Genomic DNA, 111813 nt, shown 5'->3' on the forward strand with positions numbered 1-111813 from the left:
AGAAACCTTAGAGCGAGTGAACTGGCCGCCAGAAGCGCCCAACGCCCTCTCGATGAGCGGCGTTATAAGCCCACCCCCAGCGATACGTCAACAGGGGGAGGAAAGAAAAATCAGAAAAAATTCCAGTTTCCGAATTGTTAAGCACAATCAACGGATTGGCGGTGCATAGACTGAATGTCGGGGATAAGGACCAGCCCGGCGCTTGACTCTTGCCCAATTCGGGAAGCCGCCCGGCACGTAAAAGGGGCGGCATCCGCGGATGTCGCCCCTTCCGTCATATTCCGTCCTCATGCCCTGCGGAACAGGCCCGCGATCAGGGACAGGACCAGAAGGGCCAGGAAGACGAAGAACAGGATCTGCGCGATACCGGCCGAGGCGCCGGCAATGCCGCCGAAGCCGAGCAGGCCGGCAACGAGGGCGATGACGAGAAACACGAGAGCGTAATACAGCATTTTCGAACTCCTTCGTTGTATCGCAGGAGAAACGGAGGCGGATTGAAAAGGTTCCGGAATTCCGCCTTCACCCCTCCCCTTCCCCCAAAAGAAACCGCCGCACCCTTGCGGGATGCGGCGGCGCATGGGAAGCCGGCAGGCGGAGAGCCTAGTGGCGGCGCGTCCAGTCGTCGATCTGCCGCTCGGCCTCATCCTTCGCAATGCCGTAACGCTGCTGGATCTTGCCCGAAAGCTCGACGCGACGGCCCTGGATGACGTCGAGGTCGTCATCGGTGAGCTTGCCCCACTGGGCCTGGGCCTTGCCCTTGTATTCGTTCCACTTGCCTTCGATGATGTCCCAGTTCATGTCGCTGTCCTTTCTGTTGCGTTGAGCGGATGGCGTTGACGCAAAAGACAATCTTCCGGGCCGCGAAAAGTTCCGGGCTTAGGGAAGCCGGGCCTCTCCTTTCACGGGCTGCGCCGTCGCGACGATGACATCGCCGGATGGCGGCGCGACGAGGCGGACATCGACGACCAAACCGCTTTCCTTCGTCATGCGCCAACTGATCTCGACGTCCTCCTCGGTCCAGGCCGGATCGATGGCGGCGCAGCGGCCGTGCACGATCCTTGCGCCATCGCCGGCGCTGCCGATGGCGAGCGGCAGGACGCCGACGCAGTCTTCCATGGTCTCGTAGGCGACCTGCGGCGCGGCCAGCTCCCCGCAGGAAAGGCCGCCCTTGCTGCAGCCGACCAGAAGCATGATTGCGGCGATGTGCTCCATCTCGCTCTTCCTTCCTGTGCGTTCCTGCGGCAGGCAACGGAGCGGAGGCCGGAAGGTTCCCGGGACGGCGCGGTCACGTCGATGTCACTTTTACGGGAACAAAATCCGTTGTTGCCCGTTTTCGGCCCAACGCTGGACAGCGAACAGGACGCGAAAGGAAGCGCAGATGCTCGGTACCATTCTTCTCATCATCCTCATCCTCCTCCTGATCGGCGCCCTGCCGAACTGGGGTTACAGCCGGAGCTGGGGTTACGGCCCGTCCGGCGGGCTCGGCCTCATCGTCGTCATCCTTCTCATCCTCGTCCTCATGGGACGCATCTGACCCCGTCAACCCAACCTGGAGCAGGAACCATGAAGAATACAATCATCGCGATTTGCCTTGCCGCGTCCTCCCTGACCCTGGCCGCCTGCAGCGAGACCGAACGCGGGACCGCGATCGGGGCGGCTTCGGGCGCCATCATCGGCGGTGCGGTGACCGGACGGGCGGGCGGCGCGCTGGTGGGGGCCGCCGTCGGCGGCACCGCAGGCTATCTCATCGCCCGCTCCGACCGGCGCGGCTATTGCCTCTATCGCGACCGCTACGGCCATCGCTACGAAGCCCGTTGCCGCCGCTAACCGGCACAGGCCAGCAAAAAAGGGAAACGGGCCTTGCGGCCCGTTTCCTCATGTCCAGATGCGGGAAGTTGGATGATCCTAAGGACAACTCTTCGCTCGACGTTCAGCTTCGTCGAGCTTTTCCAGAAGATCGAGCAGGCGGTCGGGCACGGGCTCGGTCTCGATCACGTCATAAAAGGATTTCAGCTTGCGGCCGATCGCACCGTTCGGGTCGAAAGCCTTCGCGGGAGCGGCGGCACCGCCCCGTTTTTTGTCTTTGCCGGACTCGATCATGGTCTTGTTTCCATCGCCTGCCGACCGCTATCTTCCTTTTGCCCAATATTCTCAATAGCAAGTCAGACTCAGCATGCTACCAATAGGTTTCCGCATCATGAACTCTAGCGGAAACGGTTCCGATGCGGAACACATTCAGGGAGAACGAAATGTCACTTTCCACCCGTATCGCACCGCATCTCGCCTATCTGAGGCGGTTTTCCCGTGCCGTCACGGGTTCGCAGACCTCCGGTGACGCCTATGTCGCGGCGATGCTGGAAGCGCTCGTGGCCGATATCGGCCTCTTTCCGGACGGCCGCAGCGACCGGATCGCCCTCTACCGGCTCTATTGCACGCTGTTCGACAACCTCGACGTGACGCTGCCGGACAATTCCTCGCCCTTCGGCTGGGAGCGGCAGGCCGCCGCCAACCTCGCCAACCTGCCGCCGGCCGAGCGAAAGGCCTTCCTGCTCGTCGCCGTCGAGGGCTTCGACATCGCCGAGGGGGCCGACATCATGGACGTTTCGGAAGAGCGCTTCGGCGAACTGCTCGACGAGGCCTCGCGCGACATCTCCCGGCAGGTGGCGACCGAGATCATGATCATCGAGGACGAGCCGCTGATCGCCATGGACATCGAGGACATGGTGCGGGGGCTCGGCCATACCGTGACCGGCATTGCCCGCACCCATTCCGAGGCGGTGGAGCTCTATCACCGCACCTCGCCGCGCATGGTGCTCGCCGACATCCAGCTCGCCGACGGCAGCTCGGGCATCGACGCGGTAAACGACATCCTGAAGAACAGCACGATCCCGGTGATCTTCATCACCGCCTTCCCGGAGCGGCTTCTGACCGGCGAGAAGCCGGAACCGGCCTTCCTCGTCACCAAGCCGTTCAACCCGGACATGGTGAAGGCGCTGATCAGCCAGGCGCTGTTCTTCGACGAACAGGCGCGGCTCGCCAAATCCGCCTGAATGCAAAAGGCCCGGGAAACCGGGCCTTTTCTTTTTTACCGTCAGGCGACGCGCTTGCGCCGTTCGACGCGGGCGCGGATGGCGTCGATGTCGACGCGGGGCGTCGCGGCGAAGAGGGTCTTCGTGTAGCTGTGCTGCGGATCGTCGAAGACCTGGTCGCGGCTGCCGTATTCCACCGCCTCGCCGAAATACATCACCATCACGTCGTCCGCGATGTGGCGCACGACCGAGAGGTCGTGGCTGATGAAGACGTAGGTGAGGCGGAACTCGTCCTGCAGGTCGGCGAGGAGGTTCAGCACCTGCGCCTGCACCGAAAGGTCGAGCGCGGAGACCGGCTCGTCGAGCACCAGGAGGCGCGGATTGAGCATCAGCGCGCGGGCGATCGCCACGCGCTGGCGCTGGCCGCCGGAGAACATGTGCGGGTAGCGCCCGTAATGCTTCTCCTCGAGGCCCACCTTCTTCAGCATGGCCATGGCGCGATCGCGCCGCTCGCCCGCCGGCACCTTCGTGTTGATGACCAGCGGTTCCGTCAGGATGTCGCCGATCTTCTTGCGCGGGTTCAGCGAACCGTAGGGGTTCTGGAAGACGATCTGCACCTTGCTGCGCATCTCGGAGGTCAGCGGCTCGCTGGCGATATCGACCTTGCGGCCGTCGATCAGCATCTCGCCCTCGGTGATCGGGTCGATCATCGTGACCATGCGGGCAAGGGTGGACTTGCCGCAGCCGCTTTCGCCGACGATGGCGAGCGTCTTGCCCTCCTCGACCGTAAAGCTCACGCCCTTGACGGCGTGAACGGTCTTGGCCGGCTTCATCAGGCTGCCGGGGATGTGGTAGTCGCGCTTGAGGTTCTTGGCTTCGAGCACTGGGGTCATCGCACGGCTCCCGCGAAAATCTCGGCGTCGGTCAGCTTTTCCGTGATCGTCGGCAGGCGGCCGCCCGTGGCGTTTTCCGGCAGGGCCGAAAGAAGGGCCTTGGTGTAGACGCTTTTCGGGGCCGAGAAGAGCGAGAGCACGTCGGCCTGCTCGATCTGCCGGCCCTTGTACTGCACGATGACGCGGTCGGCGGTTTCGGCGACGACGCCCATGTCGTGTGTGATGATGATGAGGCCCATGCCGTGCTCGGCCTGCAGCTTCATCAGAAGGTCGAGGATCTGCTTCTGGATCGTCACGTCGAGCGCGGTGGTCGGCTCGTCGGCGATCAGGAGCTTCGGATTGCAGGCAAGGGCCGTTGCGATCATCACGCGCTGGCACTGGCCGCCCGACATCTGGTGCGGATAGTGGCCGAGGCGCTCTTCCGGGTTCGGGATGCCAACGGACTGGAAGAGCTCGATCGCCCGGTCGCGGCGCGCCTTGCGCGAAAGATCCGTGTGGATGCGCAGCACTTCCTCGATCTGGTAGCCCACCGTGAAGCACGGATTGAGGCTGGCGATCGGCTCCTGGAAGATCATGGCGATCTCCCGGCCGATGATCTTGCGGCGCTCGGCGTCCGACATCGACTGCATGTCGCGGCCGTTGAAGGTCAGCACGTCCGCCGTCACCTTCGCCGTCCAGGGCAGGAGGCCCATGGCGGCGAGCATGGAGACGGACTTGCCCGAGCCGGATTCGCCGACGATGGCGAGCACTTCGCCTTCGTCGACCTTGAGGGAGACACCGTCCACCGCCCGGAAGGGGCCGGAGGCCGTCTGGAATTCGACGGTGAGGTTTTTGATTTCGAGAAGCGACATCACGACCTCTTCAGCTTGGGATCGAGGGCGTCGCGCAGGCCGTCGCCCATGAGGTTGATGGCAAGCACGGTGATGAGGATGGCAAGGCCGGGGAAGGTGACGACCCACCAGGCGCGCTGGATGAATTCGCGCGCTTCGGCGAGCATCGTGCCCCATTCCGGCGTCGGCGGCTGGGCGCCCATGCCGAGGAAGCCGAGCGCCGCCGCGTCGAGGATCGCCGAGGAGAAGGCGAGCGTCGCCTGCACGATGAGCGGGGCGAGGCAGTTCGGCAGGATCGTCAGGAACATGAGGCGGAGCGTGCCGGCGCCGGCGACCTTGGAGCCGACGACATAGTCCTTCGATTTCTCCGCCATCACCGCCGCGCGCGTCAGGCGCACGAAATGCGGCTGGTTGACGAGCGAGATGGCGATCATGGCATTCAGGAGGCCCGGCCCCAGAACCGCCACCAGCACGAGAGCGAGCAGCAGCGAGGGGAACGCCAGGATGATATCCATGATGCGCATGATGAAGGTATCGACCTTGCCGCGGAAATAGCCGGCGACGAGACCGATCAGCACGCCCGAGACCACCGACAGCGTCACGACGACGAGACCGATGAAGAGCGAGAAGCGCGCGCCGTAGATGAGGCGCGAGAGGATGTCGCGGCCGACCGCATCGGTGCCGAGGATGTGGCCCCAGGTGCCGCCCTCCTGGAAGAGCGGCGGCAGGAGCAGCAGTTCGCGGTTCTGGACGCTCGGATTGTGCGGCGCGACGAAGGGCGCGAAGACCGCGACGACCAGGATCACCAGGAAGATGAAGAGGCCGATGACGGCGCCCTTGTTGCGCGAGAAGTAGAACCAGAATTCCGAGAGGCCCGAGGGCGGCGTTCCGCCCGTCTTGGCCTCGGTGGTGTTGGAAACAGCACTCATGGAATTGCCTCCTAGTGCCGGATACGCGGGTTGACCCAGCCGTAAAGCAGGTCGACCACGAGATTGACGATCATGATGACGGCGGCGATCAGCATCAGCCCGCCCTGCACCACGGCATAGTCGCGCTTGAAGACGCTGTCGACCATCCACTTGCCGATGCCCGGCCAGGAGAAGATCGTCTCCGTGAGGATCGCGCCCGCCAGGAGCACGCCGACCTGCAGGCCGATCGTGGTGATGACGGGGATCATCGCGTTGCGCAGCGCATGGATGCCGATGACGCGGAAGGGCGAGAGGCCCTTGGCGCGGGCGGTGCGCACGAAATCCTCGCCGAGCACTTCGAGCATGGCCGAGCGGGTCTGGCGGGCGATGACCGCGAGCGGGATCGTCGCGAGCACGACCGTCGGCAGGATCAGGTAGGTCAGCGCCGACTTGAACGCCCCCGCCTGCCCCGACAGAAGGCTGTCGATCAGCATGAAGCCGGTGACCTGCGGGAAGAAGTACATCAGCGAGATGCGTCCCGAGACCGGCGTCCAGCCGAGATAGCCGGAGAAGAAGATGATGAGCAGCAGTCCCCACCAGAAGATCGGCATCGAATAGCCGACGAGCGCGACGCCCATGATCGACTGGTCGAGCCAGGTCCCCCGTTTCACCGCCGCGAGCACGCCCGCCGGGATGCCGAGGGCGACGGCGATGATGATGGCGCAGAGCGACAGTTCCAGCGTTGCCGGGAAGAGATTGATGAAATCGTCGAGAACCGGACGCTTGGTGACGATCGACGAGCCGAAGTCGCCCGAGAGCAGGCCCGTGAGATAGTCGAAATACTGGGCGTACATGGGCCGGTCGAGGCCGAGCTGGTGCATGAGCTCGGTATGCCGTTCCGGCGACATGACGCGTTCGCCCGACATCAGCATGACAGGGTCGCCCGGCAGCAGTCGAATGAAGGAGAACGCGATGAGCGATACCCCGAGGAACGTGGGTATCAGGACGGCGAGCCGTCCGAAGATGAAGCGCAACATGGGAGCCAATCCCTTCTTTTTTGAAAAACCGGCGGCCCGAATGTCTTCGGACCGCCGGCCATTGCACGCTCTTTGCGGCGTGCCTTTCTTCTGCCGATCTTACTCGGCGATGTCTACACCGTCAAAGCGGTGAATGCCCAGCGGGTCCATCTTGAAGCCCGAGACCTTCTTGCTCATCGGCACGACGACCAGCGAATGGTCGAGGGTGTTCCAGGGCGCTTCGCGCTTGAAGATGACCTGGGCTTCCTCGTAGAGCTTCGTGCGCTCTGCAACGTCGGCGGTTTCCTTCGCCTTCGTCATCAGGTCGTCGAACTCCTTGTTGCACCACTGGGCGCGGTTGTTGCCGCCGACGGCATCGCAGCCGAGCAGCGTGTCGAGGAAGTTGTCCGGGTCGCCGTTGTCGCCCGTCCAGCCGAGGATGGCCGCGCCGTCACGGTCCTTGGCGGAGGAGAGCTTCAGGTACTCGGCCCATTCGTAGGAGACGATCTCGGCGGTGACGCCGATCTTGGCAAGGTCCGCCTGCATCAGTTCCGCCGCGCGGCGGGCGTTCAGCATGTACGGACGGGCGACGGGCATCGCCCAGATCTTCATCTTGAGATCCTTGACGCCAGCCTCTTCGAGCATCTTCTTGGCCGCTTCCGGATCGTACTTGTCGTCTTCGACGGCGTTGTTGTACGACCACATGGTCGGCGGGATCGGGTTCTTGGCGACGGTCGCCGCACCCTGGAAGACCGCATCGACGATGGCCTGCTTGTTGACGGCCATGTTGAGGGCCTTGCGGACCTCGACCTTGTCGAACGGCGGAACCAGCGTGTTGTAGGCGAGGTAGGCGACGTTCAGGCCTTCCTGCTCGAGAACCTGCAGGTTCGGGTCGGTCTTGAGCTCGGCGACGTCGGCGGCGTTCGGATAGGCCATGATGTGGCACTCGCCGGCCTTCAGCTTCTGCGCGCGCACGGCGGCATCCGTCGTGATGGCGAAGACGAGGTCGTCGATCGGCTGCTTGCCGTTCCAGTAGTCGGGGTTGGCCTTGTAGCGGATTGCCGCATCCGTCTGGTAGGCGACGAAGGTGAAGGGACCCGTGCCGAGCGGCTGCTGGTTCAGCAGTTCCATCTTGCCGTCAGCCTGCAGCTTGTCGGCATATTCCTTGGACATGATGGAGGCGAAGTCCATGCCGAGGTTGGCGAGGAACGGTGCTTCCGGGCGCTTCAGCACGAACTTGACCGTCAGGTCGTCGACCTTCTCGATATGGTCGATCAGGTCGGGGAAGCCCATGCCGGCAAAATATTCCCAGGAGGCGCCGGCCACGTACTTGTTCCACGGATTGTCCGTCTTGTACTGGCGCTCGAAGGAGAAGATGACGTCGTCGGCGTTCAGCTCGCGGGTCGGGGTGAAGTAGTCCGTCGTCTGGAACTTTACGCCCTTGCGCAGCTTGAAGGTGTATTCCTTGCCGTCAGCCGATACTTCCCAGCTCTCGGCCAGGCCCGGTTCCAGTTCCGTGCTGCCGTGCTTGAACTCGACGAGGCGGTTGTAGGCGGTGCGCGAGGTGGCGTCGAAGGTCTGGCCGCCCGTGTAGAGGCCGGGGTCGAAGCCTTCCGGCGAGGCTTCCGAGCAATAGACCAGCGTCTTCGACCAGGCAGCAGTCGCCATCAGCGAGGCAAGCGCCGTCGCTGCGAGGAGAGTAGTCAGCTTTTTCATATTGAGCTTCCCAGGTTTGCTTTTTTGTTCTCTTGTGCGGGCTCGGGTGCGTTTCCAGCCCCGACCGTGCGCGGATGGAACGACATTTGCCGCAGGATTGCAATAAGTCCGCGGACAAATTTGTCCAAATGGAAAACCTCGCAGAATATTCTTCTCCACAGCATTGGAAGACGGCCGCGAATCAGGCCCGCCGCCCCCGTCAATCCCCACCAGGACGGATGGCGGGGGCGCCGCAGCCGTGCCATATGGGCACAACGAGGCGAAAGGGGCTGCCCTTTGCCGTTTCATTCCGTGGCGGCGGAGCGAGACGACAAGGCGAAGGGCGCCCCGGCTTCGTTTTTCCCCTTTCTTATCAGATAGTTGAATAGCGGACGGCAAGAAAATGCCGTGCGTGTGCGAAATTGTCCGGTAAAACCCTTTGCTGCCGGAGATTGCGGCGCTAGATTGATCGCGTGGAACCCGGGGGTGGAGGCCACGTGCCCGTACTGGACAGACACTTCAGGCGATACGATTTCGAAGGCGATCTGGAGAAAGCTCTCAATCGCGTCGATTTCTTTCGCATCTTTCATACGATGGCCCTGCGCTACGGCTTCGAGCATTTCGGCGTGCTCCAGCTCGCCAACGAGCACGAGACCAGCCTTCTCGCCAGCCGCCTGCTGCTGCACGACCTGCCCGCGGGGCTGGCCGAGACCTACGACAAGCGCTACCGCTTCAACGATTCCGCCTTCTTCAAGAGCTTCTACAAATCGACGATCCCGACCGTCTGGCGCGCCTCGGACCGCCCGGAAAACGGGCTGCGCGAGGGTTCGGACTTCCTCGACCAGATCGGCTTCGACATGGCGCTGTCCATTCCGGTGCATTCGGTCGCCGGCACGCGCTATGTCGTGCTCTTCCTCGGCGATGGCGAGGATATCGAGCGCGACGCGCATTTCGAGATCTGCTACGAGGCCAATTGCGCCTTCGACTACTATTACCGCCAGGTGCTCGCCAACAAGGCCGGCATGGGCCTCACCCCGCGCGAGACGGAGATCCTGCGCTGGATCTCCTACGGCAAGACGGCGAGCGAGATCGCGCTGATCGTCTCGGTTTCCGAGCATACGGTGAACTCGCACACCGCGACGATCCTGAAGAAGCTCGACGTCGTGAACCGCACGCAGATGGTCGCCAAGGCGATCCGCGAGCAGATCATCCAGTAGCGTCCCGAAACAGGTCAGCAATGTTACGGATAACAGGAGTGAGGGACTTGTTAATATTCGCCGCCTGAACGACAGTAGCCGCGGTTTTCCGGGGCCTGCCGCCCTTTTGACGCAACCAGGTTCATCTACCGCCATGACTGCACAAGTGCATATCCTGCTCGTCGACGACGACCCTGCGGAAAACGTCATCCTCAGCGCGCTGATGCGCAAGGTGGCGAGCTACGCGATCAGCCTGCACTATGTCGAGACGGTGGATGGCGCGCTCGACTTCATCCGCGCGGCGGGCGTTCCCCTCGACATGATCCTGATGGACAACCGGCTCCAGCCGCAGGCGGATTTCCGCGAGACCGTGCCGGAGCTGCGCCGGGCCGGCTATATCGGCCCGGTCGGCGTCATCTCGTCGTCGATCAGCGATGCCTATTTCCAGAAGATCGACGACTACGGCGTCGACTTCCGCATCGACAAGGCCGAGCTGGACCCGACGGCCATCGAATTCATCCTGCAGGAATATGTGAAGCGCGACGCCGGCGCCGGGATCTGATCGCCCGTCGTCCGCGATCGCCGGGCGGCGTCAGGCCGCCGGCTGGCGGGCGGCCTGCGCGTGGTCGAGGCCGAGCAGCATGCCGATCTGCGGGCGCGCCTTGACGAGGTCGTCGATCGTGTACTGCTGGAGCACTTCGAAGAAGGCGTTCAGCGCCTTGCGCAGCGCGGCGTTGAGGCCGCAGCTATCGACGAGCGGGCATTCGATCTCGCCGGCCTCGAAGCATTCGGCCATGGCGAAGGAATCCTCCGTCACGCGCACCACGTCGAACAGCGTGATCTCGGTGGCGGACCTGGGCAGGCGCACCCCGCCGTTGCGGCCGCGCACGGTCTCGATGATGCCCGCGCGCGTGAGCGGCTGGAGGATCTTGAACAGGAACAGCTCGGAAACGCCGTAGGCACGTGCGATTTCGGGAATGCGGCTGAGCTTGTCGCCGTTCGCTGCGCAGTACATCAACATGCGCACGGCATAGTTCGTTTGCTTCGTCAGACGCATGGGAAACTCCGAATCCGGCCTTTGATGCACCACATATAGGACAGAAGCACGTTTAGAACAATTCCAAAAAGCGGAAAAACACATTCATGTTTATATGGGCGCATCATTGCCCGCCTGAGCCCGGTTTGCCGGCGTCGTTCCGGCGATGGGGGATGCCCCAAATCCCGCAATGCAAAAGGGCTCCCGGTGGGGAGCCCTTTCGGCAGTCGGATCGCGATGATCACTTCATCGTCGGCATGGAGAACTCGGCGCCGTCCTTGATGCCCGACGGCCAGCGGCTGGTGATCGTCTTGGTGTGGGTCCAGAACTTGATCGAGTCCGAGCCGTACTGGTTGAGGTCGCCGAAGGCGGAGGACTTCCAGCCGCCGAAGGAGTGGTAGGCGAGCGGAACCGGGATCGGAACGTTGACGCCGACCATGCCGATGTTGATGCGGCTGGCGAAGTCGCGGGCAGCATCCCCGTCGCGGGTGTAGATGGCGACGCCGTTGCCGTATTCGTGTTTCATCGGCAGGTCGAGGGCTTCCTCGTAGTTCTTGGCGCGCACGACCGACAGGACCGGGCCGAAGATCTCGGTCTTGTAGATTTCCATGTCCGGCGTGACGTTGTCGAACAGGCAGCCGCCGACGAAGTAGCCGTCCTCATAGCCCTGCAGCTTGAAGCCGCGGCCATCGACGACGAGCTTGGCGCCTTCTTCCACGCCCTTGTCGATGAGGCCGAGGACGCGGGCCTTGGCTTCCTTGGTGACGAGCGGGCCCATGTCGGCCTTCTCGTCGGTATAGGGGCCGATGCGCAGGCTCTCAATCATCGGCGTCAGCTTCTCGACGAGGCGGTTGGCGGTTTCCTCGCCGACCGGAACGGCAACCGAGATCGCCATGCAGCGCTCGCCGGCCGAGCCGTAGCCGGCGCCCATCAGGGCGTTCGCGGCCTGGTCGAGATCGGCATCGGGCATGATGACCATGTGGTTCTTCGCGCCGCCGAAGCACTGGGCACGCTTGCCGTTGGCAGCGGCCGCGCCATAGACGTAGCGGGCGATCGGCGTGGAGCCGACGAAGGAGACGGCGGCGATGTCCGGATGGGCGAGGATCGCATCGACCGCGCCCTTGTCGCCGTTGACGACATTGAGGATGCCGGCGGGCAGGCCCGCTTCCATCATCAGTTCGGCAAGGCGGATCGGCAGGGACGGATCGCGCTCGGAGGGCTTCAGGATGAAGGCGTTGCCGCAGGCGATGGCCGGGGCAAACATCCACATCGGGATCATGCCCGGGAAGTTGAACGGCGTGATACCGGCGCCGATGCCGAGCGGCTGGCGGATCGAATACATGTCGATGCCCGGGCCGGCGCCCTCGGTGAACTCGCCCTTGGAAAGGTGCGGGATGCCGATGACGAATTCGCACACTTCCAGGCCGCGGATGACGTCGCCCTTGGAATCTTCCACCGTCTTGCCGTGCTCGCGGGAGATCAGGACGGCCAGCTCTTCCATGTTCTGGTTGAGGAGCTCGACGAACTTCATGAAGACGCGGGCGCGGCGCTGCGGGTTGGTGGCGGCCCATTTCGGCTGCGCGGCCTTGGCGGCGTCGACGGCGGCCTGGAGCTCGGCGGGGCTCGCCAGCGCGACCTTCGCCTGAACCTCGCCCGTCGCGGGGTTGTAGACGTCCGCGGTGCGGCCGCTCGTGCCGGCAACCGGCTTGCCGTTGATGAAGTGTCCGATCTCACGCATGGGGAGTCCTCCTTTGTTGTGGGCGGATCATCGCACTACAATTTGCACAACTCAATCGCCTCGTCTAAGGAACCGTTGTGCAGAAATTATAGCCGGAGGCGCCCATGAACTGGGACGACGTGCGCATGTTCCTCGCCGTTGCCCGCACGGGGCAGCTGCTCGCCGCCTCCCGCCGGCTCGGCGTCAACCACGCGACCCTCAGCCGCCGCGTCAGCGCGCTGGAGGCGGCGCTGAAGACGCGCCTTCTCATCCGCCGCACGAACGGCTGCGACCTCACCGCGGAAGGCGAGGCCTTCCTCGCCGCGGCCGAGCGCATGGAGACGGAGATGCTGGCGGCGCAGGCGCGCATCGGCCGCATCGACGCGGCGGTCGCCGGCACCGTGCGGGTCGGCGCGCCGGACGGTTTCGGCGTCTCCTTCCTCGCGCCCCGCCTCGGCCGGCTGACGGCGCGCCATCCCGAGCTGAAGATCCAGCTCGTGCCGGTGCCGCGTTCCTTCTCGCTGTCGCAGCGCGAGGCGGACATCGCCATCACGCTGGAGCGACCCGAGCAGGGCCGCCTCGTCTCCTCCAAGCTCACGGACTACACGCTCGGCCTCTATGCCTCGCGCGGCTACCTTGCGGAGAACGGCACGCCGGAGACCGTGGAGGACCTCAAGGCGCACCGGCGGATCGGCTATGTGGAGGACCTGATCTTCACCGCCTCGCTCAACTTCACCGGAGAGATCATGCGAAGCTGGGATGCCGGCTTCGAGATTTCCAGCGCGACGGGCCAGACGGAGGCCGTGCGCTCCGGCGCGGGCATCGGCATCCTGCACGACTATATCGCGCGGCAATATGGCGAGCTCGTCCGCCTGCTGCCGGCCACCTCCATCCGCCGCGCCTACTGGACGACCTGGCACGAGAGCGCGCGCGACCTCGTTCGCGTGCGCACCGTCGCCGAATTCGTGCAGGAACTCGTGCAGCAGGAGCACGGCATCTTTCTCTAGGCGGCATGCACCGGCATGCGCGCCCTTGCCACGATGACGATGCCGGCAAGCGAGACGAGAAGGCCCGCCGCCATCGCCCAGGACAGCGGCTCACCGAACATCAGCCAGGCCCAGATCATCGTCACCGGCGGGCTGAGATAAAGCACCGCCGTCACCCGCGCCGGCGAGGATTTGCGCAGCGCGAGGTAATAGAGGCTCCAGGCGCCGAAGGTAGCGACGAAGACCAGCCAGAGGATGCCGCCGGCAAAGCGCGCCTCCATGACCGGCAGCACGCCGCCCTCATGCCAGGCAAGGCCCGCGAAGATTGCGGACGCCGAAAGGCATTGGATGCAGAGGCTCTGGTAGACCGGCATGGCGTTCACGGCGCTGCGCTTCTGCAGGAGGGTCGCAAGCGCCAGCGAGAGCGTGCCGAGGACGGGAAGCCCGTAGGCCCAGAGCGGCACGTCCGCCACCTTCAGCGACCAGCCGGAGGCGATGAACACGCCGGCAAGCCCGATGAAGGAGCCGATCCACTGGCGCCCCGTCAGCGCCTGCCCGAGGATCGGCCAGGAAAGGAGCGCGACGGCGAGCGGCAGCATGTCGGTGATGAGCGCGGTAAGGCCGGTCGGCACGCCCATGCCGATGGCGAGCGCGAAGCCGGAAAGATAGCCGGCCATGGCAAGCGCCCCGAGCAGCATCTGGAAGGCGACGTCCACTATACGCAGGCGCGGCCCCATCGCCAGCGCGAAGGGCAGCAGGACGAGCCCCGAAACGAGGCTGCGCCAGAGAAGGATCAGGAAGATCGGCGCATGGTCGCTGGCAAAGCGCACGCCGATGAAGCCGGCGCTCCAGCACACCACCAGCGCGGCCTCGACGAGGACGATAAGAACAAGGCCCCGCAAACGGCCGGATAGACGGGGCGGCGGCGAAGCAAGACCGGCGGCGCTCACAGGCTGTCCACGATGGAAGCGGCGATCCTGCGCGCCGCCTTCAGCCGCCCGTCGTGTCCGTCGAGGCCGGCCCGGGCCATCGCGCCTTCCAGCACGAAGGAAAGATGCTCGGCCGTCTCCTCGATCCTTGCTCCGGCCTCCGGCTTCATATCGCCCAGGTAGCCCCGGAAAAGCTCTTCCACCTCTTCCTTCTGGAAGGCCACGGTCGCCCTGCCGGCATCGCCGACGGGCAGTTCCGCCGCGGCATTGAGAAGGCCGCAGCCGCGAAAGCCCCAGCCGTAGGCGAGTTCCGCATGGTCGACATAGGAATCGAAGACGGCGAGCAGCTTGTCGCGCGGCGTTTCGGCCTTCGCCAGCCGCATCTCGAAAAGCCCGTGCCATTCCTCCAGCCGCGCATCGAGGTAGGCTTTCACGAGGTCCGCCTTGGAAGCGAAATTGTTGTAGAGGCTCATCTTGGCGACGCCCGCATGGGCGGTGATCGTATCGATCCCCGTCGCCCCCACCCCGTCACGGTAGAACAGCTCCGCCGCCGCCTTCAGCAGCCGCTCGCGCACCGGCACCCGCTCGCCCATTCCGCCCTCCAGACATTATGTAGACCGATCTACCTAATTTCCCGGTGCTGTCAAGGCGCACAGGCGCAACGGGTCCAGGCGCTGAATGGTATAGAGAGAATGGATGGGAGAAGAATGGTACGGTTGGTGGGAATCGAACCTACGACCTCAGGTGCCACAAACCTGCGCTCTAACCAACTGAGCTACAACCGCACAAGGCGCGCATCCGGCGCGCTTGGTGCGTCACATACGGGCAGCCGCACCTTTTATCAAGCCTTTTTTGCGAGGCTCCAAACGAAAATGGCCGGGCGATCGGCCCGGCCATTGTCTCATGCGGCCCTTGCCGGCGCGATGCGCGGCTCAGACGGTCTTGAAGGACTTCATGGCCTTTTCGGCAGCGGACTTGCCGGGGGCGGAGACCTTCTCGGCGACCTTCTTGGAGGTTTCCTGGAGGCCCTTGGCCTGCTCGACGACGACTTCGGCCTGCTTGCGCAGGAAGGCGGTCTGCAGCTCGAAGAGTTCGGCAACGGACTTCACGCCGAGCAGGGCTTCCATGTGCGAAAGCGAGTTCTCGGCATTGGTGCGAAGGGCTTCGATGGCCTTGAGGCCGAGTTCGACGGAGCCGGCCTGCGCGCTTTCGAGCGTCGCTTCAACGGTCTTCGTGGCGTCTTCGGCGGCTTCCTTCATCTTGGCATAGGCTTCCTTGGTCTGCGCTGCGCCCTTTTCGGCGAAGTCGCGGAAGCTCTCGGAGAACTTGGCCGGGTCGATGGATGCGATGGAAAATACGTCGTCGGTCTTCTTGGTAGCCATGTCATGCGCTCCTTTGTTTGGCCCTCTCAGAGGCGCCGGGTTCGGGGATGCCGTCTATATAGGCTCTTTTCTTTCGCATTGCAACAATTTTGTGCGCTGCACAATAATCCTCTCGGGAACCGATGATGCCGTTAACCCTTTCGCCTGAAAGCCCGGGGCTTTGCGGCCCCGCCGCTGGACCCCTCCCCCGGGGGCCGCTATTAATAAAGCGTTAATCGAAGACCGGGACGCCGGAAGCCAGATACAGGCCTGAACATGTCCGCAAAGCAGTATCCCTTTATCGACGTCGCCGTCCACGAGCGGGTGCGCCTGCCCTTCGCAAGGGGCGAGGCCGTCGTGCTGTTTTCAAGGGACATGGCGCGCGTGCTCTGGTCGAACGGGCGCGGCGCGGCACTCTTCGGCGAAGAGAACATCTACGACTTCCTCGATGCCGGCCCGGACCGCACCGACGTCGCCTTCCGCCAGCTTGCCGCCACCGCCGGGCAGGTACGGACGCCCGGCGAGCGGCGGGCCTTCGTCATGCGCATCGGCAACGGCTTCCGCAGCGTGCCGGTGAACGCTGCCGTCGAGGCGGTGACCCTTCGTCCCGGCGAGGATGCGATCCTCTTCAGCGCGCCCGTCGCAGATGGCGGGGCGGAGGAAGCGGCCGCGGCCATGCTCGCCGGCTTCGACGATCCCGACACGCACATGGCCGTGCTCGACGGCGAAGGCGCCGTCGTGGCCGCCTCGGAGGGTTTCGCGGCGCTTGCCATCAGCCCGGAGACGCGCCGCGCCCTGGTGGAGGCGGCCGGCCGCAGCGCCGAGCGCCTCGTCAAGCGCCCCATCGCCACCGGCCTCGGCCACCTGCCCGCCGCCATCGGCCGCATTTCCGACGATCCGGCGCTGCACCTTCTCTTCGCCGTCGAAACCATTCTCGGCCATCTCGATCCCGACGAGGACGAGGCCGCACCCGAGGTGCACGCCGAGCCCGAGCCCGTCGTCCCGGCGGAGGCATCGCCGGAGGAAGCGGCCGAGCCGGCTTCCGTCTCCGAGGTCGCCGCCCACGGCGACGAGACGGCGCGCGCCTACGCGCTTGCCGAGGAGGACGAACTGGAGGCCGCAGAGTTCTCCGCCGCCGAAACGGAAGATGTGCCGGACGCGGTCGACGCGGCTCCTGTCTCCGTCGATGAGATCGTCCCCGAAGACCACAGCCCTGCCGACGAGGCGGACGAAACGGCAGGCGGCTTCATCTTCAATCCGCAGGGCAGGCCGATCCGCTTCGTCTGGAAGATCGACGCCGAAGGCCGGTTCAGCGAGGTTTCCGACGAATTCTCCGCTGCCGTCGGCCCGCATGCCGCGGCCATTGCCGGCGAGCGCTTCACCGACGTCGCCGCCCGGTTCGACCTCGATCCCGAAGGCAAGATCGGCGACCTGCTGCGCCGGCGCGACACCTGGTCGGGCAAGACGATCCTCTGGCCGGTGGAAGGCACGCGCCTCGTCGTGCCGGTCGACCTCGCCGCCCTGCCGACCTATTCGCGCAACCGCGAATTCGACGGTTTCCGCGGCTTCGGCATCGTGCGCATCGCCGATGCGACCGAGGACGCCCATGCCCGCGGCCTGACGCTCGGTGCGGCCGAGGCCGAGGACGCAGCCCCGGCGGAAGAAGCAGCCGCCGAAGAGGAAACGCCGGTCTTGGACGATGCGGCCGGCGACGCCCCGGCAATGGAAGCGCAAGAGCAGCCCTCAACGCCGCCCGCCGACGAAGAGGATGCCTTCCGCGGCGAGCGCCCTGCCCTTCGCCTCGTCGAGAACCCGAGCCGCCGGCAGTCGGACAAGGTGGTGCAGCTCGAAACGCGGCGCAACCGCGGCGGCCTCTTCGACGGCCTTTCCACCGGCGAGCAGGCAGCCTTCCGCGAGATCGCCCGCCAGCTCGGCGAGACCTTCGGCAAGCGCAAGCCGGATGACCGTCCGCCGGGCGACCCGATGGGCGCTGCCGGAGAGACGGAAGAGAAGGCCCCTGAAGAACACGGCGCCGCCGAGGAGCCGGCGGAGGAAATGCCCGGCCTCGAAGTCGGCCCCCATGCCGACGACATGCTGGCCGAAGATCACGGCGGCGACCGCGCGGCCATCGCGCCGCCGCGCCGGCAGATGGACTACGGCCTCACGGCCGCCGTCGTCGACGCGCTGCCCGTCGCGCTGCTCGTCCATGTCGGCGACCGGCTGATCCACGCCAATCCGGAATTCTTTCGCCTGACCGGCTACGGCAGCATCGGGGACCTCGAAGCCTCCGGCGGGCTCGACATCCTGCTGGCCGGCCCCGACGAGGACACGGAAGACGGCAGCGGCACGATGAACCTGCGCCATGCGGACGGGGAGACGACGAGCGCGGTGCGCGCCCGCCTCCAGTCGATCCGCTGGGAAGACGGCACGGCCCTCCTCCTGGCGCTGACGCCGGCGCATGAAAAGCCGGTGCTCTCGCTGGTCGAGACCGCGCCCGCCCCGGCGGATGCAGACGAGCGCACGGGCGAGCAGGCGGCCATCTCGGCGCTGCGCATCGAGGTCAGCGAGTTGCGCTCGATCCTGGAGACGGCGACGGACGGCGTCGTGGTGGTGGGCCAGGACGGCGACATCCGCTCGATGAACCGCTCGGCGAGCGCCCTCTTCAACTATGACGAGGACGAGACGCGCGGCCGGCCCTTCGCCATGCTCTTCGCCCATGAGAGCCAGAAGGCGGTGCTCGACTATCTCGCGGGCCTCTCCGGCCACGGCGTCGCGAGCGTTCTCAACGACGGGCGCGAGGTGATCGGCCGCGAGGCTGCCGGCGGCTTCATTCCCCTCTTCATGACGATGGGGCGCCTCTCTTCGTCTTCCGGCTATTGCGCCGTCATCCGCGACATCACGCAGTGGAAACGCACCGAGGAGGAGCTGCGCAACGCCAAGCGCGCCGCCGAGACGGCGAACGCCCACAAGAGCGATTTCCTCGCCCGCGTCAGCCACGAGATCCGCACGCCCCTCAACGCCATCATCGGCTTTTCCGACATGATGGCGACGGAGCGCTTCGGGCCGATCGGCCATCCGCGCTATATCGAATATGCCAACGATATCGGCCGATCCGGCCGGCACGTGCTCGACATCGTCAACGACCTCCTCGACATTTCCAAGATCGAGGCGGGCGAGATGGAGCTGGAATTCACGGCGGTCGGGCTCAACGAGACGATCTCGGAGGCCGTGTCGCTGGTGCAGCCGCAGGCGAACGCCCAGCGGGTCATCATCCGCACCTCGCTGTCTGCCAATGTGCCGCAGATCGTCGCCGACCTGCGCTCGATCAAGCAGATCGCGCTCAACATCCTGTCGAACGCCATCCGCTTCACGCCGGCCGGCGGGCAGATCGTCGTGTCCACCGCCTACGAGGCGAACGGCAGCGTGGTGCTGCGCATCCGCGACACCGGCGTCGGCATGACGCGCAGCGAGCTTGAACAGGCGATGAAGCCCTTCCGGCAGGTGACGACGGGCGCGCGCAAGCGCGGCGACGGCACCGGCCTCGGCCTGCCGCTGACCAAGGCGATGGTGGATGCCAACCGGGCGAGCTTCGCCATCAGCTCCACGCCCAACGAGGGCACGCTGGTGGAGGTGGTCTTCCCTTCCCCGCGGGTGCTGGCGGACTGAGGCGGCAGGATCGCGGATAAAAAAGAGGGCGGCATGCGCCGCCCCGATAGTTTGAATGCTGTCCAACAAAAGCGTGGGTGAACGGCTTCATGCCATCGGGGCCGGGAGGACCGGAACGCCCATCATCGGGCGCGCTCAAGTTGGCACGACCTTGCGCCGTCCCGGCTTAACGAATCCTTACCTGGCCCGTTCCGGCACAGCGCCTGCGTTCACAACTTCGCAAACTTGGTTAACGCGGCGTGGCCATCCGTTAACGTTCACGTCCTCAGGACGGCGAGATCGGCAAAGAGCGCCAGCGCCTCGGGATTGGCGAGCGCTTCCTTGTTCTTCACCGGCCGGCCATGCACCACCTCGCGCACCGCAAGCTCGACGATCTTGCCGGACTTGGTGCGCGGAATATCGGCGACCGCAACGATCTTCGCCGGCACATGGCGCGGCGAGGCGCCGGTGCGGATCTTCGTCCTGATCTTCTTTTCCAGCGCCTCGTCCAGCGTGACGCCGGGGGCAAGGCGCACGAAGAGCACGACGCGCACGTCGTCGTCGAAGTCCTGGCCGATGCAGAGCGCTTCGGCGACTTCCTCCATCTGCTCGACCTGGTTATAAATCTCCGCCGTGCCGATGCGCACGCCGCCCGGATTGAGCGTAGCGTCGGAGCGGCCGTGGATGACGATGCCGCCATGGCTCGTCCACTCGGCGAAATCGCCGTGGCACCAGACATTGTCGAAGCGCTCGAAATAGGCGCCGCGATACTTGGCGCCGTCCGGGTCGTTCCAGAACATGACCGGCATCGAAGGGAAGGCCTTGGTGCAGACGAGTTCGCCCTTTTCGCCGCGCACCGGCCGGCCGTCCTCGTCCCACACATCCATGGCAAGGCCGAGGCCGGGGCCCTGGATCTCGCCGCGCCAGACGGGTTTCAGCGGAATGCCGAGCACGAAGCAGGAGACGATGTCCGTGCCGCCGGAGATCGAAGCGAGCTGCACGTCCGGCTTGATGCCCTCGTAGACGAAGGAGAAGCCTTCCGGCGAGAGCGGCGAGCCGGTGGAGGTGAGGAGCCGCAGGCTGGAAAGATCGTGCGTCGTACGCGGCGTGAAGCCGCCCTTGCGCACGGCGTCGATATATTTGGCGGAAGTGCCGAAGACGGCGAATTTCTCCGCCTCGGCATAATCGAACAGCACATTGCCGTCCGGATGGAAGGGCGAGCCGTCGAAGAGGCAGAGCGTCGCGCCCACGGCAAGGCCGGAGACCAGCCAGTTCCACATCATCCAGCCGCAGGTGGTGAAGTAGAAGAGACGGTCGCCTTCGGTAAGGCTGCAATGCAGGTTGTGTTCCTTGAGGTGCTGCAGCAGCGTGCCGCCCGCCGAATGCACGATGCATTTCGGCACCCCCGTCGTGCCGGAGGAAAAGAGGATATAGAGCGGGTGGCGGAAGGGGAGCTGCGCGAAGGTCAGCGGCCTGGCGTCATAGGCCGCCGTCAGCGCTTCCAGCGTGCGCCCGTCCGGCAGGGCGGCGGCAAGCGCTTCGGCATCGCCCGCATAATGCACGACGAGGACCGGCACGCCGAGCTTGCCGGCAACGGCCTTCACCTTGGCAGAGACGTCCTGGAGCTTGCCGGCATACCAGTAGGCGTCGCAGGCGATGAAGAGCTTCGGCTCGATCTGGCCGAAACGGTCGAGCACGCCCTGCTCGCCGAAATCGGGCGAACAGGAGGACCAGATGGCGCCGAGCGAGGCGGCGGCGAGCATCAGGGCGATGGTCTCCGGCATGTTCGGCATCATGGCCGCCACACGATCCCCCTCGCCGATGCCCATGGCGGAAAAGGCCTGCTGGAGCTTCGAGACCCGCGCGCGCAGATCGTCCCAGGACCAGCGGTAGGAGACCTTGTCCTCGCCGCGGAAGACGATGGCGTCGTCCGGGCCCGCCTTCTTCAGGAGGTTTTCGGCGAAGTTCAGCCGACCCCCGGGGAAGAACCGCGCCTCCAGCATGCGCTCGCCGTTTTCGAGCGCGATGCCGCCCTTCTCGCCCACGGCGCCGCACTCGTCCCAGACGGCGGTCCAGAACGCGGCCCGGTCTTCCACCGACCAGGCGTGCAGGTCATCATAGGTCCTGAAATCGCGCCCGGCCTTCGCGCCGGCGGCCTTCATGAAGAGCGCCATCGGGCTCTTTGCCAGGATGTCTGCCGAAGGTTCCCACAAGGGCATTTCTGACGTCATGCTGTCCTCCACTCCATGGCCTGATATAGCATGTTGCGCCGCGGTATAAAGCGCCGAACGCCGGATCGCGCCGTCGCCGCGCGCAATTCCGCCACGGCGGCATTTGATTTCTTTCGCCCGAGCGCCTATCCCCGTTCGACCTGAGACATGAATGCGCCCGGCAGAGGAACTGCGCCTGAATGAGCCTTTCCCGTTTCCTACGATCGAAGCGCCTGTGGCGGACGGCCCTTGCCGTGCTTCTCGTTGTCGCCGGCCTGCGCATCGCCTTTCCCTTCCTCGTGCAGACGGAGGCGGTGCAGCGCGGCATCGAGCAGGCGCTGGAGGACTGGACGGGCGCGAACGTACATGTCGGCGAGCCGGCGGAATTCTCCTTCTGGCCCTATCCGCGCGTGACGCTCGGCCGCGTCAGCTTCGTGACCGAAGAGGGCGAGGAGCTGGCGAAGGTCGAGGCCGTTTCGGCGAACTTCGATCTCCTCGGCGCCATGCGCGGCCAGCCGGCCTTCAGCGATTTCGAGCTCGCGCGGCCGGTGGTGCATATCGGCTGGAAGGCGGACGGCACCCTCAACTGGCGCCACAGCGGCTGGCTGATCGAGGCGATCGACGCCACCGCCAAGGCGGCCGAGGGTCAGCCCGCCGCCGCCCTGCCCGACCAGCGCATCGGCACGATCGACCTGCGCGACGGGATCGTCGACATCACGCGCGCAGACGGCAGCCGGCATCGCGTCACCGACATCGACGGCAGCATCACATGGCCGACCCTCGGCCGGCGGCTCGCACTTTCGCTTTCCGGCGTCGTCAACGGCGAGTTGACGCGCGTGACCTTCGCCTGCGACAAACCCCTCCTCCTGCTTGCCGGGCGGAACGCGGACGTGCATGCCGGCCTCACCGCCGATCCCGCGACGATGAATTTCGAGGGGGTCGCCAACCTTTCCGACAATGCCTTCGTTTCCGGCGCGCTGCAGCTTGCGACGCCCTCGCTCGCCCGTCTCCTCGTCTGGCAGGGCAAGGATATTCCGGCGGTCGGCACTGTGGGGCAGGTCGCGCTGGAAGCGAAGGTCGCGACGTCGGGCTATTCCGCCAAGCTGGAGGACGTCCAGCTTACGCTCGACAATGCGCAGGCGACCGGCGTCCTCGACATCGCCATGCCGCCGGAGGGCGTGCCGCAGCTCGGCGGAACGCTCGCCTTCGACCGGATCGACCTGCGCGCCTTCCTGACGGCCTTCTCGCCGCTTCCCGGCACCGATCCGAATGCACCGACGATCGATACGGCCTTCATCCACCAGTTCGGCATGGATCTCCGGCTTTCCGCCAAGACGGCCGACTTTTCGCCCTTCTCCCTTCAGGACCTTGCCGCCGGCATGCGCATCGAGAACGGCCGCGCCTCCTTCGACATCGGCGACAGCACCTTCCTTGAGGGGCGCATGACGGGGCGCATCACGCTGGCCGAGCAGGGTTTCCGCGGCGGCGGCCAGTTGCAGATGTCGCTCGGCAATGTGGATATCGGCGCTATCGTCAGCACACTCGGCCTGCCCGGGCCGCTTCCCACCGGCATCGGCTCGGCGGATTTCGAGCTTTCCACCGACCGGCCGCTCTGGGCGACGACGGCCTCCGACATGTCGGGCCGCTTCCAGCTCCGTATGGGCCAGGGCACGCTCACCCATTTCAACCGCAAGGCCTTCGAGGAGCGGGCGGCGAAGAACACCTTCTTCAATATCTCCGAGGCCGCCGACGGCTCCTTCGACTTCACGCGGGCGGAGGTCGACGCGCGGCTGAACCGCGGGCTTGCCGAACTGGTCAAGGCGGAAATCGAAGGAAGCGGCAGGCTGCTCGCCCTTTCGGGCATGATCCCCTATCGCACGGGCAGCGTGGCGCTGGCCGGCCGCCTTGCCGAACGGACGGCGGACGGGACGGCGCCCGCCAATCCCCCCATCAGCTTCTTCGCCGGCGGCTCCTGGCCGGACCCGGTGATCTCGCCGATCTCCATCCTCACCGGCGAGGACCCCCGCCGGCAGGATTGATCATCGTCCGGCGAACGCGGCCTGTTCGTCGCGCTGGCGCTGGATCTCGCGCCGCTTCGTCATGACCGAGGCGATGACCACGCCGATGGCGACGAGGCCGATGAGGATGGTGCAGGCCGCGTTGATCTCCGGCGTCACGCCGAGGCGCACCTGGCTGTAGATCTTCATCGGCAGCGTGGTGGCGCCGGGGCCAGAGGTGAAGCTGGCGATCACGAGGTCGTCGAGCGAGAGCGTCAGCGCCAGCATCCAGCCGGAAAGGACGGCCGGCGCGATGACCGGCAGCGTCACCTCGAAGAAGGTCCTCACCGGCGTCGCCCCGAGATCCAGCGCCGCTTCCTCGATCGAGCGGTCGAAGGAGAGCAGGCGCGACTGCACCACCACCGTCACGAAGCACATCGAGAAGGTGATATGCGCCAGCGTCACCGTCCAGAAGCCGCGGTCGAAGCCGATGGCGACGAAGAGCAGGAGCAGAGAGAGGCCGGTGATGACCTCCGGCATGACGAGCGGCGCATAGACCATGCCGGAAAAGAGCAGCCGGCCGCGGAAACGCGTGTAGCGCGTCAGCGCGAGCGCCGCCATCGTGCCGAGGACGGTGGCGATGCTCGCGGCGAGCAACCCCACGCGGACCGTCACCCAGGCGGCATCCATCAGGCCCTGGTTATGGAAGAGCGAGACGTACCATTTGAACGAGAAGCCCGCCCAGACCGTGACGAGCTTGGACTCGTTGAAGGAGAAGATCACCAGAAGGACGATCGGCAGGTAGAGGAAGGTGAAGCCGAGGACGACCGAGACGATGTTGAAACGCGACCAGCTGTTCATCGGCTTACCTCCCCTGCTCTTCGGCCTTGGCCTGCGCATTCTGGAAGAACACGATGGGCACGACCAGGATAAGGAGCAGGATGGTGGCGACAGCGGCGGAGACCGGCCAATCGCGGTTGGCGTTGAATTCCGTCCACAGCGTCTTGCCGATCATCAGCGTCTGCGACCCGCCGAGAAGGTCGGGGATGACGAACTCGCCGACGGCCGGGATGAAGACGAGCATGCAGCCCGCGACGATGCCGGGAATGGAAAGCGGGAACGTCACCTTCCAGAAGGCGGTGATCTGCGGGCAGCCGAGGTCCTGCGCCGCCTCGATCAGCGTGTTGTCCATCTTCTCCAGCGCCGAGTAGAGCGGCAGCACCATGAAGGGCAGGTACGAATAGACGATGCCGATATAGATCGCCCAGTTGGTGTTCATGATGATCAGCGGATCGTGGATGACGCCGATGCCGATGAGGAACTGGTTGAGCAGCCCCTCGGGTTTCAGGATGGCGATCCAGGCATAGACGCGGATGAGGAAGCTCGTCCAGAACGGCAGGATGACGAGCATCAGCAGCGTCGGTCGCAGCGAGCGCGGCGCCTGCGCCATGCCGTAGGCGATCGGATAGCCGATCAGGAGCGTGATGAACGTCGAGAGCGCGGCGATCCACACGCTCGATATATAGGCGTTGAAATAGAGCGCATCCTCGGTCAGCCAGACGAAATTGTCGAAATGGAACTGCCCGATCTTCGCCCACAGGCCGGAAAGGCCGTCCGACAGCGCGAAGACCGGCGTATAGGGCGGCTGGGCGATGGCGGTCGTCGAGAGCGAGATGCGGAAGACGATGAAGAAGGGGATGAGGAAGAAGAAAAGCAGCCAGGCATAGGGAATGATGATGACAAGGCGGCTGAAGACGGCGGAGCCGAGCTTGTTCATGTGCTCAATCCTTCAACACGACGCCGGCGGTCTCGCCGAAGGAGACCCAGACCCTTTCGTCATAGGCCACCGGATCCTCCACCTCGCGCTGGGCGTTGAGCATGGAAGCCTTGACCACCTTGCCGCTGTCGAGCTTGACGTGGAAGACGGTCATGTCGCCGAGATAGCCGATGTCCCAGATCTCGCCCTGTGCCGCGTTGACGGAGGCGTCCGCCGGGGCGGCGCGCGTCACCTTCAGCTTTTCGGGGCGGATGGCGAAGCCCGCGGCGCTGCCCGTCGCGGGCGCGTTGGCAGCGGCGGTGCGGACGGTGAAGCCCTCGTTCGTGGCAAGCTCGATGCGGCCGTTGCCGCTTGCCGAGACCTTGCCGTCGAGGATGTTGACGTCGCCGATGAAGTCCGCGACGAAGCGGGAATTCGGCGCCTCGTAGATTTCCGCAGGGGTCGCCACCTGGATGACCTTGCCGTGGCTCATGACGGCGATGCGGTCGGCCATAGTCATCGCCTCCTCCTGGTCGTGGGTGACGACGACGAAGGTGAGGCCGAGTTCCTGCTGCAGGTCCATCAGCTCGAACTGGGTCTCCTCGCGCAGCTTCTTGTCGAGCGCGCCGAGGGGTTCGTCGAGCAGCAGCACCTTGGGGCGCTTGGCGAGCGAGCGGGCGAGCGCCACGCGCTGGCGCTGGCCGCCGGAAAGCTGGTGCGGCTTGCGCTTGGCGAACTGCTCCAGCTTGACGAGCTTGAGCATCTGGGCGACGCGCGCGGCGATCTCGGCTTTCGGCATGCCGTCCTGGCGAAGGCCGAAGCCGATATTGCTCTCCACGCTCATGTGCGGGAAGAGCGCATAGGACTGGAACATCATGTTGACCGGCCGCTTGTAGGGCGGGATGCCGGCGATGTCCTGGCCGTCGAGGATGATCTCGCCGGCGGTCGGCCGCTCGAAGCCGGCCAGCATGCGCAGCAGCGTGGACTTGCCGCAGCCCGACGCGCCGAGCAGGGCGAAGAATTCGCGGTGGTAGATGTCGAGGGTGAGGTCGTCGACGGCAGTGAAATCGCCGAACTTCTTGGTGACGTTGCGGAAGCTGATGAACGGTTTTGCATCCGGATCCGTCCACGGCGCAAAGGAACGACGGATATTGCCGAGAGATTTCATGGCCTGTCCCCAAACTTTATGATCTTGGCAGTCGGTCGAAACGAAATTGCCCGGAAATATCTTTCCGGGCAATTCCTCCTGACCGATTACTGGCCGGTCACGACCCTGGTCCAGGTCCGGGTGAACAGACGCTGCGTCTTGGCATCCAGCGTCGTGTTGGTGAAGAGCTTCTTCAGCGTCGCCTCGTCCGGATAGATCGTCGGATCGTTGATGATATCCGGCGGCAGGAGGGCCTGCGAAGCCTTGTTGCCGTTGGCGTAGTGGACGTATTCCGTCGACTTGGCGATGACTTCCGGGCGCATGATGTAGTTGAGGAAGGCATGGGCCTCCTCCACATGCGGCGCGTCGGCCGGGATCGCCATCTGGTCGAACCACATCTGCGTGCCTTCCTTGGGGATGGAATAGCCGAGCTCGACGCCGTTATTGGCTTCCTCGGCACGGTCGCGCGCCTGGAAGATATCGCCAGACCAGCCGATGGCGATGCAGATATCGCCGTTGGCAAGGCCGTTGATGAATTCGGACGAGTGGAACTTGCGCACGAAGGGCCGCACCTTCAGGAGCGCCTCCTCGGCCTTGGCGATGTCGTCCGGCTCATGGCTGTCGGGGTTGAGGCCGAGATAGGCGAGCACGACCGGAATGATGTCGGTCGGCGAATCCAGCATGTTGATGCCGCAATCCTTCAGCTTTTCGGCATTGGCCGGGTCGAGCAGCACGCTCCAGCTATCGATCTGGTCCGTGCCGAGGGCTTCCTTGACCTTGGCCTTGTTGAAGCCGATTCCGATCGTGCCCCACATGTAGTTGATCGAATATTCGTTGCCCGGGTCGAACGGCTGCATGCGCTCGGCCACCATGTCCCACATGTTCTTGATGTTCGGCAGCTTGGACTTGTCGAGCTTCTGGTAGACGCCCGCGGCGATCTGGCGCTGGAGGAAGGTGTTTGTCGGCACGACGACGTCGTAGCCCGTGCCGCCGGCGAGCAGCTTCGTTTCCAGGATCTCGTTGGAATCGTAGACGTCGTAGACGACCTTGATCCCGGTCTCCTTGGTGAAATCGTCGATGATCGAGCTATCGATATAGTCCGACCAGTTGTAGACGTTCACGACCTTGTCTTCGGCAAAGGCCGCGCCGGCACCCAGAAATGCACAAAAGGCGGCAGTCGCCAAAAGAGTACGTCTTATCATTGATTTATCTCCCAGTTTTTTTGCGGGCCTATACGTTGGCTTGAAGAACAGTCGCCGATTATGGAGTTTTTTCAAGAGGCGACAAGCGGCATTCGACGCAACGTAAGGTGAATTTTGATATCACATTGTTCCCATTCCTATCATATTTGAAACCCTATCCTCGGCGGAAAGCAAGCGGAAATTCACTGGAAGTCGAAAAGGCTGAGGCCGGCGACCATTTCGTCGAGCCCGAGGGGCCGCGTGACGGGCGGCTCGGCCCTTGCAAGACAGCCCTGCCGCTCGCAGAGCCGGCAGGCCGCCCCCACCGCCACCGCCCCTTCGCGGCGCACCGCCTCGCCATAGACCGTCTCCTCGGCATGGGTCGCATCGCAGCCGACGAGCAGGGCCGTGCGGCGCACCCGCTCGGCAAAGGTGCCCTGCGGGCCTTCCAGCGTGCGCGAGACCGTGAGGAAAGCGGCCCCGTCCGGCATCTCCACGCGGTCGACGAGAATCTGGCCGGGCTGGGAGAAGGCGGCATGGACGCCGAGCTTCGGACAGCCGCCGCCGAAGCGCGCCTGCGGAAACCCTTGTGCGCCCGCCCGGCGGAAGCGGTTGCCGGCATTGTCCGTCTCCAGCATGAAGAAAGGCACGCCCGCCCTGCCCGGCCGCTGGAGCATGGTGAGCCGGTTCGCCGCCTGCTCGTAGGAGACGCCGAAACGTGCGCGCAGCACGTCGATATCGTAGCGCGCCCGCTGCGCCGCCGCATGGAACGCCTCGTAGGGCATCATCAGCGCATGGGCGGCATAGCGCGCCAGCTCGAAGCGGGCGATGCGCTTCGCCTCCGCCGTCGAGAAGGCGAGGCGGTCGAGCTCGGCGAAAATCTCCTCCTGGAGGGCAAGCTGCACTGTCTCCATGGCGACCTCGCGCAGCTGATCGAAGGGCGACAGCCGCTCCGACAGGAAGAGGCGCATGGAGTGCCGGTCGAAGCGGCGGCGCAGGGTCGGCATCGTGTGGACCGGCAGCAGGCGCACGACGACGCCGTGCTCCTTGCGCAGCCACCCCTTCAGGGCGCCGGCAAGCTCGTCGCCGGGCGAGAGCGCGGCGTAAAAACGCTCCGCCGCCTCGTCGATGGCCGCGAAATAGTTAGGGCGGCTTTCCAGCTTGTCGCGCACCTCGTCCATCGGCAGCAGCGTACCCGATAGCGTCGTCGCATGGCCCTCGCGAGCGAGGAGATCGGCAAGGTCGGTGAGGCGCGCGGCCTGTTCGCGATAGGCGCGGTAGAGCTTGACGATGCCGCTCGCCACGTTCGGCGCGGCATCGGCAATCTCCACCAGTTCGTGATCGCCCGGCAGCTCGCCGGCAAGCAGCGGATCGGCGAAGACCTCGCGGAGCTGGCGCGCATGGCCGGCGCTCTCGCCCTGCAGGTCGTCGAGATCGACCTTGTAGACGGAGGCAAGGCGCAGCAGGAGCTGCACGGTCAGCGGGCGCTGGTTGCGCTCGATGAGGTTGAGATAGGACGGCGAGATCGACAGGCCCTCGGCCATCGCCGTCTGGGTGAGGCCGAGCGCATTGCGGATGCGCCGGACCTTCGGGCCGGCAAAGATCTTGTTCTCCGCCATCTGTCAAATCCTTTACGGCACCGGCAGGACTGTCAATTTTACAATATTTACTTTTTTACAGAGCCGACTTGTCAAAGGCAAGACATCGTTACTCGATTATCCCGCTGGTTTTCCGGTTTCCCGTCGCATTATTGTGCGCTGCGATGTAAATACTGTCACATGAAATCGGGCAGCCAAACGAGCCTGTTCCGATCCCGAGACATCGCAGCGGAGGATATCATGACCGATTTTTACAACCTCGTTCCCGGCGCACCGAAGGGCCGTTTCGACGGCATCGAGCGCCCCTATACGGCCGAGACCGTCGAGAAGCTGCGCGGCTCGGTCCAGATCCGCCACACGCTGGCGGAGAACGGCGCGAACCGGCTGTGGAAGCTGATCCATGAGGAGGATTTCGTCAACGCGCTCGGCGCGCTCTCGGGCAACCAGGCCATGCAGATGGTCCGCGCCGGCCTGAAGGCGATCTATCTCTCGGGCTGGCAGGTCGCCGCCGACGCCAACACGGCCTCGGCCATGTATCCCGACCAGTCGCTCTATCCGGCGAACGCCGCGCCGGAGCTTGCCAAGCGCATCAACCGCACGCTCCAGCGCGCCGACCAGATCGAGACGGCGGAAGGCAACGGCCTTTCGGTCGACACCTGGTTCGCACCGATCGTCGCCGACGCGGAAGCCGGCTTCGGCGGCCCGCTCAACGCCTTCGAGATCATGAAGGCCTTCATCGAGGCGGGCGCCGCCGGCGTCCATTTCGAGGACCAGCTCGCGTCGGAGAAGAAGTGCGGCCATCTCGGCGGCAAGGTCCTGATCCCGACCGCCGCCCATATCCGCAACCTCGACGCCGCGCGCCTTGCCGCCGACGTCATGGGCGTTCCGACGCTGATCGTCGCCCGCACGGATGCCGAGGCTGCAAAGCTTCTCACCTCCGACATCGACGAGCGCGACCAGCCTTTCGTCGACAAGGAGAGGGGCCGCACGGTCGAGGGCTTCTATCAGGTCCGGAACGGCATCGAGCCCTGCATTGCCCGCGCCATCTCCTATGCGCCGCACTGCGACCTCATCTGGATGGAGACCGGCAAGCCGGACCTCGAACAGGCGCGCAAATTCGCCGAGGCCGTGCACAAGGCCCATCCCGGCAAGCTGCTCGCCTACAATTGCTCGCCCTCGTTCAACTGGAAGAAGAACCTCGACGACGCGACGATCGCAAAGTTCCAGCGGGAGCTGGGTGCGATGGGCTATAAGTTCCAGTTCATCACGCTCGCCGGCTTCCACCAGTTGAACTATGGCATGTTCGAGCTCGCCCGCGGCTACAAGGACCGCCAGATGGCCGCCTATTCCGAGTTGCAGGAGGCCGAGTTCGCCGCCGAGATCAACGGCTACACCGCGACGAAGCACCAGCGCGAGGTCGGCACCGGCTATTTCGACGCCGTCTCCATGGCCATCACCGGCGGCCAGTCCTCGACCACCGCCATGCACGAATCGACCGAGCACGAGCAGTTCCGCCCGGCCGCAGAATAATCCGCCCAGGACCTTCAAGAACCCCGCTCAAAAGAGGAGAAATGCCATGACAGTCCAGACCCGCGTCAAGGAACGGGCGGAGGAACAGGCCTCCGCCATGACCCCCGACCAGCAGGCCATGATCCGCATGGTCGCCAACGACCTGCACCGCCTCAACCAGTCCGTCATGAAGGCGGTGGAGGCCGGCGTCTCGGTCGAGCTCGTCCGCTCCGCCCGCCACCACGGCGGAGAGGGCAACTGGGGCGACCTGCTGATCCCCGTGATCGTGACGCAGGGCCGCGGCTGACGGCGCAATCTCCAGTCAAGTCGGAATCCCCGGCGTTCCCTGCGCCGGGGATTTTCACGTCCGGCTCGGCCGCCTGCCGGCAAAGAGATCGGCATGGCTTTTCAGCAGCCGGAACAGCCTGTCGGAAACCGTGCGGATGTCGCGCCGGTGCCGGTCCTCGCCGTTGGCGACGATCCATTGATGGTGGCGCAGGCCGCGGATCTCCTCGCCCGCCCGCTCCAGTCCCGGATCGAGATCGCCGACGAAGCAGGGCAGCACGGCCTGCCCCGCCCCGGCACGCGCAAGATCGAGCAGCGAGCGCGGGCGGGTGACCGTGACGGCGATCGCACCCGCCGCCTGCTCCTGCGGCCAGCGCAGATAGGCCGAGACCGCATCTTCCGACGATACCGCGAGCCAGCGGCCGGCAAGCGCCTCACCGGTATTGCGGCGCCGATAGGCCGCATAGGCCACCTCACCGGCATGGCGGCTGATGAGGCCCGGTTCCGTCGGCTCGACGGCGCGCACGCCGATATCCACTTCGCGATGGGCAAGCGTCGCCCGGCGCTCGGAGACGGAGAGATCGAGCCGGAACGGATCGCGCTCCGTGCAGACGGCCGCGATGTTCTCGCAGACGAGCCAGGTGACCCAGGTGCCGGCCATCAGCCGCACGGTGGTCGTCCCCTGCCCCTCCTGCCGCCAGCTTTCGACGCCGCGCGCGACGGCCTCCATGCCGAGCAGCCGGTCGAACAGGGCCTGCCCTTCCGCCGTCAGCCGGTAGCCCGTCTGGCTGCGCAGGAAGAGCGGCCGGCCAATCGCCTCCTCCAGATGCAGCACGCGCCGCCCGACGGTCGCCGGGCTGAGGCCCGAGGCCTCGGCGGCGCCGGTGAGCCCGCCATGGCGGGCGACTTCCAGGAAGATGCGGTAGCTTTCCCAAGACATGTCTTTCATCAATGAAAAACATAGTCCGGATTTCGCCGTTCGTGAACCCGGATTTGAACGATAGTCTTTTCCCGCAAACCCAAACGACCGATGCCGGCTCCAGCCTTCGCGCCACACCGCGCCCCGGCTTGCCGCGTCCTTGAAGGAGACAGACATGCAGGACATGTTCGCCCTTGCCATGCTCTTCGAGCTTTCGCAGAAGAACCGCCAACGCCGCCCGCGGGAATTCGACCATCTCTCCCGCAAGCCGTCGCTCGCCGCCCGGCTCCGCCGCCTGTTCGGCGCCTTGCGCGCGCAGAAATGAAAAGGCCCGGCATCGCTGCCGGGCCTCTCTTCGGTTCGAAAGCGTCTGTCAGGCCGCGCGGTGCATCGACTGTTCGTCGGCGTCCAGGCGGAACTGCTCGACCAGCATCATCAGCGTGTCGGCGTCACCGGCGAGCTTGCGGCTCGCGGCCGTCGTCAGGTCGACCATCGAGGCGTTCTGCTGGGTCATCTGGTCCATCTGGTTGACGGAGCCGTTGACTTCCTGGAGCGCTGCCGCCTGGTCGCGGCTTGCCGTCGCCATCATGTCCACATGCTGGCTGACGGTGACGATCTGCTGGCTGATGGAGGCAAGCACCGCGCCCGTCTCCTGCACCAGATGCGCGCCGGCGCTGACCTCGCTCGTCGACTTCTCGATGAGGCCCTTGATCTCGCGGGCGGCGCTTGCCGAACGCTGGGCAAGCTCGCGCACTTCCTGCGCGACGACGGCAAAGCCCTTGCCCGCCTCGCCGGCGCGGGCGGCCTCGATGCCGGCGTTGAGCGCGAGCAGGTTGGTCTGGAAGGCGATATCGTCGATCACCTCGATGATCTGCTCGATCTGGCGCGAGGCACCCTCGATGCGGCCCATGGCGGCGATCGCGTTGTTGACGACGTCGGCGGAGCTGTCGGCGCTGCGCTTGGTCGTGCCGACGACGAGGTTCGCCTCATGCGCCCGCTCGGCGGAGGAGCGGACGGTCGCGGTGATCTCCTCGACCGCGGCGGCCGTCTCCTCGAGCGAGGAGGCCTGCGATTCGGTGCGCTTGGAAAGCGCATCGGCCGATTGCAGCATATCCGCGCCGCTGCGCTGGATCGACAGCGCGTTGGTGCGGATCTGGCCCATCGTGTCCTGAAGGCGCACGAGCGAGACGTTGAAGTCCTGGCGGAGTTGTTCGAGGCGGCCGGTGAAGGGCGTCTCGATCTGGCGCGACAGGTCGCCCTGCGCAAGGCGGCCGAGGCCGGCGGCAAGCGCATTGACGGCGAAGTCGATCTGCTGGTCGAGGCTCTGCTTCTCCGCGTCGTTGCGGGCGCGTTCGGCTTCGGCGGCGGCGCGCTGCTGCTCGCTTTCGGCCTCGATGCGGATCTTCGACAGGGCGTTCTCCTTGAAGACGCCGAGCGCCCTTGCCATGTCGCCGATCTCGTCGGCGCGGCCTTCGCCGGAAATGCCGGTGTCGAGGAAGCCGTCGGCCAGGCGGCGCATGGCGCCGGTGATCTGGCCGATCGGGCCCTTCAGCGTCAGCACCAGCGCGATGCCGGCGAGGACGGCGATGGCGGCACCGGCGACGGTGGCGAAGACGGAGACCTGGTTGGCCTTTTCGCGCTCGGTGCCGGCGCTCGTCTTCTGCTCTTCGGCGAACTGGCTGAGAAGGTTCCAGATCGTGTCGATGGACTGGCCGGCGGCCTCGAAATCGGCGGCGCGCTGCGTGCTGATCTCGACCAGCGAGGCGCTGTCGGCGTCGATCCGCTCGAGCATCGGCTTCAGCGTCTCGTCCAGCTTGTCGAAGAACGGCAGGCCGCTGGCGCTGCCGCGCAGGCCGTTCATGTCGATGCCGAGCATCGAGACGTAGCCGAGCAGCTTGGTGCGGTTCTCCGCCGATGTCTGGCCGAGGAAGCGCGCGGCGGCGACCTTGATCTCGTCGATGGAGGACACCAGCTTGCGCGTGGAGCCGAGGATCGCCTCGGACTTGATGATCGGCGCGTCGAGCTCGCTGAAGATGCGGGTGGCATCGCGCATCTTCTGGGCGGCCGCGCTCTGGAGCTGGATGGCGACCTGGCGGAAGCGGTTCACCCGCCGGGCGATTTCCGGCACGGTGACGGAAGCCGGATCGGTGGAGGACAGGAAGCCGCCCATCTCGTCGATCGTGTTGCGGATGGTAATCGAGATGACCTTCTGGCTCTTCGGCAGGATCGACGAGATGGAGCGCTCGGTCTTCGAGATGAGCGGATAGCGTTCCTTGGCGACCTTGAGCTGGTCGTCCGGCGTCGCGCCGCGGCTGAAGTCGGTCAGCAGCTCGGAGAAGAACTTGCTGGCATTGGTCAGGCGTTCGGCCTCGCGCAGCATGCTCTTTGCGGAATTCTCGTTCTGCCGCACCTCGCGCTGGAGCTTGGTCGCCTCATCGAGGACCTTGACCTGCTCGGCGCCGAGGGCCGTCAGGGTCTTGCCCATCGCCGCGTGCAGGCTGGCCTCGTTGACGTAGAGCGACCAGAGCCCGTCCATGCGCGCCTCGATGCCCTTGGTCTGGGTCTGGGCGTCCATCAGCTTGGACTTGTCTGCGTCGGGGGCAAGGCCGTCCATGGTGGACTGGAGGACGGCGACCTGCGCCTTCAACTGGCCGTGCACGGCGTCGCGGCTTTCCTCGCTGGTGTTCTGCAGGAAGCGGTTCATGCCCGCATAGACGTCCTTGAAGCCGTTGAGCGACTGGAGGACGCTGTTGGAAATCTCCATTCGGCCCTGCAGGAGGCCGGAGGCGTAAAGCCCGGTGAAGCCCACGGCGCAGATGCTGAGCACGAAGGGCAGGATGAACACCAGAACCTTGGTCTGGATCTTGAAGCGCGCGAGAATCCTGTCGATGAACATGATGGACTATCCGTTGTCGGCGCTCTCCACCCCTGCCCGTTGCGGGCCTCCCCAGGATGCGGACGCCGGATTACCGACATCATGCGGCCGCAATGCCGCGTATCCGGGGGAGCAATCATTGCCTGCCGCGTCGTCAACCCTCATGGGGACGCGGCATCCGGAACCCTATCGGCGGATCATCGGCGGCAATCTTTAAAATTCCCTCACCGTTTAAACCGATTTATGACAATGGAACGCCTCAGAGCGCCAGAACGGCGAGCAGCGCAAGGAGGCTCGCGGCAAGCGTGCAGTTGGCGGCAAGGGCGATAAGGCGGCGGCGGTTTTCCGCGGCGGCGGCAACGGCGATGGCGCGGGCGGGACGACGGCTTGCAGGCATGCGGCGATACTCCTTACACGATCGGGGCAACCCGGTGATCCGGTCAGCCGGCCTACATCATGTTGTCTCCGCCCCGCGGCGGAAATGCCGACATGAGGGGAGCATCCGCCCCGAGGTCTTAAAGGACGGTAAAGAGGGACCCCGCGCTTTCAGGCGTCCTCGCCGGCCGCATGGCCGGAGGCCCAGGCCCATTGGAAATTGTAGCCGCCGAGCCAGCCCGTCACATCCACCGCCTCGCCGATGAAATAAAGGCCCGACACCGCCTTTGCCGCCATGCTGCGGGAATCGAGCGCGGCCGTATCGACGCCGCCGAGCGTGACTTCCGCCGTGCGATAGCCTTCCGAACCCGGCGGGCGGAAGCGCCAGTCGCGCAGCTTCTGCACCAGCGCCTCGATGCGCCGGCCCGGCTGTTCGGCAAGCGGCCCGTCGATGCCGAGCTCGGTGACGAGAAGCTGCGCCAGCTTCTTCGGCATGTGGTCGGCCAGTACCGTCTGCACGGCCTGCCGGCCGTTTTCCTTGCGGGCCGCGGCGATGACGGCGGCGAAGTCGACGTCCGGGCGGATATGCAGCGCGATCTCCTCGCCCTCGCGCCAATAGGAGGAGATCTGCAGGATGGCGGGGCCGCTGAGGCCGCGATGGGTGAAGAGCGCCGCCTCGCGGAATTCCGTCCTGCCGTGCCGGGCGACGACGTCCACCGAAACGCCCGGCAGGCCCTCATGGGCGGCGAGCGTCGCCGGGTCGAGCGTCAGCGGCACGAGGCCGGCACGGGTTTCCGTCACCGGCAGGGCGAACTGCTCGGCGATGCGATAGGCAAAGCCGGTCGCGCCCATCTTCGGGATCGACTTGCCGCCGGTGGCGATGACCAGCGACGCGGCCTCCACCGCACCATGCTCCGTGACGACGCGGAAGGCGTGGCCGTCGTGCTCGACGGAGGCGACGGGCGTCGAAAGGCGCAATTCCGCGCCTGCCGCCTTCATCTCGGCGAGCAGCATGGCGATGATGTCCTTCGCCGAATTGTCGCAGAAGAGCTGGCCCAGCGTCTTCTCGTGCCAGGGAATGCGGTGGCGCTCGACGAGGTCGAGGAAATCGCGCGGGGTATAGCGGGCGAGCGCGGACTTGGCGAAATGCGGATTGGCCGAGAGGAAGTTCTTCGGCCCGGCATGGATATTGGTGAAGTTGCAGCGCCCGCCGCCGGAAATGCGGATCTTCTCGCCGGGCGCGCGGGCGTGGTCGAGGACGAGCACGCGGCGGCCGCGCCTGCCTGCCGCGATGGCGCACATCATGCCCGCCGCGCCTGCCCCGATGATGACGACGTCCCGCCGTTCCGCCACGTATCCGATCCCCGTTTGCCGCCTTCCTTTCGGCCATCGGAAAAGAAAGTCAACCGGCGCCTGGCGCACAAATTCCTGAAAAATCGCGTTTTCTACCCCCGGGGGGGAGCTAGCCAAGGGCTCAACTCCGTCTATGATGGTTCATCTTCAACCAAACCCGGTGTGTCATGCCGTCCAAAAAGAAAGTCGTTGCCCCCACCATAGAGAAAGCCGCACGCTCCGCCAAAATCCCTCCCGCCATCAGCGTGCCGCGCGGGGTAAAGACCTGGAAGGACGCCGCAGACTGGCTTCGCGCCCGCGGCATCGAGGATATCGAATGCATCACGCCCGACCTTGCCGGCGTGCCGCGCGGCAAGATGATGCCGTCGTCGAAGTTCACCTCGAACACCTCGCTCGCCCTGCCGTCCGCGCTCTACCGCCACACGATTTCCGGCGACTATCCGGAGGAGACCGGCAATTTCCGCTATGAGCCGCGCGACAGCGACCTGAAGCTCCTGCCGGACCTTTCCACGCTCTCCGTCGTGCCGTGGGAGACCGACCCGACCGCACAGGTCATCTGCGACATCGTCGGCTCGACCGGCGAGAGCGTGCCCTATACGCCGCGCAACGTGCTCAAGAACGTGGTGCAGCTCTACCGCGACCGCGGCTGGAAGCCGGCCGTGGCGCCCGAGATCGAATTCTACCTCGTCGCCGTGAACGACGACCCGGACTATCCCCTGCATCCGCCGAAGGGCCGCTCCGGCCGCGCCATCCAGGGCGGACAGGGCTATTCCATCGCCGGCATCAACGAGTTCGACGAGCTGATCGACGACATCTACCACTTCTCCGAAAAGCAGGGGCTCGAGATCGACACCCTGATCCACGAGGAGGGACCGGCGCAGCTCGAGATCAACCTTCGCCACGGCGACCCGATCGAGCTGGCCGACCAGGTGTTCCTGTTCAAGCGCACGATCCGCGAGGCAGCGCTGAAGCACGGCATCTATGCCACCTTCATGGCCAAGCCCATGCAGGGACAGGCCGGCTCGGCCATGCACATCCACCAGTCGGTGGTGGAGATCGAGACGGGCAAGAACGTCTTCTCCAATCCGGACGGCTCGGCCTCGAAGGAATTCTTCCATTTCATCGGCGGCATGCAGGCCTATGTGCCGAAGACGCTGGTGATGATGGCGCCCTACGTGAATTCCTATCGGCGCCTGACGCCGGACATGTCGGCGCCCGTGAACAATGCCTGGGGCTACGACAACCGCACGACGGCCTTCCGCGTGCCGGTGTCGGACGCCGCCGCGCGCCGCATCGAGAACCGCCTGCCGGGCTCGGATGCCAATCCGTATCTCGCGCTCGCCGCCTCGCTCGGCTGCGGCCTCCTCGGCATCATGAACGGGATCGAGCCGACCGCGCCGACGGAGGACACCGCCAACGAGGGATCGATCGAGCTGCCGCGCGGCCTCCTGGAAGCCGTGTCGCTGCTCGAATCCGATCCCGCGCTGGCCGAGGTGCTGAGCGCGGAGTTCATCGGCCTTTATGCCGGCGTCAAGCGCGGCGAGTTCGAGACCTTCATGCAGGTGATCAGCCCCTGGGAACGCGAGTTCCTGCTGCTCAACGTTTGAGCGGGCCGGCGGTCCGGGCCGCCCGTCGGGATCGGACCTGAAAGCGGCCGGCGCCCCGGCGCGCCGCCGCATCCTCTCTTGAAGAAGAGTATGTTGAATGGCCTGGCAAAGCCCGATTTCCCCCGGCATCTCCTGGTATGAGGCAAGCGTCGGGGAACGCCCCGAATATGCCCCGCTCGACGGATCCGTCGATGCCGACGTCGCCGTCGTCGGCGGCGGCTTCACCGGCCTGCAGGCCGCCTACAACCTTGCGAAGAAGGGCGTCAACGTCGTCCTCATCGACGCGCATCGCTTCGGCGACGGCGCTTCGGGGCGCAACGGCGGCCAGCTCGGCACCGGCCAGCGCGCCGAGGCGGAAAGCCTCGAGGCCGAGCTCGGCTTCGAGCGCGCCAGGGCGCTGTTCGACCTTGCCGAAAATGCCAAGCGCCATATCCACGACTTCGCGGCGGCGCAGGACCTCGACATCGAATACATGCCGGGCCAGCTCAATGTCAGCCACAAGGCGAGCTACGAGAAGGAATTCCGCGACCACGTCGAGATCGCCGCCACTCGCTTCGGCTATCCGCACATGCACTACATGGACCGGGCGGAGACGGAGGAGCGCGTCGGCTCGAAGCGCTTCTTCTTCGGCATCCGCGACACCGGCACCGGCCATATCCACCCGATGAAGCTCATCGTCGGCATCGCCCGGGCCGCGCAGGCGGCGGGCGCGCACCTGCACGAGAAGACCCCGGCGCTCAGGATCGAGCGGGCGGGCGGCAAGGCGGTGATCACCACGGCAAGGGGCACGATCCGCGCCGACAGGGCGCTGATCGCCTGCAACGCCTATATCGGCGACCTGGAGCCGAAGACGGCCGCCCATGTCATGCCGATCCGCTCCTTCATCGGCGCCACGGTGCCGCTCGACAAATTCCCGTCGATCATTCCCGGCAGCGAATCCATCGCCGATACGCGCTTCGTCGTGCGCTATTTCCGCAAGACGCGCGACGGGCGCCTGCTCTTCGGCGGTCGCGAGGCCTATTCGGAAAATCTCGACGACATGACGCCGCCCATCCGCCGGCAGATCGAGGAGGTCTATCCGGAACTCAAGGGCATCGAGCTCACCCATGCCTGGGGCGGCTCGGTCGGCATCACCATGCCGCGCAAGCCCTATGTGCGCGAGGTCATGCCCGGCATCACCTCGATCGGCGGCTATTCCGGCCACGGCGTCATGCTGTCGAACTATTGCGGCAAGCTCTATGCCGAGGACGTGACGGGCGGCAGCGCAGAACTCGACCTGATGAAGGCCCTGAAAATCCCGGCCTTCCCCGGTGGTTCAAGGTTCCGCTCGCCGCTTCTGTTCCTCGCCATGACGTGGTACGCGCTACGCGACAAGCTCTGATCGAGTCGGAAACACCGATTTTGTTGCGTTGCACTCTGGCGTTTTTAAATCGATTAGATTATAACACCCGGCAACAGAACGAGATCGAGATATCCGATGAGCAGCCAGATCATTCCCGTTGAACCCTTCGACTATGTCGTCTTCGGCGGAACCGGCGACCTTGCGGAACGCAAGCTCCTTCCGGCCCTCTACCACCGCCAGCTCGCCGGCCAGTTGACGGACCCGACGCGCATCATCGGCGCCTCGCGCACCGCCTATACGGACGCGGAATACCGCAAGTTCGCCGTCGACGCGCTGAAGGAGCACCTCAAGCCCGGCGAATTCGACGAGGCCGAGGTCAAGACATTCTGCGACCGGCTGTTCTATGTGGCGGTCGACGCCAAGTCCGAGCAGGGCTGGGACAAGCTGAAGGCCCTGCTCGACGAGGGCAAGGACCGCGTGCGCGCCTTCTACCTCGCCGTCGCGCCCGCCATCTTCGGCGACATCTCGGAAAAGATCCGCGACCACAAGCTGATCACCAAGCAGACCCGCATCGTCGTGGAAAAGCCGATCGGCCGGGACCTTGCCTCAGCCAACGAGTTGAACAACACGATCGGCAAGGTCTTCCACGAAGACCAGATCTTCCGCATCGACCACTATCTCGGCAAGGAGACGGTGCAGAACCTGATGGCGCTGCGCTTTGCCAACGCGCTCTACGAGCCGCTGTGGAACTCCGCCCATATCGACCATGTGCAGATCACGGTCGCCGAATCCGTCGGCCTCGAAAGCCGCGCCGGCTACTATGACAAGGCCGGCGCGCTGCGCGACATGGTGCAGAACCACATCCTGCAGCTTCTCTGCCTCGTCGCCATGGAAGTGCCCTCCTCGATGGACGCCGAAGCCGTGCGCGACGAAAAGCTCAAGGTGCTGCGCGCGCTGAAGCCGGTCGACCAGTACAATGTCGAGCGCCTGACGGTGCGCGGCCAGTACCGCGCCGGCGCCTCGTCGGGCGGCCCGGTCAAGGGCTACCTCGAAGAGCTGGAAGGCGGCGTTTCCAACACCGAGACCTTCGTCGCCATCAAGGCCGAGATCGGCAACTGGCGCTGGGCGGGCGTTCCCTTCTACATCCGCACCGGCAAGCGCCTTGCCGCGCGCATGTCGGAGATCGTCATCACCTTCAAGCCGATCCCGCATTCGATCTTCGATCCCTCCGCCGGCCGCATCGAGCAGAACCAGCTCATCATCCGCCTCCAGCCGGACGAAGGCGTCAAGCAGTCGCTGATGATCAAGGATCCGGGCCCCGGCGGCATGCGCCTTCGCAACGTCTCGCTCGACATGAGCTTCGCCGAAGCCTTCGAGGCGCGCAATGCCGATGCCTACGAGCGCCTGCTGCTCGACGTCATCCGCAACAACCAGACGCTCTTCATGCGCCGCGACGAGGTCGAGGCCGCCTGGCGCTGGATCGACCCGATCCTCAAGGCCTGGGAGACCACCGGCCAGCAGGCGCAGGGCTACACCGCCGGCACCTGGGGCCCGAGCCAGGCCATCGCCCTCATCGAGCGCGACGGCCGCACCTGGCACGAAACGTAAGGAGCGGCGATGAGCGCGAGACTGCACGAATTTGCGGATGGGGCGGCGCTTGCCGAAGGGCTGGCGGACGCCGTTTCCGCAGCGCTTGCCGAGGGCGTCGCCGCGCGTGGGCACGCCACCATCGCCGTTTCCGGCGGCTCGACGCCGAAGGCCTTCTTCAAGGCGCTGTCCACCCGCGACATCGACTGGAGCAACGTGACGATCACGCTCGTCGACGAGCGCTTCGTGCCGGCCGACAATCCGCGCTCGAACCACCTGCTTGTTGCCGAGAACCTGCTTCGGGACAAGGCGAAGGCCGCGTCCTTCCTGCCGCTCTACCGCGCGGCGGAAAGCGCCGAGGAGGCTGCAAGGATCGCGACGGCGGATGCCGCCGCGCTCGGGGCTCCCTTCGACGTCGCCATCCTCGGCATGGGGACCGACGGCCATACAGCCTCGTTCTTCCCCGGCGGCAGCCGCCTTGCCGAGGCGATCTCGCCCGAAACGCCGCGCGGCGTCATCACCATGGAGGCGGAGGGCGCGGGCGAAACCCGCCTCACCTTCACCTTCACCAGCCTCCAGGATGCACGCCTTCTGGTCCTGCATATCGAGGGACAGGGCAAGAAGGACGTCCTTGCCGCGGCAGAGAAGGACGGGCCGGAGACCGACATGCCGATCCGCGCCATGCTGCGGCGGGCGGCAACGCCGGTCGACATCTACTGGGCGCCCTGAGACGCCCGGCCGGCATCGCCCGGCCCCATCCGGCGTATCACGCCACCACCAGCGGACGGCGCAGCTTTCCCGCGCGCTAGCCCGTGCGAAAATGCAATCGAGAAGTCAGGATCGCTCCCATGTCCGCCGACAAACGCATCGAAGCCATTACCGCCCGCATCGCCGAACGCTCCAGGCCGCTTCGCGAACCCTATCTCGACCGGGTGCGCGCCGCCGCCACCAAGGGCGTGCACCGCTCGGTGCTCTCCTGCGGCAACCTCGCGCACGGCTTCGCCGTCTGTTCCCCCGCCGAGAAGGACGCGCTCGCCGGCGACCGCGTCCCCAACCTCGGCATCATCACCGCCTATAACGACATGCTCTCGGCCCACCAGCCCTTCGAGACCTATCCGGCGCTGATCCGCGAGGCCGCGCGGGAGGCGGGCGGCGTGGCGCAGGTCGCCGGCGGCGTGCCGGCCATGTGCGATGGTGTCACCCAGGGCCAGCCGGGCATGGAGCTGTCGCTCTTCTCGCGCGACCTCATCGCCATGGCGGCGGGCGTCGGCCTCTCGCACAACATGTTCGATTCGGTCGTCTATCTCGGCGTCTGCGACAAGATCGTTCCGGGCCTCGTCATCGCCGCGCTGACCTTCGGGCACCTGCCGGCCGTCTTCGTTCCCGCCGGGCCCATGACCTCGGGCCTGCCGAACGACGAGAAGGCCCGCGTGCGCCAGCTCTATGCCGAGGGCAAGGTCGGCCGCGCCGAGCTGCTGGAAGCCGAATCGAAGTCCTATCACGGCCCCGGCACCTGCACCTTCTACGGCACCGCCAATTCCAACCAGATGCTGATGGAGATCATGGGCTTCCACATGCCCGGCGCCTCCTTCATCAATCCCGGCACGCCGCTGCGCGACGCGCTGACGAAGGAAGCGGCAAGGCGCGCGCTCGCCATCACCGCCGAGGGCAACGAGTTCACGCCCGCCGGCGAGATGATCGACGAGCGCTCCATCGTCAACGGCGTCGTCGGCCTGCATGCCACGGGCGGCTCGACCAACCACACGCTGCACCTCGTCGCGATGGCGCGCGCCGCCGGCATCATGCTGACCTGGAAGGACATTTCCGACCTTTCGGACATCGTGCCGCTGCTGGCCCGCGTCTATCCGAACGGTCTTGCCGACGTGAACCATTTCCACGCGGCCGGCGGCATGGGCTTCCTCATCAAGGAACTCCTGCAGGGCGGCCTGCTGCACGACGACGTGCGCACGGTCTACGGCCAGGGCCTGCAAGCCTATACGATCGAGCCGAAGCTCGGGGCCCAGGGCGGCGTCGAACGCGAGCCGGCGCCGAAATACAGCCACGACCCGAAGATCCTCGCCAATATCGAGGCCCCGTTCCAGGCGAGCGGGGGCCTCAAGATGCTGACGGGCAATATCGGCAAGGCCGTGATCAAGATCTCCGCCGTCAAGCCGGAGCGCCATGTCATCGAAGCCCCGGCCAAGGTCTTCCACGACCAGCTCGACCTCAACGCGGCCTTCAAGGCCGGCGAGCTGACGGGCGATTTCATCGCCGTCGTGCGCTTCCAGGGCCCGAAGGCCAACGGCATGCCGGAGCTGCACAAGCTGACTACCGTGCTCGGCATCCTTCAGGACCGCGGCCAGAAGGTGGCGCTGCTGACCGACGGGCGCATGTCCGGCGCTTCCGGCAAGGTCCCGGCCGCCATCCACGTCACGCCCGAGGCGGTCGACAACGGCCCCATCGGCCGCATCCGCGAGGGCGACATGATCCGCCTCGATGCCGTTGCCGGCACCATCGAGGTGCTGGTGGACGAAGCGGAATTCTCCGCCCGCCCGCAGGCCCCCGCCGATCTTTCCGGCAACGAATTCGGCATGGGCCGCGAACTCTTCGCCCCCTTCCGCGCCATCGCGGGCCCGGCGGATCACGGGGCGAGCGTGCTGTTTGCATAGCGGAAGAAGAGGCGGTCGGTTTCTGCACCGCTCACCACACCCGCAACGTCATCCTCGGGCTTGACCCGAGGATCCACGTCCCACGGAAGGGCATCGCTTGTGGCATGGATGCTCGGGTCAGGCCCGAGCATGACGAAGGAGAGGAACGGTCGTGACCGAAGCCGCAGAGTGCGAGGCACCGCTGACTAGGGGCCGGTCCCTTCGCCTCAGCTATAGATATCCAGCGTCCGGCCCTGATGGTTGCGGTGCGTCGAGTAGACGAAGATGCGCTGCAGGTCCTTGTCGGAGAGCAGGCGCAGGAAGCGGGCTTCGACGACGTCGTTCGGATAGACGCGCTGCGTCAGGCAGCCGATCATCGGAATGCGGGCGCTGACGATGTCGAGGTAGAAATTGCGCGGAAGCTGGAATTTCGTCGTCATGGTGATGACGGCGCCGCTGCGCGAGAGCTTGGTGATGATGCCGCGCCGGGAGACGAGGTTGACGAGGCCGCCGCTCTCGGTGAACTCGATGCGGGCCTCGTTGCAGGTATCCTCCATCGGGAAGCTCTTCTCCCGATCGTACATGAAGGATTCTTCCTTGTTCAGGTAATTGCGGTTCGGCGCTTGATCCTGAAAACGCATCTGACTGGTGCCCCGGCATGTTCACTTCGGGAAAAATCCTAGGGGAACAACGCTTAACATCGGGTTGAGCGGCAGGACGAAATCCTGCCGCCCGGGCCTCAGGCGGCGCGGTAGCTCTTTCCGGCGGCGTCGAAAAGATGGAGCTTGGCCCTGTCGGCCGTCAGCCGCACCTTGTCGCCGCGCTTGACCGGAAGGATGCCGGGAATCTTGGCGATGATCGGCTCGCCCGGCACGAGGCCGTCGATATAGAGCAGCGTCACCTCGCCCAGCGCCTCGACGATCGAGACGGTGCCCTCGAAGAGGAAGTCGTCGCCCGTGGTGATCGCAAGGTCCTCCGGGCGAACGCCGAAGCTCGCCGTCTTGCCGACCTCGGACGCGGCCGTCGCGATCCCGACGTCGCAGACGCGCCCGCCGGTCAGCTCCAGCGCGGTCGTCTCGCCGGCCGCGGTGATCTTCGCCGGAATGACGTTCATGGCCGGCGAGCCGATGAAGCGGGCGACGAAGAGGTTCGCCGGGCGCTCGTAGAGCTCCAGCGGCGCGCCGACCTGCTCGATATGGCCGGCCGAGAGCACGACGATGCGGTCGGCGAGCGTCATCGCCTCCACCTGGTCGTGCGTCACGTAGATCATCGTCGTGTCGGCCATCTGCTCGTTGAGCTTGGCGATCTCGATGCGGGTGGCGACGCGCAGCGCCGCGTCGAGGTTCGACAGCGGCTCGTCGAAGAGGAAGACCTTGGGATTGCGGCAGATGGCGCGGCCGATGGCGACGCGCTGGCGCTGGCCGCCCGAAAGCGCCTTGGGCAGGCGGTCAAGGTATTGTGTAAGCTGCAGGATATCGGCGGCCGAGCGTACGCGACGGTCGATCTCCTCCTTGCTTTCGCCGGCGATCCGCATGCCAAAGGCCATGTTGTCGTAGACCGTCATGTGCGGATAGAGCGCGTAGGACTGGAACACCATGGCGATGCCGCGCTTGGACGGCGGCACGTCGTTGACGCGCTCGCCGTCGATCGTCATCTCGCCGCCGGTGATCTCCTCGAGGCCCGCGATCATGCGCAGGAGGGTCGACTTGCCGCAGCCGGACGGGCCGACGAAGACGACGAACTCACCCTGCCTGATATCGAGATCGATGCCGTGGATGACGTCCACCGCGCCGTAGGACTTGCGGATATCCTTGAGCACCAGTCCTGCCATGTCTGTCTCCCCCTGTCGTTTTGGCCGGTTACACGAAGCGGGCGAAGAACCCGCTCCAGGCCGGAAGTTCTATGGTCTCTTCATGCATCACGCTGTCGAAGCCGTGGCCTTCCAGCGCTTCCAGCGTGCCGGCCGGCAGGTCGGCAAGGCGCGCGACCGGGCTCATGTTGAAGGCGCAGAAGACTTTCTCGTTGCCGTGCGTGCGCACGAAGGAAAGGATCGCCCCTTCGGCCGAATGGAACTCGATCTCGCCCTTGGCGAGCGCCGCATGCTCCTTGCGGAAGGAGAGGAAGCGGCGGTAGTGGGCGAGCACCGAGGCCTCGTCCTTGTCCTGCACGCTGACGGCGCGCTTCAGATGGACCTCGGGAACGGGAAGCCAGGGCCTGCCGGCGCTGAAACCGCCGGATTGCTCGCCGGCATCCCAGACCATCGGCGTGCGGCAGCCGTCGCGGCCCTTGAAGTCCGGCCAGAACTGGATGCCGTAGGGATCCTGCAGGTCCTCGTAGGCAAGCTCGGCCTCCGGCAGGGCCAGCTCCTCGCCCTGGTAGATGCAGACGGAGCCGCGCAGCGACATCAGGAGACTTGCGAGCAGCTTGGCATGGGCGTCGTGGTCGGTGACGCCGAAGCCCCAGCGGCTGACATGGCGCATCACATCGTGGTTCGAGAAGGCCCAGCACACCCAGCCCTCGGGCGCTGCCTTTTCCAGCGCGCGCTGCGTCTCGGCGACGAAGGCCGGCGTCAGCGCATCGGGCGCCAGAAACTCGAAGGCATAGCACATGTGCATCTTGTCGCCGCCGGAGGTGTATTGACCGGCGATCTCCAGACCGCGCTGGCTGTCGCCCACCTCGCCGACGGCGGCGATCGCCGGAAACTCCTCCATCAGCGCGCGGAAGCGTTTCAGGAAGTCGAGGTTCTCCGGCTGGTTCTTGTCGTAGAGATGTTCCTGGTAATTGTAGGGGTTCACGGCGGGCGCCGTCTGCGCGTTGCGGCGCTCGGGCGGCAGCGACGGGTTGTCGCGCAGTTCCTTGTCGTGGAAATAGAAGTTGATCGTATCGAGGCGGAAGCCGTCGACGCCGCGCTCCAGCCAGAAACGGGCGACCGAAAGCAGCGCGTCCTGGACCTCGGGATTGTGGAGGTTCAGGTCCGGCTGCGAGGTCAGGAAGTTGTGCATGTAATATTGCAGGCGCGTCGGGTCCCACTGCCAGGCCGAGCCGCCGAAGATCGACAGCCAGTTGTTCGGCGGCGTCCCGTCCGGCTTGGAATCGGCCCAGACGTACCAGTCGGCCTTGGGATTCGTGCGGCGCGAGCGGCTTTCGACGAACCAGGGATGCTTGTCGGAGGTGTGCGAGAGCACGAGGTCGATCATCACGCGGATATCGAGACGGTGCGCCTCTGCGATCAGCGCATCGAAATCGGCAAGCTCGCCGAAGATCGGGTCGACGTCGAGATAATCCGCGACGTCGTAGCCGAAGTCCTTCATCGGCGAGGTGAAGAAGGGCGAGACCCAGATCGCATCCGCCCCGAGGGAGGCGACGTGATGGAGGCGCTCGGTGATGCCGCGCAAATCGCCGATCCCGTCGCCGTTGGTGTCCTGGTAGGAGCGCGGATAAATCTGGTAGATCACCGCGCCGCGCCACCAGTCCTTGTCCGGCGTAAGAAGCGTTGAATCCGACGTCGTCATTCTCGTTTTTTCCTGTCTGCTTGAAGTCTTCAGCCGCCCTTGACCGAGCCCGCCAGCAGGCCGCGCACGAGATAGCGCTGCAGGCTGAAGAAGACGATGAGGGGGACGACGATGGTGATGAAGGCGGAGGCCGTGAGGATTTCCCAGTTGCCGCCGCGCGAGCCGAGCAGGTTCACGAGGCGCCCCGTCAGCACCAGCTCGTCATTGCCGGTGCCGAGGAAGACCATGGCGACGAGCAGGTCGTTCCACGTCCACAGGAACTGGAAGATGGCGAAGGAGGCGAGCGCCGGGAAGGAGAGCGGCAGGATGATCTTCACGAAGATATCGAAATCGGAGGCACCGTCGACGCGGGCCGATTCCATGATCTCGCGCGGCAGGCCGGCCATGTAGTTGCGCAAAAGATAGATGGCGAGCGGCAGGCCGAAGCCCATATGGGCGAGCCAGATGCCGACATAGGTCTTGGCCGGCACGCCGAGGAAGGCGCCGACGCCGTTGTAGAGCCTGAGAAGCGGGATCAGCGACATCTGCAAAGGCACGACGAGCAGGCCGACGACGACGGCGATCAGGATCGCCCGGCCGGGAAACGGCATCCAGGCGAGCGCATAGGCGCAGAAGGCGGCGACGAGGATCGGGATGATCGTCGCGGGAACCGCCACGGTCAGCGAGTTGATGAAGGACGAGCCGATGCCGGCGGCGCTCAGCACTTCACGATAATTGTCAAGCGTGAAGCGCGGCGGCACGGTGGCGGTGTAGAATATGCGCTGGCCGCGCGTGCCTTCCATCTTCGTCGGCGAGACGATCTCGTAATTGCCGTCCTCCGCGACGGTCAGCGTCTGGCCGTCGCCGATATCGGCGGCGGTGCCGGCCTTGAAGGCGGCCGGCTGCATGGGGCGGACGCCGAAGGCCGAGACCCTGGCATTGTCCCTTTCGAGGAGATTGCCGGAAATGACGAACTTGCCGTCGCGCTCGACCTGCGTTTCCGGCGAGGCGGCGCGGCCGGTCATGTTCTGCGCGGAGGTGGATAGCGCCGTCCACCAGCCGGAAACGGCAAGCTGATCCTTGTCGCGCAGCGAGGAGATGAGAAGGCCCGCGGTCGGCAGCGTCCAGAGCGCGACGATGAGCAGGACCGAGAGATGGACGACGATGATGAGCGGCGAACGGGAGGTGGCGGTCATCTCAGCGCTCCATTTCCTTGGTGGCGTTGCGGATGTTCCAGATCATGATCGGCACGACGAGGATCATGATGACGACGGCGATGGACGCGCCGCGCCCGAAATCGCCGCCACCGCGGAACATCCAGTCGAACATCAGGTTCGCCAGAACCTGCGTCTGCCACTGGCCGTTCGTCATAGCGAGCACGATGTCGAAGACCTTGAGGACCAGGATGGTGATCGTCGTCCAGACGACGGCGATCGTGCCCCAGATCTGCGGCACCATGATCTTGAAGAAGATCTGCACGCCGTTCGCCCCGTCGATGACGGCCGCCTCGATGGTCTCCTCCGGGATGCCGCGCAGCGCCGCCGAGAGGATCACCATGGCAAAGCCCGTCTGGATCCAGATCAGGATGACCATGAGGAAGAAGTTGTTCCAGAAGGGAATGGTCATCCAGGCTTCCGGCGCACCGCCGAAGGCGACGACGACGGCATTGAGGATGCCGATCTGCTCGGAGCCTTCCGAGCGGTAGTCGTAGACGAACTTCCAGATGACGGCGGCGCCGACGAAGGAGATCGCCATCGGCATGAAGATCAGCGTCTTGGCGATATTGCCCCACCAGATGCGGTCGGTGAGCGCGGCGATGACGAGGCCGAAGAAGGTGGAGAGCGCCGGCACCACGAGGAGCCAGAGGAAATTGTTGAAGATCGACTGGCGGAACTCGCCGTCGCCCAGCATCCAGACATAGTTGCTGAAGCCGACGAACTGGCGGCCGGAACGGTCGAGGAAGGAAAGGCGGACGGATTCGAAGACGGGGTAGACGAGGTAGATGGCGAGCGCGCAGAGCGCGGGCGCCATGAAGAGCCAGGGGCGGATGGCATTGGTAAGCCTGAGGTTACGCGATGCCTCTGCCCCGACCAGCCCCTTGGAGGGGAACAGCTTGTCGAGCAGCCAGTTCGTTCCGAAGAAATAGACGACGCAGGCAAGAACGCCCCCGATCATCGTGAAGATGGCGAATAACAATTGCTGCACGGCAGTCCCTCCCCCAGGAATGCGCCCCAGACGTTCTTGTCACGGCCACGATTCGCGCTCACGCGGAGCGCCCGCATGGTCCGGCTGCACTTGGCATGTTTTGGGAAAACCGGCCGGCGGGTGCCGGCCGGTTCGCCGCAATGTTACTTGATGGCGTCCCAGGCCTTCTGGACGTCGGCCGCGACATCGGCCGAGGACTTGCCGCCGACGAAGTCGACCATGCCGGTCCAGAACGCGCCCGCGCCGATCTTGCCCGGCATCAGGTCCGAGCCGTCGAAGCGGAAGGTCGTGGAGTTGAGCAGGATTTCGCCCTGCTTCTTCATCGGCCCGTTGGCATAGGCTTCCTTGTTGGCGCTCTTGAAGGGCGTCAGGAAGCTCGACTGGGCCATCCAGACCTCATGGGCGATCGGCGTCTTGAGGAACTCGATGAAGGCGCGCGCGGCCGGCGTGTCCTTGGTGATCATGGCGAGCGTGCCGGCACCGAGGACCGGATTGCCGAGCTCAGGCTTGCTGGCATAGGGCGGCATGTAGAAGAAGTCAGCATCCTCGCCGACCACCGTGCCTTCCGGGAAGAAGGACGGGATGAACGAAGCCTGGTGGTGCAGGTAGCACTTCGGCGGCGAGGTGAAGAGGCCCTTCGGGCTGTCGCGGAAGTCGGTGGAGGCCACCGCCGCCGCGCCGCCGTCGACGAACTTGTCGTTCTTGGCGAACCAGCCGAACTCGTCGATCGCGCCGATCACGGCCGGATCGGTGAAGGGGATCTCGTTCTTGACCCACTTGTCGTAGGTCTCGGGCGAGGCCGTGCGCAGCATCAGGTCCTCGACCCAGTCGGTCGCCGGCCAGCCGGTGGCGCCACCCGAACCAAGACCGATGCACCAGGGCGTGCCGCCGTCGGCGACGATCTTCTCGGTCAGCGCCTTGAGGTCCTCCATGGTCTTCGGCACTTCGTAGCCGGCGTCCTCGAAGTTCTCCGGCACGTACCAGACGAGCGACTTCACGTCGATCTTGTAGGGGAAGGCGTAGAGCTCGTCCTTGCCGTCCTTGCCCTTGTAGGTGGAAAGGTCCACCCAGGACTGGCCGGCGGCATAGTTGTCGAGCAGCCACTGCTTGGTCTCGTCGCCGAGCGGCGTCAGGTAGCCCTTGGAGGCGAGGTCGGCGATGAGGCCCGGCTGCGGCAGGATGGCGACGTCCGGCGGGCTGCCGGCCTGCGTGTCGATGACGATCTGCTGCTCGTAGTTCTCGGAAGAGGAGTATTTCAGGTCGACGCCCGTCGCCTCGACGAAATAGGCGTAGACGTTCTTGAAGAGCGCCTCGTCCTCGCCGCGCCAGGGGCCGAAGATGGTGAGCGACTGGCCCTTGAGGTCATGGCCCTTCTTGAAATCCTCGAAACTCTGCCAGTTGAATTTGGCGTCCTCGCCCGGCTTGAACTTCAGATCGGCGGCGGCAGCGCCGCCCACCATCAAAAGCGCGAGCGCGGCCGTCATCAGCAATGTCTTTTTCACCGGATTGCCTCCCATAGCAAACCCGCCTCTTCCGGGCGGGCATCCTCTAAAATAGCCAAAAATTCAAAGCGCTTTGGTTCTCCTTTCATCACACCTCACGCTCGGACTCGTCAAGTACCCCCAAATCATTTGGCCGCAAAAATGCCGCCTTTGACGCAATGCAGCGTAGTTTTGCGGCGCAAAACGGCCAAATCCGCTTTTCCTGCGGAATTCGCTGATGTTAGATGCCCGAAGCGCTTTGAAGGAAATGACGGGACAGGGAACGGAAGATTCAAAGCGCTTCGACTGTTCCTAGAAAGCTAAGCATGTGAATCTCAAGCAGTTATCGCAATTGCTGGGCCTCTCGCAGACGACCGTCAGCAGGGCGCTGAACGGCTACCCGGAGGTCAATGCCGAAACGCGCCAGCGCGTGCTCGAGGCGGTGCGCGAGACGGGATATCGCCCGAACCGCGCAGCGCAGCGCCTTGCGACCGGCCGGGCGGGCTCCATCGGCCTCGTCATGCCGACGGCCGACGGCATCGAATCCGACGTGCATTTCGGCGAGTTCCTTGCCGGGCTCGGCGACGAGGCGGTCAAGCACGACTTTCATTTCGTGATCAATCCGAGCCATCCGGACGAGGAGGTGGCGACCTGCCGGCGGCTGGTGGCGAGCGGCAATGTCGACGCGCTTTTCCTTGCCTACATGCGCGTGAAGGACCCGCGCATCGCCATGCTGAAATCGCTGAAGACGCCCTTCGTGGTGCACGGGCGCTCGATGGGCATGCCGACGGACTATCCCTATCTCGACATCGACAATACGGGCGCGTTCTACGATGCCGCGCGCCTGCTCGCGCAACTCGGCCACCGGCATTTCGCACTCATCAACGGGCCGGACCACCTCACCTTCGCCATCCGCCGCCGCAAGGGCACGGAGCGGGCGCTCGCCGAGCACGGCCTGACGCTGCGCGAGGAGTGCGTGGAGCATTCGCAGATGACGGACGAGCACGGCTACCGGGCGATGGAGCGCTTCCTGCAGCTCGAAACGCCGCCGACGGCCGTCCTCTGTTCCAGCACGGTGCTGGCGCTCGGCGCGGTGCGGGCGATCAGCCAGGCGGGCCTGACGCTCGGCACGGACATCTCCCTCATCGCCCATGACGACGTGCTGCCCATGCTGAAGCCGGAGAATTTCCGCGTGCCGCTGACGACGACCCGCTCGTCGCTGCGCGCCGCCGGCCAGCGCATCGCCCGCCGCCTCATCGCCGATATCCTGCGGCTCGAAGCGCTGCCGCAGCAGGAATTGTGGAAAGCCGACCTCATCGTACGCGCCTCGACCGGACCGGCGCCGGCGGGGAAGTGAGGGCACGTTCCGGAGTGTCTGTTCCGCCAAGCGTTGAGCGTTGAGCATCGTTTGGCGGAAACCCCATTTCCTCTCCCTCCGTCATCCTCGGGCTTGACCCGAGGATCCACCGCGGCACCCGCGGCGTGGATGGTCGGGTCAAGCCCGACCATCCACGCCGGAGAGGTGGAGGTGGGTGGAAAGGTTGCAAGAGGACGGCGGCAGAGAGGCGGCAGAGGCGCATCGCCGGGGAGGTGACAATGGGGGTCGGCGGCGGTGACAGCAGGAGGGCAGCACCGCGATGCCCTGCTGCCCCGCCCCCACAACCGATCAGAACTTCGGCGGCGTCCTGCCGGCCTTGCGGTAGGCGGCGATCACCGTGTTGGCCATCAGCATGGCGATGGTCATGGGGCCGACGCCGCCGGGGACCGGGGTGATGACGCCGGCGACCCTGGCGCATTCGTCGAAGGCGACGTCGCCGACGAGACGAGACTTGCCCTCGCCCTTTTCCGGCGCGGGAACGCGGTTGATGCCGACGTCGATGACGGTCGCGCCGGGCTTGACCCAGTCCGCCTTGACCATTTCCGGCCGGCCGACCGCGGCGACGAGGATATCGGCGTTGCGGCAGACGGCGGCGAGGTCCTTCGTGCGCGAATGGGCCGTCGTCACCGTCGCGTTGGCGGCGAGCAGCAGGGCCGACATCGGCTTGCCGAAGAGGTTGGAGCGGCCGATCACCACGGCGTTGAGGCCGGAAAGGTCCTCGCCGTGCGTGCGCCGCACGAAGACCATGGCGCCGGCCGGCGTGCAGGAGACGAGACCGCCGTCGAGATCGCCCGTCGCCACCTTGCCGGCATTGACGACATGCAGGCCGTCGACGTCCTTCTCGGGCCGGATCGACTGGATGATCGGCTCGGAATTCAGGTGCCTGGGCAGCGGGAGCTGGACAAGGATGCCGTGGATGGTCTCGTCGGCGTTCAGCGTCTCGACCAGACGGGCAAGCTCTTCCTGCGTCGTTTCCTCCGGCAGCGTGTGCTGGACGGAGTTGAAGCCGCATTCCTTGGCCATGCGGCTCTTGGAGGAGACATAGGCATGGCTTGCCGGATCGTTGCCGACGATGACGACGGCAAGGCCGGGCTTCACGCCCGCGTCCTTCTCCAGCGCGGCGGTGGCGGACTTCACGGCGTCAATCACGGAAGCGGCAACCTGCTTCCCATCGATAATGGTGGTCACGTTTGTCTCCCCGAATGAATTGCGGCCACTCTAGCGGCGGGCGGAATGGCGCAATGGCCTCCCAACGCCCTATGCTGTCCAAAACGGATAAATTCAAGCCTTGCGCGGCGGAAAGAACGCCGCATGCCTTTCCGGCCGGCCGGCGTCCCTTTCTGGAGCAGCCTGCAAATTCCTGCCGGCGCGAAAGCCCGGCCAATTGGAAATATACAAGCTGAATCAATCCATTGGCGCAAAGGTTAGCAAGCGATGAATTCCGGCGCCGGCATTTTCAGGGTTTCCTTAAACGGCCTTTCAAGCCGAGTTGCTACACCGCAGGCAACGCACCAGCTTCCTGGGAAAAGCATGAAGCCCGACCTGTTGTATCCTGCCGGCGTTCCGCGCCGCACCGTGAAGGCCCGCACCGTTCGGCGTGCGCGCAGCGCCCTGCCGAATCTCGTTTCGGGCAGCACGCTCGGCTCGCACCGCGATATCCTCGGGCTTGCGGTCTGCGATCTCGGCTGGGCGGACCTCTTCGCCTTCGCCGCGGAGGCGGCCGAACGGCCGTTCGGCCAGAGCGTCATCGCCTTTCTCGATGCGGACAAGGCGAACCGGATGCGGCGCGACGCCGACTACAGGGCCGTGCTCGAACGCCAGATCGTGCTGCCGGACGGCAAGGGCGTCGATGCCGCCTCGCTGCTGCTTCACGGCCGGGGCTTTCCGGCAAAGCTCACCGCCGCGGATTTCGTCCCGGCGCTCCTCACCTATATCGAAAGGCCGATGCGCGTCGCGCTCATCGGCGGGCAGCAGGCCGCGCTGATGCGGGCGACGGAGCGGCTGCGCCGGCATGCGCCCTGGCACACCTTCCTGCCGGTCGCCGACAGCGCCTTCGATCCCGCACAATCCGACCTGGTCATGGACCGGGTGCGCGCGGCGGAGGCGGATATCCTGCTGGTGGCGATGGACGAGCCGGCGCAGGAGAAATGGATCGACCGGCATGTCGGCCCTGGCCATGCGCGGCTCGTGCTCAGCGCCGGCGGCCTGTTCGAGACCCTGCTGGAGGAAGCCGCCGATGCGCCGCACGGCCTCGAAAAGCCGCGTCACGGCCGGCTGCACCGCTTCATGAGCGATCCCGCGCGCCGGCTTCGCCGATACGGCGCCTACACGGTTCTCCTCTATCACGCCTTCTGCCGGAAGTTCTCCTCCAGAACGGCAAAGGCCGGCCTGCACTAGGCAGCCGGCCCATCCCTGTCATCGATGCCTGGCCGGCCTCAATGCCCGCCGCTCTTGCCCTCGGTCTTCTGTGCGGGAACCTCGCCCTTCAGCAGCGTGACGCCGCGCTTGGGGGCCGGGTCCTCCACGGAGGCGGTGGTCAGATAGTCGATCTGCTCGACATAGACCTCGTCGATGACATTCGCGCCGAAGCGGCGGTTCAGCCCCTCCTTGACGACGCCCCGGAAGGCTTCGAGGTCGAAGCTGCCGACATCGGCGATATCGATCATCTTCTTGCCGACGAGAAGCGTGTAGAGCTCGTCGGTGATCAGCTCCGGCAGCGGCACGACCTGCTTGGCCGCCAGTTCCTTGTTGGCCTTGTAGGCGAGCTTGGTGAGGAGGTAGCCGTTGACGCCCCCCTCCCCGATCACCGGCACGGTCGTCGTATAGCCGCTGACGAATTCCATCGCCGCCTCGCGCTCGGCCGCGGCGGTATCGACCTTGGGGGCCGAGGCCATCTTCAGCGAGAAATAGACGGAGGCGAGCGTGATCAGGAGAATCCAGACGCCGGTGCCGACGAGCTTGATCATGTGCCGTAACCCATGCGGAACTGCTCCTGCGAATAGGTGCCGTCCGCCTCAAGGTCCTGCACGGCGTTCTTGAGGATGGTGACGACCTCGCGCACGGCCTCCAGATGCGCCGAGACGCGCTGGGCGTTGGTGGCGAGCTTCTCGCGCACCCGGCCGAGCTGGACGGAGAAGGTCGGCGGCACCTCGTCGGGGCGCACGTCGCGCGTCAGCATGGCAAGCTCGTAGAGGCAGCGGCTCTTGTGGGCATTCGAGGTCGGCAGGTCGAACTGGGGGTCGCGACCGATATTGTCGTTCTCGTTGTCGATGATCGTTTCCAGCCGGCCGAGCACGGTGCGGATCCGCAGTTCGTTGTTCGCCTGTTCCATCTTGTCGTTCTCCGCTTATGCTTTTTTCTTGTCGTCTTCCTTGACGGACGGGATGAGGTCCGCGAAGGCCTGCCGCTGCAGCGTCTCGACCATGCCGGCGGCGACGCGGTCGGTATCCCGGTCCCTCGGATTGGTGGTGATGCCGCTCTTGCCGGCGAGGCTTTCGGCGATGCCGATGCCGCCGCCCTTGGCAAGCGCCTCGCCGAGCTGGTCGGCCATCATGCCGCGCCACATCTCGCCGGCCGTGCCCTTGCCGTAGAGCTCCTCGCTCTCGGTCGGCATCATCGACTTCACGAAATTCTGCAGCACCATGGATTCGAATTTGCGCAGGTGCTCCGGAACGGCCTTCGCACCGACGGCGGTGACGCTGCCGGAACTCGCTGCGGCATGGCTTGCCGCCGTATCGCGGTTGAGAATGCCGACGGCGGCCTGGAAGCCGGCGCCGGCCTCGGCGAGACTGTTGGCCTCGAAGGCGGCGCGGTTCGATTTCAGCTTGGCTTGCGCTTCCTGAACCTGCGCCGGGTCGGCGGCGCGCACGACATCGAGCACCAGGTCGCTGGGGGGAGAAATTGCCACGTCTCAGAGCCTTTCGGGTGGTTCCGCAAATGCCGCGCCCGTCTTCATGACGGTCTGCCGGCCTCATGACCATTCCGGACCTCGGCTGCTTTCGGCAAACCTCGTCATCGTCCTGATGCGACTATCGCTGCTCAACCTTACGGGAGGCTGGTGGCGGATGACGAAGCCGTGATGGCGGGCCTTCGGCTTTCCATTCCGGCGCAAGCCTCGCGGTCAGTCGTCGTCCTGCTTGTAGGCGATGTGCTGGTCGATGAGATCGTAGATGGAATTGTCCGCGGCCTCGCGGTCCTCGGCGCTGCGGGCTTCCTTCCGGTGCTCTTCCATGCGGTCGCCCTTGGTGCGCTCGCGCACCACGCGCATCTCGTGCATCTGCTGCACGTTGGCCAGCATCTGGTCCTGCTGCTGCAGGCGGCTGTACTGGCCGGAATAGTGGCGCGAGAAGCTGCGGTGCACGGGCTCCAGCGAGGCGATGGCCTCGGCCACCACGTCCATCGTCTCGGCCACCTCCTGGCGCTGGCGCGTCGTGTTGGCAAGGTCGATCTCGGCCATCTTCTCCAGGTGCCGCTGCACGCTCACGAGGCGCTTCAGCTTCTCCGACCGGCTCTGCGCCATGCTACTCCCCCCGGAAGACCGGCAGGAAGCCGGCGGTGAATATTTCCAGCAGCGAGGAAACGCCGAAATAGAGCAGGATCATGCCGCCGATGATGAGGAAGGGCAGCGAGATGAAGTAGATCGGGATCTGCGGCGCCAGCTTGTTGATGAGGCCGATCGTGACGTTGAAGACGAGGCCGTAGAGGATGAAGGGGCTCGCCAGCCGCAGCATGATCATGAAGGTCTGGCTCAGCGTGTCGGTGAGCGTGATCAGCGCGCTTTGCGGGTTGAAGCCGGCGCCGAGCGGCATGACGGAATAGGAATCGACCAGCGCCCGCATGACGACATGATGGAAATCGAGCAGGAACAGCACCATGAGGGCGCAGAAGGACAGGAGGTTCGTCAGCTGGTTCTCCGCCGTCTCCTCCAGCACGTCCGGCGTCGGCGGCGCGTTGAAGCCCATCATCATGGTCAGCACTGTGCCGGCGAACTGCAGGCCGAGCACGTAGTAGCGGGCGATGAGGCCGATCACCGCGCCGGTCAGCGTCTCGAAGGCGATCATGGAAAGGTAGCCGTCGAGCGAGCCGCTGGCGCGCGGATAGATCGTGTCCCACATGATCGGCAGGATCGCCATGGAAACCGCCACCGACACGAAGAGGCGGATCTGCATGGGAATGCGCGCGGAGGAGAACCCCGGCATCAGCATGAAGCATCCGCCGACACGGCAGAAGGCGGCAAACAGCGCCAGCACCGTGCCTTCGGGATCCGTGATCATGAGATGGAGCCGAGAATCTTGATCTCGATGCCCTTGGCAAGCTCGACATGCGAGAGAACCGGCAATGTGGCGAAGAGGCGCTCGATGATCATGCGCACATAAGAGCGGGATTCGGGCGAGGTGACCAGCACAAACGGCGTGCCGCGGTCGAGAAACTCACGGATAACCCGGGTCGCCTGCTCGGAGAACTCCTCGAGCTGGCGCGGGTCGATGTCGAACTCGACGATCTCGCCCTTGGAGTCGCGCTTGAGCGCCTGGTGGAAGACCATGTCCCACTTGTTGCCGAGGCGCAGAACCGGCAGCACGCCGTTCTCGGCAAGGTCGCCGCAGATCTGCTGCGACATGCGGATGCGCACATGCTCGACGATCTGCTCGGTCTTGCGCACATGCGGGGCGAGCTCGGCGACCGCTTCGAGGATGAGGTGCAGGTTGCGGATGGAGACACGCTCGGCAAGCAGCAGCTTGAGCACGGCCTGCAGGCCCGAATAGGACATGTGCGAGGAGCAGATCTCGTCGGCGAGCTTGCGGTATTCCGGGTCGAGCCGCTCGATCAGCACCTTCACGTCCTTGTAGGAGAGAAGCTGCGGCAGGTTGTTGCGGATGACTTCCGAAAGGTGCGTCAGCACGACCGAGACGTTGTCGATCGGGTGGAAGCCCTCGCGGCGCAGGTCGTCTGCGAAGGTTTCCAGGATCGAGACGGCCGGCATGCCGAAGGCGGGCTCGCGGATATCGTCGCCCGGCACGCTCGGCTTTCGACCGCCGCCGGTGACGACCAGCACTTCGCCGACGCGCACGATGTTGGACGCGACTGTCGTGCCGTGGATGCGGATCTGGTAGGATTTGTCTGGAATGGAGATGTCGTCGGAGACCTTGATCTCCGGCACGACGAAACCGTATTGCCCGGCGAATTTCTTGCGCATCTTGCCGACGCGGAACGCCAGTTCCTGGTGCGCACCGAGAAGGCGCGTGGAGACCTGCTTGCCGAGGAGGAGCTCGATCTCCGCGGTCTTCAGCACGGACTTGACCGAATCCTTCTCCTGGTCGCGCGAGGCCTGGACCTCGCGGGCCTCCTGCTCGCGCTTGACGCGGCTTTCCTCGGCGATGCGGCGCGGAATGACCCAGCTGCCGAAGGCCATGACGCCGCCGAGCATGGCGAAGGGAATGAGCGGCAGGCCCGGCATGATGGCGAGCAGGAACATGAGGCCGGCGGCCACGAGAAGCGCGCGCGGATAGCCGGAAAGCTGGTTGACGACCGCCTGGTCGGTGGAGCCGGCCGTGCCGCCGCGCGAAACGATGAGGCCGGCGGCGAGCGAAACGATGAGCGCGGGGATCTGCGAGACAAGACCGTCGCCGACCGAGAGCTTCACGAAGACGTCGGCGGCTTCCGAAAGCTCCATGCCGTGGCGGAAATAGCCGATGACGATGCCGCCGAAGACGTTGATGGCGGTGATGATGAGGCCGGCGATGGCATCGCCCCGCACGAATTTCGAGGCGCCGTCCATCGAGCCGAAGAACGAGCTTTCCTCTTCCAGCTCGCGGCGGCGCACCTGCGCCTGCTTCTCGTCGATGAGGCCGGCGGAAAGGTCGGCGTCGATCGACATCTGCTTGCCGGGGATGGCGTCGAGGGTGAAGCGGGCGCCCACTTCCGCGATACGCGTCGCGCCCTTGGTGATGACGATGAAGTTCACCACGATCAGGATCATGAAGACGATGAGGCCGATGACGAAATCGCCGGACATGACGAGGCTGGCAAAGCCGGCGATGACGCCGCCGGCCGCGTTGTGGCCCTCGTTGCCGTGCGACAGGATCACGCGCGTCGTCGCGATGTTGAGCGACAGGCGCACCATGGTCGCAATCAGCAGGACCGTCGGGAAGGACGAGAAGTCGAGCGGCCGCTGGATCCACAGCGCGACCATGAGGATGAGCACGGAGAAGGCGATCGAGAAGGCAAGGCCGATGTCGATCATGAAGGCCGGGATCGGCAGGAACAGGATCGACAGGATCGTCAGGATGCCTACGGCGAACGCGATATCGCGGAACTTGAGGCCGACCTTCGGAAGGTTGATTGCCGGTACTTGTGCCATCTGAATGCTTCCCGTCTCGTCATGAGAGGCGGCGGCGCGCCACGCACGCCGCCCATTTCACCCGATGACCTACAGGGCGAAGCTTGCGCGAGGGTGGGCTAGAAGCCGCTTTGTATTCGCGAGAAGACGAGGTCGGTGAAGATGGAGATCTGGGCGCCGATGAAGGGGGCGGAGATCGCGATGGTGACGAAGATCGCGAGGATCTTCGGGACGAAGGTGAGGGTCATTTCCTGCACCTGCGTCAGCGCCTGGATGAAGGCGATGGTGACGCCCACGAGCATGGCGGCGAGCACGGCCGGGCCGGAGGCCACGATGACCGTCCAGATGGCTGCCTGCGCTATATCGAGGGCGTCTGCCTCATTCACGGAATAGGATCACTTCACGGTTACGCCGGGTCCGACGACGATCTTCTCGCCCGAATCAAGCGTCGCAACGATACCGTCATTGTATAGCGCGACTTCCTTGACGACGCCAGAAACCTTGCCGTCATCGCTGGTGACCGTGCGGCCGATGACGGAATTGGCTTCCTGCAGCGAGGTGCGCTGGAGAAGGCTTTCCAGGTTCTTGTTCGTCTTGATGGTCTGCTCGACCTGCGAGAAGGTCGCAAGCTGCGCCATCTGCTGGCTGGCGTCCATCGGCTCGGTGGGATCCTGGTTCTTCATCTGCGCCACGAGCAGCTTCAGGAAGCTCTCGTAGTTCAGCGTCGCCTTGCTGGAATCGGTGCCGGCGTCGGCGCCCGTCACGCTCGGGATATAGCCTGAAGAGGTGGTGGAACCGACAGCGTCTACCATGGTGCGATCTCCCTGCGGATCTGTTCGACCGTTGCCGGCGTCAATTCCTGGTTGTTGAGGATGCGATCTTCGATCGGGTAAAGGGCGCGGATGGCCTTCAGGGCCTCGAAGGCGCGGCCCTGCGTGACGAGCGCGTCGACGCGCTTCAGCTCGGCCAGCACCTCCTCGTTCTTGAAGCAGGTGAGCAGCATGATGACCGACTTGCGGAACATGGCGATCGACTGCTCGGCGCCTTCCGGGTTGATCAGCGACATCTGCGCGATGAAATAGAGCTGGCGGAGCGGCGTGGTGGCCTGTTCCGGCTGCAGGACGTGGTTTTCCAGAAGGAAGGTCACATCGTTCAGGAATTCGATCGCGACCTTGCGATCGACCCGAAGGACCGCGCCGTTGACGAAAATGCGCTCACCGGACTTCAGCGATATACGCAGCGTACTTTTCATTTGATGCCATCCTTGATGATGGTGGTGATGTCGATGATGCCCTGGAAATTCGTGGATTCGCGTTTGCGGATCTTTTCGATCTCCTTGAGAATCCAGATGGCAATCGAGATGAGATTGGCCCGAAGCTCGTCTTCGAGTTCGTTTTCGGGATCGCCGAGATCCTCGATGAACCGGATCCAGACCCGGCGGGTGAAATAGACGGCTTCCACCGTGGCCTTGCCGCCGTCGGACTCCATTGCCGCCTTCAGGAGCGCTATCGACCGCTCGAGGACCTGCCGTTCCCGATCCTTCGAGACGGCGACCCCTTCCTCCATGATCTCGGCATATGAAAACTGGTACATTCAGACATCCTTCATGTGTGTCCGTACCCTCTGGTTCATCAGAGGTAGTTCAGCAGGCTCAGGTTCTGGATCCTCGACGTCAGCGTGTAGGCGAGCGACAGCTGCGATTCGAGCGTGGTCACACGCGTGGCCGCCTCGTAGGTGTCGATGCCTTCCATGTCCGTGATGCTCGTGTTCAGGATGGTGACCTGGGCATCGAGCGAGGTATTGGCCTGGGTGACGCGCGATTCGGAGATGCCGAGCTTGGAACGCTCGCTGTCGACGCCGGCAATGGCCCGGCCCACATAGTCGATCGCCGCATCGCTGACCGTCTTGCGCGTCTGCTCGGAAATATCGAGCGCCAGCATCTCGTGGCCGATCACCAGGCCGAGCGCCGTATAGCGGATGCCGTCGGCATTGGTGTTGGTCGAGCTCTGCACGGTCTCGGCCGCGCTGATCCGGCTTTCCATGTTCTCGTTGGAGGCGTTCGACCAGTTCGTCTCCCAGTCGGGGCCCATGAAGCTCGTTTCGAGATCGCCGATGAAGGCCTGCATGTCGGCCGGCGTGATGTTGGCGACGTTCGGGTTCGACTGGTCGAAGCCGAAATGGGCGAGGAAGGCGGCATCGAAGGCGGTCTTGGCGTCCGAAGGCGGCGTTTCCTGCAGGTAGTCGTCGAGCGGCATCACGTCGGAATTGATGCCGGCAAAGAGATATTCGCCGCTGAAGGAGGTGTTCGCGGCGGCCGTGAAGGTCGAAAGCGCATTGCCGAGATTCGTCTTGGCAAGGTCGAGCTGGTCGGCCGAGGTCATGCCGGAAAGCGCGATCAGCACTTCCATCGCGTCGTTCGCCGCCGTCGACATCTGGCCGAGCGCTTCCTGCGAGGCGGCAAGGCGCTGCGTCGTCAGCGCGTTGGTGCTCTTCAGCGATTCCATGCGCTGGAGGTCGCGGTGGAGGTTCAGCGTGCGCGCGGTCTTGGCGCCGAGCACGGCCCCGACATCCGCGTGACGGCCGGTGACCGTCTCCTCCTGAAGCTGCGTCATCTCCTTCTGCGCCTTGGCCACGGTCAGGCGCATCGTGTTCTGGAGAGACAGGTTGGAAACGAAAGAAGCCTTCATGACTTACCCCGCCGCCTGTAGAAGTGATGTGATCATCTCATCGACCGCCGAGACCAGCTTCGCGGAGGCCTTGTAGGACTGCTCCAGGTCGAGCAGCAGCGACAGTTCCTCGTCGAGGCTGACGGAGGTCACGTTCTGGAGCGCTTCCTGCGTGCGGCCGAGCAGCGCGTTCTTGTCGTCGCTCGCCGTCGTCGCCGCGCTGCGGTTCTGTTCCAGCCAGCCGACCGAGCCGGTCGAGAAGGCGAGGATCGTGCCCGTCGTGTCGATCGCCGCTTCCGGCGCGAAGGTCGTCGGGGTCTCGAACGCCGTCGTGTAGTTGTTCAGCAGGTCGGAGAAGCTGGCGTCGCCGTTGACGTTGTAGGTGGTGTTGATGCCGTCGCGCAGCAGCATGGCGTTGCCGCCCTGGCTGGTGATGACATCCGGGTTCACCTTGATGACCGTCGAAAGGCCGGGGACGACCGCGGTGACGGTGAGGTCGTCGCCGACGGCAACGCCGTTGCGCACGAAGAGCCCGTCGTCACCGTTCTCGGAGAACATGTTGATGAGGCCGCGCGAGATCTCGTCGAGCTGGGCCTGGAAGGTGGGCGCGGTATGGTCGCGAAGCTGGAGCAGCGCGGGAAGGGAGCCGCGCGCGCTGGTATTGCCGCCCGTGCCCGCCTGTACCGGCACGCCGTCGATGAGGATCTGGTTGCCCTCGACCGTCGCCGTATAGGTGGTCGTCGGCTGGAAGCTGACCGCGCGCGGCACCGTCTCGAACAGCACCGTGCCGTCGCTGGTGTAGAGCGCCAGGTCGTTGTTCGTGCGGGTAACCGTCGTCACGCCGATGATCGAGGAGATGTCGGTCAGCAGCTTGTCGCGCTGGTCGAGCGCGTCGTTGACGTCGGTGCCGGCGGCCGTGCCCTGCCGGACCTTGTCGTTGTAGGTCTGGAATTCGGAGAGGAGACGGTTGAGCTCCGTCACCGAGGTATCGATGTCCGCATCCGCTTCCGCGCGCGCCTTCTGGAGGGCGAGCGAGGTGCTGTTCAGCGAGTTCGCGACGTCGACGGCATCCGACACGACGGTCTCGGCCAGCGAGACCTCGTTCGGCTTGTCGGCGAAGGTCTGGAGGTTGTCGCGCAGCTTGGCGAGATAGGTCGACGGCGAGAGCTCGTAGTCCTCCCCGCCGAGCATCATCTTCATCTGCGTGAGGCCGGAGAGCAGCGTGTCCTGGCCGGAGGACTTGGAGATCGAGAGCAGGTTCTGCTTCAGCAGCGCCTCGTTCTGCGCGCGCTGCGTTTCCACCACCGTGGCGCCGGAAGACGCGGTGGCGAGGACCGCCGCGCGGCGGGCGTAGTTCGGGTTGCTCGCATTGGCAATGTTCTTCGACGCGACGGCCGATTGCAGGCCCACGTTGGAGAAGCTGGACTGAGCAGTCTTCATTGCTGCTGTAAGCGACATCGGATCTACCTAACTCTCGAATGCACGCGGTGGCTTCAGGCCGCCTATCTCTTGAGGTTGACGAGGACTTCCATGAGTTCGGAGCCGGTCTGGAAGACCTTGGAATTCGCAGTGTAGTTTCGCTGCGACTCGATCATGCTCGTCAGTTCCTCGGCGATATCCACGTTGGAATCCTCCAGCGCGCCGGACAGGATCGTGCCGTAGCCGCCGTTGCCGGCGTACCCCATGACGACCACGCCCGAATCCGGGCTCTGCGTATAGACGTTGCCGGGCAGCGGCTTGAGGTTGTCCGGGCTCTGCACGTTGGCCATGGCGATACGGTATTTCGGCGCCATGTCGCCGTTCTCGTACTTGAGGTAGACGATGCCGTCGTCGCTGATCTCGTAGCCGGCCACGCCGCTCGGGCCGATGCCGTCGATGTCGCCCTTGGCCGCGAAGGCCGAGGCGAGCTGCGTCGAGCCGCCGGTGTCGCCGCCGATGGAGATGTTGAGCGCGTTGAGCTCGCCGCCGCCGATGGTCATGCCGAAGGTGCTGATGTCGGTCGGGTTGGTGAGCTTGCCGGACGTGTCGAAGCTGAGCGCCTCCTGCGTGGCCGCGGCCGGCGAGGCCACGATGGCCGTGTCGGGCGTTGGGCTCAGCATGTCGTGGATGGCGCCGGAATCGTCCGTATAGGTCACGCTCAGGTTCCATTCGCCGGGCGTTGCCGTCGTCGAATAGGTGAAGTCGAGCTTGCGGGTGTTGCCGAGGCTGTCATAGGCGACCAGCGAGGTCGCCTTCGAATAGGGATGCGCCTCGTTCGACGGCAGGTTGACGTGCAGGTAGCCGCTTTCGGATGCCTTCACGTTCAGTTCGCCGGAAGCGAGGTTGATCTTTTCCAGGCCGGCAAAGCCGTTGATGACGATCGTCGGGTCTTCCGTGGAGGAATAGGGATAGCCCATCAGCGTGAAGCCGGCGCTGTTGCGCAGCGTGCCGTCGTCCATCGGGGTGAAGGCGCCGGCGCGCGTCATGTATTCCTGGCCGTCCGCGCCCTCGACGATGAAGAAGCCCTTGCCGTTAATGGCAAGGTCCGTCGTCGACGTCGTGTAGGTGAACGTGCCCTGCGAGGAAATGGAATAGCGGATGTCCGTCGTGACGCCGCCCGAATTGTAGGCGCCGCCGGTCGACGGCAGGATCAGCGAGGAGAACTGGGTCGAGGCCTTCTTGTAGCCCGTCGTATTCGCGTTGGCGATGTTGTCGGCAACCGTGCTCAGGCGGTTGGCCTGCGCATTCATGCCGGAAACACCCGTTCTCATCGTACCGTAGAGGCTCATGTCATTTCCCCGTTCGTCTCGTACCAGGACCCTATGGGACGGGCCTTGCGTGAAGCTGGCTGCCGGGTCCGCCTCCCGCCAGCCGGCAATCTTCTTTCAACCCTGCCAGTCGATGCAGTAGCCAAGGAAGCGCTTGGAATCGATCGGGTCGAAACCGAGCTTCTTGCGCAGCTTCTTGCGCAGCTTGGAGATGTGGCTTTCGACGACGTTCTCTTCGACGTCCTCGTCGAAGATGCCGTAGATCGCATTGAAGATCTGGGTCTTGGAGAGCCGGCGGCCGCGGTTGGCGACCAAATATTCCAGGATGCGGCGCTCGCGGCGCGGCAGGGCGAAGACGTCGCCGGAGATTTCCGGGTCGCGGCCGTCCGAGAAGACGCGGATCGGGCCGATGTCGGTATGGTTGGCAAGCGCCTTGAGGCGGCGCCGGATGGCGGCCGCGCGGGCAAGGATCTCACGGGGATGGACCGGCTTCCTCACGACGTCGTCGACGCCGCTGTCGAAGAAGGCGAGCGTGGTTTCGAGGGAGGGCGTGTCGCTGACCGCGATCACCGGGGCCTGCGAGCGATCCCGGATCGCCCGCGGCAGATCCATGGAGAGCTGGCCCTGGCCGATCAGGAACGCCTCGACCGCGTCGATATCGGAATCGGCCGCGGTGTTCACCCACTCGCCGAATTCACGGGGATCGAACCCCGTCGAGGGCACGCCCTCGCGACCAAAAAGAGAAGTATAGCCGTCTTTAACGAGCTCGCGCTCATCAACCACTACGATCATTCGTCCGCCTCCGAATCAGTGTGGTGCCTCGTTCAGGCAGTGGTACGAATCGGGCGAATCACCGGCAACTAGAGGAAGTGACTGGGTGGAATTAACAGTTGATTAAGAATTGCGTGCCGATTTGATCTACATATAGTATGCTAAATTGGAAATAGCCACAATTTTACGGTGGAAAAGTTAACAAAGGTTAACGCCGCGCCTTGCCACTCCAAAATGGGGCGCATTCTTGCCACAATACGGCACAGGTCGTTTTCAGCGACAGATTTCAACTATCGGATGAATCAGCGGCAGAACTGTTTCGCGTTCGGCGTCCAGCTTCCATAGCCGGTCGCCACCAGGTTCGCGATCACGCGGCAGACATATTGCTTCTGCGCCGGGTCGTTGTTCGGGCCGGCATGATAGCGCGCGACGGCCATGGTCCAGGTCTCGTGGCGCGCATGCAGGCGCGCCAGGAACGAGGCCGCGTAGTCGACGTTCCGGCGCGGGTCGAACATCTCGGCGGGCGAGGCGAAATGCTCGCCGTGGAAGTAGTGGTTGATCTGCATGCAGCCGAGGTCGATCAGCTTCGCGCCGCGCGCGCGGGCCGCCTCGAAGGCCTGCAGCGCCTCCTCCCGGTTCCGGCCGAAATAGGCCTTGCCCTCGATGTTGAGCGCGAAAGGCTGCAGCGATCCCTTCCGGCCGGTCTCGGCGAGACCGACGGAGTAGAGGATGCCGGGCGGGATATCGTACTTGGCCGCCGCCGAGAGGATTTCCCGCTCGCAGGCGCCCGTGGACGCGCTGGCGTCAGAGATAGACGCCGCCAGAGCGCACAGGCTGCCCGCCAGAGCCGGCAGAAGCGTTTTCCGACGTATTGCCTTCATAGGACCTTCCCTCGCGTGCAGACGCACCCTCGCCGCCCTGGCGGCCGTTGCCGCCCTCCTGGGCCTGCGGCTGGCCGGAGAATTGCTGTTGCGGCTGGCCCTGGGCATTGGTCTGGGCGCTGCGATCCGTCGGGGCGAGCTGCACGCTCACCTGGTCGACGGCAAAGCCGTGGCCGCGCAGGGCCCGCACGATGGAATCCTGGTCGTCGCTGAGCTGGCGATAGGCATCGCCCGTCTCCACCTGCAGCGACACGACGAGCTGCTCGCCCTGCAGGTGCAGCGTCGCCGTCACGAGGCCGAGCTCGATGGGATGCATCTGGATCTTCAGCGTGTTGACGACCTTGCCGGTCGCCGCCGCATCCGTGTTTGCAAGGCCCCCGGTCGCGCTCAGCGAGGCCGCCCATTGCGGATCCTGCGTGATGGCCGCGGTCACCGCCGACGCGTTGCCGGTCTGCGCGAGGCCGATATAGCGACGCGCGTCGAGGACGGCCACCGCCTCGCCCTTCGGCCCGGTCGGGTTGGCATCGCGCACCGAAGTCCGCTCGCCATTGCCGGAAATGTTCATGTCGAGGCTGCGGCCCTTGCCATCCGCCCGCATGAGGCGGAACAGCCGGTCGGTGCCGGTTTTCGGAAGGTCCGCGCCCTCCGCCGCATCCTCGGCGCTGCCGGTCTCGGTTCCCGTGTCCGTTTCCGCGGCGACCTTGCCGGACGTCTTGCCGCCGGCCTCGGCCTTCACGTCGGAAACGCCGTGCACGGCAGCCTTGCCGCCGGCGCTGCCGACAGCATGCGGCAAGACGGCGGGCGCCGCGAGCATGTCCAGCAGATTGCCGACCTCGGTGCGCGCCGCGGGCTTGTCCCCCGCATCCCCGGCATCGTCGTCGGCAGCGTCCCCGGCCTTCTTCGCGGACTTGTGCTTTTCGGCGGTTTCCTTGTGGCCGACGTGCTCGGCGGCGGCCTGCACCGCTGCCGCCTCACCTTCCGGCTCTTCGCCCGCCTTGCGGAAAGCCTCGGCAAGCGCCGCCATGTCGGCGAGCGCGGATTTTCCGCGCGTGCCGCCCGGCTGCTCGGCCTTCTCGCCGTGGGCCGCCGCGGAAATCGAAATCCGCCCGCCCTTGCGGCCCTCACCGCCTTCGCGCCCCTGGAGATTGGCGATGGTGGTGGCGAAATCGCCCTTTTCGGACATGCCCTCGCCCTTGCCCTGCCCGGCCTTGCCCTTCGCCGATGCATGCCCCTGAACGATGCCCAGAACCCCGCTGTCGATGGTGCTCAACTGCCTTCTCCTTTCAAGAGCGCGTCGATTTCGTCGAGCTTGGACCGGCCGCCCGATACGAATGTATCGAAGGCCGGGTCGATGCCCGCCGCCGCATTTTGTTCCTGCTTTTTCTTTTCCTTGTCCGGCGCCGCGTCGAGCGCGACGGGCGTATCCGCCGCCCCGGCCTGCGGGTCCATCGCGCGATCGGCCGCCTCCGCCTCGCTCAGCCCCTCGTAGGAGGCGTCCTCGGTCGCGGCTGGCGCTACCTCTGCGCTCTTGCGGGCGGTCTCCGCCGGCTTCGCCTCCGCTGGCGCGCGCAGAACCTCTTCCGCCACCGCCTTGGCGGCCGCCTTCAGCGCCCGGTCCTTGGCCGACAGCTTCTCGTCCGGAATGGCGATGATCGATTCCATGGCCGAGGCGACGTCGTTGGACGGCACCGAGGCGAGGCCCGAATAGAGGTCGGCAAGCACCTTCGGCACGCTTTCGCCGTCGCCCGACAGGATCTGGGCGCGCTCGGCGGCAAGCGAGGCGAGCTTGTTCTTGCCCGATATCGCCGCAAGGCGCGCCATGCGCAAATAGACCTCGCGCTGGCGCGGAACGTCCATGAAGGAGAGGATCTCGAGGATGTCCTCTTCCTTGATCTCGTCGAAATGGTCGACCGCGAGCTTCACGAAGAGGTCGGCGAACTGGCTGGCATAGGGCGAGCGCAGGTAGCGCCGCGCATAGCGGTTCGCATAGGCCATGCTCTTGTCGATCCAGCCGGCCTCGGTCGCGACATAGATGGAACGGCGCAGCGCCGCCTCCTCGACGATCGTGCCCGGCGCGACGAGCCGCGCCCAGTCGAAATAGTCGAGCGCCAGCTTCGGGTCCTTGCGGATCACCGAATTGGCCGAGACGAGCGCGAGGTATGGCCCGACGCGCGAGCGCTTGTATTCGGGGAAGATCTCCGCCAGCGACTTCACGCTCTGGTTGCCACGCCCGCTCAGATAGCCGCGCAGCGCATCGGTGAGACGGGAATCGAAGTGCCCCGCGACATCCTTGCGGATCAGATATTCCAGCGTCTGGGGATTGCCGCCGCTCATGGCATAGACGAGCGCCGCGTCGACATTGCGCGGGTCGTCGAAGATCGAGGGGTCCGCCGTGCGCAGCCGCTCGTCGATCGTGCCGAGCAGGAAGCGCTGCATCTCCATGGCCGAATGGTCGCCGAGCACCACCGTGTCCTGCACATATTGCAGCGAGCGGATCATCTTGTAGGGCGCAAGGTCGTCCGGCGCCTGGGCGCGTGCGGCCGCACCGGCGCAGAGCACCGCGCCGAAAACCGTACCCGTCAGGAGGAGGCGACGCAGGAGGCCCATCGCATCAGCCGCCTTCGGCCTGGATGAGGATTTCGATGCGGCGGTTGGCATCGGCCATCGGATCGTCCGGAACCTTCAGGCGGCGGTCGGCGAAGCCCGAGACCTGGCTGACGCGCTTTTCCTCGAGGCCGCCGCGCACGAGCATGTAGTAGGCGCTCTGCGCGCGGTCCATCGACAGGCGCCAGTTGTCGTTCTTGCCGCCGGCGAAGGGCCGTCCGTCCGTATGGCCGCGAATGGCGACCGCCCCGGGCCGGCCTTCGAGGATCTTGCCGATCTTCTCCATGGCCAGCACCATTTCCTTGCGCGGAACGGCCGAGCCGATGTTGAACATGGGCGTGTCGAGCTGGTCGGTGAGGCTTACCAGAAGCCCGCCCTCGGCGGGCGTGACGGTGAGGCCCTCGGCAAGCTTGCCGAGCGAGCCGATCTCCCTGGCGATCTGCTGCTTCAGGTCGTCGGCCTTCTTTTCCTCCTCGGCCTTGGCGTTTTCCGCCTTGTCCCTGGCGGCGGCGACCGCGGCCTTGTCGGCTTCGGCCTTCTTCGCCGCTTCCTCGCTGTCGGCCTCCTTCAGCGCGTCCTCGACCGTGCGGTCGGCGTCGACGGCGGCCATCTGCTGTTGCTGCTCGGCGGGCTTGCCGTCCTTCGCCGCCGCCTCGCTGCCGGCATCGGTCGCCTGCGATATCTCGACCTGCTGCGTCCAGAAGTCGGGGTCGAACGGGTCGCGATAGGCTTCGCCGCCATTGGCGCCGGTCGCCGGGCCGGAATTGGCCGCGCCCCCCTCGCCCTTGGCGCTGACATTGGCCTGCTGGCCGACTTCCTGCGCGATCTCGGAGAGGACCGAATAGGGGTTCTCGAAGAAATCGGCCTGCGAATACTGGGTTTCCTCGCCGGCCGTGGTGTTCTCGTCCTTGCCCTTTTCCGCGCCGTTGCCGCTTTCCTGCTGCTGGCCCTCTTCCTTGGACTTGTCCTGGGTGGCTTCGCCCTCCGCGCTGTTGGCGGGCTTCTTCACGGATTTTTCCGCCGGCTTGTCGTCGGTGAGCTTGATCGGGTTGAAATAGGAGGCGACGGAGGCCTTGGTCTCCTCGTTGGCTGCGTTGACGAGCCACATCACGAGGAAGAATGCCATCATCGCCGTCATGAAGTCGGCATAGGCGATCTTCCAGGCGGCGGCATGGTGATCGCCGTCGTGATCGCCGTGGCGCTTGACGATGATGATCTCGTTCTTGCCGTGGTGGTGATTTTCGCCTTCGCTCATCCAAGCACCTTGCGCACGGTGTCAGCCCAGGCCGCCATCCGCGTTACCAGGACGGTGTCGCCGAATTCCACCGTCAGATCGACATCCTGCATTTCGACATGGCGGAAGACCGGCGCGGCCTCTCCGAAATGCGACTTCAACTGCTCGAAGAGGTTTGCCGGCCCCTTCACCGTGATCGTCAGCCCCTCGCCTTCGGGAAGGCCTTCGGCGACCATGCGCGCAAGGTCGGCGACGGCGCCCTTGGTAAGGACCTCGTTCATGACCGGGGCGAGCACATGGGCGACCTGCGCGGCGACGAGCTCGCCGACCTCGAAGGAGAGCGCCGAAAAGCGCTCGGCGAGCGCTGCGGCATAATCCTGCTCGTAGCGCGCCCGCAACGCCTCGGCCTCGGCGCGCTGCGCCTCCTTGAGGCTGGCGATCTCCGCCTCGTGCCGGGCGACGAGCTCGGCTTCGGCCTCTGCGCGCCCCGCGGCGTGGGCTTCCGCGCGCTCGGCCTCGATATCGACGGGCGGCAGCGCGGCGGGCATGGCGAAGGGCTCGCCCATTCCGGCATCCGGCTCATCGAGGCCGAAGGCGGGCGAAGGCTGGAAGGCCGGGGCCTTGGCGCGCGCAGGGGCGCCGAAATCCTTGAGGTAGCGGGCGAGTTGGGCGCTCATGCCGCGCCTCCCGGCCGAAACGCGTGCCGGACGAACGCAAACGAGGCCCGGCGGGAAACCCGCGGGCCGCTTCGACGTTCGCTCTTGATAACACTGGAACCTGACAACACCGCTGACCTGTCTCCCCGGACACCGCGCCTTCATGAAGGAAAACGCGCGCGATCTTCCTGATCGTGCCGTCGAACCTAGGCGTTCAAACTTGTGCGAGGATGAAGATGGAGGGTGTTGGGCCGCGCCAGGGCAATCGCGCGGCCCAACCGCCCGCCCGGCCGTTGACCTTCGGCCGGGGGGATTCGTGAAGCGCCCGCCCTTACTGACGGAAGAGCTGGAGGATGTTCTCGGCGCTGGAATTGGCGATCGAGAGGGACTGGATGCCGAGCTGCTGCTGGGTCTGCAGGGCCTTGAGGCGCGTCGATTCCTCGTTCATGTCGGCATCGACGAGACGGCCGATGCCCTTGTCGATCACGTCGTTGAGCGTGGCGACGAAGCTTTCCTGCATGTCGATGCGGGTGGAGATCGCGCCGAGGTCGGCCGCGGTGCTGGTCATCGTCTCCAGCGCCGTATCCACCATCTTGAGGAGACCGTCGAGCTGGGCGGCCGTCGTGCTGTTGCTGATCGACAGCGACTCGACGGACGATGTCGTGGCCGACACGGTGTTGGTCGTGTCGACGGCCCACAGGTTGTTGCTCGAATCCTCGTAGGCGACTTCCTGGCTGGGAACGGTGGTCTGGTTGACGGCGAGGACCCAGGTGTCGTCGGCGACCTTGACGTAGTTGTTCGAGCCGTCGGTGGCATAGCTGCCGTCGAAGGTCGAGGCGCCGGCACCGGCGGCAATCACTTCGTCGGTCGTGAACGCGGCGACGGTGTGCTCGGTGAAGACGCCGCCCTCGTTGATGTTGAGCGTGACGGCGGGGCCCTCGATCACGGATGTCTTGTCGAGGATGCCGAGATTGCCGCCCTGGTCGAAGAGAACGGTCGAGCCGTCGAGCAGATAGTCCACCGTCTTGACGGAAACGGTGCCCGAGGCGTTGCGGACGAAGGAGGCGACGACGCTCTTCGTCACCGAGCCGCTGGCCGCCGTCAGGTCGGCCTGCAGCCAGTTCTCGCCGGAGAAGGAGGCGCCTTCGGCGATGCTGACGAGCTGCGACTGGAGCTGGGTGATCTCTTCCTGGATCTTCGCCTTGTCGACGCCCTCTTCGGTCGCGGCGACGAGCTTGGCGCGGATTTCCGTGACGACCTCGATGGCCGATTCCAGACCGGCATAGGCGGTGTCGATCTTGGCGGCGCCGAGGCCGAGGGCGTCCTGCACCGTGGAGATGGCGCGGTTGTCGGAGCGCATGGTGGTCGCGATAGACCAGTAGGCGGCATTGTCGGCCGCGGTCTCGACGCGAAGGCCGGAGGAAACGCGTGCCTGGGTGGTCTCCAGGCCCTTGTCGATGGAACGAAGGGTCTGCAGCGCCGCCATGGCGGCGGAGTTGGTCAATATGCTGGTCATTGGCACTTGCCCTGGAAAGAAGTGTCGGGGACAGGCCGGAGTGAGGCGGGGACCGGCAACGACAGGGGCTTCATGCATTCGGCGCGCATTTGCCCTGGCGCCGATCCATCGTTCTTAACAACTGGTTAACGGCGAATGGTTAACAAATGGTTAACGCCGTTAACGCTTCATAAACGAAAATGAAGAAAGCGTAAATTTCGCATGGCCAGATCTGGCCATGCGTCGATCCTCAGGCCGGCCAGAGGCGGGTGTCGTGCGGCAGCGGCGAGAACGCGTCCCATTGCGCCAGCTTCTCGATATAGCGGCGGCGATAGGCCTCCTCGCTCTCGAATGCGGGGTTCTCCTGAACGAGTTCCGTGCCGATCTCGTAATAGACGTCGAGGTTGCGCAGGTCCGGCACGGGCGTCTCGCCGCGCTCGGCTTCGCCCTGCATCTGCCAGAAGAGCTCCTCGAGCCGACGGGCAAGCCCCGGCATGTCGCGCAGGACGCAGGTGTCGCGGTTCTGCGTGAGCGTCTTACGGACGGCGTCGAGGCGCTTGCGGTCTTTCGCAAGCGTAATGGCGCGCTCGACATAGTCCTCCGGCGAGGCGCAGATCAGGTCCGCGATGCCGGCGGCGGCGACGATGCTGGCGCAGAAGCGCGCCGGGAAGGTCTTGCCCGGAACGGTCAGGACCGGCAGGCCCATGCCGATCGCGTCGGCGCCCGTCGAATGCGCGCCGTAGGGGAACGTATCGAGGAACAGGTCGGCGAGCGCGATGCGGGCAAGGTGCCGCGGATTGGGGATCTTGGGCGCGAAGATGATGCGCTCGGGGGCGACGCCCGCCTGCTCCGCCTTCTGGCGCAGGTTCCGGCTGGCGGTATCGTTCTCGCCGAGCAGCCAGAGCACGCTGCCGGGCGTGGCCGCGAGGATGGCGAGCCAGCGCGTGAAGCACTCCTCGGTGATCTTCTGCATGCCGTTGAAGCAGGCATAGACGAAGGCGTCCTCCGGCAGGCCCGCCTCGGCCCGCGTCGGCCGCGCGGCGATCTCGCGCTTGCGGTCGACGGGCTGGCTGCAGGCGATGCGCAAGACCTTCTCGGTATAGTAGATCTCGTTTTCCGGCGGGATGATATAGCCGTCGGTGATCATGTACTGGTGGTAGGGGCTCGCCATGGAGCCCGGATAGCCGCAGAAATTGACGATGACCGGCGCCGGACGATAGGCGAAGATCGCCGTGCGCGCGTGCTTGGTATAGCCGTTGACGTCGACGAGGACGTCGATCTCGTCGTCGCTGATCAACTTGGCCGCTTCGACATCGCTGATCGCCGCGATATCGCGCCAGCAATCCACGGCGGCCTTGATGCGCGCCTGCGTCTGATCGTTGGGAGCCGGGTCGCCGCAATAATAGGCGAAGACCTCGACGCTCTTCTTGTCGTGCAGTTCAAGGACCTCGCTGAGGGCGAAGCCGACCGCATGCTGGCGCAGGTCCGAGGAAACGTAGCCGACGCGAAGGCGCTGGCCGCTGCCCGACTTGCTACGGGCGGGCTTGCGCGGCACGACGCTGATGTCGGGACGGCCGACCAGCGTCTTGTTGTAGCGGTAGGCCCTCGCGAGCTGGAAGATCGGATCGTCCGCGTAGCAGCCGAGCGTCAGCGGCGACTGCGCGTCGACAAGCTGGCGCGCGGTGACATGGCTCGACGGCGTCATGATCGGCCACTTGCACTGGTGCTGGCGGATCGACAGCCAGTGCTGCGCCGCCTCCGGCTTCATGGGCTGCAGCTCGATCGCCTGCCACAGGATGGCTTCCGCCTCCTCCAGCCGGCCGGCATTCTCCAGCACGCGCCCGGTATGCTGGAGGCTCATCAGGCGATGCCCGAGCCTTTCGGGCGTGATCTCCTTCGTCGCCTCGACGAAGGACAGCCACTGGCGCACGGCCTGGTCGATCTGGCCGCCATCCTCGAAGGCGCGGCCGAGATTGATATGGGCGGGGCCGAAGGTCGGATCCATCCTCAGGCAGGCCTGCAGCGCATGGATCGTGCCGACGACATCACCCGCCTGGCGAAGCGCCACGGCATAGTTGAACGCGGCCATGTGGACGAGCGGATTGCTTTCGTTGAAGGCGATCCAGGTCTTGTAGAGATCGATCGCCTGCGCCAGCAGCCCCGCGCCCGTCAGGGCCTCGGCGGATTGCATGAGCTCGGCCAGGGACAGTTTCTGGCTGCGCGCGCGCTGGAACACATTGACGATGGGCGATGCCGGGTCCGCAGCCACAGTGGTCTTTACGTTCATGTCATCCTCCGACAAACGGCCGCGGAAACGCAATTGCAGGCGCAGTGAAACACCCTGCGCTTATTGCCCGTCTGGCTTGTGCGGGGCTGGCTGTCATGGACCCATGAACGAAAACGGGCGGCGCAAGAGCGCCGCCCGTTTCCCGTATCGCGGTGGAGGATACGGCACGGCCGAGGCCGTGCCGACCGTTTCCGTCAATTACTGTGCGTTGGTCGTTTCCGTGTAGGCGGCGATGATCCAGTTGGTCTGGTCCTGCGAGAAGAGCGATTCGCGGGCCGACGTCAGCTCGTCGAGCTGGGCATCGGTCATGTGCATCAGGTCGTCTTCCTCGAGGCCCTTGAGAGCGGCGTCGGAGATGGCAGCGAATTCGCCCGCGCTGAAGAGGGCGAGGTCACCATTGTCGAGAGCCGCGATCTGGGCCGAGGACATGGCGCCAACCTGCGCCGTGCCCATGGCGGTGACCTGGTCGCTCGTCAGGCCGGCGATCTTGTCGGTCGACAGTACCTTGACGAGGTCGGAGCTGAGGCCGCTGAAGACAGCCGCGTCGAGCTTGCCCATCTGGGTCGTGTCGAGAGCGGCGAAGGCCTTCGAGTTGAGGGCGTTGACCTGGGTTGCGTCGAGCGCGGCGACGTTGTCGGTGGACAGGCCTGCAACGCCGGTGGAGCTGATGGCGCCGAGCTGTGCGGTCGTCCAGGCGTCCAGGGCGCCGTCGTCGATGGCGGCGATCTGCGTCGAGTTGAGAGCGCTGATCTGGCCCGCGGTCAGGAAGCCCTGCTGCGTCGAGCTGAGGGCGGCGATGCTCAGGGACTGGATCTGCTTGGAGGCCAGGGCCGCAACCTGATCGGAGGTCCAGCTACCGACTTCGTCGCTGGTCAGCGCAGCAACCTGTGCGGAGCTGAGCGCCTTGATCTGGTCCGTCGTCAGCTTGGCGCCGCCGTCGGCGTCGAGTGCTGCGATATCGGTGCCGTCCAGGCCGGCGAGGGCCTTGGTGGAGAGCGCGGCGATCTTCGACGATGCACCGGCGAAGAGGGCGGTGATGTCAGCGGCTTCAAGGCCGGCGACACCGTCCGAGCTCATGCCGGCGAGCTGGGTGGCGGTAAGGGCGGCAGCGGCCGCATCGTCGAGGGACGTGATCTGGGCGCCGCTCAGCTTGCCGACCTGTGCAGCGTCGAGGTTGACGATGGAGGTTGCGCTGAGCTGCGATGCGTTGAGCGCGGCGAGCTGCTTGGACGTCAGGGCCTTGACCTGGGACGCATCGAGCGCGTCGAGGTCGGCCGTTACGAGCTGGCTGACCAGGCCGGTCGAAAGGCCGGAGACCTGGGCATCGGTGAGGGAGGCCGTGGCAGACGTGTTGATCTGCTGGAACTGGCCGAGCGTCAGGCCGGCAAGAGCGGCGGTCGACAGGCTGCTCAGCTTCAGCGATTCGATTTCATCGTCGGCGATGACCGCAAGCTGGCTGGAGGAAAGTGCGGCAACGGCTTCGGACTTCAGCGCGCCGACGGCAGCGGTGTCGAGTGCCGCAACGTTCGTGGTGGAGAGGCCCTTGACCTGCGTTGCAGACAGGCCGGAAACAAACGAAGTGAGAGACATGGATTTACCCCAAGATTGAAGTTGGCAGACGCAATCACCTGTCGCACGTCCGGTAATCCAGGAGGTTTCACGGCGAGGATGTCGAAATCCTTGCGCATGATACGAGGCCGCCGACGCTGCGCATGCCCTTATCGGCATCGGCAGGCCCGGCACCGCCCTTGGCCGGCGTTTGTGCTAGGTGAAACATGGCTCGCGCGAGCCAGCACAGCGGAATGGCATCATGCACCCAGAGCAACGAATGTCTCTGATCCCCACGCCCTCGAAAGCAATCGTCCCCCACCTGGAGCCGGCTTGCCGGCAGGGGCCCGAATGCATCTTCAGGCCCTGGATTCGCGAGGGAATTTCGCGTTCAACCGGAGATTATCCTCCAGCCTTTAATTTTGGGTTAACGGTGGCTCAAACGTCTGTCCCGAATTGTCCGGAATCAAGCCCGCAGGCCAGCATAGGCAGAAAACCTCAAGCACAGGCGCGCAGATAGACTACATGGGGCGAGTATTAATGATTAACGGGCGCCCGCCGGAGATGACGGACGCCCGTGAAAGGTTCGCATAGGGTTTCGGCCGGGCCGTGCGCCCGCCCCTTTCGCGTCAAAGACCCTCGAATTCGGCGTAGGCGGCGACCACCGCGTTCACCTGCGCGACGGTCATCGCCTGCGCCTGCGCCGTCGTGAAGCTGTCGAGCTGTTCCGAGCTCAGGCCGGCGACCTGCTGCGTGGTCAGCCCCCTGATGGCCCGGGTGCCGATCGCCGCGATCTCGTCCGTCTTGAAGGTCTGGATATCCTCCAGCAGCATCGCCGCGATCTGCCGGCTGCTCAGCGCGCCGATCTGCGCGGAGTTCAGGATATCGATCTGCTCGGAAGACAGGGCCGCGATCTGCTCGGAAGACAGCGACGCGACCTGGCCCGTCGTCAGGGCCCCGATCTGGCCGCTCGTCAATGCGGCGATGACGCTGGTGGACAGGCGGGCAATCGTCCGCGAACCGATCTGCGCGATCTCGCTCGTCGTGAACGTCTGGATATCCTCGGCCTCGAGGCCGGAGACGCCGGAGACCGAAAGGGCCGCCACCTGCCCGCTCGTCAGGGCAGCCGTCTGGTCGGACGAAAGGGCGGCGATCTGGTCGCTCTTCAACGCGGCGATGAAGGCCGTGGAAAGTGCCGCGGTCTGGGCCGTCGACAGCGCGCTCAAATCGAGGCCCGACGCCTGGCGTGCATTCAGCGCGCCGATCTGCGTCGTCGTCAGCGCACCGAACTGGTCGGAATTGAGGACGGCGAGCTGGGCGGGCTTGAGCACCGCGATCTGATCGGACGTCAGGGCGGCGACCTGCGCGGTGGAAAGGGCCGCGACGGCATCGGTCGCAAGCCAGACGATCGCCCGCGTGGCGATCCGGGCAACCTCGTCGGCCGTGAACGTCTCGATATCCGCGGCCGCAAGGCCCGTAACGCCGGCGGCCGAGAGCGCGGCGACCTGCCCCGTCCCGAGGGCGGAGGCCTGCTCGGTGGAGAATGCGGCAACCTGATCGCCCTTCAACGCGGCGATGAAGGTCGTCGACAGGGCCGCGGTCTGGGCGGTCGAAAGGGCCGTCACGTCAAGGCCCGCGGCCTGGCGTATGGCAAGCGCGCCGACCTGCGCGGTCGTCAGCGCGCCGACCTGCTCGGAGGAAAGCGCGGCCAGCTGGCCGGTCGAGAGCGCCGCGACCTGCGCGGTCGTCAGCGCACGGACCTGCGCGGTGGAGAGTGCGGCGACGGCATCGGTGGCGAGCCGCGCGAAGACCTGCGTCTTGATCCCCGCGATCTCGTCGGTCGAGAACGTCTCGACATCCTCGGCTTCCAGGCCGGCAACCGCAACGGCCGAGAGCGCGCCGATCTGGGCGCTCGTAAGAGCCGCCGCCTGGTCGGAGGAAAGCGCCGCGACCTGATTGCTCTTCAACCCGCTGATGAAGGCCGTCGACAACGCGGCGGTCTGCGTGGTCGACAGCGCCGTCACGTCGAGGCCGGCGGCCTGGCGGGCGGTCAGCGCGCCGACCTGCCCCGAATTCAGCGCACCGACCTGTTCGGAGGTCAGGGCGGCCAACTGGGCGATGGAGAGCGCGGCGACCTGCGCCGTGGTCAGGGCGCCGACCTGCTCGGAGGTCAGGGCGGCGATGGCGTCGGTGGTGAGACGCCCGAGCATCTGCGTCTTGATGCTGGCGATTTCGCCGGTCGAGAACGTTTCGATGTCCTCGGCCTCGAGGCCGACGATGGCCGTGGCCGAGAGCGCCGCGACCTGGCTGCTCGTCAGCGCCTCGGCCTGGTCGGAAGTCAGGGCGGCGACCTGCTGCGTCTTCAGCCCGGCGATGAAGGCCGTCGAGAGGGCGGCGGTCTGTTCGGTCGACAGCGCCGTCATGTCGAGGCCGGCGGCCTGGCGTATGGTCAGCGCCCCCAGCTGGACGGTGCTCAGCGATTCCACCTGCTCGGAGGTGAAGGCGGCCAGTTGCGCGACCGAGAGCGCCGCGACCTGCGCCGTCGTGAACGCGGCGACCTGCTCGGGCGAAAGCACGGCAATGGCATCCGTCGTAAGGCTCGGCAAGGCCTTGGCGTTGATCGCCGCGATCTCGCCGGTCGTGAAGGTCGCGATGTCGTCGGACGTGAGGGCGTGGACTTCCTTCGCGGTAAAGGCGGCGATCTGCGTGCTGTCGAAGGCGGCGATCTGGTCGGCGTCGAGGGCGTCGATCTGCTGCGAATAGAACGCGCCGACCTGCGCCGTCGTAAGAGCCTGGATGTGCTGCGAAGACAGGTAGGCCAACTGGTCGACCGTCAGGCCGCTGATGGAGCGCGCCGACACGGCGCGGATCTGCTGCGTGGTGAGCGAGCCGACATAGCCTGCATCGATGCTTGCGACCTGGCGCGCGTTCAGGACGCCGATCTGCGCGGTGCTGAGGGCAGCCACATCCTCCGCAGTCCAAGCCTGGATCGCAGCCGTCGAGAGTGTCCGGATCTGGCTGGTGGAAAGCGTCGGGATGGTGGATGTCATGAGCTACCTTCCAAATATTGACGTCATTTTCGATTCGAGAACGCAACGCGCCGGGGCGGTCCGTTCTCTTCCGCGTGCCGCCTTGGTCGGCAATGCAACGACACACGTCGAAAAGGATTGAAAATACATGGCTCTGACGAGCCTCGCGCTGGAAGGACATCATGCATTCGAAGCCGGAAACAGCTTCGAAATCCTGCGCTGAGGGCGGGAAAATCCCGTATTGAAACCGGGCGTGCCAGCCACCTTTCGGCGAGTGCGATTTTCGGCAAGCTACCCCCAATAAGTCAAGAGTTAACTGTTGATCGTTAAATTTTTATTAACGAGGCCTGATAGGCGCGCCTATATATTTGAAAATCTATGATTTTTGCCAACACGCTCTTCATCTGCCTGCAAGCCCGACACAAGGCAGTTGCGCTAGCCAGAGCCAGGGCCCTCTTACTGCAACCTCTCCACCGGGACAAAAGGCCATGAAGGCAGGCGAACGCATTCTCATCGTCGGCGCGGGGCTTTCCGGCGCCGTCATCGGCCGCGAACTCGCCGAGGCCGGCCACCGCGTCGAGATCATCGACGCGCGCAGCCACATCGGCGGCAACTGCCATACCGAGCGCGACGAAGCGACGGGCGTGATGGTGCATGTCTACGGCCCCCACATCTTCCATACGGACGACGAGGAAGTCTGGGGCTACGTGAACGGCTTCTCGGCCTTCATGCCCTACAAGAACCGCGTTAAGGCGACGAGCGGCGGTCAGGTCTACTCGCTGCCGATCAATCTGCACACGATCAACCAGTTCTTCGGCAAGTGCCTCCGGCCGGACGAGGCCCGCGCCTTCATCGAGGACCAGGCGGACAAGACCATCGCCGATCCGCAGACCTTCGAGGAACAGGCATTGCGCTTCGTCGGGCGCGATCTCTACGAGGCGTTCTTCAAGGGCTATACGCAGAAGCAATGGGGCTGCTCGCCGACCGAGCTGCCGGCGTCGATCCTGAAGCGCCTGCCGGTGCGCTTCAACTACGAGGACAACTACTTCTTCCACAAATACCAGGGCATGCCGGAGAATGGCTATACCGCGATGATCGAGTGCATCCTCGACCATCCGAACATGACGGTGACCCTGGAGAGGAATTTCAGGCGCGGCGAGGAGGCCGGCTTCGGCCATGTCTTCTATTCCGGCCCGCTCGACGGCTATTTCGACTATGAGCTCGGCCGGCTCGGCTACCGCACGCTCGACTTCGAGCGCTTCACCTATGACGGCGATTACCAGGGCTGCGCGGTGATGAACTACGGCGACGTCTCGGTGCCCCATACGCGGATCACCGAGCACAAGCATTTCTCGCCCTGGGAGGAGCATCGGGGCTCGGTCTGCTACCGCGAATTCTCGCGCGCCTGCGAGCCGGGCGACACTCCCTACTATCCCATCCGCCTCGTCGAGGAGAAGGCGCAGCTTGCCGACTATGTCGCCCGCGCCGAGCGGGAGGCTGGCGTCACCTTCGTCGGGCGTCTCGGCACCTACCGCTATCTCGACATGGACGTGACGATCCGCGAGGCGCTGGATACCGCGCGGCTTTACCTTGCCCGCAAGGCCGAAAACGCGGCCATGCCGACCTTCCTGCATCCGCCGCTTTGAAAGGCGCCGCGAAACGAGGAAGGCCCCGGCAGAACCGGGGCCTTCAGGTTCGGACGATGCCTTCCGATTAACGGAAGAGCGTCAGGATGTTCTGCGAAGCGGAGTTGGCGATCGACAGAGACTGGACAGCGAGCTGCTGCTGGGTCTGCAGGGCCTTGAGGCGGGTCGATTCCTCGTTCATGTCCGCATCGACGAGGCGGCCGACGCCCTTGTCGATCGAGTCGGTCAGCTTGGAGACGAACTCGGACTGGAGATCGATGCGCATGCCGATCGAGCCGAGGTCGGCGGCGGCGCTCGTCATCAGCGTCAGGGCGTCGTCGACCATGCTGATGAGCTTGTCGAGCTGAGTGCCGGTGGTGCTTGCGTCGATATTCAGGGTGGAGACCGAAGCGTTGGTCGTGGCCGCGGGCGCTGCCGTTGTGTCGACCGCCCACATTATGCCGTTGGTGGTGTCGTTGAAGGCGACTTCCTGCGTGGGTACCGTGCTCTGGTCGACGGCTTCGACCCAGACGTCGTCCGAGACCTTGACGTAGCTCTTCGCCCCGCCCGTGGCCGAATCACCCGTGAAGACAGAACCCGTGTCGGCGATGACCTGGTCGATCGTATAGGCCGCAACAGTGACGGGGCTCACGACGCCGCCCGTGTTGATGTTCAGCGTGATGCTGTTGTCCTCGATCGCGGTCGTCGAATCGAGGATGCCGGTGTTGCCGACAGTGTCGAAGAGCACCGACGAAGCGCTCAGGTCGTAATCGACCTTCTTGACCGAGACGTTGCCGGCATCGTCACGGACGAAGGAGCCGACGACGCTCTTCGTGACGGTGCCGAAGGACAGGTCCGTCTGCAGCCAGTTCTCGCCCGAGAACGACGCCGCGTCGGAGATGCTCGTGAGCTGGTCCTGGAGCTGCGTGATTTCTTCCTGGATCTTGTCCTTGTCGACGCCGTCTTCGGTTGCGGCAACGAGCTTGGCCTTGATTTCCTTCACGACCTCGATGGCCGAGTCCATGCCGGCATAGGCGGTGTCGACCTTGGCGGCGCCGAGGCCGAGGGCGTCCTGAACGGCCGAAAGGGCCATGTTGTCCGAACGCATCGTGGTCGCAATCGACCAGTAGGCGGCGTTGTCGGAGGCTTCGCCGACGCGAAGGCCAGACGAAACGCGGGCCTGCGTATCTTCCATGCCGGTCTCGATGGACCGGAGGGTGGAGAGCGCAGCCATGGCTGCGACGTTGGTCAGAATACTCGTCATTACTAAGTGCCCCTTGAATGGCTGATTTGAGAAGGGACATTCCGGTCACCACCGGGAACGACAGGCAGCGTCATGCTTGCTAACCTATTAATTTTCAAGGTTAACCTGCCGTTTCTATAAGACCATCTAACCGCAAGATGGTTAATGAATGCCGAAGGGGTGGGCGGAAAAAGCAGGATGGAAAAGAAAAACCGCGCCGGGGGTCCGGCGCGGCTCGCATTCGGGAAGGCGCGGCGGCCGTCAGGGCCGCCGACCTGGCTTTTCTGCCTCTTAACGGAAGAGGGTGAGGATGCTTTCCGAGGCCGAGTTGGCGATCGACAGCGACTGGACAGCGAGCTGCTGCTGGGTCTGCAGGGCCTTGAGGCGGGTCGATTCCTCGTTCATGTCCGCATCAACGAGGCGGCCGATGCCGGAGTCGATCGAGTCGGTCAGGGCATTGACGAAGTCTTCCTGCAGGTCGATGCGCATGCCGATCGAACCGAGGTCGGCGGCAGCGCTCGTCATTGCGGAAAGGGCATCGTCGACCATGCTGATGAGCTTGTCGAGCTGGCCGCCCGTCGTCGAGTTGTCGATCGTCAGGTCGGAGACCGAAGCGGTGAGAACCGTGCCGGGCGTGGCCGTCGTATCGACCGCCCACATCGTGGTACCGTCGTTGAAGGCGACTTCCTGCGTGGGTACCGTGCTCTGGTCGACGGCTTCGACCCAGACGTCGTCCGAGACCTTGACGTAGCTCTTCGAGCCGCCCGTGGCCGAGTTGCCGGTGAAGACGGAACCCGTGTCGGCGATGACGTCGTCGATCGAGTAGGCCTTGACGGTGGCGGCGCTGACGACGCCGCCCGTGTTGATGTTCAGCGTGAAGCTGTCGTCCTCGATACCGACCTGCGTGTCGAGGATGCCGGCGTTGCCGACGGTGTCGAAAAGAACCGTGGCGCTGCTCAGATCGTAGTCGACCTTCTTGACCGAGACGTTGCCGGCGTCGTCACGGACGAAGGAGCCGACGACGCTCTTCGTGACGGTGCCGCTGGACAGGTCCGTCTGCAGCCAGTTCTCGCCGGAGAACGAAGCCGCGTCGGAGATGCTGGCAAGCTGGTCCTGAAGCTGGCTGATTTCTTCCTGGATCTTGTCCTTGTCGACGCCGTCTTCGGTTGCGGCAACGAGCTTGGCCTTGATCTCCTTCACGACCTCGATGGCCGAGTCCATGCCGGCATAGGCGGTGTCGACCTTGGCGGCGCCGAGGCCGAGGGCGTCCTGAACGGCGGAGAGGGCCATGTTGTCCGAACGCATCGTGGTCGCAATCGACCAGTAGGCGGCGTTGTCGGAGGCTTCGCCGACGCGAAGGCCGGACGAAACGCGGGCCTGCGTATCTTCCATGCTGGAATCGATGGACCGGAGTGTCTGGAGAGCAGCCATGGCTGCGACGTTCGTCAGGATGCTTGTCATAATAAGTGCCCCATAGTTGGCTGACGGGAGAGGGACATTCCGGGTGGCGCCGGGAACGACGAGCAGCGTCATGCCTGCTAACGAGCTTCTTAAAGAGTGTTAACTCGCCGTTTCGTTGTGCCCATATAATCGTGGCATGGTTAACGAACTCTAAATTTGAATTAACGATATGCATCACAAAGCACGAATGCCGCGCCCGTTTCCGGGCGCGGCATTCGAGAGGCGATGGAGGCTCAGCCAGCCTCCATGCGCGTCGATTAGCGGAACAGCGAGAGCACGCTCTGCGAGTCGGAGTTGGCGATCGACAGAGCCTGGATGGCGAGCTGCTGCTGGGTCTGCAGGGCCTTGAGGCGGGTCGATTCTTCGTTCATGTCGGCATCGACGAGACGGCCGACGCCCTTGTCGATCGAATCGGTCAGCTTGGAGACGAACTCTTCCTGCAGGTCGATGCGCGAGGAGATCGAGCCGAGCGATGCAGCGGCGCTGGTCATCGAGCCGAGGGCATCGTCGACCATGCTGATGAGCTTGCCGAGCTGCGTTGCCGTGGTGTTCGAATCGATCGTCAGACCGGAGACCGAAGCGGCGGTCGCGGCGGCAGGTGCTGCCGTTGTGTCGACCGCCCACATTATGCCGTTGGTGGTGTCGTTGAAGGCGACTTCCTGCGTGGGTACCGTGCTCTGGTCGACGGCTTCGACCCAAACGTCGTCCGAGACCTTGACATAGCTCTTCGCCCCGCCCGTGGCCGAATCACCCGTGAAGACAGAACCCGTGTCGGCGATGACCTGGTCGATCGTATAGGCCGCAACAGTGACGGGGCTCACGACGCCGCCCGTGTTGATGTTCAGCGTGAAGCTGGCATCCTCGATCGAGGTCGTCTTGTCGAGGATACCGTTACCGTTACCGCTGGTGTCAAAGAGCACCGTGGAGCTATCGAGCGTATAGTCAACCTTCTTGACCGAGACATTGCCCGAAGCATCACGAACGAAGGAACCGACGACGCTCTTCGTCTCGGACGAAGTGGCGGTCGTCAGGCCCGTCTGGAGCCAGTTCTCGCCCGAGAACGATGCGGCTTCGGCGATGCTTCCGAGCTGGTCCTGGAGCTGGGTGATTTCTTCCTGGATCTTGTCCTTGTCGACGCCGTCTTCGGTTGCGGCGACGAGCTTGTTCTTGATCTCCTTCACGACTTCGATGGCCGAGTCCATACCGGCATAGGCGGTATCAACCTTGGCGGCGCCGAGGCCGAGGGCGTCCTGAACGGCCGAAAGGGCAGCGTTGTCGGAGCGCATCGTGGTCGCAATCGACCAGTAGGCGGCGTTGTCGGAAGCCGAACCGACGCGCAGACCCGAAGAAATCCGGTTCTGGGTATCTTCCATGCTGCTGGAGATGGACCGCAGCGTGGAAAGCGCTGCCATTGCGTTGGTGTTGGTGAGAATGCTGGTCATTGCTTGTCCCTTTGAACGAAATACTGAGGGGGACATACCGGGTTGGATTACTTACCGGTCATGACGGTTCGGCCTCATGCCAACTCGGCTCCTCCGGCGTTCCGGAGGGATACCAAACCCGTCATCTGAGGCAAAATTCGCAGCCATTTCTTGCCAACAGCTTAACCGGCGCTGGAGGGAGCGAGCCATCCCCGGCGTGTAGTGAACGAAACCTTAATCGGATTGGTTAACGCCGGTCAGTTGAACGAGCGCACGAGACTGCCGACGAGGAGGTTCCAGCCGTCGATGAGCACGAAGAACAGGACCTTGAAGGGCAGCGAGATCGAGGTCGGCGGCAGCATCATCATGCCCATGGCCATGGTGATGGTGGCGACGATCAGGTCGATGACGAGGAAGGGCAGGACGACGAGGAAGCCGATCTCGAAGCCGCGGCGGATCTCCGAGATCATGAAGGCGGGAATGACGACGCGCAGGTCCGCGACATTGCCCTCGACGACCTTCTGCCCGCGCTCCTCGGCGAGCGAGATGAAGAGATCGATGTCCTTGTCGCGGGTATTGGCCACCATGAAGGCGCGGAAGGGCTCGGCGATCCTCTTGGCCGCCTCCGTCTCGTCGATCTGGTTGGCGATGAGCGGCTCGACGCCGTTCTGCCAGGCGCGGTCGAAGGTCGGCGCCATGACGTAGAAGGTCATGAACAGGGCGAGCGAGACGAGGATCATGTTCGACGGCGTGGTGGAAAGCCCCATGCCGGATCTCAGGATCGAGAAGGCGATGACGAAGCGCGGGAAGCTCGTCACCATGATCAGGATGCCGGGCGCCACCGAAAGGACGGTCAGGAGCCCGAAGGTGCGGATGATCCAGGAAGCGACCGAGCCGTTGACCGGCGCATTGAGGAGGTCGCCCGGCAACTGCAACTGCTGCTGGGCGTAGGCCATGCCGGTCATCGCCATCATGGCGAGAAAGGTCAGAAGGACTCGAATCATTCGATCACGAAGGTGCGGAACATGACGTTGGTTACGCGCCCTTCGGACCTGAGGTCAACCCGCTCCTGCAGGTCCTCCCTGAGATATTGGAAACCGCGCGGTCCCTGCACCTGCTGGAGCGAGACCGTGCGCATGTAGGCCATGATGTCCTGGTGGATTTCCTCCGCCAGCTTGACGTCCGGCGCCCCCTTGAACATGAGGGCCACTTCGAGGCGGACCCGGTTGTCGGAGGGATAGGCGAGATTGCTGGTGATGGGATCGAGCAGGACGATGCCGTTCTCCTGGGTGGAGATATGCGGGATCTCCGCGCCCTCGCCTTCCTTGCCTTCCTTGCCACCCTCTGCCTTCGCCACTTCAGCGGCCGGCTTTTCGGCCGGCGGCGGGGCGAGCATGTTGCCGACGAACCAGCCGCCGCCGGCGGCAAGCAGCGTCAGCACCGCGACGGCCGCGATGGTGACGACCAGCGAGGGCTTCTTCTTTTCCGTGGCCTGTTCTTCGTCCGCCATAGGCTTCTTCCCGTGTTGCGTCAGAGCGGCGAGAACAGATCGACGGCCTGCTGGCCCCATGGCGGCTGCTGCACCTCGGTCAGGCGGCCGCGGCCGCCGTAGGAGATGCGCGCTTCGGCGATCTTCTCGTAGGAAATCTGGTTGTTGGCGTCGACATCCTGCGGGCGCACGATGCCGGCGACGTTGAGGATGCGCAGCTCGTGGTTCACGCGCACTTCCTGCGAGCCGCTGATCAAGAGGTTGCCGTTCTCGATGACGCCGGTGACGACGGCGGCGACGAGGAGGTTCAGCTTCTCCGAGCGCTCCGTCGTGCCGTCGCCCTTGGTGCTGGTCGAGGAGCCGAAGGAAAGGTCGGCCTTGGTGTCGACGTCGAAATTGTTGCCGGAACCGCCGAAGCCGATGTTCATGCCGCTCTTGTTGGTGCGCGAGCGGTCGGTCTTGTTGTCGAAGCTCGCCTTGTCGTTGACGCGGATGTTGACGGTCAGGATGTCGCCGATCTTGAAGGCGCGCGAATCCTTGAAGAGCGCCGACTGCTGGTCGCGCCAGATGGAATAGCCCGAGACGGCCGTGCGCGGCTGCTTGGGATACATGGCCATCTGCGGCGTCTCGGCATAGTTCAGCCCGCTGCCGATGGGGCTCATCGACGGCGCCTTGCCGATCTCGTTCACGGCCTGGCTGGCGCAGCCCGACAAGGCCAGCGCGACGGCAAGTGCGGAGGCGGTCTTCTTCATGACGGGTCCTTTGAGGTGTTCGGATCGCTCGCCGAGGCAATGATGCGGGTGAGCACGGCGGCCTTGTCGGCGGGCATTTCCCCGAGGATCGTGCTCGACTGGCGCGGCGCCAGCTTCATGACGATGGCCGATGCGATTTCCGGATCGAGCGCCGCAAGCTGGGCGGCGGCGGCATCCGGCTTCATCTTCTTGTAGATCTCGACGAGGCCGGCTTCCGCCGACTTCAGGAAGTCGTTGCGGCGCTTCAGCCAGTCCTCATATTCGGCGCGCCGGGCCTCGAGCGTCTTGATGCGCTCGTCGACGTCCTTCTGCAGGTTCTCGAGCTCCTGCTTCTGGAGCAGGTAGCGCTGGTCGCGCGCGGCGTCCGCGATATTGGTGCAGAACTCGCGGATCTCGTCGGCGCTCGCCTTGGTGGTCGTGATGACCGGCCGTTCCTCGGCGAAGGCGCCGGGGATGGCGAGCATCACGAAACCGGCAAGGGGAAGCGCCAGCTTGCGTGCGAGGGCGGGAAGCGTCATGCCTTTGTTCATTGCAGCACCAGTTCCGCCTGGAGAGCGCCGGCCGTCTTGATGCTTTGCAGGATGGAGATGATGCCATCCGGCTTGACGCCGATGCTGTTGAGACCCGAGACGAGCGAGCGCAGGCTGGACCCGTCGAGCATGGCGACGTTGCCGCCGTCCTGCTGGACGAGGATATCCGTGCGCGGCTGGACGGCCGTCACACCCTTGGAGAAGGGTTCGGGCTGCACCACTTCGGGCATTTCGTTGACCTGCACGGTGAGCGAGCCGTAGCTGACGGCGACCGGCGAGATGCGCACGTCCTGGCCGATGACGATGGTGCCGGTGCGCTCGTTGACGACGACGCGCGCGGGCGCGTCCGTCTCGATCACGAGGTTCTCGATATCGGCCATCAGGCGGGAAAGGTCCGCCATCTTCGGCTTTGCGACATAGACCGACTGCGAATCGCGCGATTCGGCGATCGGCGCGCCGTATTGCGCGGCCGCATAGCGGTTGATCGCGTCGGCCATGCCGACCGAGGTCGAGAAGTCGGGGTTGCGAAGCTGCAGCACCAGGTCGGCGGCGTCCTTGAAGCGCGAGGGCAGCTCGCGCTCGATGATCGCGCCGTTCGGCACGCGGCCGGCGGTCGTCACGCCCTGCTGGACGGTCGCGGCATCGCCGTTGGCGCTGACGCCGGTGACGACGATGGAGCCCTGCGCGACGGCGTAGATCTGGCCGTCGGCGCCGGAAAGCGAGGTCATGACGAGTGTGCCGCCGCGCAGCGAGGTGGCGTCGCCAAGCGAGCCGACCGTCACGTCGATGCGGCTGCCGGGGCTTGCGAAGGGCGGCAGGTTGGCCGTGACGAGCACGGCCGCGATGTTCTTGGCGCGGGTCTGCGTGCCGACCATCGAGATGCCGAGGTTCTGCAGCATCGCGCGCATGGACTGTTCGGTAAAGGGCGAGGAGCGCATGCTGTCGCCGGTGCCCTGGAGGCCGACGACGAGGCCGTAGCCGATGAGCTGGTTGTCGCGGCCCGACTGGAGCGAGGCGACATCCTTGATGCGGGCGGCGGGAAGCGCCGGGCCTGCTGCCAGCATGAGGCAGGCGATGGCGGCAAGGGCGCGGCGGAAGAAGGTCTGCATCATTTCACCACCACATGCACGGTTCCGTCGTCCATGACCGTGCCGGAGACGATCACGCCCGAATCCTTGTTGCGGACCTTGATGAGATCGCCGACCGCGGCATCGGCCAGCGGCGTTCCGGCGGCGCGCAGGACGAGCGAGCCGTTGTCGAAGACGAGCTGGACGGTGGTGCCGCGGGAAACGGCGAAGGGCTCGCGCAGCGCCGAGGTGAGGATGACGCGGCCGGGCAGCAGCGTGCGCTTGGTCACGAGGCCGCTGACGTCGGCGATGGTCTCGGCATAGCCCTTGACGATGTTCGGGTTGGTCACCTCGACCTCTTCGAGCTGGCCGGCATCCAGCTCCTCGCCGGGATAGATGATGCGCTTCGGCACGACGGCGGTGTGCGCGTCGGCAAGCGCCGCCCCGGCCACGCAAAGACCGACGAGCGCAGCGGGCGCGACGAGGGCCGCGCGCCGCAGGGCCGGAAGGATTCTTCCCGTACGAAGAGCTGCTGTCAGGCGAAACATCATGTTCCCCGCGTGTCCGGTTGCTATCTCAGGTTCTTGCTGACCACCGCCGCCATTTCGTCGGCCGCCTGGATGATCTTGGAGTTCATCTCGTAGGCGCGCTGGGCCGAGATCAGGTCGGTGATTTCCTTGACCGGGTCGACGTTGGAGGCTTCGAGATAGTTCTGCTGGATATAGGCGAAGCCCGCCTCGTCCGGCGCGCCGACATTGGCGGGGCCGGAAGCCGCCGTCTCGCGGTAGAGGTTCTCGCCGAGCGGCTCGAGGCCTGCCTCGTTGACGAAGTTGGCGAGCGTGATCTGGCCGAGTTCCTGCTGCTCGCCCGCCACGGTGGCGAAGACCTGGCCGGACTTGCTGACGGTCACTTCCGTCGCGTCCTCCGGCACGGTGATGCCGGGCACGACGGTATAGCCGTCGAGGGTGACGAGCTGGCCTTCGGCATTGGTGTTGAAGGCACCGGCGCGGGTATAGAGCGTGGAACCGTCCGCCGCCTCGATCTGGAACCAGCCGCGGCCGATCAGCGCGAGGTCGAAGGAGTTGCCGGTGGAGACGAGCCCGCCCTGGAGATGCAGGTTGCGCACGGCCGCGGTCTTGACGCCGAGGCCGATGATCGCGCCTTCCGGCACGACAGCCTGGTTGGCGCGGTTGGGAACGCCGGCGGCCCGCTCCGTCTGGTAGAGAAGGTCGGAGAACTCCGCGCGGGCGCGCTTGAAGCCGGTGGTGTTGATGTTCGCGATGTTGTTCGCGATGACTTCAAGGTTGGTCTGCTGGGCGTTCATGCCGGTCGCGGCAATGGCAAGGGCTTTCATGTCCGGTCCTCAGATCTGCATTCTGGCGATTTCGAGATAGGCGGTGACGACCTTGTCGCGGATGGCGATGGCGGTCTGCAGCGTCTGCTCGGCATTCATGACGGCATCGACGACTTCGCGGGTCGATGCCTTGCCCTGGATGGCTTCGAAGGATTTGGTCTCGCCCGCCTTCAGCGTGCCGACCATCTCGCTGGCCATGTCGGTCATCACCTGGGCGAAGCTCGTCTGGGGCGCGCCCTGTGCGGCAGCGGCGGTGACGGAATTGGATACGCCGGTTTCGACGCCCGAAAGAGCGCTGCTCGGAAGAAGGCCGTTGAGGCCCTTTACACTCTCGATCATTGCGAGGCCCTCAGAAGGTCGATGGTCGCGCTGATGAGGTCGCGCGACTGCTTGATGCTCTGCAAGTTTGCTTCATAGGAGCGGTTGGCCTCGCGCATGTCGGCCATCTCGACCAGCATGTTGACGTTCGGGACCTTCACGAAGCCCTTCTCGTCCGCGGCGGGGTTGCCCGGATCGTATTCCGTCTGGAAGTCGGTCTCGTCGACGCCGAGCTTGGACACTTCGACGAGCGAAGCGTTGGTGGCGCGGTCGAGCTCGGCCGAGAAGGTCACGGTCTTGCGGCGGAAGGGGTCCGCGCCGGGCGTGTCGCCGGTGGAGCGGGCATTCGCCAGGTTTTCCGAAACGATGCGAATGCGGGTGGACTGCGCCTCAAGTCCCGAGGCCGCGACTTTCATTGAAGCTACAAGCGGATCCATTTTTTACCTTCTGACTGTCATCAGCATCATGCGATGAAAGGCCTTTACGAGGCCGGCATTCAACTCGAACTCACGCTTGACCTGGCCTTCCTTCATGAGCTCCTCGGCAAGGCCGACAGTGTTGCCGGACTCCTGCACGCCGATCTCCTCGGTGGGCTTGGTCTCGATGACGCGGCTTGCCATTTCGGTTTCGGTGAAGTGGCCGGGCTGCGTCGCCGCCATGCGGATGCCCGTGGTTTCGAGCACCGACTGGAAGGGGGTCACGTCCTTCGCCTTGAACCCGGGGGTATTGGCGTTGGCGATGTTGCCTGCAACCACGCTCTGGCGGACTGAGAGCCATTCGGCCTGCTTCGATGCCAGTTCAAACAGTTGTATCGGTTGCATGACAAGCTCCATCCTTGTTCATGGCGAACCTACGGAGCCAATCTTGCGTCAGACTTGCTGTCCGGCCGTTTCCCGGCAACACGCTGAATTTGCGGGGGAATAAAGTGTGCGCCCCTGTGCGCGGCGCGCAAAGGCCCGCCAGTTCGCACATGGCGGGCGGCAGAATCGGCGCGGGAGGCATCCCCGCCGCCGTCAGTTGCGCTTGATGACGTCGCCGTTCGAGGTGACGATGACCCAGGCGCCGTCGCGCTGCTCGAGCGTCGCAAGGCGGCTGTTGTCGGGCAGGATGGAGCCGACGCGCACGATATACATGCCGCGGGCATCCTCGATCAGCGCCCGTCCGTTCGCCACATGCATCAGGCGGAAGCCGTCGCTGACCGGCAGCGGCTGGTCGAGGCCGGTTTCCAGCGGGGCGCCGAGCTTCGATTCCTTGCCGAGGCCGGGCGTGGTGGCGGTCGCGACGGGATCGACGCTTTCGAGCGGCGGGTCCTTGTCGTTGTCGATCATCGCCATCGGCGAGACGCTCATCACCTCGCGCGGCGCCGTCTCCGGCAGGTCGCGGGTCCTGCCCTGCCAAAGCGCGGGCACGGAGAACTTGCCCGGGTTGAGGAAGACATACCAGGGAAAGAAGGCCGCGCCCGCGGCCAGCAGCACGCCGGCGCCCACGGTGACCTTGTCGCTGGTGCTGTAGCGCGTGCGCTCCGTCCGCCTGATCGGCTGGATCTTCTCGTCCGCGTCGAAATCCGTCACTGTCAACCCCTCCGGTTTGCCGGTGCGGCGCCCTGCCCGGCCGCATTCTTCAGCGCCATGGCGAGATCCGAGAAAGCGTCGCCTGCCGGGGGCTCGCCCGGCGTCTGCTTGAGGACCTCGTAGATGATCGGCACCTGCTTGATCGCCATGTCGAGGTCGGGATCGCCGCCGGGGCGATAGCCGCCGATGAGCCGCAGGTCCCGCGTTTCCTCGAAGCGGTGGATAAGCGCCTTCAGCCGCGCCACCAGCTTTTCCTGGTCCGGCGTCCAGGCCTTGCGGGCAAGACGCGAGATCGAGGCGAGCGGGTTGATCGGCGGATAGCGTCCCTCCTCGGCCAGCGAGCGCTCCATGACGATATGGCCGTCGAGGATGCCGCGCGTGGAGTCGGCGATCGGGTCGTTGTGGTTATCGCCGTCGACGAGGATCGAGATGATCGCCGTGATCGTGCCGGTGCCTTCCGCGCCCGGGCCGGCGCGCTCGAGAAGGCGCGGCAGCTCGGTGAAGACGGAGGCGGGATAGCCGCGCGCGATCGGCGGCTCGCCGGAGGCCGTCGCCACCTCGCGGATAGCGTGGGCAAAGCGCGTCACGCTGTCGATGATGAGAAGGACGTTGTCGCCCTGGTCGCGGTAGTGCTCGGCGATGGTCACGGCCGTCAGCGGCGCCATCTTGCGCAGCATCGGGCTCTCGTCGCTGGTCGCCACGACCGCGACGGACTTGGCAAGGTTGTCGCCGAGCGTGTCCTCGATGAACTCGCGCACTTCACGGCCGCGTTCGCCGACCAGCGCAATGACCACCTTGTCGAAGGCATCCGCCCTTGCCAGCATCGACAGCAGCGTCGACTTGCCGACGCCGGAGCCGGCGAAGATGCCGAGACGCTGGCCGAGGCAGAGGGGCGCGAAGAGGTCGATGGCGCGGACGCCCGTGTTGAAGCCGGTCTCCACGCGCCGGCGCGTCATGGACGGCGGGGCGGAATTGGAGATGGAGCGGCGCACGTCCCCCTGCACGAGCGGGCCGAGCCCGTCGATGGGCTCGCCGAGCGCGTTGATCGTGCGGCCGCACCAGGAGGCGGCCGGCGCGACGCGGAAGGCGCCCTTGCGGATGACCGTGTCGTGGATGCCGATCGGCTCGCCCGGCTCGATGGGGCAGACGACGACCGAATCCGGCTCGACGCGGACGACCTCGCCGAGATGGATGCCCGTGGCGCTCTTGTGCGCGACGAACTCGCCGAGCCGCACGTGGCGCGACAGGCCGCTCACCGTGTAGTTGCCCGCCGCGATTGTCTGGACGTGGCCGCCGTGGGCGACCGAGAATTCCGGCGAGGAATAGCGCCGCACCAGCCCGGCCAGCGCATTGAGCATGCGCCCGCCTTCGGGATTGCGCGCCGTGCCGGCCGTCGTGCGTACTGCCCGCGTCATCGGCGCTTACCGGCTGCCGCCGAGGGTGTTCATGGCGTCCTTCATGGAATCCTCGCTGTCGCGGATGAGGGAGGCGACGCTCTCGAAAGCGCGCGTGACCTGGATGAGCTGCGTCATCTCGCCGATGGCGTTGACGTTGGATTCCTCCACATAGCCCTGCACCACGCCGGCATCGACGCGGTCGACGATGGGTTCGGGCGGGATGGTCGTGATGATGCCGCTGTTGCCGGCGCGCACGAAGCCGCCGGAAAGGTCGGCCTGGAAGATGCCGAGCGAGGTCACCGGCCGGCCGGCCTGGTTGAGCTGCCCGTCGGCGCTGAGGGTGATGGGGCCTGCCGTCGCGTCGATCTGGATCGGCCCGCCGCCGGCATCGAGGACGGGATAGCCGTTCAGCGTCACCAGTTCGCCGGCGTCCGTCAGCGTGAAGCGGCCGTCGCGGGTGAGCGTCGGGCCGGACGGCGTTTCCACCTGGAACCAGGCATCGCCCTTGATCGCGAAATCGAGCGGGCCGCCCGTCTCGGTGATGCCACCGCTGCGGCCCGACAGGAATTCCTTGCCCTCGGAGACGAAGGCGACGTCGGCCGTCTTCTGGTCGCTGACGACCTGGTTGAACTTGACCTCAGTGGCGCGGAAGCCGACCGTCGTGGAGTTGGCGACGTTGTCGGCGAGCGTGGCCATGCGGCGCTCGAGCGCAAGCTGGGACGAAAGCGATACGTAAAGCCCGGTCTGCATCTCAGCGGCCTCCAAGTTTCAGGTTGCTGATGGAAATGAGAAGGTCCGTCGAAATGCCGGTGAGGCTGGAAGACTGGAAGGCCGCCAGCGGATCGGTGCCGCCCTCGGGATTGTCGAGCTCCCACATCGCGGTGAAGCGCTCGAGGAACTTGCCCACCTTGGCGGGATCCTTGAAGTCGTCGAGGTTCAGGACGTCCTCGTAATAGGCCGCCTGCCGGTCAATGTCGGTCGCCGCGAATTCGTCGGGAAGCTGGAAGGCGGTGCGCACGACCTGAGCCAGCGCATCGTCGGCGATGATGGAATAGCCCGAGGTGATGGAGGAAGCCATGCGCTCGAAATAGAGCGCGAGGCGGACGCCGGTATTGTCCTCGCCGGCGCTGACTTCCAGCGTCTGGCGGGTGTATTTGTCGACGATACCCTTCTGGGCCTTGTCGAAGGAGGTGGCCGCCGCGCCGTCGCGGGCGAAGTTCAGCGATTCGGCCAGCTCCTTGTAGCGCGTGTCGGTGAGCTTGTTGGCGAAGGCGTCCTTGTCGTCGACACCCTCGGTCAGCACCTTGCGCATGAAGGCCTTGGCATAGGCCATGTCCTCCAGCCCGTGCGCCTTCATCACATAGTTATAAAGCCGGCTGTCGGCGAAGAAGTCGTCGATCGATTTCACGTTGCCGATGTTGGCGAGGTAATATTCGGTCTCGCGCTTGACGTCGGGCTGCTCCGAGACGCGCTTCAGCGACGTCTGCAGGTCGGAGGTAATCAGCTTGTAGCTCGTATAGGTGGTCGTCACGATGGTCCGCCGATCAGGATCGAATGGGCGCGAAGGCCCGTTTTGAACCATGATCTTCAAGGCTTTTGCTTGTGCGAACCTGATCGATAAACCCGCCGTTAGGTACAGCTTCACGCAAGGCTGGAACCGTATCTCCGGAAGGGTCAGAATTGTGTCGGGACACCTGCGCTCATGAACATCATTATCGGCCTCATCGTCACCATCGGCTGCGTCTTGGGCGGCTTCATGGCCATGGGCGGGCATGTCAGCCTGCTGGTCCAGCCATTCGAACTCATGATCATCGGCGGCGCCGGGGTCGGCGGCTATATCGTGGCGAACACGATGAAGGTGATCAAGGACACCGGCAAGGCGCTCGGCGAGGCCTTCAAGCACAAGGTGCCGAAGGAGCGCGACTATCTCGATACGCTCGGCGTGCTCTACAGCCTGATGCGGGACCTGCGCACCAAGTCGCGCAACGAGATCGAGGCGCATATCGACAATCCGGACGAGTCCCCGATCTTCCAGTCCGCCCCGACCGTTCTGGCCAACAAGGACCTCACCGCCTTCATCTGCGACTATGTCCGCCTCATCATCATCGGCAATGCCCGCTCCCACGAGATCGAGGCGCTGATGGACGAGGAGATCCAGACGATCACGCGCGACAAGATGAAGGTCTACCAGTCGATGACGACGATGGGCGACGCCTTCCCGGCCATCGGCATCATCGCGGCCGTCCTCGGCGTCATCAAGGCCATGAGCCACATCAACGATTCGCCGGAAGTGCTCGGCGGCCTCATCGGCTCGGCGCTGGTCGGCACCATGCTCGGCATCTTCCTGTCCTATTCGGTGGTCGCGCCGATCACCAGCAACATCAAGATCGTCCGCGAGAAGCAGAACCGCCTCTACGTCATCGTCAAGCAGACGCTGCTGGCCTACATGAACGGCTCGGTGCCGCAGGTGGCGCTGGAATACGGCCGCAAGACCATCTCCTCCTACGAACGCCCGTCGATCGACGCGGTGGAGCAGGAGATGATGAATCCGGGCGGCGGCGGCGATTCGAAGGCGGCCTAAGAGATGAATGCAGCAAGCGTGACCTCCCTTCCCGCCATGGACCCCGAGATCCTCGCCCGCCTCACCGGCAAGCTCGGCGACCAGGCGACCATATCAAGGCTCTGCGCCAGCCTCGGCGAGGTCTTCTCCGAATTCCTGCCCGACATGCTGGAAAGCGAGCTCGGCTTCGAGGTCGCGGTTTCCTATGCCGGCTTCACCACGGGCCGCCACGGCGAACTGACCGAGGGCCTCGGCGGCGCCATGGCCTTCTGCGATGCGTCGCTGCGCGACTGGTGCGATCACTTCACGCTCATCTGCGACAGCCCGATGGTCATCACGCTCGTCGAGAACATGCTGGGCGCGGTCAGCGATTCCATCGAGGACCCCGAGCCGCGCCCGCTCTCCAAGATCGAGCTCGACGTCGCCGCCATGATGTTCGACCGCGTCTCGAGCGTGCTGACGACGGCGGTGGGCGGCGGAAACGGCTTCGAGCCGCTGCTCGGCCCGGCGCACAACGCCGAAACGCGCAAGCCCCCCGAAGACGGCATCGAGGATCCGTTCGCCGCCATGATCAACATGGCCGTCGGCATCGGGCCGGTGCTCTCGACCTTCCACGTCGTCATTCCGCAAGGGGTGCTCCTCAAATCGGCCATCACGGCGCCGAAGCCGGCGAACGCGCCGAAGACCCGCGCGGAATGGAGCGAACAGCTCGGCGAGCAGGTCCGCCGCTCGAAGGTGACGCTGGAAGCGCGCATCCGCCTCGAATCCCAGACGCTGGACACCGTCAGCCGCCTCCAGGCCGGCGACATCATCCCGTTCAACGAGGCCGCGGACGTGCGCGTGGAGGTCAACGCCAACGGGCGCAAGCTCTATGTCTGCGAATTCGGCCGGTCCGGCGCCCGCTACACGGTCCGCGTCAAGGATACCTACGGTTCGGAAGAAGAGCTTCTCCAGCACATCATCGGATAGTTTACGCATGACGCGTACGAGGCGGCGAGCCTCAGGCAAGTTTCGAATGGAATAGTGGTCTTATGGCACCGAAGAAAACACCCATCGCTGACGACATCATGTCTTCCATCAACGCGGGCGACCAGGAACTGGAGCAGGCGATCGACGACCTGCGCGGCGTTCTTCAGAAGGATGCCAGCGGCACGCTCGACGCCGGCGGGACGGAAGCGGCCGAAAACGATCCGCTTGCCGCGTTCGGCGGCGATTTCGGCGGTTCGGACTTCGGCGGAACGGATTTCGGCGGCGCTGCCGCCACTTCCGACTTCGGCGGCGACACCAGCTTCGGCGGCTCGGATTTCGGCGGCGGCGACTTCGGCGCCGGCAACGACTTCTCCGCCGAGCCCGGCGAAGCGCCGCGCCCGGGCAGCGCCATGGAATCCAACATGGACCTCATCATGGACATCCCGATCGATCTGCAGATCGTTCTGGGATCCTCGCAGATGCAGGTCTCCAGCCTTATGAACCTCAGCGAGGGCGCCACCATCGCGCTCGACCGCCGCATCGGCGAGCCGGTCGAGGTCATGGTCAACGGCCGGGTGATCGGCCGCGGCGAGATCACGGTTCTCGAAAACGACGACACCCGTTTCGGTGTCAAGCTCATCGAAGTGAAGAGTACACGCAAGGTCTGACACCCGGTCGAGGGTTCAGGAGGATGATCCATGATGGATTTCGAAAATTTCGGCACCTCGACGGCGGTCGGAACACCGCTTTCGCCGGTTGAGAAGGCAGCAGCCGTCCTTCTCGCCATGGGCAAGGGGGTCGCCGGCAAGCTGCTGAAGTATTTCACGCAGAGCGAGCTCCAGGCGATCATCGCCGCCGCGCAGAACCTGCGCGCCATTCCCCCGCACGAACTGATCGACCTCGTCAACGAGTTCGAGGACCTCTTCACCGAGGGCGCGGGCCTGATGGACAACGCCAAGATGATGGAAGGCATCCTCGAAGAGGGCCTGACGCCGGACGAGGTGGACGGCCTGCTCGGCCGCCGCGCCGCCTTCCAGGCCTTCGAGACGACGATCTGGGACCGCCTGCAGGACGCCGATCCGGTCTTCGTGGCGAAGTTCATGCTCAACGAGCATCCGCAGACCATCGCCTATATCCTGTCCATGATGCCCTCCTCCTTCGGCGCCAAGGTGCTGCTGGAGATCCCGGAGGACCACCGCGCCGACATCATCAACCGTACCGTCAACCTCAAGGATGCGAGCCCGAAGGCCACCGCCATCGTCGAGGCGCGCGTCATCGAGATGATCAACGCGCTGGATGCGGAGCGCAATTCGATGGGCTCCAACAAGGTCGCCGACCTCATGAACGAGCTGGAGAAGTCGCAGGTCGACGAGATGCTGGCCTCGCTCGAAACGGTCTCGACCGAATCGGTCAAGAAGGTCCGCCCGAAGATCTTCCTCTTCGAGGACGTGCTCTACATGCCGCAGAGAAGCCGCGTGTCGCTGTTCAACGACGTCTCCGGCGACATCATCACGGCGGCCCTGCGCGGCGCCTCGATGGAACTGCGCGAAGCGGTCCTCTCCTCGATCGGCGCGCGCCAGCGCCGCATGATCGAATCGGACCTTGCCGCCGGCGATCAGGTCAACCCGCGCGAGGTCGCGATCGCCCGCCGCTCGATCACGCAGGAAGCCATCCGCCTTGCCGCGGCCGGACAAATCCAGTTGAAGGAAAAGGACGAAGCCCAGCAGGCCGCCTGATCCGCCTTGACACGGTGAAGCCGCAGGCGGAGCGTATTTCCGGCCCGAATCTCCTCAAGGGGGTTCGGGCCGCTTGCTTTTGCGGCAGGCACAATTCCAGCCGGAGCGCACCGTGGCGGACGACGACGACAAGGAAAGCAAAACAGAGCTTCCGACCGAGAAGAAGATCCGCGAGGCGATGGAGAAGGGCAACACCCCCTTCTCGCGCGAAGTCACGATCTTCGCCTCGACGCTGGCGATCTACCTCTTCCTCGTCTTCTTCATGCCGGGCGGCATCGCGCGGATGAACGAGACGCTGCGCGATTTCTTCGAGCAGCCGGAGGCCTGGAACCTGAAGACCGGCACCGACGTCATCGCCATCTTCCGCCATCTCGGCTGGGAGGCCGGCGCCATGCTGCTGCCGATCCTCGCCATGATGATGGTCTTCGGCATCGCCTCCTCCGTCTTCCAGAACCTGCCGAGCCCGGTGATGGAGCGCGTGCGCCCGCAGGTCGGCCGGCTCAACCCGATCAAGGGCCTCGGGCGACTCTTCGGCAAGCAGGGCCTCGTGGAATTCGGCAAGTCGCTGATCAAGATCCTCCTGGTATCGCTGGTCGTGGCGCTCGCCATGCGCGGCAACTACTTCGCCTCGCTCGACACCATGTTCTCCGAGCCTGCGACGCTCATCTACATGATGAGCTCGGACATCAACAAAGTCCTCATCATCATCCTCTTCGCCACCGCCCTCATCGCCGGCATCGACTTCGCCTGGACGCGCCATCACTGGTTCACCGAACTGATGATGACGAAGCAGGAGGTGAAGGAGGAAATGAAGCAGGCCCAGGGCGACCCGATCGTCAAGGCCCGCATGCGCTCCATCCAGCGCGACCGCATCCGCCGCCGCATGATGGCGGACGTGCCGCGCGCAACGCTCGTCATCGCCAACCCGACCCACTTCGCCGTCGCGCTGCGCTATGTGCGCGAGGAAGGCGATGCGCCGATGGTCGTCGCCAAGGGCCAGGACCTCATCGCGCTTCGAATCCGCGAGATCGCGGAGGAAAACGGAATCCCCGTCTTCGAAGACCCGCCGCTTGCCCGCTCAATGTTTGCGCAAGTCTCGGTGGATAGTGTCATTCCGCCGGTGTTCTACAAGGCCGTGGCGGAGCTGATTCACCGGGTTTACGCAGCATCGCCCCAGACCAGACGGGTAAACGAGATCCGATGAGAAAATGCACCTATTCCGCCGAGCGAGAGAAGATTGTCGCCGAAGCAATCTGCCCGGTCGCGACTGAGCTGAGACTGCTCGATGCCGCCGATCTCGTCTCGCTGTTGCGTTTCGAGTGCTACGGTAACCTGGCCGACCTCGTCTCATCGGCCGCCGAACTCTATTTCCTGCCCGGCACCGTCAATTTCGGTGCCGGCGGCGACTATCGTCTCGACTGGGACACGGAACCGGAAGTGACGCTCGACATGGAACTGCGCCCGCAGGGCGTGACGGTCTATGCGAAACTCCTCCTGCAGAAGGACAAGGCCGGCGTGGAAGTGACCCATGTGGCCTTCAGCGACCCGGCCGCCGACCCGGACGACAACACCGCCTTCCTGCGCAAGAGCCTTGCGGAAGCGCGCTACGTGAAGGGCGATCCGGCGTCGATGCATTGAGCGGCCCGGTGCCACACCCAAAGGTCATCCTCGGCTCAGGGCCGGGGATGACGAAGGAGACGTGGGCGGTCGCGGCTGGTAAGCCGGCCTATCCCGTCAGGTGATATATCCGAGCCGGATGGCCTTCGCGATGGCCTGGATGCGGTTGACCGCGTCGAGCTTGGTCGTCGCCGTGCCGAGATAGGCGTTCACCGTGTGGACGGAGAGGCCCATCTTCTCGGCGATCGCCTCGGAGATGCAGCCGTCGCCGGCCATCTGCAGGCAGGCGATCTCGCGCTCGCTGAGGGCTTCGGCCGGCGTCAGCTTCTTCTCCTCGCCCGCCAGCATGTCGATGAGGAGCTGGCAGCTCTTCATGTGCATATCGACGATGAGATCGCTGGACGGCGCGATGAAGGTGCCGAGGAAGACGACATAGCCGTTGCCGTGCGCGCCGAGGCGGACGGGAAAGGCCATGCCCGACCAGGGCAGGAGCCGCGCGGGCAGGCGCGCGGTGAAGGGTTCGGCGCCCGATTCGGCGAACTGGTTCTCGCCCGCCCCTTCCCAGAGGAGCGGCAGCATGGACGCTTCGAGATGGGCGAGCATCGCCGGGCCGTAGGCCTCCATCAGCGCGCGCGCGTTGACGTCGACCTCGTGGGCCCAGTTGTGCAGCGAGAGCGTGAGCTTGCGCGCCGAGGGCAGGCCGTGGCCGCTGAGGCGGAGCACGGCGAAGTGCTCGGCGCCGAGGATCGTCTGCATCACCTGGAGGCGCGAGACGAAATCGGAAGCGCGCGCCGCCTTCTGCGGGCGTGCGAGCCGGATTTCCGTCTCCATGGCACCGGGGGCGGAAAGCTGGATGTCCATGGCTGTCCTCCTCAAACCAGGCTGTTGCGGACGGCCCAGGCGATCGCCTCGGACCGCGTCTTGGTCGCAGTCTTGCGCATCACGCTGGTGATGTAGTTGTTGATGGTGTTGCGCGAGATGCCGAGGATGACGGCGATCTCGTCGCTCGTCTTGCCTTCCGCGATCCAGTAGAGGCACTCGACCTCGCGATCGGTCAGTTCCATCTCCCGGTCCTGCCGGAGGATGGCGCCCTGGCAGCAGACGCTGGCGAAATAGCCGGTCATGACGCCGACGTCGCGCAGCTTGCTCTGGGAGAGGATGAAATGCTCCGGGAAGAGGAGCAGCAGCGACATGCGGACCCGCCCGACATGGAAGGCGACGACGCAATATTCCCGGCTGATGCCCTTGGGCGCCGTGACCGTCTCGTCGAGATGGCTGAAGCAGGGCTTCAGGAGGGTCAGGCATTTTTCCAGTTCGCTGGTGCGCGACTGGCTGGCGAGAAGCGGGCCGGCAATGCCGCGCACCATGTCGAAGGGCCAGTCGGAGGCGACCACCGCCTCCAAGCCCGCTTCGGGCGCGGCGTCATGCCGCACGAGGAGATAATGGGAGGCGCTGACATAATCGGTCAGCGCCCTCAGACCTGAGGAGAGGCCGGCGTGATCCGCGCAGCGTCCGAGATGTTGAACCAGAAGCTCACGCGCACTCTTACGCTCAACCGCCTCGGCGGAGAATCCATAGGATTCCCAGGCCGCGGTATCCGACCGGATCGTTTCCATGATAGCCCCCTGTTCCGATTTCGAACGGCAATGCCCCGCCTCCCTTCCGACAGGCGTTCGGAACCGTCCGAATGCCCTTTCGGGTCAGGCCGCATCGGCGAGAATCACCAAGCGAATCAGTGACTAAAGTGTACATCGGCCATCGCTAAAAACCACCGCCATCTTCTCGGGATTTACTTTTGCCGGCTTCTGTGAGTCGAAGAGGTGCAAGTGATTTGCTTTGCGGCGTGCTGCCGAACGTGCGAAGAACCCGGCGTTTAAAATATTGTTAACCATACAATATTCGACGCCGCTCACAAAATCGGGCCTCGGCTCGCCGGCCTTTTTACACCTTGACGACAACCCGCCCGAACGACGGCAGGGGCGGCAGGAGGCGCAAACTTTTTTTCGAGAGGGGCGCGTGCATGCCGGTGCGGATTCCGGCCACGCGGAAAATAGCGCTTTGGAGGCACTGAAGCGTTGCCGAAAAGCGACAGCGCGAAATCAAAATGTCGCTTCGAGCACATTGCCGGAACGCGAAGGGCGCGGCCGTTTCCGGCCGCGCCCTTTTCATTTTCCCGTCGGGAGGCCTCAGGCGGCTTCCTGCTCGGCGGACCATTTGCGCAGGATCTTGGCAGCGCGCTCCTCGCTGATCTCGACCATGCGGCCGAGGCGCCGTTCCGGACCTTCCTTGACGCGGCGGTTGAAGTTGCCGTCGCCGTCGTCGCCGGCATTGAGCAGGTCGTCCGTGCTGTCGAAGCCGAAGTCCGCGCCGAAGCCGTCCATGAGCGTGGCGCCCGGGCCGCCGATGCCGCCGGCCGGAGAGAAGTCGGGCAGCTCGAGGCCGGCCGCATCGCTTTCCAGCGCATTGGCCGCAGCACCGGCGCCGGTGACCGAACGGACCGCCGGGCGAAGGCCGAACCAGACCACCAGGAAGGCGACGCCGAGGAAGGCGAGCGCGTTGATGATGCCGCCGAGGTTGCGCTTCAGCACTTCCATCACGCTCGGGCCGGGCACGGCTTCGTCGAGGAGTTGGTGGTCGAGGAATTCCATGGCGGTGATCGTGACCACGTCGCCGCGGTCGGTGTTGAGGCCGGCCGCAGCGGTGACGATCTTCTGCATGTTGGCGATGTAGGCGTCGATCTTCGCCTGGTCCGCCGGCTCGCCCACCATGGCGGCGATGCGGGCGCTGTTGACGACGACGGCGACGGAGAGCTTCTCCACCTCATAACCGTTGCGCACCGTCGCGACGGTCTTGCTGTTGATCTCGTAGTTGGTCTGCTCTTCCTTCTTGTCCGCCTCGTCGCTCGACTGCGGGCCGTTGCCGTCGCCCTTCGGGCCGCCCTGCGGGATGTTCTGCTCGACGGTGGTGGCCTTGTTCGTGGCCTGCTGGCTGGACTTCTGGGTTTCCTTCGTCACGCGGACCGAGCGCTCGACGCGCGATTCCGGATCGTAGACGGTTTCCTGGATCTGCTGGGAATCGGTGTTGAGCGCGGCGGTGACGCTGGCGCGGAAATTGTCCATGCCGAGGAAGGGCGCGAGCGCCTTCTCGATATTGTGCTCGATCTCGCCCTGGACCGTCTGCACGGTCGTCAGCGAGCGGTTGAGCGGGCCGTTCTCCGGATCGTCGCCGGAGGCAAGAAGCTGGCCGGCCGAATCGAGGATCGTCACGCCGTCCACTTCGAGGCCCGGGACGGAGGCGGCGACGAGGTGGCGGATGGCGGCGGCCGATTCGCGGCCGGCCTGCGCGCTCGCGCGGATCATGACGGAGGCGGTCGGCACCTGGTCGGCCTTGCGGAAATTGCCGCGCTCCGGCATCACGATGTGGACGCGGGCGGCGGCGATGCCGTTGATCTGCTGGATGGTGCGGGCGATCTCGCCTTCGAGGGCCCGAACGCGCGTCACCTCCTGCATGAAGGAGGTGAGACCGAGGGAACCGACCTTGTCGAAGAGTTCGTAGCCGGCATTGGCGCTGCTCGGCAGGCCGCGCTCGGCGAGATAGAGCCGCGCCTTGCCGGTCTGGCCGACGGGAACCGCAAGGCTCGTTCCGTCCGTTCCGGTGTTGAAGTCGATATTGGCTTCGGCGAGCGCCAGGCTGATCTGGTTGAGGTCAGCCTTTTCCAGGCCGACATAGAGGGTCTCGTAGGCGGGCTTGTTCACCATGATCCCGGCAGCAAGCACAAGGCCGATCGAGACGATGGCGGCGCCCGCCAGCATCGCGAGTTTCGCCTGCCCCAGCGAAGCCAGGTTCTTGTAGACTTTCGTCAACTGTTCCAACAGATTCATTCTGTTCCCGCACGGACTAGTCGCCTGGACGACGGCCCAACATGCCGCCGCGATCAGACGCATTTTCAATCTCGTGAGACGGAGCCGGCACATTTCCGCACGCGCCGGCCAGCCCCATGGAATACGCGGATCTGACTGATCCGGCATGGAGACTAGATCGTGAAACTTGCGCGAGCATTTCGTTGCCGCGCGGGAGAAAGGCGCGGCCGAAACGAAAGACGGCGCCCGAAGGCGCCGCCGCGATCGCCTGCCTTGCAGGAAAATCCGTCAGAACTCCTCGAAGTCGCCGGCGGCCCGGGAGATCGGCTGGGAATGTCCGTGGCGCAGGCCGTTGCCGAGCGCCTTCTGCATGTCGGCAAGCTTCACCAGGTTCAACGCCGTGGTGACGTCGACGAGCCAGCTTTCGGGAATGCTGGCGGTGATGGTGTCGATGAACTCGGCGAGCCCCCGCGTCTTCTGGACGGCAAGGTCGATGCCCTGCAGCACCATCATGCGTTCCTGCTGGTCGAGGACGGCCTCGCCTTTGACGCCGGAAAGCTGCGGCTCGATGCGTTCGATAAGGTAGGCGACATCGTGCAGTTCGGACACGATTCGCATCAGGACATCCGGAAGGGCTTCCTCCATGGCGGTCGCTGCGCTCAGATACTCGGCTTGCATGGATTACCCTCTTTGCCCGTACGAGCCGGCCGACCCTCTGTCGCTTCCGGCAACGCAATACACTTCGTACTTCCGCTTCCTTGCGGGGCGAGCCGCTCAGAAGAATTCGATCGAGCTCTCGACCGGCTTGACGACGGGTGCCGGCCGCTGTTCCAGCGCCACCGTCTTCTGCGTCTCCACGCCCGTCAGCGCATATTGCCGGGCCCGGCCGCTCGACGGCCAGTATTCCAGCTTGCGCCCGTGCTCTCCGCCCGTGCTTTCGCCGACGATCTGGATGCCTTCGTCGAGCAGGAACCGGCGGGCGAACATCGCGTTCTGCTCGCCGACATTGGAAAAGCGCGCGATCGTGCGGGCGCCGCCGAAGATCTTCGCCTCCAGCCGGTCGCGCCGGGCGCCCTGCTTGAGCAGGCCGTTGATCAGGAGCTCCATCAGGTGCACGCCGTAGCGCGTGGCGTCGCCCCCCGAGGCCATGGCCTCCGCGGAGCCCGGCAGCAGGAAGTGGTTCATGCCACCGACGCCAATGACCGGGTCGCGCATGCAGGCGGCCACGCACGAACCGAGGATCGTGGTGAGCACCACGGTCGGATCGTTGATGACCTTGTATTCGCCCTGAATGACATGGACGCGGCGCGCCCCGGCTTCTGGTGTCATTTCAATGCCCCGAACACGGCTTCGATGGCCGCCTTCATCTTCTCGATGGTGAACGGCTTGGCCAGAACGTTGTTCGCGCCGAGCGCCGCGGCCTTCTGCACCAGGGCACGGTCGCCCTGGGCGGTCAGGATGATGAAGGCCGCCTTCTTGGTGTTGGGGTTCGACCGCACCGCCTGCAGGAATTCGATGCCGTCCATCTTCGGCATGTTGAAGTCCGAGATGACGAGGTGGTGCGGCTGCTGGGTCATGATGGCCATGCCCTGCGCGCCGTCGCCGGCCGCCGTGATCTGCTTGAAGCCGAGCTGCTGGAGGGCATCGCCCAGCAGCAGGCGGCTCGTCACCTGATCGTCGACGATAAGAACTTTGATTTTTTCAGCGATAGACATTATTCGCTCCCTTCTCTACGGGCCGCAGTGATCTTCAAGATTTCCTCCCCTATGGAGGAGAGCGGAAACTGGTGCTCGACGGCACCCAGCTCGAAAGCCACTCTCGGCATTCCATATACGACGCAGGTTTTTTCGTTCTGACCGATGGTCCGCGCCCCTGCGTGACGCATTTTCAAAAGCCCGCTCGCCCCGTCCCGGCCCATGCCGGTGAGGATGACGCCGACGGCGTTGCGGCCGGCAAGCTCGGCCACCGAATCGAACAGCACGTCGACCGAGGGACGGTGGCCGTTGACAGGATCGCGCTCCACCAGGCGGCAGCACGGCGCATGCGGATTGGAGATCTGGAGGTGGCGTTCGCCGCCCGGCGCCAGATAGATCTTGCCGATCTCGAGCCGCGCGCCGTCCGTCGCCTCCTGCACCACGGGCGCGCAGAGCCGGTTCAGGCGGTCGGCGAAGCTCTTGGTGAAGGTCGGCGGCATGTGCTGCGTGATGACCGTCGGCGGGCAGTTGACCGGAAACTTCTGCAGCACCGCGATCAGCGCCTCTACGCCGCCCGTGGACGCGCCGATGGCGACGACCTTGCGGCCGGCGCGATAGCTGTCCGCCGGGTTGACGTTCGCGGTCGCCGGCGCGAGCGGCGGCGGCTCGGCATGGAAGCGGCGCTGCGAGCGGGCGGCGGCCTTCACCTTCTCGGCAAGGTCGCCGAAGGGACGGGCATCGCCCGGCTGCGGCTTGCCCACGCAATCGAAGGCACCGATCTCCAGCGCCATCAGCGAGGCTTCCGCGCCGCGATGGGTGAGCGTGGAGACCATGATGACGGGCATCGGCCGCAGCTTCATGATCTTGTCGAGGAATTCGAGCCCGTTCATGTTCGGCATCTCGATATCCAGCGTCACGACGTCCGGATTGAGCTGCTTGATCGCGTTGCGGGCTTCCATGGCATCGCCCGCCTGGCCGATGACGTTCACCTCGGGATCGGCATTGAGCACGGCCGTGATCAGGCCGCGCATGGTCGGCGAATCGTCGACGACGAGTACGCGCGCTGGTGCCATCATGCGCCCCTCCTGTGCTTGCCCGTGTAGCGGTAGGTGGTGATGCCGATATTGTCGAACTGGTTCTTCGCCTCGCCCGAGACGCGCTCGGAATGGCCGATATAGAGGTGGCCGTTGTCGCCGAGCATGCCGGCGAAGCGCGACCAGATCTTCATCTGCGTCGGTTCGTCGAAATAGATGACGACGTTGCGGCAGAAGATGACGTCGAACGGGCCCTTGAACGGCCATTGGGCCATCAGGTTCAGTTCGTTGAAGGTGATGAGGCGCTTCACCCGGTCCTCGACCTGCCATTTCTGGCGGCCGGCGATCTCCGTCTCGCGGAAGAACTGCTTGCGCATGACGGGGTTGACGGTCTCCAGCGCGGTCGCGTCGTAGGCTCCGGCCCGGGCGATGGCGAGGATCTTCGGGTCGATGTCGGTCGCCAGGATGCGGAAGTCGTAGTCCGCGACGTTCGGCATCAGCGAGAGCACGGTGAGCGCGATGGAATAGGGCTCCTGCCCGTCCGAGCAGGCGGCCGACCAGATGCGAACGCGCCCGCCGCTGCGCGCACGGGCGAGCAGGTCCGGCAGCACCTCGGTGCGCAGATGGTCGAAATGGTGGTTCTCGCGGAAGAAGCGCGTGAAGTTCGTCGTCAGGTGCGACAGCATCTCCTTGCGCGCGGCGGCGCCGGCGGGGGAGGAAACGAGCGCGCAATATTCGCGGAAGCCCTTGAGGCCGAGCGCACGGATGTGCTTCGACAGGCGCGAATAGACGAGCGAGGCCTTCGTCTCGTTGAGATAGATGCCGGCATCCGCATAGATCATGGCCGCAATCTCGGAGAGGTCGCGGCGCGTCAGCGGGTATTCGCCGCTCGCCAGGCACTCGTCCGGAGACTGTCTCGTATCGATGGCCGGGGAATAGGTCATGCGGCTTCGCTTTCCGTATGCGGGAAGAGGGAGTCGAGTTCGATGAGGCAGATCATGCGCCCCTCGATCGCCAGGATGCCGCGGGCATAGGCCTTCTCCGCCTCATTGGCGATGTCCGGCGTCGGCTGGATGTTCTCGTCGGTCACGGTCAGGATGTCGGAGACCGCATCGACGAGGAGGCCCACCACCTTCGGGCCGACCTGGGCGACGATGATGACGTGGCGCACGGTCGGCTCGGCGGCCTTCATGCCGAGGCGCAGCGACAGGTCGACGATCGGCAGGACCGCGCCGCGCAGGTTGATCACGCCGAGGACATAGGGCGGCGCATGCGGCATCGCCGTCGCCGGCGTCCAGCCACGGATTTCCCGCACCGACATGATGTTCACGCAGAATTCCTGATCGCCAATCCTGAAGGCGATCAATTCGCGTCCCTGGGTCAGATTCTTCACTGCGTACGTCATTTGCGATCAACCAGTGGCAGCAAGCGAGATGTCTTGCCGGAGGGACTGGCCGCGCGAGGCGGCGACCACCGCATCGACGTCCAGGATGAGGGCCACGCGCCCGTCGCCGAGGATGGTGGCGGCGGCGATGCCGGGGACGTGGGTGTAGTTGGCCTCCAGGCTCTTGATGACGACCTGGCGCTGGCCCTGGATCGCATCGACCATCAGGGCGCGCTGGCCGCCGCCTTCCGATTCGACGAGCAGCGCCACGCCGTCCACCGGATTGGCCTGCGTGCCGCGGAAGTTGAGGATCCGGCCGACGTCCACCAGCGGGCAGAAGGAGTTGCGGATCGAGATCAGCCGCTGCGAGGCGCCGAAGGAGTGGATGGCCGAGGCTTCCGGCTGCAGCGTCTCGACGATGGCCGTCAGCGGCACGACGAGCGTCTGGCCGGCGACCGTGACCACCATGCCGTCAAGGACGGCGAGCGTCAGCGGCAGGCTCATGGTGAAGACGGAGCCCTGCCCCGGCTTGGAGGAGATCGAGATGCGCCCGCCGAGCGCCTGGATCGAGCGCTTGACGACGTCCATGCCGACGCCGCGGCCGGAAAGGTCGGAGACCTTGTCGGCGGTGGAGAAGCCGGCGTGGAAGATCAGGTTGTCGATTTCCTCGTCCGAAAGGTTCGCATCGGCCGCGATCAGGTCGTTGTCGATGGCCTTCTGGCGCACCTTCTCGCGGTTGATGCCGGCGCCGTCGTCGGCAAGCTCGATGATGATGCGGCCGGAACGGTGCTTTGCCGTCAGGCGCACCGTGCCTTCCGGGTTCTTGCCGAGAGCTTCGCGCTTCTCCGGCATTTCGAGGCCGTGGTCGACCGCGTTGCGGATCATGTGCGTCAGCGGCTCGGCGAGCTTGTCGATGACGGTCTTGTCGACCTCGGTGTTCTCGCCTTCCGTGATGAGGCGGACCGACTTGCCGGTGATGTCGGCGATTTCGCGGACGGTGCGGGCCATGCGCTGGAAGACGGGCTTGACCGGCTGCGCGCGGATCGCCATCACCGAATCCTGGATCTCGCGGGTGAGCTGCTGCAGCTCCTCGAGGCCCATGTTGATCGAGGACGTGCCGTTGTTGTCGTTCTCCACGACGCTCTGCGAGAGCATCGCCTGGTTGATCACGAGCTCGCCGACGAGGTTGATCAGGCGGTCGACGCGGTCGAGATCGACGCGGATCGTCTGGCCAGCGGCAGCGGCCTGGCTCGCCTGCGCGGCGCTGGCGGCCGCAGCCTTGGCATTTTCGGCAGCGCGGCTTGCGACCTGCGCGACCTTGCTGGCCGTTTCGGCGGCGGCAACGGCGGCGGCGGCCGGGTTCTCGGCAGCCTGTTCTTCCCCGGCGGAAGCGCCGGCGGCGCCTTCATCAAGCATGGAAAGGTCGAACGGCACCGGCTGCATCGGCGGCTCTTCCTCGTCCGCCGTCTCGCCGACCACGTCTTCCTCGATCGTGCGGATGTCGAGGTCGCAGTCCCATTCGGCGAATTCGAAGACGGAGCGCACGCCGTCCTCGCCCTTCTCGGTGGTGACGGAGAGCTTCCAGGAGAAATAGGCTTCCTCCGGATTCATCTTGTCGAGCGGCGGCAGGGCGTCCATGTCGCAGTAGACGCTCATCTCGCCGAGGCGGGAGACATCGCGCAGCAGGAGGACTGCTTCGTTCCCCTTGGCGTAGAGGTCCTTCTTCGGCTTGAAGTCGATCTGGACAGTCGGCACGTAATGACCGGCCGGCTCATCGTCGAAATCGCCGAAGGAGAACGGGATGGGCTGGAAGCCCTCGTCGTTGACCGGCGGCTTCTCGACGACCGGCGCGGGCGCTGCGGCCACGGGCCTGGGTGCCGGCGCCTCGGCAGCGGCGGGAGCCTCGCCATGGGCAAGGGCCTCCAGCTCGCGGATGAGGGTGCGGCTGCGGGACTCGTCGACGCTTCCGCCGTCGCGCGCCGCATTGGTCAGGTCCGCCAGCACGTCGGCGGATTTCAGCATGACCTTCAGGACGTCCTGGGTCGGCTCCAGCTTGTTGGATCGAACGCAATCCAGTGTCGTCTCGAACACATGGGCGAAGGAGACGAGATCGTCGAGGCCGAATGCGCCGGCGCCGCCCTTGATCGAATGGACGGCACGGAACACGGCATTGACCGTTTCCGGGTCGCGATCCCCGTCGTTCAGCTTCAAGAGACCGGATTCCAGTTCGGCGAGCTGCTCCTCGCATTCCTGGAAGAAGATCTCTTTGATTTCGTTCATATCCATCGGGAGTGATCCTGGACTTGTGGATTAGGCTGTTACACGCTCGATTGCATCGATCAGCTTGGTCGGGTCGAAGGGCTTGACGATCCAGCCCGTGGCGCCGGCCTGGCGGGCACGGTTCTTCTTCTCCGCGTCGCTTTCCGTCGTCAGGACGAGGATCGGGATCGCGCGGTACTTCTCGTTGCGCCGCACGCCCTCGATGAAGCCGAAGCCGTCGAGGCGCGGCATGTTGATGTCGGTGACGATGACATCCGGGTTGGCGTTCTCCAGGACCTCGAGGCCTTCCACGCCGTCTTCGGCCTGGATGGTTTCGAAGCCCGCATTGTTGAGGGTGACCAGCAGCATGTTCCGGATCGTCCTGGAATCATCCACGGTCAGCACTTTCTTCTTCATTGCCCAGCCTCCTGTGCCAGCAAGTGATCGATATTCACGCCGATAAGTTGCATTGTCTTCATGAAAGGGTCGGAAACCTTGCCGAAGGTGAAGGGCTGCCCCTGCTCCTCCCAGCTCTTGGCGCCGGCCATCAGGACCTGGGCACAGAGCGCACCGACCCGCTCGACCGCCGAGGCGTCGATGACGAGCGGATTGCCCTTGAGGCCCATGAGCTGCGTGTGCAGCGCCGAGGCCTCGTTGAGGTCGAGAACGGGGGCAAGGCTTAAACTTTTCTGAGCGGCTGCTTTCTTGCTCGCCATTAGCGTGTTCCTTGTCTGCGTCTGTGCAAAACCGTGATTGCGTCTTTCGGGGTGGCGAGCGGCTGGCCTGCATCCGCAAGCCGGCTGCGCGCCGTCGAAAACCAGTGCCGGGGCCGTGTCGCCGTCATCTCAGCCTCCAAAGCCGGCGGTGCGGGCCGCCAGGAAATCGAGGGAAGAGGACTGCGCCTGCGGCAGGTCGATCTCCGCGCGCGGCATGGCCGGCGCCGGACGGACGGCACGCCCGCCGGGCTGCGCGGAAACGTGGAACTCGCGGATGGTGCGGCCGAGCTCGAGGATGACGGTATGAAGGTCCCCGC

General features: G+C 65.0%; 110 protein-coding genes and 1 tRNA gene (1 of these 111 only partly in view). 25 read left to right on the forward strand and 86 right to left on the reverse strand.

The window, feature by feature from the left end; genetic code table 11:
- Positions 1-287 precede the first annotated feature (287 nt).
- From HNQ66_RS15600 to HNQ66_RS15610, 3 genes are all read right to left on the reverse strand, one after another.
- Positions 288-452: a DUF1328 domain-containing protein gene (locus tag HNQ66_RS15600; protein ID WP_184145096.1), complete on the reverse strand. Its 165-nt coding sequence runs from the start codon at positions 450-452 to the stop codon at positions 288-290.
- A gap of 148 nt (positions 453-600) precedes the next feature.
- Complete coding sequence (locus HNQ66_RS15605; RefSeq protein WP_184145097.1) at positions 601-798, reverse strand: CsbD family protein; 198 nt, start codon at positions 796-798, stop codon at positions 601-603.
- A 78-nt stretch (positions 799-876) separates the two neighbouring features.
- Positions 877-1212, reverse strand: coding sequence for a hypothetical protein (locus HNQ66_RS15610; protein ID WP_184145098.1), 336 nt, complete (start codon positions 1210-1212; stop codon positions 877-879).
- Between the two features lie 166 nt (positions 1213-1378).
- On the opposite strand from HNQ66_RS15610, the gene HNQ66_RS15615 reads away from it, so the two are divergent.
- Both HNQ66_RS15615 and HNQ66_RS15620 read left to right on the forward strand, forming a co-directional pair.
- Entirely contained in the window at positions 1379-1534 is a 156-nt protein-coding gene (locus HNQ66_RS15615; protein ID WP_184145099.1) for a DUF3309 family protein, read from the forward strand.
- A 29-nt stretch (positions 1535-1563) separates the two neighbouring features.
- The gene (locus HNQ66_RS15620) at positions 1564-1827 is read left to right on the forward strand and encodes a YMGG-like glycine zipper-containing protein (RefSeq protein ID WP_184145100.1); all 264 of its coding nucleotides are present in this window, start codon (positions 1564-1566) and stop codon (positions 1825-1827) included.
- 78 nt (positions 1828-1905) lie between these two features.
- Here the strand turns inward: HNQ66_RS15620 and HNQ66_RS15625 are convergent, their stop codons facing one another.
- Positions 1906-2100: a NepR family anti-sigma factor gene (locus HNQ66_RS15625; RefSeq protein ID WP_184145101.1), complete on the reverse strand. Its 195-nt coding sequence runs from the start codon at positions 2098-2100 to the stop codon at positions 1906-1908.
- A 149-nt stretch (positions 2101-2249) separates the two neighbouring features.
- On the opposite strand from HNQ66_RS15625, the gene HNQ66_RS15630 reads away from it, so the two are divergent.
- Positions 2250-3050, forward strand: a complete 801-nt coding sequence (locus HNQ66_RS15630) for a response regulator (RefSeq protein ID WP_184145102.1) — start codon at positions 2250-2252, stop codon at positions 3048-3050.
- A gap of 41 nt (positions 3051-3091) precedes the next feature.
- On the opposite strand, the gene HNQ66_RS15635 is transcribed toward HNQ66_RS15630, so the two are convergent.
- The 6 genes from HNQ66_RS15635 to HNQ66_RS15660 all read right to left on the reverse strand — a co-directional run bounded on the left by HNQ66_RS15635 (position 3092) and on the right by HNQ66_RS15660 (position 8991).
- The gene (locus HNQ66_RS15635; RefSeq protein ID WP_184145103.1) at positions 3092-3922 is read right to left on the reverse strand and encodes a dipeptide ABC transporter ATP-binding protein; all 831 of its coding nucleotides are present in this window, start codon (positions 3920-3922) and stop codon (positions 3092-3094) included.
- Positions 3919-4773, reverse strand: coding sequence for an ABC transporter ATP-binding protein (locus HNQ66_RS15640; protein ID WP_184145104.1), 855 nt, complete (start codon positions 4771-4773; stop codon positions 3919-3921). Before HNQ66_RS15640 ends, HNQ66_RS15635 begins: the two co-directional genes overlap by 4 nt.
- Positions 4773-5681 (reverse strand): ABC transporter permease subunit, encoded by a 909-nt coding sequence (locus tag HNQ66_RS15645; RefSeq protein ID WP_184145105.1) that lies wholly within the window; start codon positions 5679-5681, stop codon positions 4773-4775. The genes HNQ66_RS15640 and HNQ66_RS15645 overlap by 1 nt, the downstream gene beginning before the upstream one ends.
- Positions 5682-5692: 11 nt before the next feature.
- Entirely contained in the window at positions 5693-6697 is a 1005-nt protein-coding gene (locus HNQ66_RS15650; RefSeq protein WP_184145106.1) for an ABC transporter permease subunit, read from the reverse strand.
- Between the two features lie 99 nt (positions 6698-6796).
- The gene (locus tag HNQ66_RS15655) at positions 6797-8392 is read right to left on the reverse strand and encodes an ABC transporter substrate-binding protein (RefSeq protein ID WP_184145107.1); all 1596 of its coding nucleotides are present in this window, start codon (positions 8390-8392) and stop codon (positions 6797-6799) included.
- A gap of 284 nt (positions 8393-8676) precedes the next feature.
- The gene (locus tag HNQ66_RS15660; RefSeq protein WP_184145108.1) at positions 8677-8991 is read right to left on the reverse strand and encodes a hypothetical protein; all 315 of its coding nucleotides are present in this window, start codon (positions 8989-8991) and stop codon (positions 8677-8679) included.
- Between HNQ66_RS15660 and HNQ66_RS15665 the strand changes: the two genes are divergently transcribed.
- Both HNQ66_RS15665 and HNQ66_RS15670 read left to right on the forward strand, forming a co-directional pair.
- Positions 8965-9588, forward strand: coding sequence for a helix-turn-helix transcriptional regulator (locus tag HNQ66_RS15665; RefSeq protein WP_184145109.1), 624 nt, complete (start codon positions 8965-8967; stop codon positions 9586-9588). The two genes, HNQ66_RS15660 and HNQ66_RS15665, sit on opposite strands and share 27 nt — an antisense overlap.
- A gap of 133 nt (positions 9589-9721) precedes the next feature.
- On the forward strand, positions 9722-10129 hold the full coding sequence (locus HNQ66_RS15670) for a response regulator (RefSeq protein WP_184145110.1): 408 nt from the start codon (positions 9722-9724) through the stop codon (positions 10127-10129).
- Positions 10130-10159: 30 nt separating this feature from the next.
- On the opposite strand, the gene rirA is transcribed toward HNQ66_RS15670, so the two are convergent.
- Positions 10160-10624 (reverse strand): iron-responsive transcriptional regulator RirA, encoded by a 465-nt coding sequence (gene rirA, locus HNQ66_RS15675; protein ID WP_184145111.1) that lies wholly within the window; start codon positions 10622-10624, stop codon positions 10160-10162.
- 220 nt (positions 10625-10844) lie between these two features.
- Positions 10845-12341 (reverse strand): CoA-acylating methylmalonate-semialdehyde dehydrogenase, encoded by a 1497-nt coding sequence (locus HNQ66_RS15680; protein WP_184145112.1) that lies wholly within the window; start codon positions 12339-12341, stop codon positions 10845-10847.
- Positions 12342-12445: 104 nt separating this feature from the next.
- Between HNQ66_RS15680 and HNQ66_RS15685 the strand changes: the two genes are divergently transcribed.
- The gene (locus tag HNQ66_RS15685) at positions 12446-13327 is read left to right on the forward strand and encodes a LysR family transcriptional regulator (protein WP_184145113.1); all 882 of its coding nucleotides are present in this window, start codon (positions 12446-12448) and stop codon (positions 13325-13327) included.
- Here the strand turns inward: HNQ66_RS15685 and HNQ66_RS15690 are convergent.
- The 4 genes from HNQ66_RS15690 to HNQ66_RS15705 all read right to left on the reverse strand — a co-directional run bounded on the left by HNQ66_RS15690 (position 13324) and on the right by HNQ66_RS15705 (position 15617).
- Positions 13324-14256 carry an EamA family transporter gene (locus tag HNQ66_RS15690; protein ID WP_184145114.1) on the reverse strand — a complete coding sequence of 311 codons (933 nt, stop codon included), beginning with the start codon at positions 14254-14256 and terminating at the stop codon, positions 13324-13326. The genes HNQ66_RS15685 and HNQ66_RS15690 overlap by 4 nt on opposite strands.
- Positions 14253-14828 (reverse strand): TetR/AcrR family transcriptional regulator, encoded by a 576-nt coding sequence (locus tag HNQ66_RS15695; protein WP_184145115.1) that lies wholly within the window; start codon positions 14826-14828, stop codon positions 14253-14255. Before HNQ66_RS15695 ends, HNQ66_RS15690 begins: the two co-directional genes overlap by 4 nt.
- Positions 14829-14943: 115 nt before the next feature.
- Positions 14944-15020, reverse strand: a tRNA-His gene (locus HNQ66_RS15700).
- A gap of 147 nt (positions 15021-15167) precedes the next feature.
- Entirely contained in the window at positions 15168-15617 is a 450-nt protein-coding gene (locus HNQ66_RS15705) for a phasin (protein WP_184145116.1), read from the reverse strand.
- Positions 15618-15872: 255 nt separating this feature from the next.
- Between HNQ66_RS15705 and HNQ66_RS15710 the strand changes: the two genes are divergently transcribed.
- The gene (locus HNQ66_RS15710) at positions 15873-19262 is read left to right on the forward strand and encodes an ATP-binding protein (RefSeq protein ID WP_184145117.1); all 3390 of its coding nucleotides are present in this window, start codon (positions 15873-15875) and stop codon (positions 19260-19262) included.
- 257 nt (positions 19263-19519) lie between these two features.
- Here the strand turns inward: HNQ66_RS15710 and HNQ66_RS15715 are convergent, their stop codons facing one another.
- Positions 19520-21472: an acetoacetate--CoA ligase gene (locus HNQ66_RS15715; RefSeq protein WP_184145118.1), complete on the reverse strand. Its 1953-nt coding sequence runs from the start codon at positions 21470-21472 to the stop codon at positions 19520-19522.
- Between the two features lie 179 nt (positions 21473-21651).
- Here HNQ66_RS15715 and HNQ66_RS15720 point away from each other — a divergent pair, with 179 nt between their 5' ends.
- Complete coding sequence (locus tag HNQ66_RS15720; RefSeq protein WP_184145119.1) at positions 21652-23490, forward strand: AsmA family protein; 1839 nt, start codon at positions 21652-21654, stop codon at positions 23488-23490.
- On the opposite strand, the gene HNQ66_RS15725 is transcribed toward HNQ66_RS15720, so the two are convergent.
- From HNQ66_RS15725 to HNQ66_RS15745, 5 genes are all read right to left on the reverse strand, one after another.
- A complete protein-coding gene (locus tag HNQ66_RS15725; RefSeq protein ID WP_184145120.1) occupies positions 23491-24309 on the reverse strand; it encodes an ABC transporter permease in 819 nt (272 codons plus the stop codon).
- Positions 24310-24313: 4 nt separating this feature from the next.
- Entirely contained in the window at positions 24314-25225 is a 912-nt protein-coding gene (locus HNQ66_RS15730; RefSeq protein WP_184145121.1) for an ABC transporter permease subunit, read from the reverse strand.
- A gap of 4 nt (positions 25226-25229) precedes the next feature.
- Complete coding sequence (locus HNQ66_RS15735; protein WP_184145122.1) at positions 25230-26372, reverse strand: ABC transporter ATP-binding protein; 1143 nt, start codon at positions 26370-26372, stop codon at positions 25230-25232.
- Positions 26373-26458: 86 nt separating this feature from the next.
- Positions 26459-27553 carry a polyamine ABC transporter substrate-binding protein gene (locus HNQ66_RS15740; RefSeq protein ID WP_184145123.1) on the reverse strand — a complete coding sequence of 365 codons (1095 nt, stop codon included), beginning with the start codon at positions 27551-27553 and terminating at the stop codon, positions 26459-26461.
- A gap of 182 nt (positions 27554-27735) precedes the next feature.
- Positions 27736-29151: a helix-turn-helix domain-containing protein gene (locus HNQ66_RS15745; protein WP_184145124.1), complete on the reverse strand. Its 1416-nt coding sequence runs from the start codon at positions 29149-29151 to the stop codon at positions 27736-27738.
- A gap of 219 nt (positions 29152-29370) precedes the next feature.
- Here HNQ66_RS15745 and aceA point away from each other — a divergent pair, with 219 nt between their 5' ends.
- The gene (gene aceA / locus HNQ66_RS15750) at positions 29371-30660 is read left to right on the forward strand and encodes an isocitrate lyase (protein WP_184145125.1); all 1290 of its coding nucleotides are present in this window, start codon (positions 29371-29373) and stop codon (positions 30658-30660) included.
- A gap of 46 nt (positions 30661-30706) precedes the next feature.
- On the forward strand, positions 30707-30946 hold the full coding sequence (locus HNQ66_RS15755) for an SMc00767 family acetate metabolism repressor (RefSeq protein ID WP_023516665.1): 240 nt from the start codon (positions 30707-30709) through the stop codon (positions 30944-30946).
- Positions 30947-31000: 54 nt separating this feature from the next.
- Here HNQ66_RS15755 and HNQ66_RS15760 read toward each other — a convergent pair whose 3' ends face one another.
- Complete coding sequence (locus HNQ66_RS15760) at positions 31001-31873, reverse strand: LysR family transcriptional regulator (protein WP_184145126.1); 873 nt, start codon at positions 31871-31873, stop codon at positions 31001-31003.
- A gap of 145 nt (positions 31874-32018) precedes the next feature.
- On the opposite strand from HNQ66_RS15760, the gene HNQ66_RS15765 reads away from it, so the two are divergent.
- A complete protein-coding gene (locus HNQ66_RS15765; protein WP_184145127.1) occupies positions 32019-32168 on the forward strand; it encodes a hypothetical protein in 150 nt (49 codons plus the stop codon).
- A gap of 48 nt (positions 32169-32216) precedes the next feature.
- Here the strand turns inward: HNQ66_RS15765 and HNQ66_RS15770 are convergent, their stop codons facing one another.
- From HNQ66_RS15770 to HNQ66_RS15780, 3 genes are all read right to left on the reverse strand, one after another.
- Entirely contained in the window at positions 32217-34739 is a 2523-nt protein-coding gene (locus tag HNQ66_RS15770) for a methyl-accepting chemotaxis protein (RefSeq protein ID WP_184145128.1), read from the reverse strand.
- Positions 34740-34977: 238 nt separating this feature from the next.
- Complete coding sequence (locus tag HNQ66_RS15775) at positions 34978-35115, reverse strand: hypothetical protein (protein ID WP_184145129.1); 138 nt, start codon at positions 35113-35115, stop codon at positions 34978-34980.
- 149 nt (positions 35116-35264) lie between these two features.
- On the reverse strand, positions 35265-36446 hold the full coding sequence (locus HNQ66_RS15780) for an aminoacetone oxidase family FAD-binding enzyme (protein ID WP_184145130.1): 1182 nt from the start codon (positions 36444-36446) through the stop codon (positions 35265-35267).
- 167 nt (positions 36447-36613) lie between these two features.
- Here HNQ66_RS15780 and HNQ66_RS15785 point away from each other — a divergent pair, with 167 nt between their 5' ends.
- From HNQ66_RS15785 to edd, 5 genes are all read left to right on the forward strand, one after another.
- Positions 36614-38053, forward strand: coding sequence for a glutamine synthetase family protein (locus tag HNQ66_RS15785; protein ID WP_184145131.1), 1440 nt, complete (start codon positions 36614-36616; stop codon positions 38051-38053).
- 97 nt (positions 38054-38150) lie between these two features.
- Complete coding sequence (locus tag HNQ66_RS15790; RefSeq protein WP_184145132.1) at positions 38151-39434, forward strand: NAD(P)/FAD-dependent oxidoreductase; 1284 nt, start codon at positions 38151-38153, stop codon at positions 39432-39434.
- Positions 39435-39530: 96 nt separating this feature from the next.
- The gene (gene zwf, locus HNQ66_RS15795) at positions 39531-41003 is read left to right on the forward strand and encodes a glucose-6-phosphate dehydrogenase (RefSeq protein WP_184145133.1); all 1473 of its coding nucleotides are present in this window, start codon (positions 39531-39533) and stop codon (positions 41001-41003) included.
- A 9-nt stretch (positions 41004-41012) separates the two neighbouring features.
- Complete coding sequence (gene pgl / locus HNQ66_RS15800) at positions 41013-41711, forward strand: 6-phosphogluconolactonase (protein ID WP_184145134.1); 699 nt, start codon at positions 41013-41015, stop codon at positions 41709-41711.
- A 119-nt stretch (positions 41712-41830) separates the two neighbouring features.
- Positions 41831-43651, forward strand: a complete 1821-nt coding sequence (gene edd, locus HNQ66_RS15805; RefSeq protein WP_184145135.1) for a phosphogluconate dehydratase — start codon at positions 41831-41833, stop codon at positions 43649-43651.
- Positions 43652-43857: 206 nt separating this feature from the next.
- Here the strand turns inward: edd and HNQ66_RS15810 are convergent, their stop codons facing one another.
- The 6 genes from HNQ66_RS15810 to HNQ66_RS15835 all read right to left on the reverse strand — a co-directional run bounded on the left by HNQ66_RS15810 (position 43858) and on the right by HNQ66_RS15835 (position 50810).
- Positions 43858-44271 (reverse strand): hypothetical protein, encoded by a 414-nt coding sequence (locus HNQ66_RS15810; protein WP_184145136.1) that lies wholly within the window; start codon positions 44269-44271, stop codon positions 43858-43860.
- Positions 44272-44369: 98 nt separating this feature from the next.
- Complete coding sequence (locus HNQ66_RS15815; protein WP_184145137.1) at positions 44370-45461, reverse strand: ABC transporter ATP-binding protein; 1092 nt, start codon at positions 45459-45461, stop codon at positions 44370-44372.
- 28 nt (positions 45462-45489) lie between these two features.
- Positions 45490-47142, reverse strand: coding sequence for a beta-galactosidase BglA (bglA, locus tag HNQ66_RS15820; protein ID WP_184145138.1), 1653 nt, complete (start codon positions 47140-47142; stop codon positions 45490-45492).
- A gap of 29 nt (positions 47143-47171) precedes the next feature.
- The gene (locus HNQ66_RS15825) at positions 47172-48317 is read right to left on the reverse strand and encodes a carbohydrate ABC transporter permease (RefSeq protein ID WP_184145139.1); all 1146 of its coding nucleotides are present in this window, start codon (positions 48315-48317) and stop codon (positions 47172-47174) included.
- 1 nt (position 48318) lies between these two features.
- Complete coding sequence (locus HNQ66_RS15830; RefSeq protein ID WP_184145140.1) at positions 48319-49326, reverse strand: ABC transporter permease subunit; 1008 nt, start codon at positions 49324-49326, stop codon at positions 48319-48321.
- Positions 49327-49469: 143 nt separating this feature from the next.
- Positions 49470-50810: an ABC transporter substrate-binding protein gene (locus HNQ66_RS15835; RefSeq protein WP_246434328.1), complete on the reverse strand. Its 1341-nt coding sequence runs from the start codon at positions 50808-50810 to the stop codon at positions 49470-49472.
- Positions 50811-51135: 325 nt separating this feature from the next.
- Between HNQ66_RS15835 and HNQ66_RS15840 the strand changes: the two genes are divergently transcribed.
- Complete coding sequence (locus HNQ66_RS15840) at positions 51136-52164, forward strand: substrate-binding domain-containing protein (protein ID WP_184145142.1); 1029 nt, start codon at positions 51136-51138, stop codon at positions 52162-52164.
- Between the two features lie 309 nt (positions 52165-52473).
- Here the strand turns inward: HNQ66_RS15840 and folD are convergent, their stop codons facing one another.
- Entirely contained in the window at positions 52474-53373 is a 900-nt protein-coding gene (gene folD, locus HNQ66_RS15845) for a bifunctional methylenetetrahydrofolate dehydrogenase/methenyltetrahydrofolate cyclohydrolase FolD (protein WP_184145143.1), read from the reverse strand.
- Between the two features lie 342 nt (positions 53374-53715).
- Here folD and HNQ66_RS15850 point away from each other — a divergent pair, with 342 nt between their 5' ends.
- Complete coding sequence (locus HNQ66_RS15850; protein WP_184145144.1) at positions 53716-54582, forward strand: WecB/TagA/CpsF family glycosyltransferase; 867 nt, start codon at positions 53716-53718, stop codon at positions 54580-54582.
- Between the two features lie 38 nt (positions 54583-54620).
- Here the strand turns inward: HNQ66_RS15850 and HNQ66_RS15855 are convergent, their stop codons facing one another.
- From HNQ66_RS15855 to HNQ66_RS15965, 23 genes are all read right to left on the reverse strand, one after another.
- Positions 54621-55151 (reverse strand): hypothetical protein, encoded by a 531-nt coding sequence (locus HNQ66_RS15855; protein WP_184145145.1) that lies wholly within the window; start codon positions 55149-55151, stop codon positions 54621-54623.
- Positions 55148-55516: a hypothetical protein gene (locus HNQ66_RS15860; RefSeq protein WP_184145146.1), complete on the reverse strand. Its 369-nt coding sequence runs from the start codon at positions 55514-55516 to the stop codon at positions 55148-55150. The genes HNQ66_RS15855 and HNQ66_RS15860 overlap by 4 nt, the downstream gene beginning before the upstream one ends.
- Before the next feature lie 15 nt (positions 55517-55531).
- Positions 55532-56092 (reverse strand): rod-binding protein, encoded by a 561-nt coding sequence (locus tag HNQ66_RS15865; RefSeq protein WP_184145147.1) that lies wholly within the window; start codon positions 56090-56092, stop codon positions 55532-55534.
- 213 nt (positions 56093-56305) lie between these two features.
- Positions 56306-56704, reverse strand: a complete 399-nt coding sequence (locus tag HNQ66_RS15870) for a hypothetical protein (RefSeq protein ID WP_184145148.1) — start codon at positions 56702-56704, stop codon at positions 56306-56308.
- 1 nt (position 56705) lies between these two features.
- Positions 56706-57458 carry a flagellar biosynthetic protein FliR gene (fliR, locus tag HNQ66_RS15875; protein WP_184145149.1) on the reverse strand — a complete coding sequence of 251 codons (753 nt, stop codon included), beginning with the start codon at positions 57456-57458 and terminating at the stop codon, positions 56706-56708.
- Complete coding sequence (gene flhA, locus HNQ66_RS15880) at positions 57455-59542, reverse strand: flagellar biosynthesis protein FlhA (protein ID WP_184145150.1); 2088 nt, start codon at positions 59540-59542, stop codon at positions 57455-57457. The genes fliR and flhA overlap by 4 nt, the downstream gene beginning before the upstream one ends.
- 98 nt (positions 59543-59640) lie before the next feature.
- Positions 59641-59907: a flagellar biosynthesis protein FliQ gene (gene fliQ, locus HNQ66_RS15885; protein ID WP_184145151.1), complete on the reverse strand. Its 267-nt coding sequence runs from the start codon at positions 59905-59907 to the stop codon at positions 59641-59643.
- A 9-nt stretch (positions 59908-59916) separates the two neighbouring features.
- A complete protein-coding gene (gene flgD, locus HNQ66_RS15890; protein WP_184145152.1) occupies positions 59917-60333 on the reverse strand; it encodes a flagellar hook assembly protein FlgD in 417 nt (138 codons plus the stop codon).
- The gene (gene flbT, locus HNQ66_RS15895) at positions 60327-60773 is read right to left on the reverse strand and encodes a flagellar biosynthesis repressor FlbT (RefSeq protein WP_184145153.1); all 447 of its coding nucleotides are present in this window, start codon (positions 60771-60773) and stop codon (positions 60327-60329) included. Before flbT ends, flgD begins: the two co-directional genes overlap by 7 nt.
- Positions 60770-61114, reverse strand: a complete 345-nt coding sequence (flaF, locus tag HNQ66_RS15900; protein WP_184145154.1) for a flagellar biosynthesis regulator FlaF — start codon at positions 61112-61114, stop codon at positions 60770-60772. Before flaF ends, flbT begins: the two co-directional genes overlap by 4 nt.
- 38 nt (positions 61115-61152) lie before the next feature.
- Complete coding sequence (locus tag HNQ66_RS15905) at positions 61153-62208, reverse strand: flagellar hook-associated family protein (RefSeq protein WP_184145155.1); 1056 nt, start codon at positions 62206-62208, stop codon at positions 61153-61155.
- A 3-nt stretch (positions 62209-62211) separates the two neighbouring features.
- Positions 62212-63645 (reverse strand): flagellar hook-associated protein FlgK, encoded by a 1434-nt coding sequence (gene flgK / locus HNQ66_RS15910; protein ID WP_184145156.1) that lies wholly within the window; start codon positions 63643-63645, stop codon positions 62212-62214.
- Positions 63646-63689: 44 nt separating this feature from the next.
- Positions 63690-64955 carry a flagellar hook protein FlgE gene (locus tag HNQ66_RS15915; RefSeq protein WP_184145157.1) on the reverse strand — a complete coding sequence of 422 codons (1266 nt, stop codon included), beginning with the start codon at positions 64953-64955 and terminating at the stop codon, positions 63690-63692.
- Positions 64956-65051: 96 nt separating this feature from the next.
- Complete coding sequence (gene rem / locus HNQ66_RS15920; RefSeq protein ID WP_184145158.1) at positions 65052-65726, reverse strand: transcriptional activator Rem; 675 nt, start codon at positions 65724-65726, stop codon at positions 65052-65054.
- A 281-nt stretch (positions 65727-66007) separates the two neighbouring features.
- Positions 66008-66586, reverse strand: coding sequence for a transglycosylase SLT domain-containing protein (locus HNQ66_RS15925; RefSeq protein ID WP_184145159.1), 579 nt, complete (start codon positions 66584-66586; stop codon positions 66008-66010).
- Positions 66510-67856 (reverse strand): flagellar hook-length control protein FliK, encoded by a 1347-nt coding sequence (gene fliK / locus HNQ66_RS15930; RefSeq protein ID WP_184145160.1) that lies wholly within the window; start codon positions 67854-67856, stop codon positions 66510-66512. The genes HNQ66_RS15925 and fliK overlap by 77 nt, the downstream gene beginning before the upstream one ends.
- Positions 67853-69193, reverse strand: coding sequence for a chemotaxis protein MotC (gene motC / locus HNQ66_RS15935; protein WP_184145161.1), 1341 nt, complete (start codon positions 69191-69193; stop codon positions 67853-67855). Before motC ends, fliK begins: the two co-directional genes overlap by 4 nt.
- 4 nt (positions 69194-69197) lie before the next feature.
- Positions 69198-70445 (reverse strand): MotB family protein, encoded by a 1248-nt coding sequence (locus HNQ66_RS15940; protein ID WP_184145162.1) that lies wholly within the window; start codon positions 70443-70445, stop codon positions 69198-69200.
- Positions 70442-71101 carry a hypothetical protein gene (locus HNQ66_RS15945; RefSeq protein ID WP_184145163.1) on the reverse strand — a complete coding sequence of 220 codons (660 nt, stop codon included), beginning with the start codon at positions 71099-71101 and terminating at the stop codon, positions 70442-70444. Before HNQ66_RS15945 ends, HNQ66_RS15940 begins: the two co-directional genes overlap by 4 nt.
- A gap of 310 nt (positions 71102-71411) precedes the next feature.
- Positions 71412-72596, reverse strand: a complete 1185-nt coding sequence (locus HNQ66_RS15950; protein ID WP_184145164.1) for a flagellin N-terminal helical domain-containing protein — start codon at positions 72594-72596, stop codon at positions 71412-71414.
- Positions 72597-72825: 229 nt separating this feature from the next.
- Positions 72826-74862, reverse strand: coding sequence for an O-linked N-acetylglucosamine transferase, SPINDLY family protein (locus HNQ66_RS15955; RefSeq protein ID WP_184145165.1), 2037 nt, complete (start codon positions 74860-74862; stop codon positions 72826-72828).
- Between the two features lie 198 nt (positions 74863-75060).
- The gene (locus HNQ66_RS15960; RefSeq protein ID WP_184145166.1) at positions 75061-76452 is read right to left on the reverse strand and encodes a hypothetical protein; all 1392 of its coding nucleotides are present in this window, start codon (positions 76450-76452) and stop codon (positions 75061-75063) included.
- 587 nt (positions 76453-77039) lie between these two features.
- Entirely contained in the window at positions 77040-79460 is a 2421-nt protein-coding gene (locus HNQ66_RS15965; protein ID WP_184145167.1) for a hypothetical protein, read from the reverse strand.
- 467 nt (positions 79461-79927) lie between these two features.
- Here HNQ66_RS15965 and glf point away from each other — a divergent pair, with 467 nt between their 5' ends.
- The gene (gene glf / locus HNQ66_RS15970) at positions 79928-81085 is read left to right on the forward strand and encodes a UDP-galactopyranose mutase (protein ID WP_184145168.1); all 1158 of its coding nucleotides are present in this window, start codon (positions 79928-79930) and stop codon (positions 81083-81085) included.
- Positions 81086-81152: 67 nt separating this feature from the next.
- Here the strand turns inward: glf and HNQ66_RS15975 are convergent, their stop codons facing one another.
- The 17 genes from HNQ66_RS15975 to HNQ66_RS16055 form a co-directional block, all read right to left on the reverse strand.
- The gene (locus HNQ66_RS15975; protein ID WP_184145169.1) at positions 81153-82328 is read right to left on the reverse strand and encodes a flagellin N-terminal helical domain-containing protein; all 1176 of its coding nucleotides are present in this window, start codon (positions 82326-82328) and stop codon (positions 81153-81155) included.
- 270 nt (positions 82329-82598) lie between these two features.
- A complete protein-coding gene (locus tag HNQ66_RS15980) occupies positions 82599-83768 on the reverse strand; it encodes a flagellin N-terminal helical domain-containing protein (protein ID WP_184145170.1) in 1170 nt (389 codons plus the stop codon).
- A gap of 257 nt (positions 83769-84025) precedes the next feature.
- Positions 84026-85210 (reverse strand): flagellin N-terminal helical domain-containing protein, encoded by a 1185-nt coding sequence (locus HNQ66_RS15985; RefSeq protein WP_184145171.1) that lies wholly within the window; start codon positions 85208-85210, stop codon positions 84026-84028.
- Between the two features lie 236 nt (positions 85211-85446).
- Positions 85447-86193, reverse strand: a complete 747-nt coding sequence (fliP, locus tag HNQ66_RS15990) for a flagellar type III secretion system pore protein FliP (RefSeq protein ID WP_184145172.1) — start codon at positions 86191-86193, stop codon at positions 85447-85449.
- A complete protein-coding gene (locus HNQ66_RS15995) occupies positions 86190-86699 on the reverse strand; it encodes a flagellar basal body-associated FliL family protein (protein WP_184145173.1) in 510 nt (169 codons plus the stop codon). The genes fliP and HNQ66_RS15995 overlap by 4 nt, the downstream gene beginning before the upstream one ends.
- 20 nt (positions 86700-86719) lie before the next feature.
- Positions 86720-87430 carry a flagellar basal body L-ring protein FlgH gene (flgH, locus tag HNQ66_RS16000; protein WP_184145174.1) on the reverse strand — a complete coding sequence of 237 codons (711 nt, stop codon included), beginning with the start codon at positions 87428-87430 and terminating at the stop codon, positions 86720-86722.
- Positions 87427-87960 (reverse strand): MotE family protein, encoded by a 534-nt coding sequence (locus tag HNQ66_RS16005; protein WP_184145175.1) that lies wholly within the window; start codon positions 87958-87960, stop codon positions 87427-87429. Before HNQ66_RS16005 ends, flgH begins: the two co-directional genes overlap by 4 nt.
- Positions 87957-89069 (reverse strand): flagellar basal body P-ring protein FlgI, encoded by a 1113-nt coding sequence (locus HNQ66_RS16010; protein WP_184145233.1) that lies wholly within the window; start codon positions 89067-89069, stop codon positions 87957-87959. Before HNQ66_RS16010 ends, HNQ66_RS16005 begins: the two co-directional genes overlap by 4 nt.
- A complete protein-coding gene (gene flgA / locus HNQ66_RS16015; RefSeq protein ID WP_184145176.1) occupies positions 89069-89578 on the reverse strand; it encodes a flagellar basal body P-ring formation chaperone FlgA in 510 nt (169 codons plus the stop codon). The genes HNQ66_RS16010 and flgA overlap by 1 nt, the downstream gene beginning before the upstream one ends.
- A 20-nt stretch (positions 89579-89598) precedes the next feature.
- Positions 89599-90381, reverse strand: coding sequence for a flagellar basal-body rod protein FlgG (gene flgG, locus HNQ66_RS16020; RefSeq protein ID WP_184145177.1), 783 nt, complete (start codon positions 90379-90381; stop codon positions 89599-89601).
- Positions 90382-90390: 9 nt separating this feature from the next.
- Positions 90391-90720, reverse strand: a complete 330-nt coding sequence (gene fliE, locus HNQ66_RS16025; RefSeq protein ID WP_184145178.1) for a flagellar hook-basal body complex protein FliE — start codon at positions 90718-90720, stop codon at positions 90391-90393.
- On the reverse strand, positions 90717-91136 hold the full coding sequence (flgC, locus tag HNQ66_RS16030; protein WP_184145179.1) for a flagellar basal body rod protein FlgC: 420 nt from the start codon (positions 91134-91136) through the stop codon (positions 90717-90719). The genes fliE and flgC overlap by 4 nt, the downstream gene beginning before the upstream one ends.
- A 3-nt stretch (positions 91137-91139) precedes the next feature.
- Positions 91140-91520, reverse strand: coding sequence for a flagellar basal body rod protein FlgB (flgB, locus tag HNQ66_RS16035; protein ID WP_184145234.1), 381 nt, complete (start codon positions 91518-91520; stop codon positions 91140-91142).
- A 192-nt stretch (positions 91521-91712) separates the two neighbouring features.
- The gene (locus HNQ66_RS16040) at positions 91713-92276 is read right to left on the reverse strand and encodes a flagellar protein (RefSeq protein ID WP_184145180.1); all 564 of its coding nucleotides are present in this window, start codon (positions 92274-92276) and stop codon (positions 91713-91715) included.
- On the reverse strand, positions 92273-93628 hold the full coding sequence (fliI, locus tag HNQ66_RS16045; protein WP_184145235.1) for a flagellar protein export ATPase FliI: 1356 nt from the start codon (positions 93626-93628) through the stop codon (positions 92273-92275). Before fliI ends, HNQ66_RS16040 begins: the two co-directional genes overlap by 4 nt.
- A 63-nt stretch (positions 93629-93691) precedes the next feature.
- Complete coding sequence (gene flgF / locus HNQ66_RS16050) at positions 93692-94417, reverse strand: flagellar basal-body rod protein FlgF (RefSeq protein WP_184145181.1); 726 nt, start codon at positions 94415-94417, stop codon at positions 93692-93694.
- Position 94418: 1 nt separating this feature from the next.
- Positions 94419-95198, reverse strand: a complete 780-nt coding sequence (locus HNQ66_RS16055; RefSeq protein WP_184145182.1) for a DUF1217 domain-containing protein — start codon at positions 95196-95198, stop codon at positions 94419-94421.
- Positions 95199-95369: 171 nt separating this feature from the next.
- Between HNQ66_RS16055 and motA the strand changes: the two genes are divergently transcribed.
- The 6 genes from motA (at position 95370) to HNQ66_RS16085 (ending at position 100570) form a co-directional block, all read left to right on the forward strand.
- Positions 95370-96248: a flagellar motor stator protein MotA gene (gene motA / locus HNQ66_RS16060; protein ID WP_184145183.1), complete on the forward strand. Its 879-nt coding sequence runs from the start codon at positions 95370-95372 to the stop codon at positions 96246-96248.
- A 3-nt stretch (positions 96249-96251) separates the two neighbouring features.
- A complete protein-coding gene (locus HNQ66_RS16065) occupies positions 96252-97196 on the forward strand; it encodes a FliM/FliN family flagellar motor switch protein (protein WP_184145184.1) in 945 nt (314 codons plus the stop codon).
- Between the two features lie 62 nt (positions 97197-97258).
- Entirely contained in the window at positions 97259-97864 is a 606-nt protein-coding gene (gene fliN / locus HNQ66_RS16070; protein ID WP_184145185.1) for a flagellar motor switch protein FliN, read from the forward strand.
- Positions 97865-97894: 30 nt separating this feature from the next.
- Positions 97895-98932, forward strand: coding sequence for a flagellar motor switch protein FliG (fliG, locus tag HNQ66_RS16075; protein ID WP_184145186.1), 1038 nt, complete (start codon positions 97895-97897; stop codon positions 98930-98932).
- Positions 98933-99044: 112 nt separating this feature from the next.
- Positions 99045-100136, forward strand: coding sequence for a flagellar biosynthesis protein FlhB (gene flhB, locus HNQ66_RS16080; protein WP_184145187.1), 1092 nt, complete (start codon positions 99045-99047; stop codon positions 100134-100136).
- A complete protein-coding gene (locus HNQ66_RS16085; RefSeq protein WP_184145188.1) occupies positions 100133-100570 on the forward strand; it encodes a hypothetical protein in 438 nt (145 codons plus the stop codon). The genes flhB and HNQ66_RS16085 overlap by 4 nt, the downstream gene beginning before the upstream one ends.
- 96 nt (positions 100571-100666) lie before the next feature.
- Here HNQ66_RS16085 and visR read toward each other — a convergent pair whose 3' ends face one another.
- The 13 genes from visR to HNQ66_RS16150 form a co-directional block, all read right to left on the reverse strand.
- The gene (gene visR / locus HNQ66_RS16090) at positions 100667-101410 is read right to left on the reverse strand and encodes a transcriptional regulator VisR (protein ID WP_380779929.1); all 744 of its coding nucleotides are present in this window, start codon (positions 101408-101410) and stop codon (positions 100667-100669) included.
- Between the two features lie 11 nt (positions 101411-101421).
- Positions 101422-102165: a transcriptional regulator VisN gene (visN, locus tag HNQ66_RS16095; RefSeq protein ID WP_184145189.1), complete on the reverse strand. Its 744-nt coding sequence runs from the start codon at positions 102163-102165 to the stop codon at positions 101422-101424.
- A gap of 570 nt (positions 102166-102735) precedes the next feature.
- Positions 102736-104430, reverse strand: coding sequence for a flagellar basal-body MS-ring/collar protein FliF (fliF, locus tag HNQ66_RS16100; protein WP_184145190.1), 1695 nt, complete (start codon positions 104428-104430; stop codon positions 102736-102738).
- Positions 104431-104697: 267 nt separating this feature from the next.
- A complete protein-coding gene (cheT, locus tag HNQ66_RS16105; protein WP_184145191.1) occupies positions 104698-105087 on the reverse strand; it encodes a chemotaxis protein CheT in 390 nt (129 codons plus the stop codon).
- A 96-nt stretch (positions 105088-105183) separates the two neighbouring features.
- Positions 105184-105738: a chemoreceptor glutamine deamidase CheD gene (cheD, locus tag HNQ66_RS16110; protein ID WP_184145192.1), complete on the reverse strand. Its 555-nt coding sequence runs from the start codon at positions 105736-105738 to the stop codon at positions 105184-105186.
- The gene (locus tag HNQ66_RS16115; RefSeq protein WP_119257659.1) at positions 105735-106124 is read right to left on the reverse strand and encodes a response regulator; all 390 of its coding nucleotides are present in this window, start codon (positions 106122-106124) and stop codon (positions 105735-105737) included. The genes cheD and HNQ66_RS16115 overlap by 4 nt, the downstream gene beginning before the upstream one ends.
- Positions 106124-107179 (reverse strand): protein-glutamate O-methylesterase CheB, encoded by a 1056-nt coding sequence (gene cheB / locus HNQ66_RS16120; protein WP_184145193.1) that lies wholly within the window; start codon positions 107177-107179, stop codon positions 106124-106126. Before cheB ends, HNQ66_RS16115 begins: the two co-directional genes overlap by 1 nt.
- On the reverse strand, positions 107176-108081 hold the full coding sequence (gene cheR / locus HNQ66_RS16125) for a protein-glutamate O-methyltransferase CheR (RefSeq protein ID WP_184145194.1): 906 nt from the start codon (positions 108079-108081) through the stop codon (positions 107176-107178). The genes cheB and cheR overlap by 4 nt, the downstream gene beginning before the upstream one ends.
- A complete protein-coding gene (locus HNQ66_RS16130) occupies positions 108078-108542 on the reverse strand; it encodes a chemotaxis protein CheW (protein WP_184145195.1) in 465 nt (154 codons plus the stop codon). Before HNQ66_RS16130 ends, cheR begins: the two co-directional genes overlap by 4 nt.
- A 6-nt stretch (positions 108543-108548) precedes the next feature.
- Positions 108549-110807 (reverse strand): chemotaxis protein CheA, encoded by a 2259-nt coding sequence (locus tag HNQ66_RS16135; protein ID WP_184145196.1) that lies wholly within the window; start codon positions 110805-110807, stop codon positions 108549-108551.
- A 24-nt stretch (positions 110808-110831) separates the two neighbouring features.
- A complete protein-coding gene (gene cheY1 / locus HNQ66_RS16140) occupies positions 110832-111197 on the reverse strand; it encodes a chemotaxis response regulator CheY1 (protein ID WP_024270516.1) in 366 nt (121 codons plus the stop codon).
- Positions 111194-111496: an STAS domain-containing protein gene (locus HNQ66_RS16145; RefSeq protein WP_184145197.1), complete on the reverse strand. Its 303-nt coding sequence runs from the start codon at positions 111494-111496 to the stop codon at positions 111194-111196. Before HNQ66_RS16145 ends, cheY1 begins: the two co-directional genes overlap by 4 nt.
- A 129-nt stretch (positions 111497-111625) precedes the next feature.
- A protein-coding gene (locus HNQ66_RS16150) for a globin-coupled sensor protein (RefSeq protein ID WP_380779919.1) crosses the window boundary here: on the reverse strand, positions 111626-111813 show its end. The gene runs 1420 nt beyond the window's last position; only the last 188 of its 1608 coding nucleotides appear in the window; its start codon lies beyond the right edge, outside the window; it ends in the stop codon at positions 111626-111628.

Source organism: Shinella fusca (genome assembly GCF_014203155.1).
Lineage (GTDB): Bacteria > Pseudomonadota > Alphaproteobacteria > Rhizobiales > Rhizobiaceae > Shinella > Shinella fusca.

Excerpts from the sequence above, each read along its gene's own strand:
- cheR (WP_184145194.1), bottom strand. The coding sequence starts at position 108,081 with ATGACCTATTCCCCGGCCATCGATACGAGACAGTCTCCGGACGAGTGC.
- HNQ66_RS15815 (WP_184145137.1), bottom strand. The coding sequence starts at position 45,461 with ATGGCAGGACTGGTGCTCAAGGATATCCGCAAGTCCTACGGCGCGGTG.
- fliE (WP_184145178.1), bottom strand. The coding sequence starts at position 90,720 with ATGATCGAGAGTGTAAAGGGCCTCAACGGCCTTCTTCCGAGCAGCGCT.
- HNQ66_RS15640 (WP_184145104.1), bottom strand. The coding sequence starts at position 4,773 with ATGTCGCTTCTCGAAATCAAAAACCTCACCGTCGAATTCCAGACGGCC.
- HNQ66_RS15660 (WP_184145108.1), bottom strand. The coding sequence starts at position 8,991 with ATGCTCGAAGCCGTAGCGCAGGGCCATCGTATGAAAGATGCGAAAGAA.
- flhA (WP_184145150.1), bottom strand. The coding sequence starts at position 59,542 with ATGGCACAAGTACCGGCAATCAACCTTCCGAAGGTCGGCCTCAAGTTC.
- HNQ66_RS15715 (WP_184145118.1), bottom strand. The coding sequence starts at position 21,472 with ATGACGTCAGAAATGCCCTTGTGGGAACCTTCGGCAGACATCCTGGCA.
- HNQ66_RS15860 (WP_184145146.1), bottom strand. The coding sequence starts at position 55,516 with ATGGAACAGGCGAACAACGAACTGCGGATCCGCACCGTGCTCGGCCGG.
- HNQ66_RS15695 (WP_184145115.1), bottom strand. The coding sequence starts at position 14,828 with ATGGGCGAGCGGGTGCCGGTGCGCGAGCGGCTGCTGAAGGCGGCGGCG.
- HNQ66_RS15685 (WP_184145113.1), top strand. The coding sequence starts at position 12,446 with ATGAACTGGGACGACGTGCGCATGTTCCTCGCCGTTGCCCGCACGGGG.
- fliG (WP_184145186.1), top strand. The coding sequence starts at position 97,895 with ATGATGGATTTCGAAAATTTCGGCACCTCGACGGCGGTCGGAACACCG.
- HNQ66_RS15730 (WP_184145121.1), bottom strand. The coding sequence starts at position 25,225 with ATGAACAAGCTCGGCTCCGCCGTCTTCAGCCGCCTTGTCATCATCATT.
- visN (WP_184145189.1), bottom strand. The coding sequence starts at position 102,165 with ATGGAAACGATCCGGTCGGATACCGCGGCCTGGGAATCCTATGGATTC.
- fliR (WP_184145149.1), bottom strand. The coding sequence starts at position 57,458 with ATGATCACGGATCCCGAAGGCACGGTGCTGGCGCTGTTTGCCGCCTTC.
- HNQ66_RS15955 (WP_184145165.1), bottom strand. The coding sequence starts at position 74,862 with ATGAACGTAAAGACCACTGTGGCTGCGGACCCGGCATCGCCCATCGTC.
- flgH (WP_184145174.1), bottom strand. The coding sequence starts at position 87,430 with ATGAAGAAGACCGCCTCCGCACTTGCCGTCGCGCTGGCCTTGTCGGGC.
- flgB (WP_184145234.1), bottom strand. The coding sequence starts at position 91,520 with ATGCAACCGATACAACTGTTTGAACTGGCATCGAAGCAGGCCGAATGG.
- HNQ66_RS15940 (WP_184145162.1), bottom strand. The coding sequence starts at position 70,445 with ATGAGCGAAGGCGAAAATCACCACCACGGCAAGAACGAGATCATCATC.
- edd (WP_184145135.1), top strand. The coding sequence starts at position 41,831 with ATGTCCGCCGACAAACGCATCGAAGCCATTACCGCCCGCATCGCCGAA.
- motA (WP_184145183.1), top strand. The coding sequence starts at position 95,370 with ATGAACATCATTATCGGCCTCATCGTCACCATCGGCTGCGTCTTGGGC.
- cheY1 (WP_024270516.1), bottom strand. The coding sequence starts at position 111,197 with ATGAAGAAGAAAGTGCTGACCGTGGATGATTCCAGGACGATCCGGAAC.
- HNQ66_RS15760 (WP_184145126.1), bottom strand. The coding sequence starts at position 31,873 with ATGAAAGACATGTCTTGGGAAAGCTACCGCATCTTCCTGGAAGTCGCC.
- flgC (WP_184145179.1), bottom strand. The coding sequence starts at position 91,136 with ATGGATCCGCTTGTAGCTTCAATGAAAGTCGCGGCCTCGGGACTTGAG.
- glf (WP_184145168.1), top strand. The coding sequence starts at position 79,928 with ATGAAGGCAGGCGAACGCATTCTCATCGTCGGCGCGGGGCTTTCCGGC.
- fliF (WP_184145190.1), bottom strand. The coding sequence starts at position 104,430 with ATGAATCTGTTGGAACAGTTGACGAAAGTCTACAAGAACCTGGCTTCG.
- HNQ66_RS15785 (WP_184145131.1), top strand. The coding sequence starts at position 36,614 with ATGCCGTCCAAAAAGAAAGTCGTTGCCCCCACCATAGAGAAAGCCGCA.
- HNQ66_RS15995 (WP_184145173.1), bottom strand. The coding sequence starts at position 86,699 with ATGGCGGACGAAGAACAGGCCACGGAAAAGAAGAAGCCCTCGCTGGTC.
- HNQ66_RS15755 (WP_023516665.1), top strand. The coding sequence starts at position 30,707 with ATGACAGTCCAGACCCGCGTCAAGGAACGGGCGGAGGAACAGGCCTCC.
- HNQ66_RS15960 (WP_184145166.1), bottom strand. The coding sequence starts at position 76,452 with ATGTCTCTCACTTCGTTTGTTTCCGGCCTGTCTGCAACGCAGGTCAAG.
- HNQ66_RS15965 (WP_184145167.1), bottom strand. The coding sequence starts at position 79,460 with ATGACATCCACCATCCCGACGCTTTCCACCAGCCAGATCCGGACACTC.
- HNQ66_RS15650 (WP_184145106.1), bottom strand. The coding sequence starts at position 6,697 with ATGTTGCGCTTCATCTTCGGACGGCTCGCCGTCCTGATACCCACGTTC.
- HNQ66_RS15605 (WP_184145097.1), bottom strand. The coding sequence starts at position 798 with ATGAACTGGGACATCATCGAAGGCAAGTGGAACGAATACAAGGGCAAG.
- HNQ66_RS15925 (WP_184145159.1), bottom strand. The coding sequence starts at position 66,586 with ATGAAGGCAATACGTCGGAAAACGCTTCTGCCGGCTCTGGCGGGCAGC.
- flgA (WP_184145176.1), bottom strand. The coding sequence starts at position 89,578 with ATGATGTTTCGCCTGACAGCAGCTCTTCGTACGGGAAGAATCCTTCCG.
- HNQ66_RS15855 (WP_184145145.1), bottom strand. The coding sequence starts at position 55,151 with ATGATCAAGCTCGTCGGCACCGGCGTCTGGATTCTCCTGATCACGCTC.
- cheT (WP_184145191.1), bottom strand. The coding sequence starts at position 105,087 with ATGCAAGCCGAGTATCTGAGCGCAGCGACCGCCATGGAGGAAGCCCTT.
- HNQ66_RS15670 (WP_184145110.1), top strand. The coding sequence starts at position 9,722 with ATGACTGCACAAGTGCATATCCTGCTCGTCGACGACGACCCTGCGGAA.
- HNQ66_RS15740 (WP_184145123.1), bottom strand. The coding sequence starts at position 27,553 with ATGATAAGACGTACTCTTTTGGCGACTGCCGCCTTTTGTGCATTTCTG.
- rem (WP_184145158.1), bottom strand. The coding sequence starts at position 65,726 with ATGATCGTAGTGGTTGATGAGCGCGAGCTCGTTAAAGACGGCTATACT.
- HNQ66_RS16145 (WP_184145197.1), bottom strand. The coding sequence starts at position 111,496 with ATGGCGAGCAAGAAAGCAGCCGCTCAGAAAAGTTTAAGCCTTGCCCCC.
- HNQ66_RS15915 (WP_184145157.1), bottom strand. The coding sequence starts at position 64,955 with ATGAGCCTCTACGGTACGATGAGAACGGGTGTTTCCGGCATGAATGCG.
- flgG (WP_184145177.1), bottom strand. The coding sequence starts at position 90,381 with ATGAAAGCCCTTGCCATTGCCGCGACCGGCATGAACGCCCAGCAGACC.
- motC (WP_184145161.1), bottom strand. The coding sequence starts at position 69,193 with ATGGGCCTCCTGCGTCGCCTCCTCCTGACGGGTACGGTTTTCGGCGCG.
- HNQ66_RS15620 (WP_184145100.1), top strand. The coding sequence starts at position 1,564 with ATGAAGAATACAATCATCGCGATTTGCCTTGCCGCGTCCTCCCTGACC.
- HNQ66_RS15835 (WP_246434328.1), bottom strand. The coding sequence starts at position 50,810 with ATGACGGCCGCGCTCGCGCTTTTGATGGTGGGCGGCGCTGCCGCCGCC.
- HNQ66_RS15610 (WP_184145098.1), bottom strand. The coding sequence starts at position 1,212 with ATGGAGCACATCGCCGCAATCATGCTTCTGGTCGGCTGCAGCAAGGGC.
- HNQ66_RS15850 (WP_184145144.1), top strand. The coding sequence starts at position 53,716 with ATGAAGCCCGACCTGTTGTATCCTGCCGGCGTTCCGCGCCGCACCGTG.
- pgl (WP_184145134.1), top strand. The coding sequence starts at position 41,013 with ATGAGCGCGAGACTGCACGAATTTGCGGATGGGGCGGCGCTTGCCGAA.
- HNQ66_RS16135 (WP_184145196.1), bottom strand. The coding sequence starts at position 110,807 with ATGGATATGAACGAAATCAAAGAGATCTTCTTCCAGGAATGCGAGGAG.
- HNQ66_RS15625 (WP_184145101.1), bottom strand. The coding sequence starts at position 2,100 with ATGATCGAGTCCGGCAAAGACAAAAAACGGGGCGGTGCCGCCGCTCCC.
- zwf (WP_184145133.1), top strand. The coding sequence starts at position 39,531 with ATGAGCAGCCAGATCATTCCCGTTGAACCCTTCGACTATGTCGTCTTC.
- HNQ66_RS16065 (WP_184145184.1), top strand. The coding sequence starts at position 96,252 with ATGAATGCAGCAAGCGTGACCTCCCTTCCCGCCATGGACCCCGAGATC.
- HNQ66_RS15655 (WP_184145107.1), bottom strand. The coding sequence starts at position 8,392 with ATGAAAAAGCTGACTACTCTCCTCGCAGCGACGGCGCTTGCCTCGCTG.
- HNQ66_RS15905 (WP_184145155.1), bottom strand. The coding sequence starts at position 62,208 with ATGAAGGCTTCTTTCGTTTCCAACCTGTCTCTCCAGAACACGATGCGC.
- bglA (WP_184145138.1), bottom strand. The coding sequence starts at position 47,142 with ATGACGACGTCGGATTCAACGCTTCTTACGCCGGACAAGGACTGGTGG.
- HNQ66_RS15615 (WP_184145099.1), top strand. The coding sequence starts at position 1,379 with ATGCTCGGTACCATTCTTCTCATCATCCTCATCCTCCTCCTGATCGGC.
- flgK (WP_184145156.1), bottom strand. The coding sequence starts at position 63,645 with ATGTCGCTTACAGCAGCAATGAAGACTGCTCAGTCCAGCTTCTCCAAC.
- HNQ66_RS15950 (WP_184145164.1), bottom strand. The coding sequence starts at position 72,596 with ATGACCAGCATATTGACCAACTCCGCCGCCATGGCGGCGCTGCAGACC.
- HNQ66_RS15810 (WP_184145136.1), bottom strand. The coding sequence starts at position 44,271 with ATGCGTTTTCAGGATCAAGCGCCGAACCGCAATTACCTGAACAAGGAA.
- HNQ66_RS15635 (WP_184145103.1), bottom strand. The coding sequence starts at position 3,922 with ATGACCCCAGTGCTCGAAGCCAAGAACCTCAAGCGCGACTACCACATC.
- HNQ66_RS16005 (WP_184145175.1), bottom strand. The coding sequence starts at position 87,960 with ATGAACAAAGGCATGACGCTTCCCGCCCTCGCACGCAAGCTGGCGCTT.
- HNQ66_RS16130 (WP_184145195.1), bottom strand. The coding sequence starts at position 108,542 with ATGACGTACGCAGTGAAGAATCTGACCCAGGGACGCGAATTGATCGCC.
- HNQ66_RS15825 (WP_184145139.1), bottom strand. The coding sequence starts at position 48,317 with ATGACCGCCACCTCCCGTTCGCCGCTCATCATCGTCGTCCATCTCTCG.
- HNQ66_RS15600 (WP_184145096.1), bottom strand. The coding sequence starts at position 452 with ATGCTGTATTACGCTCTCGTGTTTCTCGTCATCGCCCTCGTTGCCGGC.
- fliI (WP_184145235.1), bottom strand. The coding sequence starts at position 93,628 with ATGCTCAATGCGCTGGCCGGGCTGGTGCGGCGCTATTCCTCGCCGGAA.
- HNQ66_RS16010 (WP_184145233.1), bottom strand. The coding sequence starts at position 89,069 with ATGCAGACCTTCTTCCGCCGCGCCCTTGCCGCCATCGCCTGCCTCATG.
- HNQ66_RS15790 (WP_184145132.1), top strand. The coding sequence starts at position 38,151 with ATGGCCTGGCAAAGCCCGATTTCCCCCGGCATCTCCTGGTATGAGGCA.
- HNQ66_RS15645 (WP_184145105.1), bottom strand. The coding sequence starts at position 5,681 with ATGAGTGCTGTTTCCAACACCACCGAGGCCAAGACGGGCGGAACGCCG.
- flbT (WP_184145153.1), bottom strand. The coding sequence starts at position 60,773 with ATGAAAAGTACGCTGCGTATATCGCTGAAGTCCGGTGAGCGCATTTTC.
- HNQ66_RS15705 (WP_184145116.1), bottom strand. The coding sequence starts at position 15,617 with ATGGCTACCAAGAAGACCGACGACGTATTTTCCATCGCATCCATCGAC.
- fliN (WP_184145185.1), top strand. The coding sequence starts at position 97,259 with ATGGCACCGAAGAAAACACCCATCGCTGACGACATCATGTCTTCCATC.
- HNQ66_RS15770 (WP_184145128.1), bottom strand. The coding sequence starts at position 34,739 with ATGTTCATCGACAGGATTCTCGCGCGCTTCAAGATCCAGACCAAGGTT.
- HNQ66_RS15985 (WP_184145171.1), bottom strand. The coding sequence starts at position 85,210 with ATGACCAGCATTCTCACCAACACCAACGCAATGGCAGCGCTTTCCACG.
- HNQ66_RS15680 (WP_184145112.1), bottom strand. The coding sequence starts at position 12,341 with ATGCGTGAGATCGGACACTTCATCAACGGCAAGCCGGTTGCCGGCACG.
- flaF (WP_184145154.1), bottom strand. The coding sequence starts at position 61,114 with ATGTACCAGTTTTCATATGCCGAGATCATGGAGGAAGGGGTCGCCGTC.
- flgD (WP_184145152.1), bottom strand. The coding sequence starts at position 60,333 with ATGGTAGACGCTGTCGGTTCCACCACCTCTTCAGGCTATATCCCGAGC.
- HNQ66_RS15945 (WP_184145163.1), bottom strand. The coding sequence starts at position 71,101 with ATGAGCGCCCAACTCGCCCGCTACCTCAAGGATTTCGGCGCCCCTGCG.
- HNQ66_RS15665 (WP_184145109.1), top strand. The coding sequence starts at position 8,965 with ATGGCCCTGCGCTACGGCTTCGAGCATTTCGGCGTGCTCCAGCTCGCC.
- HNQ66_RS16085 (WP_184145188.1), top strand. The coding sequence starts at position 100,133 with ATGAGAAAATGCACCTATTCCGCCGAGCGAGAGAAGATTGTCGCCGAA.
- HNQ66_RS15980 (WP_184145170.1), bottom strand. The coding sequence starts at position 83,768 with ATGACAAGCATCCTGACGAACGTCGCAGCCATGGCTGCTCTCCAGACA.
- HNQ66_RS15725 (WP_184145120.1), bottom strand. The coding sequence starts at position 24,309 with ATGAACAGCTGGTCGCGTTTCAACATCGTCTCGGTCGTCCTCGGCTTC.
- visR (WP_380779929.1), bottom strand. The coding sequence starts at position 101,410 with ATGGACATCCAGCTTTCCGCCCCCGGTGCCATGGAGACGGAAATCCGG.
- HNQ66_RS16115 (WP_119257659.1), bottom strand. The coding sequence starts at position 106,124 with ATGTCTATCGCTGAAAAAATCAAAGTTCTTATCGTCGACGATCAGGTG.
- rirA (WP_184145111.1), bottom strand. The coding sequence starts at position 10,624 with ATGCGTCTGACGAAGCAAACGAACTATGCCGTGCGCATGTTGATGTAC.
- HNQ66_RS15870 (WP_184145148.1), bottom strand. The coding sequence starts at position 56,704 with ATGGCGCAGAGCCGGTCGGAGAAGCTGAAGCGCCTCGTGAGCGTGCAG.
- aceA (WP_184145125.1), top strand. The coding sequence starts at position 29,371 with ATGACCGATTTTTACAACCTCGTTCCCGGCGCACCGAAGGGCCGTTTC.
- HNQ66_RS15630 (WP_184145102.1), top strand. The coding sequence starts at position 2,250 with ATGTCACTTTCCACCCGTATCGCACCGCATCTCGCCTATCTGAGGCGG.
- HNQ66_RS15745 (WP_184145124.1), bottom strand. The coding sequence starts at position 29,151 with ATGGCGGAGAACAAGATCTTTGCCGGCCCGAAGGTCCGGCGCATCCGC.
- fliP (WP_184145172.1), bottom strand. The coding sequence starts at position 86,193 with ATGATTCGAGTCCTTCTGACCTTTCTCGCCATGATGGCGATGACCGGC.
- cheB (WP_184145193.1), bottom strand. The coding sequence starts at position 107,179 with ATGATGGCACCAGCGCGCGTACTCGTCGTCGACGATTCGCCGACCATG.
- flgF (WP_184145181.1), bottom strand. The coding sequence starts at position 94,417 with ATGCAGACCGGGCTTTACGTATCGCTTTCGTCCCAGCTTGCGCTCGAG.
- cheD (WP_184145192.1), bottom strand. The coding sequence starts at position 105,738 with ATGACACCAGAAGCCGGGGCGCGCCGCGTCCATGTCATTCAGGGCGAA.
- HNQ66_RS15975 (WP_184145169.1), bottom strand. The coding sequence starts at position 82,328 with ATGACGAGTATTCTGACCAACGTCGCAGCCATGGCTGCGCTCTCCACC.
- HNQ66_RS15775 (WP_184145129.1), bottom strand. The coding sequence starts at position 35,115 with ATGCCTGCAAGCCGTCGTCCCGCCCGCGCCATCGCCGTTGCCGCCGCC.
- HNQ66_RS15710 (WP_184145117.1), top strand. The coding sequence starts at position 15,873 with ATGTCCGCAAAGCAGTATCCCTTTATCGACGTCGCCGTCCACGAGCGG.
- HNQ66_RS15735 (WP_184145122.1), bottom strand. The coding sequence starts at position 26,372 with ATGAAATCTCTCGGCAATATCCGTCGTTCCTTTGCGCCGTGGACGGAT.
- HNQ66_RS15720 (WP_184145119.1), top strand. The coding sequence starts at position 21,652 with ATGAGCCTTTCCCGTTTCCTACGATCGAAGCGCCTGTGGCGGACGGCC.
- HNQ66_RS15765 (WP_184145127.1), top strand. The coding sequence starts at position 32,019 with ATGCAGGACATGTTCGCCCTTGCCATGCTCTTCGAGCTTTCGCAGAAG.